A 90613-nucleotide genomic window follows, 5' to 3' on the forward strand; every position below is an offset into this window, starting at 1 on the left:
TCAATGTGACCAATGGTTCCTACATTCACATGAGGTTTAGTTCTTTCAAATTTCTCTTTTGCCATATTCGTTCTCCTAATATAAAAAATTAAAGACTATATTTAAATCTTTTACTTCTAAACAATTATCTCCTGGAGCCCATGAGCGGATTCGAACCGCTGACCTTGTCCTTACCAAGGACACGCTCTTCCTCCTGAGCTACATGGGCATGGTTGCGGGGGCTGGATTTGAACCAGCGACCTTCGGGTTATGAGCCCGACGAGCTACCACTGCTCCACCCCGCAAACCATTTGGAGCGGGAGACGGGACTCGAACCCGCGACACTCAGCTTGGAAGGCTGATGCTCTACCAACTGAGCTACTCCCGCATGGTGGAGAGGGTAGGATTCGAACCTACGAAGGCGCATGGCCAACAGATTTACAGTCTGCCGCGTTTGACCGCTTCGCTACCTCTCCACATATGGAGCCGGCGGAGGGATTCGAACCCACGACCCGCTGATTACAAATCAGCTGCTCTGCCACTGAGCTACACCGGCAAATCCTATCCTTTAAATTATATTAAAGAATATCTTTTTGTCAAGAAGCATTTAATATGATAAACAAATTTATAAACTTTGTCAAGTATTTTATAAATCTAATTCAAAATTACTTTCCTTTAATAAATCTTTTGCTAGTTCTAAATCTTTCTCTTCAACATATAAATCTCTTGGACCTGTACTTCCAAAATATGGGTTATCAAACCACTTTGTTCTTTTAATAACAACTGGTATTCCTTCTTTTTCTAAAAATTCCTTTATTAATTCTGCAGAAAAAAGATCATTTACTGTGGTTAATTTAATTAAATTCATAAATAATCAAGACCCATTAAATTTTTTACTCCATTAATAGTATCTTCAGCTATTTTTTTAACTCTTTTTCCACCTTCTCTTAAAATATCCCATATTGTATCTTTATCCTTCTCTAGTAAACTTTTTCTTTCTCTATATGGTTCTAAATATTTATAAATTCTTTTTGCGATTTCTTTTTTACATTCAACACAACCTCTAAGCCCTTTTTCGCATTCCTCTCTTACTATATCTATTTTCTCTTTATAAAAATTACCATAATAAGAAAACACAGAACAAATGTCTGGATGTCCTGGATCACTTTTTCTTATTTTTTTGGGATCTGTTATCATTTGCATAACCTTTTCTATCATTATATCTTCACTATCGGATAAATTTATTTGATTATTAAGAGATTTGCTCATCTTTTTTCCATCAATTCCTAAAATTAAAGGTGTTTCAGTAAGAAGCGCTTGTGGTTCTGGAAAATATTCTCCATACAAAAAATTAAATCTTCTTGCCAATTCTCTACTAAATTCAAGATGAGGTAATTGATCTTTTCCAACAGGAACCAATTCTCCTTTAACAATTAAAATATCAGCAGCCTGTAAAACTGGATAACCAACTAATCCATATCCAACATTCTCTTTTAAATCAAGATCTCTGATCATATCTTTAACTGTTGGATTTCTTTCAAGCCAAGGCATTGGTACAATCATTGAAAAAATTAAATGAAGTATAGGAATTTCAATGACTGAAGATTGAATATAAACAGTTGCTTTATTTGGATCAAGACCCATGGAAAACCAATCTAAAGCCATTTCATATATATTTTCTTTAATTTCTTTTGATTTTTCATAACCTGTTGTTAATGCATGGTAATCAACAATAAAATAAAAACAATCATATTTATCTTGAAGTTCAATCCAATTTTTAAGAGCTCCAAAATAATTTCCGAGATGAAGTTTTCCTGTTGGTCTCATTCCAGAAGCAACTCTTTTCATTTTTACTCCTCCTTAAATTTTAGTTGAGGGAATAGTATAACCTCTCTTATTGATTCTTTATTTGTAATTATCATTGTTAATCTATCAATTCCAATTCCTAATCCCCCAGTCGGTGGCATACCATATTCTAATGCTTCAATATAGTCTGAATCAAAATAATGAGACTCTTCATCACCTTTTTCTTTCTCTCTAATTTCCTCTAAAAATCTCTCTTTTTGATCAATTGGATCATTTAACTCAGAAAAAGCATTTGCAATCTCCATTCCTCTAACAAAAACTTCAAATCTCTCTACCCAACCATTATCATCTCTTTTCTTTTTTGCAAGTGGTGACATTTCAATTGGAAAGTCATAAATTATTGTTGGATTTATTAAATCTTTTTCGACTTTTTCTTTAAAAATTTCATCAACTATATTTTTAAAATTTGGTTTTTTTGTTAGTTCTATTCCTTCTTTTTTTAAATAATCAATTCCAAAATTTATATCTTTAAATTTTTCAATATTTATTTTTGTCTTCTCTTCAAATATTTCTTTATAGGATATTCTTTTCCATGGCGGTTCGAAATTTATTTCATAACCATTATAATTTAGTTCATATTTACCATTAACATATAAAACAACTTCGCTTATAAGATTTTCAGTTAAAACCATTATATCTTTGTAATCTGAATATGCTTCATACAATTCAAGCATGGTAAATTCAGGGTTATGAATAGTTGAAATACCTTCGTTTCTAAAATTTCTATTAATTTCATAAACTTTTTCAAAACCTCCAACGATTAATCTTTTTAAATAAAGTTCTGGTGCTATTCTTAAATAGAAATTTTCCTGAAGTGCATTATGAAAAGTTATAAAAGGTTTTGCAGTTGCACCACCAGGTATAGGTTGAAGCATTGGTGTTTCAACTTCAATAAAACCTAATTCATTTAAAAAATCTCTTATTTTTTTTATAATGCTACTTCTTTTGACAAAAATTTCAATATTTTGTGGATTAGCAATTAAATCAAGATACCTTTTTCTATATCTAACCTCTATGTCTTTAATTCCGTGATATTTTTCAGGAAGAGGTAGCAACGATTTTGTTAGAAGTTTTAATTCAGTTGCATTAATTGTTATTTCTCCTGTATGAGTTTTAAAAACAGTACCAGAAACTCCTATAAAGTCGCCTGGGTCAATATATTTTTTGAAAAAAGTATAAGATTCTTCACCTAAATTGTTAATGTTTAAATATATTTGAATTGAACCAGTAAAATCTCTTATAGTTATAAAACTTGCTTTTCCATGTAATCTCTCTGTTATTACTCTTCCAGAAACTTTAACATTTTTATTTTGAAGCTCATCAAAATTATTTTTAATATCTTCTGCTGTGTGTGTCCTTTCAAATTTATATTCAAAAGGATTAATTCCCTTTTCTTTTAATTCCTTTAATTTTTGTAATCTTATATCTCTTTCTTCCATTTTACTTTTCTATTGAGATAATTTTTATCAAAACTTCACCTTTTGGAATTTTCACCTTAACAACATCTCCTTTTCTTTTTCCTATAATTGCTTCCCCAATAGGTGAATCAATTGAAATTTTATTTTCATCAGGTTCTCCTTCTACAGAACTAACAAGCATAAATTCCATCGTTTCTTCACTTTTATCTTTTAGATTTTTTACAAGAATTTTTACTTTACTACCTATACCAACAGCAACTTTTGAAATTTTATCTGTATCAATTATAATGGCTTTTGATAAGAGTTCTTCTAACTCAGAAATTCTTCCTTCAATTAGGGCTTGCTCTCTTTTTGTTTCTTCATATTCAGCATTTTCAGTTAATTCGCCAAATGCTTGAACAGCATTTTCAAGTTTTTCTGCGATCTGAGGTCTTTTAACATTTCTTAAATATTCAAGTTCATCCTCAAGTCTTTTTAAACCTTCTTTTGTCACATATACTTTATCTCCTTTTGGAGTTATTATCTCTTCTTTTTTCTCTTTTGAAGTCATCATATCCTCCTTAAAATCATAATTCTATTATATTAGGTTTAATATTTAATTTATCAAATAATTCATAGTATTCAGATTCAGTTATTTCATCTGGTTTTTTTCCAGTATAAGCACATATAAGTGCTTCCATAACATTTGTGCCAAATGTTCTTCCATCAAATTCTGGTGTTGTTGTAATTAAATATTTTACACCCCTTCTTTTTAATAATTCTCTATCTTCAATTGTTGTAGTATTAGTAAAAATTATTTTATCTTTTAAATCGTCTGGCATATGTTTTTTAATGTATAAAAAATCACCTGCTATTAAATCTGCCCATTTATAATATTTTTCATACTTAGGTGAAATTTCTTCTTGAGATTTACCAGTTGGATATAGCCATTCATATGGTAAGTTTCTTGCAATAGGAACAAGAATACTAGCAAGAAAAATAAATAAACTGTGATTGAATATCGGAAATGGTAGATTCAAAGAAAACATGAGATCTCCATACAATATTTTACAACCTACTTCAAGAAAACCCTCAACTTGTCCATATCTACTTACGCCTGAAATAACCATCACCTTTGTATTTTTATTTATTATTCCTGCATCTCTCATAAACAACACAGCTTTTTTCTCAAGTGTATCCTTTAAAAATTGACCATCACAAACAGGTGTTATTTTAACTTCTTTAATCAATTTTTCAATGGATTTTAAAGTTGTTCTTTTTTTTCCAACACTTATATATAAATCTGCTCCTCCTAGACCAAATGCATCTACTTTTCCATCTAACTCTTTAAATAAATTGATCATTTTCTCTTTACTTCCATCTGTTCCGATTCTTTCAAGAATAAATTTTTCACCAAGTATTTCAACTTCTACTCTTTTGTCTCTTTTTGATGAACCTAAACTGATACTTACAACTCTTTTCATGAATCACCTCTTTATAATTTTCTAAAATTATAAAGTAATACTTTTAACTCATTTATTGATTTTACTCCATTTAATAATTTATTCAATCTTGAAATCCCTGGATAACCTTTAAGGTATTTTGGAATATGAATTTTCATTTGCTTTATTGCATAATTTTCTGTATATAAATTTTTTAATATTTCAATATGTTCAATAATTATTTTTATTTTTTCCTCTAAAGAAACTTTTCTAGGTAATTTTCCATAAAATAAATAATTTTTAAAATCTAAAAATATCCATGGATTACCGATAGCTCCTCTTCCGATCATTACTCCATCACAGTTTGTTTTTACAAAGACATTTTCTAAATCTTTTATATTAAGTATATCTCCGCTATGAATAATTGGAATTTTTAAATTCATTTTTAATTCTTTAGTTATATTTATATCAGCATTACCGGTGTATTTCATTTCCACGGTTCTCGGATGAATTGTCAAAAAGAAAACACCTAAACTTTCACATATTTTACCAATTTCTAAATAATTCATATTTTTTTTATTGAATCCACTTCTTATTTTAATTGAAACAGGAACTTTTGAATTATATATTACACTTTTTATTAAATCTTTTAATTTATTTAAATCTTGTAAAAGGAAACCCCCATTTCCACTAATTAAAATAGAATTTGATGGGCAACCAAAATTAAGATCAATAATATCAGGAAATGTTCCTAAAATTTTAACTGCTTTTTCTAATATGAATGGGTCATTACCAAAAATTTGAACTGCAATTGGTCTTTCTTCATCTAAAATTTTAAATGGAATGCCACTTTTATTAACAATTTCATAAGCAGATATCATTCCAGTAAATGTTATATCAGCACCAAATCTTTTTGATAAAACTCTCATCCCAGTATCTGAAAAGTTTGAAAGTGGTGCTAAAATTATTAATTTTCTATTAAACTCTATTTTCATTTATTTAAATCATAGATTAATTTCAGGCCCTTTAATATTAAATCTCTCTCATAAATATATTCAACTTTTATTAAAGGTAATATAAAGTGAGACGCACCTCCTGTTATTATTAATTTCATTTTTTCATTTAAATATGCTTCAACTTCTGAAATTAATCTTTCAACTATACCACTCCAACCATAGAGCATACCTGATTTAATGGCATTTACAGTGTTTTTTCCTATAGGTGAAGGAGGTATACTTAATTCAACTTTAGGAAGTTTTGCTGTTCTTGAAATTAAAGATTCTAAAGATATCAAAATTCCTGGAGCAATAGCACCTCCTATAAATGTGCCATCTTTTCTAATTACATCGAAAGTTGTAGCAGTTCCGAAATCAACAACAATTGTTCCACTTTTTGTTATAAAATATCCCATTGAACTACCAACAACTCTATCCATTCCAATTTCGTTTAAATTTTCTATTTCAAATTTAATTGGGAATTTCATAGTAAGATTTGTGAAAATTGGTTTTCTATTAAAAAGTTTATCACAAGTTTTTTCAATAATTGGATCAAGAGGCGGGACTACCGATGATATAATAATACCCTCAATATCTTTTATAGAGATATTATCAAGTAAAAAAAGGGAGGCTATCTCAACTGCATATTCATCTGAGGTTCTTAAAATTCTTGAAGATAACCTATAAGTTTTTAATAATTGTTCCTCTTTAAATAAACCTAAAACAATGTTTGTGTTACCAATGTCAATTGTTAAAAGCATTTTCTAATCTCCTTAAATAATTTTCTATTAAAATAAATGCATCACCTCTTGATAATTTATTATTAAATGGTAATCCACTTGGATAAAATTTATGTGAAACTGCACTTATTAATACTTCTCTTTTTTCTTTATCATCTAAAGGTAAATTTATATGTTGAATTTCTCCTTTATAAATTGATGCTTTTATTAATAGATAAAGTGCATCATATATATTTATATATGAAAACGGTTCTATTTCATTTTCATTTAAATCAGAAATTTTTAAATACTCAATCAAAAAAGGATGAAACCATTCATTTTGAAAATCATAAAATTTAATTTTATTATCTTTTTTCATGAACATTCTATATAATCCCATTATAAATAATTTTGCATTTTCATAAATATTTTTATTTGAAACCCTTTTTTCAAATTTTATATTACATCTAACAATTAAAGTAATAAATTCACTTTGTGATATTGCCCAATTAACTTTAAAAGTTCCGTCAGGAAAACCTTTTAATATGCCTTTGTCTAAAAGATAATTAATTGTATCAATATATTTTGAATCTATCTTTTCATTAAATTTTATTCCATATAGAAAAATTGAAAATAATATTAATAAAAATATTAATTTCTTCATCTTTTAAATTTTAACACATTTATTATTAAATTATTTTTATTTAAATTATGATAAAATTATAATAATTTCAAGGAGGTTATCATGAACAATAGAATATTAATATCATTCTTAATAGTTAGCTTATTTATAATTTTTATTTTAAATGATTATTTGATAAGTAAAAGTGATATTATAACATTGAAAAGTGAGGAGATTTTAAATTATAAAGGAGAAAAATTATCACCTATAAACACATTCAGAGAAAATTCTATTAAGGGACCTCAATATATTGATATCAAAAGTTATAAATTAACTATTACTGGATTAGTTTTTAATGAAAAAAGTTATAGATATGAAGAAATTTTAAGTAAATTTCAAAAATATGAAAAAGTCACATCTATTTATTGTGTTGAAGGATGGTACGCAAAAGTCTTATGGGAAGGGTTTTTAGTAAGAGATTTATTAAATGAATCAAAAATAAAAGATAACGCAAAAGTTTTAATCTTTTATGCATATGATGGATATACAACTTCTCTTCCTTTAAATTATTTTTATGAAAAAGATATATTAATAGCATATAAAATAAATGGTATCATTCTCCCTCCTGAAAGGGGATTTCCATTTCAGTTAGTAGCAGAAGATAAATGGGGGTATAAATGGATTAAGTGGATAACAAAAATAGAAGTAAGTGATAATGAAGAATATAAAGGATATTGGGAAGAAAGAGGTTTTTCTAATAGTGGTGACTTAGATAAATCTTTTATTGAAAATCCAAAATAGTTAGAATTTTATAAAAATAAGATATGCACCTATTATCATTATTAATACCCCTATAAACCTATATTTTATATTTTCTTTAAATAGATATTTTGAAAGAATAAGAGTTATAATAGAACCTAACATAGTAGAAGGCTCAGCAATGCTTATATCTATTTTTTTAAATGCAATTAAAAGAAATAGATAAGAATATGCATTTGTTATACCAGCAAACATAGATAAAAACAATTTATTCTTTAAAAGAAATTTTACATCATTTATGTTTTTAGAAAAAAGTAATATAAATAGAAGAATTATTGTAATAAAAAGATATAAAAAGAATGAATAAAAAATTGGTGAAACTCCTATTTTTGAAGAGTAACCATCAACTGTTCTGCCTATAGCAATTAACAAAGAAGATAAAATCATATATTTTGCGCCTTTATTTTTATATAGTGCATTAAATGATTGAAAAATATTTTCTTTTCTAATTAAAAATGATGAACCATAAACAAGCAAGGAAAGACCTAAAATTTTTAATATTGTAATTTTTTCATTTAAAAAAATTGATGTCAATATAACAAGAAAGAAAACATTAAAATTATATAGTGGTGCAACAAGCGATACATCCTCAATTGAAATAGATTTTACATAAAGAATAAATGAATTTGTGTATATTATACTTGAAAATAATACATTTTTTAAAAAGAGGTAATTTTGTGGCTTTTCACTTATAAAAAGAAATGGAAAGAGAAAAGGAATTGAAAAAAAGAAGAAGATAAATGTTACAGCTAGATTGTTTTTTTTATCAGTTAGCTCTTTTATTACTACTCTTTCAAATCCAATTAAAATAATTCTTCCTAATAGAGAAAAATAAGATACCATATATTAATTTTATACAAAATTTTATATGTCTATTTTTAATTCGCCATTATCAAAAAGGTAATTATAGTGTCTAATTTCTCTATCACTTAATTTAAAAGTTGTTAATTTATTTTTTAAACTATATTCAATATTTTTACCAATTAAAATTGCATCATATGGCGGTAAAATATTTCTATTATCATTTATAATAAATAAATCATATTTTTCTATTTTAGAATCCGTTTTAAAACCAGTTATAATATCTACTCTATTATCAAGTAATGATTCATAAATTTCATTAACATTAATAGGAATTATATTTTTAAATTGTAAACTGTAATATTTTTTTAATATAGGAATGCCATCTTTTCTTTCAATAAATGGTGGGGGGCATCCTAAAACGAAATTGCAAGAGATTTTTGATAATTCTTCTAAATTATTACATAAATATTCTTTTGAAACAAATACAAAATCATTACTAAAACCTAAAAAATTTATAATTTCTATACCAAATTCATTTAAAGCCTCTGATACTCTTTCTATCATAAATTTTTTATCCCAGGGGATTTTTTCTTCAAAATTAAAAACAGCGTTATAAAGAGTTCCTAAATAATCAACAGCCAAATCAATTTTACCTTCTTTTAAATTTATGAAATTTCCTTGAGGTATTGGATCTGAAATTAGAACTATAACATCATCATCAATATATTTTTTTAATAAACTAGCAATAATTTTTTGTTCATTAAATGGTTTTATTCCAAATTTAATCATTTAAATCTCCTTAACCATGTAATATGCATCTTCTTTATTATCAGGGTAATACTCTTTTTTAATTTTTTCTATTTTAAAACCAAGTTTCTCATATAATTTTTGAGCAATTACATTTGATATTCTGACTTCAAGAACTACCTTTTTAACATTTTCACTTTTTCCCATTTCTATAATAAAATTCATTAACTTTTCAGCAATACCTTTTCTTCTATACTGAGGATCAACTGCTACTGTTGTTATATGTATTAAATCACCTAAAAACCAACTACCTATGTAACCTACTATTTTCTTATCAATCTCAGCAACAAAATATCTTCCAAATCTGTTATAATTTATTTCTCTAAAAAATTCATTAACTCCCCATGGTTGAGAATAAGATTTTCTGTCTATTTCAACAACAAATAAAATATCTCTATTAAGCATAGGCCTTATATTAATAAGATCATCCATTAAATTATTTTAAACTTTTCTCTCTTTTTTCATTAATTGTCTCAATCTTCTTATTGCTTTAGATTCTATCTGCCTTATTCTTTCTCTTGTTACATTAAATTTTGCACCGACTTCCTCTAATGTATGTGGAACTTCTCCCCCCAAACCAAAACGAAGTTTTACAATTTCTCTTTCTCTTTCAGGTAAAAATTTTAAAAGTTCAAGAAGTTCTTCGTTTGAACAATTTTTAATTGTTTCCTCTTCAGGTGAAAGTATCGATTTATCCTCTACAAAATCAGCAAGTGTTGTATCCTCATCATCTCCTACTGGAGTTTCAAGAGATATAGGTACCTGAGCAACTCTTTTGAAATCTTGAACTTTTTTAACTGAAATTCCCATCTCCTTTGCTATCTCTTCGTCAGTTGGTTCTCTTCCTAATTTCTGCATTAGTTGCCTTGTTATTTTTTTTAGTCTATTTATATTTTCAACCATATGAACAGGAACTCTTATTGTTCTTGACTGATCAGCAAGTGCTCTTGTAATTGCTTGTCTTATCCACCATGTAGCGTATGTTGAGAATCTCCAACCCTTTTTATAATCAAATTTTTCTGCTGCTTTAATTAAACCTAAGTTTCCTTCTTGAATTAAATCTAAGAAAAGTAATCCCTGTCCTATATATTTTTTTGCAATGCTAACAACAAGTCTTAAATTGCTTTCAATTAATTTTTTTCTAGCTTCCGCTCTTTCCTCAGGAGTGCCTTCTTTCATTTTTTTTGCAAGTTCATACTCTTCTTCTTTTGTAAGCAAAGGAATTTTACTTATTTCAACAAGATATGAATTAACTGGATCAAGAGGTTCTCCTAACTCTTCTTTAGTTAGATCGATCCCTTCTTTTAATCTTTCTAATTCTTCTCTTCTTTTCTCTTCCTCTAGTTCAATCTCTTTTTCGTCTCCAAAAATAATTCCATTATCAATAAGCGATTCATACATCTCATCTATTTCTTCTGGTGATAGATCTTCAATTGAAGATAATGTCTCAAAAATTTCATTATAAGAAAGATTTCCTCTTTCTTTTGCTTTCTCTATCAATCTTGATATTTCATCATGTTTAAATTTACTACTCAAAATTCACACCTCCTTATATCTTAAACTTTTAATCTCCTTTTCAATCTCAATAAGTTTTAATTTATAATAATCAATAAGTTCATCTTTCTTTTCTTTCTCTGCTCTCTCTAAATTAATTAATAACTCTTTTTTGAGATTCTGTAAATAGATGAACTTCAATCTTTTTATTATATCAAAAAAGTTTTGTTTTGGACCAATTTCAAATTCTGAAAAAAGTAATTCTCTGTATAAACTATCTTCCATTAAAATAAATTCATTTGAATTTTTTAATTTTAAAAAGAGTTCTTTATATTTTTTAGTTGTTAAATAATTTTCATCTATTTCATCTTTTATTAGATCAAAAAATTCTTTGTTTTTTATTATATATAACAAAAATTCCTTTTCTAGAATATTTTCTTGTTCTTTTATAACTTCAGATTTTTTTGTTTTTTTCTCTTTAAGTTCTTCAAGCAACACTATTTCTGGAAAACCAGTCCTTTCTGAAATTTTTTTCAATATTTCAAATCTTCTTGTTGGATCTTTTATTCTTTTTGCAATTTCTAATAAATCTTTTACAAGAGGAACAAGAGTTTCATCACCTCTATGTTTTTTTTCTGTATCATTCCATAAAAAATTAATTACATCTAGTGATTTTTTAATTAAAATTATAAAATCATCTTTTCCATATTTTAAAACATATTCATCTGGATCAATATTTTCTGGAATTTCAATTATTTTTACTTCAAAATTAAACTTTTCACCAATTTCTAGAGCTCTTTTAGTTCCCTCTAAACCTCCTAGATCAGGATCATATGAGATATATAATCTATCTGCAAATCTTTTTAAAATTCTACCTTGCTCCTCTGTAAAAGAAGTTCCCATTGATGACACAGCATTTTTAATTCCTTTAATATGTAAAATAATAACATCAATATAACCTTCTACTAAGATCGCTTCTTTTGTTTTCAAAATCTCTTCTTTATTTTCATATAACCCATACAAATTTTCTCCTTTTTTAAAAATTGGCTCTAAAGAATTAATATATTTAGGTTCTTCGCCTTCAAGAGCTCTGCCTGAAAATCCCACTATTTTTCCTGAAACACTCCTTATTGGAAATATTAATCTTTTTGAAAAATTTTTATATGGATGAATACCTGTTTCTTTTATTTTTTCTTGTGGTATTTCTTCTTTTTTCAAAAATTCATTTAAATCTTGTGGAGCATAACCTAAAGTAAATTTTTCTATAGCATTAATATCTAAACCTCTATTGAATAAATAATTTAAGAGTTTTTCATTATTTAATAAATTACTTTTAAAATAACTTGCTAACTTTTCATGAAATGTATATACCCATTCGTTTTTTTTTGAATAGTCGAAAGAGGGAATTTCAATTTGAGCCCAATTTGCAACAATTTCTACTGCTCTTTCAAAATTAACATTTTCCAATTTCATAACAAAATGATAAATTGTGCCACCTACTCCACAACCAAAACAGTGAAATAACCCTTTCTCTTTTGAAATATTTAAAGATGGGTTTTTATCAGGATGAAAAGGACATAATGCAACATAATTTTTTCCTCTTTTTTTTATTGTTAAATATTGAGATAAAAAATCAACTATATCTACTTTTTCTCTTAAATCTTCAGCAAACTCAAATATATTCTTCATGTTCTCCAAGGTTTAGGAAAGAAATTTTCGTTATAAGTTAAAATTAAATATTCATCACTCATTCCAGATATGTAATCACATACATATCTTGCTCTAATTTCTATATTATCTAAAGCATCTTCCCAAGATTTAAAACATATTGGTTTTTCATATTTTTTGACAAAATTTAAAATTTTATTAGGATTTTCCATATAAAAATCAAAAAGATCACTTATTACTTTTTCTATTCTTATAATCTCATCACCTCTAACTTTTTTATTATAGTAAAGTCTTTCTTTTAGAAAATTTAGGAATAGATCAATAATTTCTATAACCTCATCACTAAATTTAAGTTGATGATTTTTAAGAAAATTAAATATTAAATCTTTTACCATCTTATCAATTCTTTTACCACTATCTTTTCCAAGAAACCTTTTAATCTCTTTTGGAATATCTTTTTCTTTAATTACTCCACCTCTAATTGCATCATCAAGATCGTGATTTAAATATGCTATTCTATCTGCGTAAGCAACAACTTCTCCTTCAAGTGTGCTTATGTTTTGAATTCCACTCTCTTTAATAATTTTTAAACCTTTTGAATGCATAAGAATTCCGTCTCTAGTTTCCCAAGTTAAATTTAGACCGGTTTTCTTTTTATTTCCATAACCTTCTTCAAGAAAATCAACAACTCTTAAAGATTGTTCATTATGTTTAAAACCACCTGTTTTTACAAATTCTTTATATTTTTTATCAAGAATCTCTTCACCAATATGACCAAATGGAGAATGACCCAGATCATGTCCTAAAGAGATTGCTTCTATTAAATCTTCGTTTAATCTTAATGCTCTACCAATAACTCTGGCTATTTGTGAAACTTCAAGAACATGTGTTAATCTGGTTCTATAGTGATCTCCTAACGGAAAGAAGAAAACTTGAGTTTTATCTTTTAATCTTCGAAATGATTTTGAATGAATTATTCTATCTCTATCTCTTTGAAACTCAGTTCTTATTTCACATTTTTCTTCTTTAAAAATTCTACCTTTACTATTTTTTGATAAAGTTGCAAAAGGGCTTAAATTTTTTTCTTCTAATTTTTCAGCGAGTATCCTGATATGTTGTTGTTTTGGCAAGTTTCTCCTCAATAACAGCCTGAGCAGCAGCAAGTCTTGCAATTGGTATTCTGAAAGGAGAGCAAGATACATAATCTAAACCTGCTCTATGGAAAAATTTTACACTTGTTGGTTCTCCTCCATGTTCACCACAAATTCCAACTTCAAGTTTTGGATTGGCTTCTTTTCCCAGTTTAGTTCCAATTTCAACAAGTTGACCGACTCCTTCAATATCTAAAACCATAAATGGATTTTCAGGTAGAATTTTTTTGTCAATATAAAATGGAAGGAAAGATGCCTCAACATCATCTCTTGAAAAAGCAAAAACTGTTTGAGTTAGATCATTGGTTCCAAATGAGAAGAAATCTGCATATTTTGCTATTTTATCTGCACATACTGCTGCTCTTGGAACTTCAATCATTGTCCCTATTAAATAGTGAATCTCAACTCCCTCTCTTTCTATTACTTTTTTAGCGACATTTTCAGTTAATTCTCTTAAAATTTTCAATTCATTTTCATGAGAGACAAGTGGGTGCATTATCTCAACAATTGGATTAAGACCTTTTTTCTTTAAATTTATTCCAGCCATTATAATTGCCTCTATCATTGATTCATAAATTTCAGGATAAACTATTCCAACTCTACAACCTCTCCAACCAATCATTGGATTGTGTTCATAAAGCTCTTTTACTCTCTTCAATATGTTCTCTCTTTTTTTAACTTCTTCAATCTCACCTTTTTCTTTAAATTCTCTAATTTCTTCTTCTAATCTTTCTCTTTGGGGTAAAAATTCATGAAGAGGAGGATCAAGGAGTCTTATAGTGACAGGTAAATTATTCATTACCTCTAACATCTCTTCAAAATCTTTTTGAATCATAGGTATTATTTTTCTTAAATGTTTTTCTCTTTCTTCTTTTGTTCTAGCCATAATCATATCTTGAACAATTGGCAATCTTTCTGGATCAAGAAACATTCTTTCTATTCTTAATAATCCAATTCCCTCAGCACCAAATTTTTTAGCTTTTATTGCATCCTGTGGTGTATTTGCATTTGCTCTAACACCAAGTTTTCTAATTTCATCAGCAAATTTAAGTAATTTCTCTAAATTTCCACCAATTTCTGGTTCAATCAAAGGTGCCTTTCCTAAAATTACTCTTCCTGTTCCACCATCAATGGTAATATAATCTTCTTTTGAAACTTTTGTACCATCTTGAGTAATAAAATAACCTTCTTCCATATTTATTTTTATCTCTTCACATCCAACAACACATGGCTTTCCCATACCCCTTGCTACAACTGCAGCATGAGATGTCATTCCACCTCTTGCTGTAAGTATTCCTTTTGCAGCAACCATTCCATGAATATCTTCTGGAGTAGTTTCTGGTCTTACGAGAATAATTTCTTCTCCATTGTTTCCCCTTAATGCTGCTTCATCTGTATCAAATATGACTTTTCCAAAAGCAGCACCAGGAGATGCTGGTAAACCTTTTGCTATTGGCTTAACAATTTCTTTTGGATCAATCATTGGATGTAAAAGAAGTTCAACTTGATGAGGATCTACTCTCATTACTGCTTCTTCTTTTGTTATAAGACCTTCTTCAAACATATCAACTGCAATTTTTACAGCAGCAATTGGTGTTCTTTGACCTGTTCTTGTTTGAAGCATATATAATTTTCCCTTTTCTATTGTAAATTCGAAATCTTGAATATCTCTATAATGTTTCTCGAGAATATCTTTCACTCTCAACAACTCTTCATAAGCAGAAGGTATATCTTTTTTAAGTTCATCAATTGGTTTTGGTGTTCTTATTCCAGCAACAACATCTTCGCCTTGTGCATTTAAAAGATATTCTCCATATAATTTATTTTCTCCTGTTGATGGATCTCTTGTAAAACCAACACCAGTTCCTGAATCAAAACCTGCATTTCCAAAAACCATCATTTGTATATTTACAGCTGTTCCAAGTGTTTCAGGTATTTTATAAATTCTTCTATATTCTATTGCTCTTTTGTTGTTCCAAGATTTAAAAACAGCTTCTACTGCCATCATAAGTTGTTGATATGGATCTTGAGGAAATTCTTCTTGAGTTTCTTTTTTATATAATTCTTTATATTTTTCAACTATTTCAATTAAACCCTCTGAAGGAATTTCAGAATCATATTTAACATTATATTTTTTCTTAACATCTTCAAGAATCTCCTCAAATTTTTCATGCTTTATACCCATAACAACATTACCAAACATAGAAATGAATCTTCTATAAGAATCATAAGCAAATCTTTTATCTTTTGTTAAATCTTCAAGTCCTTTAACTGTTTCATCATTTAAACCAAGGTTTAAAATTGTATCCATCATACCTGGCATTGAAACTGGCGCACCAGAACGAACCGAAACAAGAAGAGGATTTTCTTTTGAACCAAATTTTTTATTTACTTTTTTCTCTAATTTATTTAAATACTCCAATATTTCTTCTTTTAATCCTTCCGGAAATTTCCCTCCAACACTATAATATTCATTGCATACCTCAGTTGTGATAGTAAAACCACTAGGAACAGGAAGTCCTATTCTTGTCATCTCTGCAAGACCTGCTCCCTTTCCTCCTAAAAGATTTCTCATCTCTTTTGAACCTTCTTCAAACTCATAAATTCTCTTACCCATATTAAACTCCTTTCTATTGTTTTAAAATCTCTTCATAAAAACCAAATCTTCTAAATAAATTTAATAAATTTTTAAGCAAATTTAATCTATTAAATCTAATTTTTTCATCTTCAACCATTACAAGTATATTGTCAAAAAATCTATTTATTGTATCAACTGATTCAATAAATTTATTATAAATTTTTTCAAATTCAAATATATTTTTCTTTTCTATTTCTTTTTTTAAAGACATATACAATTCATATAAATTTTTCTCTTCTTCCTTCTCTAATAGATTTTCCTTAATCTCTCCATAGTTATCATAATTTTTTGTTATATTATATATTCTTTTATAAGCGAGAATAAAATTATTAAATTTATCATCATAATAAACATTTTTTATAAATTTACCATTTATATATGTTCTATATGGTATAAATGGCTCAAGATTAATAACGCAGTTAATTATGTCATAACTTAAACTTTCTTCTTCAAGAATTCCTCTAAATCTATTTTTAATAAATTTCAATATATTATCATAATTAAAATCTTTTTTAAGAGAATCATCATAAGTTTTCAAAGAATAGTCAATTAAATTGTTAATGGAAATTGAATTTTCAAAAGAGATAAGAAGTTTTAGAAGAGTGAGTGAAACTCTTCTTAATCCCATAGGATCCTCACTAGATGTGGGCTCTAACTTAACAAGAAAACTTCCAACGAGAGTATCAATTCTATCAACTATACCAAGAATTTTTGCTAGTTTAGATTCTGGAACTTTATCGTCTTTTTTTCTTGGATAAATAAATTCTTTTATAATTTCACATATTTCTTTTTCTTCACTTGATTCAATACATAAAAAACCACCAATTATGCCATGTAATTCTGGATATTCTTGCACAGTTAGTGTTGTAAGATCAGACATTGAAAGAAGTGCAGCTCTGTCTAAAATAGCCTTTTCATCTTCTGTAAGTTTTATATCTTGATAAAGATGTTTTAAAAATTTAATCAATCTTATCGTTTTATCATAATATGTACCAAGATTTTTCTCAAAAATTATATTTTTAAGACCATCAATTCTGTTTTTGATATGGATTTCTTTATCTTTTGTAAAGAAAAAAAGAGCGTCATCTATTTTTGCTTTAACAACATTCATAAAACCTTCTTTGATTGTGTTTGAGTCTTTGAAAATGCCATTTTGGACTCCAAATGCATATATTATTTCTCCATTTTTATCTCCTGGAAAAACTCTTGCTCCTTTTATTAAAATTTCTAAAAATATCTCATAAGGTAAATCTTTACCTCTAGAAGGAAGTGTAAAGTAAAAAACCTTGGGTGATTCAACTAAATTTGTTACTTCATTTAATAGATCTTCATCTTTATTTATATTAATTCCTAACTCTCTCTCATATTTTGATAATTCTTCTAATATTATTTTTTTTCTTTCATCAAAAGATAAAACAATCCCCTCCTTTTTTATTAAATCGAAATATTGATCAATTGAATCAATTTTTACTTTTTCATTAATTGTTTTTAATAATGCTCTAGTCTCTTTTTTACTTTCAATATTTCCAATTTTTATATTAATTAATTCATCATTCAAAATAGATAAAATCCATCTTATTGGCCTTACAAAAATTAGAGAATCCCATTTCATTGGTTTTTTTATTGGGATTGAAAAAAGTATTTTCTCAAAATTTTCTTTTATTAAATCTTTTGTATTTTTACCCATAATTCTTTTTTCAATAAAAACATATTCTTCATCTCCATATTTTTCTATTTTTATATCTTCAATTTTACTTTCATTTTTTTGTAGAAAACCTTTAAGAGGAGTAAGAGGTTCACCATTTTCATTAAAAGCTATCGATTTTTTTGGACCTCTAATTTTTAAAATTCTATCTTCTTGTTTATCAGAAATTTCATTAATAAAAATCACTAATCTTCTTGGCGTATAAAAAACATCTAAACTTTTATATTTAATACTTTCTAAATCTAAAAATTCTTTAAAATTTCTCTTTAAAGAATCTCCAATTTCATTTAAAAATCTTGCAGGTATTTCTTCAACACCAATTTCAATCAAAAGCTTATTTCCCATCTTTTACCTTTAAATATAAAGCAGCACATTTATTTGCTATGTTTCTTATTCTTGTTATATATTGATTTCTTTCTGTTAAACCAATAGAACCTCTTGCATCTAGAATGTTAAATATATGTGAAAGTTTTAAACAATATTCATAAGATGGAAGAACTAAATTTTTATCAATTAATCTATATGCTTCTATTTCAAAATAGTTGAATGTTTCTACAAGCATTTCTGTATTAGCTTCTTCAAAAGAATATATACACATCTCTCTTTCTTCAATTAATCTTAAATCTTTATATTTTATAGATTCATTCCAATTTATTTCAAAGATTGATTCCTTTTTTTGTAAAAAAAGGGCAATTCTTTCAAGACCGTATGTAATTTCTGCTGAAATAGGATCTAAATCAATTCCACCTGCTTGTTGAAAATAAGTAAATTGAGTAATTTCCATTCCATCACACCAAACTTCCCAACCAACCCCCCATGCTCCAAGAGTTGGTGATTCCCAATTATCTTCTACAAATCTTATATCATGTTCTTCTTCTTTAATTCCTAAACTTTTTAGACTATTTAGATATATTTCTATTATATTTTCAGGAGGGGGTTTTAAAATAACTTGAAATTGATGATGTTTATATAATCTATTTGGATTATCACCATATCTTCCATCTTGTGGTCTTCTTGAAGGTTGTATATATGCTACTCTATATGGTTTTTTTCCTAAAACTCCAAAAAAAGTCAAAGGACTCATAGTTCCTGCACCAACTTCTATATCAAAACCTTCGCCTATAATACAATTTTCCTTACTCCAAAATATTCTTAATTCTGTTATAATATCCTGAAAAGTCATATCCATAAAATTTTACCATAAATTAGTATCAATTAAAATAAAATAAATAAAGTTTTAAAAATATAACCTATGTAAAAATTTTTTATAATTTTTTAATAAATTTATAAAATTATTTAATTTTATTTAATATATGTTAAAATATATTTATGATTTAAAAAATAAATTTAATGAAGTGGATATGAAAAAACCAGAAGGATTTAAAGGATTTATGATAATGTCTATAGGCCAATTTATTTCAATGGTTGGTTCAAGTATGACTCAATTTGGTTTATCAATTTGGATTTGGAAAACAACTGGCAATGCAACTCCATTTAGCATTATAACAACTTTGTTTTTTATACCAAATTTAATATTTTCACCTATTGCTGGTGCGCTTATTGATAGATGGCCTTTAAAAAGATCTTTAATCCTTCCAGATCTTGCAGCAGGAATTGTAACTATATTAACATTTATTTTGTACACTATGAATAAATTAAATCTTCCATTCTTATATTTTGCTTCTTTTGTTTCAGGAATATTTAACTCTTTTCAATGGCCAGCATATTCAGTAACAATAAGTATTATGTTAAAAAAGGAAGAATACGGAAAAGCAAATGGACTTTTTTCAATGGTTGAAAATGGTCCGGTAATAATATCTCCAATACTTGCTGGTATTTTTTTACCTATAATAAATCTATCAGGAATAATGATAATAGATATTATAACCTTTTTATTCGCAATTGGATCAGTTTTGTATGTATTTATACCTAAAATTGAAAGGTTCCATTCAGAAGAAAAATTAAGTATTCTTAAAGATGCTTTATTTGGATTTAAATTTATTCTAACTAAAAAGCATCTACTTGCTCTTTTAACTGTTTTTTTATTTGTAAATTTTTTTGAAGGTTTTATTAATCCTTTATTTTCTCCTTTAATATTATCAAAAATGAACAATAGCAGTTTAGCATTAGGTATTGTTCAAACTTTTTTTGGATTAGGAGGATTAGTTGGTGGGTTAGTAATGACATTGTGGGGAGGAACAAAAAAGAAAGTTTATGGTTTAATAGGAGGAATAATGTTTAGCGGAATAGCACTATTAATATTTGCATTATCAAAATCTCTTTATCTTTTATCTATTTTTGGTTTCATTATCTCTTCTCTTGGAGTTATAACAAATTCTTCAAGTCAAGCAATTTGGCAGTCCAAAATACCACCTCAACTTCAAGGTAGGGTTTTTTCTGCAAGAAGAGTGATAGCTCAACTTAGTGGAATTATTCCTATGATAACTAGTGGTCCAATTATAGATAATGTTATTTCGAAATTTTTTGTGGATAACAATAGATTTTTATCTTTCTTTGGAAAAGGTAAATCAGGAGCAATGTCCTTTATGGCTTTTCTATCTGGTATTCTTGTTGTAATAGTTGCAATAAGTGCATTTTTAAATAAACTTGTCATGAATGTAGAAAAAATTGAATAAAATATTGAAAATAAATTATATATAATTAAAATAATATGGAAAATTTAATAAAAGATATATGTTTATTAATTATTGATATGCAGTATGATTTTATAAACAAACTATCACCATTATATGTAGATGAATGTAAAGATATTATCAAAAATATTAAGGAAATATTAAATATATTCAGAGTTAAAAATTTACCAAGGATTTTTGTTAAAAGAGAGCATAGAAAATCAGGAATTGATATTGATTTAACAAGACAAGATCTATTTAATGAAAAAGGTGGTTTTTTAATTGAAAAAGAGCATGGATCAGAAATTGTTGATGAGTTAAAACCTTTAAATGGAGAAATTATTGTAATAAAAAGAAGATTTTCTGCTTTTTTTGAAACAGAACTTGATCTTATTTTAAGAAGAATGAAAATTAAAACAATAATTTTGACTGGAATTCAAACTCCAAATTGCATAAGAACAACAGCATTTGATGCGATTTCTTTTGATTATGAAGTTATAGTTGTATCTGATGGAACAAAATCAAAAACAGAAGAGATTCAAATTTCTAATTTAAAAGACATGGAAGATGTTGGAATAAAAATTCTTTCAACAAAAAATTTATTAGATATGTTAAAATTATTTTAGATGATAAATATCATTAACAAAATAAATGATGAAGAATTAAACAAAAGAAAAAAGAATTTTGAAATATATATAGAAACTTCAAAAAAATTATTTGAAAATTTTATTGATGATAAAAATCCTTTCACAATATCTCTAATTGATAATAATGGTCTAATTCTGTTAGTTTTTAGTGCTGAAAATAAACCTTTTATTGAGGAAGGGATGGTAATAGATGAATCATTAGGTGTAACTGCAATATTAAAAACAATTAAAAATAACGAAGAATGTGAAGTTTTAGGAGATGAACATACCTTTCATATATTGAAATCTTGGTCATGTGCTGCATCACCCATAAGAGATATAAATGGAAATTTAGTTTGTTTAATTAGTATCTCAAGTGAAAAAGATAAATATCCTTCATATGGTTTAAAATTGGCAAAATTAATTTCTTATGCAATTGAGAATGAGGTTAATTTAAAATATACATTAAAAGAAATTGAATTATCTAAACATTTTGCAGAGGTAGTTGCCGAGGGTAATAAAGATGGAGTTCTTGTTCTTGATAAAAATGCAAATGTTTTATATATTAATCAAGTTGGCGCAAATATATTAAAAATTGATAGAGAGAAAGCAATTGGCAAAAATGTAACAGAAATAGTCGATTTTACCCCAGTTATATTAAATGTATTTAAAACTCATAAAGGTTATATAGATAAAGAATATATAATTGAAAGCCCATCAAGAGGTTTACTTCATTTTATTAAAACTGCTGTAGTTTTAAGAGATTCAAATGGTAATTTTATAGGAGTTGTAGACTTCTTTAGAGAAATTGAAAGAGTCAGAAAATTTGTTACATCATATATAGGAGCAGAAGCAAAATTTACTTTCGAGGATATAAAGGGAGAGAGTGAAAAGATTAAAGAAGTTATAAGAATAGCAAAAATTGCAGCTAAATCAAATTCTACAGTCTTAATAACAGGTGAAACTGGAACAGGAAAAGAGATGTTTGCCCAAGCAATACACTTTGAAAGTGAAAGATGTAAAGGACCATTTGTTGCTATGAATTGTGGAGCAATTCCTAGGGACCTTGCAGAAAGTGAATTTTTTGGTTATGAACCTGGGGCATTTACAGATGCAGATAAAAAAGGAAGACCAGGAAAATTCGAACTCGCAGATGGCGGAACCATTTTTCTAGATGAAATAGATGAACTTCCTCCATCTTTGCAAATTAAATTATTAAGAGCAATTGAAGATAAAGTTATTACAAGAATAGGGGGAACAAAATCATTAAAGGTGAATGTCAGAATAATATCTGCAACAAATAAAAATATACAAGATTTAATAGATAAAGGAATTTTTAGAAAAGATCTATATTATAGATTAAATGTAATACATATTAATATTCCACCATTAAGAGATAGAAAAGAAGATATTCCAATATTAATTAATCATTTTATAAATAAATTTAATTTGACATTAAATAAAAATATAAAAGGTTTTGATGAGTCATTTATTGAACCTTTGATTTATTATGATTTTCCTGGAAATGTAAGAGAGTTACAAAATATAGTTGAAAGAGCAATAAATATTAGTGAAACAGAAATATTAACAAAAGATCATTTACCTAAATATATTTTTGAAAAAAAATTAGATCTAAAAGATTATATAAATCTTGAGGAAATTAAAAAAGATTATATTGTTAAATTACTAAAAGAAAATGATTATAATATATCAAAAACATCAAAAAAATTAGGAATATCAAGACCTACTTTATATAAAATCATAAAAAAATATAAATTAGAAAAATTAATATAATTGTAAAAAAATTTAACAAATATTTACATATTTTTGTTAAATATTTTTACATATAATAAAAGAAATTTAAGAATTTTATATCAAATTTTTTGGCACAAAATTTGCTTATTATATTTTGATAAATATAAGAAAGGAGGTATTGATGGGTAATTATTCAAAAGAATTTCTACTTTCACTTTATAGAACTATGGTAAGAATCAGAACTTTTGAATTAAAAGCAGAGGAACTGTTTCTTCAAGGTAAATTACCTGGATTTATACATTTATATATAGGTGAAGAAGCAATAGCAACTGGTGCGATGGCAAACTTGCGTAAAGATGATTATATTACATCAACTCATAGAGGTCATGGTCATATGATAGCAAAAGGTGCATCAATGGACAAAATGATGGCAGAACTTTATGGTAAAAAAACAGGATACTGCAAAGGAAAAGGTGGCTCAATGCATATAGCAGATGTTTCTATTGGTGTTTTAGGAGCAAATGGTGAAGTAGGTGGTGGTTTACCAATTGCTGTTGGTGCTGCCATGGGTTTAAAAATGCTTAAAAAAGATTCTGTTGTTATCTCATTTTTTGGAGATGGCGCGTCAAATAGAGGATCTTTTCATGAATCTTTAAATTGGGCTTCTATATATAATTTACCAGTAATTTTTCTTTGTGAAAATAATCAATTTGCATCAACCGCTAGAGTTAAAGAAACCACTTCAGTAGAAAACATTTCAGATAGAGCAGTTGGATATAACATGAAAGGTGTAACAATAGATGGTAATGATATCATTCTTGTTTATGAAACAGTAAAAGAAGCTGTTGATAGAGCAAGAAATGGTGGTGGACCAACATTAATAGAAGCAAAAACATACAGATTAAAAGGACATTTTGTTGGTGATCCAATGTTATATAGAGATCAAAAGGAGGTAGAAGAATTTCTTAAGATAGAGCCTATTGGAAAGTATGAAAAATTTCTTTATGAAAATGGTTATTTGACAAATTTTGAAAAAGAAAATATTTGGAATGAAGCAAAAATTGAAGTCGAAAGTTCTGTTAGATTTGCTGAGGAAAGTGAATATCCTTATCCAGAAGAGGCATTGGAAGATTTATTTGAAATTGATGAAGGTTATGACTATTTTTAGGAGGAATTAAATGAGAGAAATAACATTTGCTGAAGCACTCGGAGAGGCAATGCTTGAAGAAATGGAGAGAGACCCTACTATTTTTACATATGGTGAAGATATAGCAAAACAGGGAGGAATATTTGGCCAATATAAATCTTTATTAGGAAAATTTAAAGACAGAGTCATAGATACACCTATATCAGAAGAAGTTATTTATGGCTCAGCATTAGGAGCAGCATTAGTTGGTATGAGACCTGTTGTTGAATTTCATTTTGCAGATTTTATATTCACTGGGATAACTTCAATAGTTAATCAAATTATGAAATTTAAACATATGACAGGTGGACAAGGAAAAATTAGAGTTGTTTTGAGAGGACCAGATGGAATAGCAAAATCTGCAGCAGCACAACATTCTGAATCAATAGAAACAATATTTATGCATATACCTGGAATTTATGTTGTAATTCCTTCAACTCCATATGATATGAAAGGTTTACTTAAAACTGCTTTAAGATGTGATGATCCAGTAATTATTTTTGAACATAAAATGCTTTATAAAATTAAAGGGCCAGTACCAGAGGAAGAATATTTTATACCATTTGGAAAGGCAGATATAAAAAGAGAAGGAAAAGATGTAACTGTTGTTGCAACTTCAAGAATGGTACACGAATCATTGAAGGCAGCTGATGAACTTAAAAAAGATGGAATTGATGTGGAGGTAATAGATCTTAGAACACTCGTTCCTTGGGATAAAGATTGTGTTATAAATTCAGTTAAAAAAACACACCATTTAGTAATAGCACATGAAACATGGAAAAGGGCTGGATGGGGTGCAGAAATAGCAGCAGTAGTACAAGAAGAAGCATTTGATTATCTTGATGCTCCAATAACAAGAGTTGGTGCTAAAAATGTTCACATTGCATTTAGCCCACCATTACAAGATTATATAGTACCAGATTATAAAAATGTAATAGAAGCTGTAAGGAGAGTTTTGAATGTATGAGTTAAGAATGCCAAAATTTGGTTTAACAATGGAAGAGGGTGTTATAACAAAATGGTATAAAAATGAAGGGGACTATATAGAAAAAGGAGAAATAGTTTGTGAGATTGAATCAGAAAAGATAATAAATGATTTAGAATCACCTGTTTCTGGGATTCTTAAAAAAATATTAGTAAGAGAGGGAGAATCAAAAAAAGTAGGGGATGTTATTGCAATTATAACTGAGAAAGATGAAGAAATAAGAGAGGAGGTGATGGAAACAAAAAAAGAAAAAGAGGAAAAAGAAATTCTTGCCTCTCCTTCAGCAAAAAGATTAGCAAAAGAAAAAGGAATAGATTTAACAAAAATAAAAGGAAGTGGACCTGGTGGTAGAATAATTGAAAAAGATATTTTAGATTATATTGAAAAACAAGAAAAATCAGAAGAGGTAATTGAAGAACTATCACCTATTAGAAAAGAGATAATTAAAAATTTAACAAAATCTTATGAAAATACAATTCTCGTAACTAATGTAACAAAAGTAAATTTCACATACTTGATGAACATCAAAAAAAGTTTATTAAAAGAAATTTCTATCACATCAATAATTTTGAAAATTGTTAGTGAAGTATTGAAAAAACATAAAAAATTTAATGCAAATTTTGATGGTGAAAAATTGATAAAATTTATGGATATAAATATTGGTATTGCAACAGATACAGAGAGAGGCCTTGTTGTTCCAGTTATAAAAAAAGTAAACGATCTTACAATATTTGAAATTGATAAAAAATTAAAGGATTTAACTCAAAAAGCAAAAGAAAATAGGTTAACTATTGAGGAAACAAAAGACTCTCATTTTACAATTTCAAATCTTGGTATGATGAGAACTGATTTCTTTACTCCAATTTTAAATGTAAATGAAGTTGGAATTCTTGGAATAGGTAGAATAAACAAAGAGGTTCAGATAGATGAAAATGGGAAAATTTATTTAAATGATGTATGTTACTTATCATTATCATATGATCATAGGGTTATAGATGGTGCTGATGCTGCAAGATTTCTAGAAGATATTTGCAGCATTATTGAAAATGAAGACAAATTAAATTATATTTTAAATCTTTATAAAGGAGGTAAAATTTTATGAAAAAATTATTAACAATTATTTTAATCACAACATTAATTTTGGGAGCTTTTATTTTAAGTGGGTGTAAAAAGGAAGAAAAGGTTGAATTTGTTCCCAAAACTGAATATACAATGCAATTAAATGTAGGACCTGCTTTCGGTTGGGGAATGGGTGCTCAAAAATGGGCAGATTTAATTAAGATAAAAACTGGTGGAAAGATAAATGTTAAACCATATTTTTCAAGTGCTTTACTACAGGGAAAACAAACTAACTGGTTCCAGGCTGTTGCAGAAGGAAGTATTGATTTTGCTGTAGAATCAACTATTAACTCTTCACCTGTTGTTAAATCTCATAATCTCTTTTCTTTACCATTTTTTATTAATACATATGAGAATTTAGATAAAATTGAAAATGGAGAAGCTGGTAAAAAGATTTTTGAAGAAATGGAAAAGTTGGGTGTTGTTCCATTTGCTTGGGGAGAAAATGGTTTTAGACAGATAACTAATAGTAAAAAGCCAATAAGAACACCTGAAGATATGAAAGGTTTAAAATTTAGAGTTGTTGGATCACCAATATTTATTGAAATATTTACTGCATTAGGTGCTGATGCTGTAAGTATGAACTGGGCAGATGCAGTAACTGCATTCCAACAGGGAGCTGTTGATGGACAAGAAAATCCATATGGAGTTTTACTTCCTGTTCAAATTTGGCAATATCATAAATATGTCACAAACTGGAATTATGTCATTGATCCACTTATTTTCTGTGTTAGTAAAAAAACATGGGATACATTTCCTGATGACATAAAACAAGCAATAAAGGAGGCAGCAATTGAAGCTGCAGAATGGGAAAAGGCTTTTGTAAGAAGAGGTCTTGATGGAGGTGCTTCAATAAAATTACTAAAAGAGAAATATAATTATATTCCTGAGATATCAGATCAAATTGCTTATGTAAAACTTAATGGAATGACAGTTATTGATATAACTGAAGAAGATAGACAGAAATTCATTCAAGCAACAAAATCAGTTTTTGATAAATGGGTTGATGTTGTAGGAAAAGATTTAGTTGAATTGGCCAAAAAGGATATGGGAAAATAATAATCAACTTTTTAAGGGGTGCAACTTTGCACCCCTTTTTATTTTATGGAGGCTAAAATGAGAAAATATTCGATTGAAGAGATTTTATCGTCTATAATTCTTGCAATAATGGCTATTATTGCGTTTATAAATGTGTTAAGTAGATATTTATTTAAATTATCTATTGCAGCAACTGAAGAACTCGAAGTAAATTTTTTTGTTTGGTTAACAGTTATAGGTATAGCATTAGCATTTGAAAAAGATTCGCATCTTAATATGACGATTGTGTTTAACAAATTTCCAAAATTGATGAAAAAAATTTCTATTTTAATTTCATCTTTTCTTTCAATGGTTTTATTTGGAATAGTCAACTATTTTGCAATTAGAGAAATTTATATGGACTTAACTCTTTTTCATATGAGAAGCGAAGCACTCAATATCCCTAATTGGATATATGTAATTGGTATTCCAATTTTTTCAATATTTGTATTTAAAAAAATTATTACATCAACAATTAAAAAAATTAAGGAATTAAAATAGGGAGGAGATAAATGTTTGCTGCATTATTATTATTTGGTATTTTTTTCATTCTAATAATTCTTGGTGCTCCTATTGGTACATCAATTGGAATAGCAGGAGTTCTTGGAACAGTTTACTATAAATTAGGTATTACAATGATATCTAGAAATTTTGCTTCTGGTATTGCTAAATTTCCATTAATTGCAATTCCATTTTTTGTTCTTGCTGGAGTTTTAATGTCAAAAGGAGGACTTGCCAAAAAAATATCAGATTTCATAATACTTGTAGTAGGACGTTCTGTTGGAGGTCTTGCTATTGCAGCAGTTGTTACTGCAACTTTTTGGGGTGCAATTTCTGGTTCAGGTCCTGCAACAGCAGCAGCAATTGGTTTAATTTTTATACCTGCAATGATAAAACAAGGATATGGTGATTTATTTTCAGCAGCAGTTGTTGCCGCAGCAAGTGGTCTTGCAATAATTATTCCACCTTCAATTGCATTTATTGTATATGGTAATATAACAGGTGTTTCAGTTGCTGCGATTTTTCTAGGTGGAATTTTACCTGGTTTAGTAGTTTCTGGAACTTTAATTGTTATAACTTATTTAATTTCAAAAAGAAGAAATTATAGAGGAACAGAAAAAAGAGGAACTACAAAAGAAATTTTAATTGCATTAAAAGACGCAATATGGGCAATTTTAGCTCCTGTAATTATTCTTGGATCAATTTATGCTGGTGTTGCAACTCCAACAGAAGCAGCTGTTATTTCTGTCTTTTATTCTTTGTTTGTGGGTATTTTTGTATACAAATCATTAAATTTAAAAACATTAATTGAATCACTAATAGAAACTTCAATAACATCAGCAGTTGTTATGTTTGTTGTTACATTCGCAGGAATTTTTTCAATAGCAGAAGCAAGACTAGGTATACTTGATTTAGCTGCAAAAGGTGTAATTAATATTTCAAAAAATCCTATTATATTTTTATTACTTGTTGATATAGTATTTCTAATAGCTGGTTTCTTTTTAGATGCTATTTCAATTATGTATGTTGTTATGCCAATTTTCTTACCTGTTTTAAAATCTTTTGGTGTTGATCCTTTATTTTTTGGAGTAGCAGTAACTGTTGCATGTGCAATAGGCCAAATAACACCTCCAGTTGCAGTTAATCTTTATGTAACTGCAAATTTAGTAAAAAAACCTTTAGATCAAGTAGCAAAAGAGATATGGCCATTCGTTTTATTTACAATTGTTGGTCTTTTGATTGTCACATATGCTCCAAAACTTTCGCTTTTAATACCTATTGCTTCTAAACTTTATGTGCCTTGATATTTTTTAAAATCTTCAATTGCTTTTTGAGTTAATGGATTTTCAAATATTTCATCAAAGATATTTTTAGGGATAGTTATTGCATCACTTCCATTTTTAACTACATCCTCTACCTCTTTTGAACTTCTAAAACTTGCAGAAAGTATTTTTATGTTTAATCCATTTTCTTTTATTATAATTTTTGAATCTTTAACTATACTAATAGGGTCTCCCCCATATCTTCCAATTCTATTTATATATGGAATTAAATAAAGAGGCTCATATTTTAAAGAGAAAATTATTTGTGAAAGAGAAAAAATTGATGTTATTGAAAATGGAATATTCTCTTTTTTAAATAGGGGCAAACTTTTTAATCCTTCTTTGGAAAATGGAATTTTTAATACTAAACCTTCAGGGTAAATTAAATAATATGTTTTTCCTTCTTCATAAATTTTTAGATAATCTTCTTCTAAAGTTTGTACAAAAACTTTTAAATTTAAATTTTTACATAAATTAATAACTTCTTTTATTGAAATTTTTTCTTTTCCTAATAAAGTTGGATTTGTTGTAACACCAGAAATAAGTTTAGTCGAGTTTATCTCTTCAATTTCTCGCAAATTAGCGCTATCTAAAAATATTTCCATATTTGATAAAATTATAATACATTGTCTTAAGGAGGTAAAGATATGAAGTTAAAAGATATTTACAAACTGTTTATAGAATTAGGAATTAAATATGACCCAAGAGGTAAAGATGAGGTTTTAAAACTTATTGAAGAGAGAAAAAAGGAGTTTGAAAAACTTGAAGAAAAAGAAAAAGAGTTTTTTGATTTAGATTCTTTATTTAATCCATATGGAGATACAAGAATTCTTTATGGCACAGGTGATGAAGAAATACAAAGTTTAATTGCAGGAATTGATATTGATAGTGCTGAAGTTATGCTTGGTAAAAATTTGAATTTTGATCTTGTTCTTGCTCATCATCCAAGAGGAATTGGTTTGCTTAATCTTCCAGATGTTATGAGATTACAAGAAGATGCTTTAATTCACCATGGAATTCCAATTAATATTGGACAAAAATTAATGGCTAAAAGAATTTCTGAGGTTGATAGAGCATTAACCCCACAAAATGCATATAGAGCTATAGATACCGCAAGACTTTTAAACTTACCATTTATGTGTGTACATACTCCTTCAGACAATGCTGTTCATTCATATTTAACAAATATATTTGAAAAAGAAAAACCAAAATATTTAAAAGATGTAATAGAGGTTCTTTTAACAATTCCAGAATATAGAGAGGCAAAAAAACTTGGTTTTGGTCCAAAAATTTTCAGTGGAGACCTTAAGAGTAAGGCAGGTAAAATTGTCGTAGATATGACTGGTGGAACAGAAGGTGCTAAAGAACTTATGAAGAAATTTTCTGATGCTGGAATTGGAACAATAATTGGAATGCATTTCTCTGAGGAACATAGAAAAGAAGCAGAAGAAGCATTAATAAATCTTGTTGTCGCTGGTCATATGTCATCTGATTCTTTAGGTTTAAATCTTCTTCTTGATGAATTAGAGAAAAAGGGTATTAAAATTGAAACTTTTTCTGGATTAATAAGAGTTAAAAGAATATAAAAAAAGGGGTGCGGTATTTACCGCACCCATAAAATTTTCTACTTTATATACAAATTAAAATTCAGTTTTTCCAGTAAAATTAAATTCTTTTACTCTAATATAGGGAACAACACTAACATGAGCTCCGCCTTTTTGAACTTTTCTTTCTTTTGAAATTTCAACTACATTGTTCATTAGTTCAACCATATTTTGTGTGAATCTCATATTTTTAACTGGGGTAGTTATCTTTCCATCTTCAATTAAAAATGTTCCATCTCTTGTCATTCCAGTTATTATTACTCTTTTTGGATCTAGAGGATTAGTATAATGAAATCTAGAAACAAAAACTCCTTTTTTTACATTTTTTATCATGTCTTCAACATTACTTTCTCCTTCTTTCATAAATAGATTTAATGCAAAAGGTCCTATAGAATTTGGTTGAGGGAGAGAGTGTCCTGTATTTTCTTTTCCATATTTGAAAGCATGATATGAATCATACACAACTCCTTTTGCTATACCATTTTCTATTAAATTGACTCTTTTTTTAGAAACGCCCTCAAAATCAAAAACAATAGGTGCACCAGATGGATCTAAACCATCATCCCAAATTGTAATATTTTCTCCAAAAACTTTTTCACCCAATTTTCCACTCATAAAACTTGTATCTTGATGAAATGATTTTGCTCCAAATGAAAGATAAGCAAAAAAGAAAAGTATATCTTCTACTGCATATGGAGTTAGTATTACTTCATACTTATTAGGCTCTAAGTCAATTGGATTTTTTCCCATTAAAACTCTATAAATTACTTCTTCAGCAAGATCAATTTCATTTAATTCTGAAAATCTCAATGCAAATCTATCTCCATAACCAGAAGAGTTTTCACTCATTATAACAGTTGAAAATGTTATTGAAGAATAAGGTGAATAAGCTTCAATTCCTCTTGAATTTAAGATAGCATACTCTTCTAAATCTAAAGACAAAGCACCTGATGCAATTAAATTATATTTTTCTGAAAGTTTTACAAGATTTGAAACTTTATTTGCAAGATCTTCAGGATTAACTTTTAAATTTTCTTCATAAAAAGTTTTAATTTCAATATAATTATCTTTTTCAGGTAATTTTACAAAATCTGGGTCTTCTTTCGAGTATTCTGCTATTTCTTCTGCGTCTTTGACTGCTTTAATTACACCCTCTTCTGTTAGATTGTTTGTTTCAACAAATCCAATTTTTTTATTTTTAATAACTCTTACTCTAATTTGAGAATTTGTTTCTTTCACATTTTGATGAATTGTATTGTTAGCAAATCTTGTTAAAGTTGACTCTTTGCCAAGATAAAGAAGTTCAATCTCATCTACTTTCGATACATCAATTCCCTTTCTTAAAATTTTTATAATTTCATCTTTTCCTCTCATCTTATCACCCCTACTCTTACATTTCTAAATCTTGCAGGTGATGTTCCATGAGATACCTGCATAATTTGAGTGGGTTCACCTTTTCCACAATTTGGTAAACCCCAAACATGCCAAAGGTCTTTGTTTCCAATTCCATCACATGATCTCCAAAATTCATAAGTTATTCCTGTATATGTTGGATTTTTTATCATTTCGCCAAGTTTACCATCTTTAATTTCCCATCCAATTTCACATCCAAATTGAAAGTTAAGTCTCTTATCATCTATCGACCAACTTTTATTAGTCTCAACATAAATTCCTTCTTTGATACCACCAATTAACTCCTCAAAAGAAAGATTACCAGGTTCAAGATTTATTGAGGTCATTCTAATAAGTGGAATTCTATTCCATCCATCTGCTCTCATGGCACCTATTGGCTTTAGACCAACTTTGTGAGCAGTTTCTCTTGAAGTAAGATATCCAACAAAAATACCATCTTTCACAAGATAAACTCTCTGAGCTGGCACTCCTTCATCATCATATTTAAAACCACCAAGTGCGTATGGTGTTGTAGCATCAGCTGTAATATTAACTATTTTAGAACCATATTGAAATTTTCCTAATTTTTCAGGAGTTAAAAATGAAGTCCCTGCATATGAAGCTTCCATTCCAAAGACTCTATCAAGTTCAGCAGGATGTCCTAATGATTCGTGAACTTGAAGAGCCATTTGATCTCCACTAATAACAATATCCATATAACCCTGAGGACATGGTTTTGCATTAAGTAAATCTACACTTTGTTTCGCAATTCTTTCACTATTTTCAATTAGTTTCAATTCTTCAATAAATTCATAGCCTTTTCTTGAAAAATCACCACCTAAAGATGCTGGGTAACTCCTTCTTTGGACTTCTCCTGTATCTCCTATTGCATATGCTTCTATGCCTGCACCAGAAACTATTCTTTCTTGAAAAATATATGAACCCTCTGTTGATGCAAAATATTTATTTTGTTTTAAGAAGTACAAACTCCCCCTTCTTATTTTTACCGCTTTAAATTGAGACATAATTTTGTCACATTCTAGAAGAAGCGCAAGTTTTTTGTCAAGTGATATAGAAAATGGATCTAGTTTATAATTTTCATGATATTCATCTTCAAAAATGTCAACTGGTGATAGAATAACATCTTCTTTTTTTACAATTTGTGAAGCTTTAGCAATACTAATTGCTTCATCTAATACTTTTATCATCTCATATTTATCAATTTTCGATGAAGAAGAAAAACCCCATGAACCATTAAGTAAAACCCTTATACCAAAACCTTTTGAAATCGATTTACCAATTCCTTGTACTGTTCCATTTTCAGTGTCAATTGTTTCAACTTCATCCTCAATCACTCTTACATCTCCATAATTTACCCCTCTTTTTTTAGCCTCTTCCATAATCCATCTTACTTCATCCTTCATAAATCCTCCTTTATTTAAATGTTAAACTCAATAACCTCTTTATTCTCTCTTCAATCGGTGGATGAGTCGCAAAAAGTTTTTCTCCTGAAAATGGACTCCTTATAAATAGATGAGCTGTTGCTTCAGAAGGATTTTTCATAGGTTTTTGATATTCGCTTAATTTTTTTAAAGCACTTGCAAGCCCATATGGATTTCTTATTATATATGCACCATCAGCATCTGCAAGAAACTCTCTCTGTCTTGAAATTGCTGCTCTTATTAATGCAACAAGAATAGGAGATACAATAGCTAAAATTATGGCAATTACCATAAAAATTGCATTGCCTCCCTCTTTTTCTCTTTTACGTGTACCTCCTCCAAAGAAAAAGACACTTCTTAAAAAAATATCTCTCAATAAAACAATCAACCCAACAACAATTCCAATAACAGTCATTAGTAATATATCATAATTTCTTATATGTGAAATTTCATGTGAAATAACTCCTTGAAGTTCTTCTCTATTCATCATTTCAAGAAGACCAGTTGTAACGCAAATAGAAGCATTTTGAGGGTTTCTACCAGTTGCAAAAGCATTAGGTTGTTGTTCATTCATAATATATACTTTTGGTTTAGGAATTCCTGCAGCAATTGCAACCTCCTCAACTACATTATGAAGAACATAAAACTTATCTCTATCTGCAGGAGTTGCTCCAACAGAAAGAAGAGCTATTTTATCAGAATTGTAATAAACCACCAAATTGTAAAAGATTATGAATATTGCTATTAAAATTAATCCAGATATTCCCCATTCAAGTGCATAAACAAATAGATATCCTATGAGAAATAAAATAATTGAAAATATAATCAAAAAGAAAGTTGTTCTTCTTTTATTCTCTGCTATTAATTCATAAAGAGTTTTTTTCATAAATTAAAAACTAACTCTTATTGGTCCCCTTTCTTCTTCTGGCACAGGATAATATTCAGCAGGAGTTAAGCCCATGATTCTTGCCACAAATACTGCTGGAATTCTTTCTTGAGCTGCATTAAAATTCATAACAATATCATTATAGAATTGTCTTGAAAATGCAATTTTGTTTTCTGTATTTGTTAATTCCTCTTGAAGTTTTAAAAAATTTTCATTTGCTTTAAGTTCTGGGTAATTTTCTGCAACTGCAAATAGAGTTTTTAAAGCTCCAGTCAACTGATTGTTTGCCTCACCTATATCTTTAATTGAACCTGCACTCATTGCTCTGGTTCTTAAATCAGTTACTCTTTCAAAAACTTCTCTTTCATGTTTAGCATAACCTTTTACTGTTTCAACTAAATTTGGAATTAAATCATATCTTCTTTTAAGTTGAACATCTATCTGAGCCCATGCATTTTTAACCCTATTTTTTAAGGTTATAAACATGTTGTAAGTGCCTATGAACCAAAAGAGAGCAATCAGCACTACTCCTAAAATGATCCATCCAAACATTATTCACCTCCAATTTTTTTAATTATACTATTTTTAAATATTTTTGTTATAGATAAAAAGTAAATAAAGTGATACTATTATACCAACTATTGAAAAAATTAAGATAAATAGTGGGAAGGAATTTAATTTTTTATCAATTAAATATCCTAATAAACCTAACCCTAAAGTTGTTAATAAAAAAATAAAAATAACTTCAAATACTATTTGTAAAAAACTCTTATTTTTCATCCTTTAGTTAATTATATAAAAATAATGATATAATAGTTTAAAGATGAAAGGAAAAAGTTTTATACATAAAAATGCAATTAGAGATATAGCAATTCTTTCTGCTTTAAGATGTTATGGCATTGTTGGTATGGCACCTATAAATCTTATTCAGAAAATTGAAAAAGCGCTAGGCTCAAGCGAAGCAACAAGAGGAGTTGAAGTAGAGTTTTTAAATGGAAAATTTGTAATAAAATATCATATTGTTGTCTCAAAAGGAATAAATATAAAAGAAGTTATAAATAACTTAATTGAACAAGCAGAGTTTTCTTTTCAAAAAATGATTCATATAAAACCTAAAATTAAAGTCATAGTTGAAGAGGTTAAGGAGGAATAATTTTGGACTATCTTGATAAAGATTTTTTTCTTAACTTCTTTTATTTAGGATACAAAGAAGTTGAGAAAAGAAAAGAAGATATAAATAAATTAAATGTATTTCCAGTTCCTGATGGAGATACAGGAACAAATATGTATATGACTTTACAATCAAGTTGCGAAGAAATAAATAAAAATAATCCAAAAACCGTAGGAGAAGTGTCTCAATGTATAGCAAGAGGAAGCTTAATGGGGGCAAGAGGAAATTCTGGTGTTATTATGTCACAAATTTTTAAGGGAATGAATATTGTTTTAAAAGATAAAGATAAAATTACACCAAAAGATCTTTCGTTATCATTTATCGAAGGAGTTTCAAAGGCATATAAAGCAGTAATTAAACCAGTTGAAGGAACAATTTTAACTGTTGCTAAAAGTTTCGCAAAAACTTTATATGAAAAAATAAAAGAAGGTAAAAATTTAGAAGATGCATTTTTAGATGCAATTATAAAAGGGAGAGAAACTCTTAAAAAAACTCCTGAGATGTTGAGCATTTTGAAAGAAGCAGGTGTTGTTGACGCAGGAGGACTTGGATTTATTTTTTTTGTTGAAGGTGCATATAAAGCAATTAAAGGAAGAGAAGTTGAATTAGAAAAAATTGAATTAAAAGAACCTAGGAAATTTGAAAAATTAATTTATCCTTATGATGTTGTTATTCTTCTCTCAACAAATTTAAAAGAAGAATCTATTATGAAAGATTTTAATATAGAGGGAGATTCTTTAATTGTTGGAAAAGAAGAAGATTTCTTTAAAATTCATTATCATACCAATAATTTGTTTGATTTAATAAACTATTTCAATCAAAGGGGTACAGTAATAAAAATAAATGTTGAAAACATGCAATATGAAGTTGATAAATTAAAAGAAAAGAAAAAAGATGTCGGATTTATAGCAGTATCTCGAGGTAAAGGATTTGAAAAAATTTTGAAAGAAGCCGGAGTTGATTATATAGTGGAGGGAGGACAATCTTTTAATCCTTCAACAAAAGAGATACTTGAGGGAATAGAAAGTGTAAATGCAGATAAAATAATTGTTTTTCCAAATAATTCAAATGTTTATTTTTCAGCTCTTCAAACAAAAGAGTTAACTAATAAAAAGATAGAAGTAATACCAACAAAGTCAATACCAGAATGCATCACTTCTCTTACAATGGTAGACAAAAACAAAAGTTTTGAAGAAATAATTGAAGATTTAAAAGAATATATTAAAAATATTAGAACTATTGAAGTTACGAAATCAATTAGAGATACAGTTTTTAATGGAACAAAAATTAATGAAGGAGACTTTATATCAATTTATGAAGATAGAATAGTTGGAGATAAAGAATCTCCTGAAAACTCATTAATTAAAATGCTTAAAACAATTGAGATTGAAGATGGAACTCTTATATCAATTTATTATGGAGAAGAAATCAACGAAGAGAAGGGCAAGCAACTGAAAGAAAAGCTTGAAGAATTATATCCTAATTGTGATATAGAAATTTACTATGGTGGTCAACCACTATATTATTACATAGTAGCATTGGAGTAAATATGATAAAAATAGTCATTGATTCTGGTTGTGATTTACCAGATGATTATTTAAAAGAAAAAGATATAAAGGTTATACCTTTATATTTAAAATTAAATGATAAATTTTTAAAAGATGGAGTTGATATTAAAGGAAAAGAATTTTTTAATATTTTAAAAGAAAACAAAAATATTAACACTTCGCAACCACCTCTTGAAGATTTTATAAATGTTTATAAAGATTTAATTGAAAAAGGTAATGAAGTAATTTCAATACATATAACTGGTAAAGGTTCTGGTACAGTTAATACTGCAAAAATTGCAAAGGAAGAGGTAGACAAAAATAAAATAGATGTTCTTGATTCTAATCATATTTCAGCATCATACGGTTTTATTGTAAAAAGAGTTCAAGAACTCATTGAAAAGGGTTTTTCAAGAAATGAAATTGTGAAAAAATTTAGTGAATTTATAGAAAAAGTTCAACTCATTTTTACTCTTAATACTCTTGAATATGTACACAAAGGAGGTAGAGTTAAAGATATTAAAACTATAGTATCAAATATTCTTGATATCAAACCAATTCTTATTATGAAAGATGGTTTACCTAAGATACACAAACTTATTAGGGGAAGAAAGAATTCTATAAAAGAATTGATAAAAAATGTTTTGGACCATTTAAAAAATGTTAAAAATTTTGAAATTGCTTTTTTGCATGGTGATGCTGAAGATGAAATAAATTTTGTAAAGGATGAAATTTTAAAAAATATAAAACCTAGTTTCTCTTTTACAAAACTTATAAGCTCTGCTCTTGGTGTTCATGCTGGACCTGGTTCTTTGGGAGTCGCAATAAATTTTATTGAGGAGGAGGTATGATTGAAAATTATAAATTAAAACCTAATCAATTAAAAAAAGAGTGTGATCTTTCATTTTTTAAATTTAAAACAACTGAAGAGATTCAACCTATTGAATATTTGATAGGTCAGGAAAGGGCGCTATCAAGTATCAATTTTGCACTTGATATAAAAGTTGATGGTTATAACCTTTTTGTATCAGGTCCCTCTGGATCAGGAAGAACATCCGCAGTTAGAAGAATTGTAAGTGATAAAGCAAAAGATGAAAAAACACCTGATGATCTTTGTTATGTTTATAATTTTAAAGATCCTGACAGACCAAACCTTATAAAATTTCCTAGTGGAAAAGGTAATAGTTTTGCAAAAGATGTTGATGATTTTATTTCAACTATAAGAAAAACAATTCCTAAAGCATTTGAAACAGAAGATTATGAAAGAAGAAGAAATGAAATAGTTAAAAGATTCCAAATAGAAAAAGAAAATATTCTTCTTGAAATCGAGAATATTGCAAAAGAAAAAGGTTTTTTAATACAGTTAACCCCTACTGGAGTTTTAACAATACCACTTAAAGATGGAGCACCATTAAAACCTGAAGATTTTCAGAAATTAACACCAGAAGAACAAAAGAGAATTCAAGAAGAAGGACAAAAACTTCTTGAAGAGTTAAATGAAGTTGTTTTAAAGATAAAAAAAATAGATAAAAAAATAATTGAAAATTTAAACGAACTTGACATTGAAATTGCTGTTTTTGCAATAGGACATCTCCTTAAAGACTTAAAAGAAAAATATAATGATGTTCAAGAAGTGAGTGATTATTTAGATGAATTAAAAGAAGATATTATAAATAATTTAAATTTTTTTAAATCACCAAAAGAGAATGGTGATGAATTTTTAAGAAGGTATAAAATAAATGTAATTGTTGATAATTCAAAAACAAAAGGGGCACCAGTTATTTATGAAACAAATCCAACTTACTTTAATCTTTTCGGTGGAATTGAGTATGAAACAAAAATGGGTGTTATGTATACAGATTTCAATTTAATAAAATCAGGGTCAATTCATAAAGCAAATGGTGGATATTTAATCATAAACGCATTAGATCTCCTTTTAAATCAATTCTCTTGGGATGCATTAAAAAGAACTCTAAAAAATAAAGAATCTATAATTGAAAATCCTCTGGAACAATTAAAAATTGTTCCAACAGTATCTATTAAACCAGAACCAATTCCTATTGATGTTAAGGTAATTTTAATAGGAACTCCTTACATATACTATCTTCTCTATTATTACGATGAAGATTTTAAAAAACTTTTCAAAGTTAAGGCTGAATTTGATACTGAAATGGATAGAAATGAAGAAAATATGAATAAATATGTCAATTTTATTACTAGTTATGTTAAAAAAGAGAATTTAAAGCATCTTACAAAAGAAGCAGTTAAAGAGGTAATTGAATATGGTTCAAGAATTGTAGAAGATCAAGAAAAAATAACAACAAGATTTCAACTTATAGGAGATCTAATTACTGAAGCAAATTATTGGGCTCAAAAAGAAAACTCAAATTATATAGATGCAATACATATCAAAAGAGCAATAGATGAAAAATATTATAGGTCAAATTTAATTGAGAATAAAATCCATGAATTAATAAAAGATGGAACACTGCTTATAGATGTTGATGGAGAAAAAATAGGACAGATAAATGGACTTGCTATAATTTCAATTGGAGATTTTGATTTTGCAAAACCGACAAAAATAACAGCAGATATCTCTATGGGTGCAAAGGGTATCATTAACATTGAAAGAGAAGTAAAACTTTCAGGAAGAATTCATGATAAAGGTGTGATGATTTTATCAGGTTATATTGGAGAAAGATATGCAAAAGATAAACCTCTATCTCTTTCAGCAACCCTTACTTTTGAACAATCATATGAAGAGGTTGAAGGAGACTCTGCCTCAAGCGCAGAACTGTATGCATTAATTTCAAGTATAGGAAAATTGCCTATAAAACAATATCTTGCAGTAACAGGATCAGTTAATCAAAAAGGAGAGATTCAACCCATTGGTGGTGTTAATAGAAAAATTGAAGGATTTTTTGATACTTGTAAAATAAAAGGTTTAACAGGAAAACAAGGAGTAATTATCCCTAAAACAAATGTTAAACATCTTATGCTTAAAAAGGAGGTTATAGACGCTGTAAAAGATGGTAAATTCCATATTTATGCAATATCAACCATTGAAGAAGGTTTAGAAATTTTAACAGGTATGAAAATCGAAGAAATAGATAAGAGAGTAAATGAAGAATTATATAAATTAGCAATATCTTATAAGAAATTCGGTGAAGAAAAAAGAGTTAGAGATAAAAACAAAAAGTAGTTCTGAAACAATTAATTTTGGAAAAAAATTATCAAATTGTTTAAAAAGGGGTGATTTAATTCTTATTAGAGGCGAACTTGGTGCAGGAAAATCAACATTAATAAAGGGTATTGGAAAAGGAATTGGAGTTAATGAAGATGTTAAATCACCCTCTTTTATTATAGTTAATGAACTAAAAGGAAGGGAATTAATATTATATCATATAGATTTGTATAGAATTGAAGGTAATGAAATTTTTGAACTCGGTTTAAATGAATTTTTGAATAACGGAGTAGTCGCAATTGAATGGGCTGAAAAAGTATATAATTTTTTTGAAGATTTTGATTTAATTGATATAGAAATTAAAATTTTGAGCGAGAATGAGAGAAATATAAAAATTACATTAAAAGGAGAAGAGATTATTAAAAGATGCTTCATGTTTCTTTAAATACAGCAATTGAACCATATAGCATATCTCTTTTAGAAGATGAAAAGTTCTTATCTGGATACTCTTGGATTTTTTCTAATACAGGAAAAAATGAACATTTATTTGGACTTGATTTAATTTTAAAAAATTCTGGAAAACATATCAAAGATTTAAATTTTTTAACAATTTTATCAGGTCCTGGTTCATTTACAGGTTTAAGAATAGGTTTTACATTTGCAAAAACAATTAATTATATTTTTAAAATACCAGTTGTATCAATTGATGTATTTGAAGTTATAAAAGAAAGTATTAATATAAAAAATTATGTTATTGTTATTAATGCAGGAATTAAGGAACTCATCACTTTTGATGGAGAGAATATTAAAATAATAAAAATTGATGAATTATTAAATGTCTCAAAAGATAAAATAATAATTTTTCCAGAGTATTATCTGTTTAGCGAATTCAAAATAGGTATTTATCTAAATATAGATACTTATATGCTTGGAAAAATTGGATTAAATAAATTTAAAATGGGAGAAGTTTTTAACTATAAAAATTTAAATCCATTTTATCTTAAAGATGCTGAATCAATTTTTAAAAAATTTAAATAAATTGGAGGAAATTAATGGATAGAAAAAGTTTAATTAGAGAGATAGAAAAAATAAGAAATTCTAAACTTCTTGTTTACTTTCTTGGACCAAATTCAAATATTGCCCAAGATGCAGTTGAAGTTTTATATAATCATTTAAGAGTTTTAGGAAAGGTAGATAACTTAGATCTATTTTTACATACCTTTGGTGGAATTCTTGAAATCCCTCCAAAGATAGTTTCAATTATGAGAGAATTTTCAAAACATTTTTCTGTTTTAATTCCATATAGAGCACACTCTGCAGGAACTTTAATAGCAATTGGTGCTGATGAAATAATAATGGGAAAAATGTCAGAATTAACACCAGTAGATCCGCAAACAAGATCACCACTTAATCCTAAAGATCCAAAAGGTGAAATTACTTTTGTTGCAGTTCAAGATTTAATATCATTTTTTAAATTTGTAGATAAAGTAGGAATTGAAAAAAAAGAGGAAATTTTTAAAAGTTTACTCGAAAATCTTCACCCACTTGTTATTGGAACAGTAAATAGATCTTGGTCTTTGATAAAACATATCATGAATAGATTATTATCTCATAGTAATTATAATGATAAAGAGAAAGAAGAAATTATAGAACTTTTATCAGGAGGTCTTCCATCGCACAATTATTTAATTACAAGAAAGGAAGCAAAAGAAATATTAAAAGATAAGGTTATATTTGCATCAGAGGAGCTTGAAACATTAATGTGGGATTTATATGTTCAATATATGATTCTCTTTAATCCAAATGTCCCTTATGTGTTTGATCCTCTATTTAACAGAGAAGTTAAAAAAGTAAATATTGCAGCAATTGAAACCTTAAATACTAATTCTTTGTTTATCCAAGTATTTGATAAAAAGGTAGAGGATGGAAAAATTATTGAAATACCGATTATCGGTAGATGGGTTGATGTTAAGTAAATTCTTTTTTTAAATATCTAAATAGATACATTGAAATAGGAACACAAAGAACAATTGCAACAATCGCTTCTGGAATTCCATGAATTATTCCAACACTGATTGCTTGTTGTAAATTTATAACTTTAAAAATTACACCTAATCCAAGGGTTATTATAGTATTTGTTATACTTCCTATAAAAGAAGCTAAAGTTAAGGAAACAATTAAAGGTTTCCCTTTTGATATATAAAGATAAAATAAAACTGCAGGAACAAAAGAAATTGCAGCAGAAATATAATAAATTTTAATATACTGTTGAATAATCCAAAAAATAATTAAAAATAAAATAATGCTTACAATTAAATGTATAATTATAGAATTTAGCTTTTTTTCTTGTTTTAAAATTTTATATAGTGAATAAAAAACAAATGCTGAAAAGACTCCAATTAAAGGTCTTGCAGGAAATAAAACCCAAATTGGAAACATTGATCCAAAAGCATATACAACTGAAATTCCAAAAATAGTTCCAACAAGTGCTCCATATTTTGCACCTAAAACAATACCAGTTATAATAACTGGTATATGCATAATTGTTGCAGCACCTGCTGGAGTTGGAAGTGGTATGTACCCCCATTGTGTAAATCCTAAAATAATTGTTATTGCTCCTAAAACACCAACGAGAGTTATCTCTCTAATCTTTGTGTTCATGATTCCCTCCTATAAAATTCCCCTTATAAGATATTAAAATTAAATTAATTATGTTTAAAACATACATTTTAATTTTAAAACTAAAAAGAAATATATCAATACCTGTTGGTATTTTAAAAACTATAAATTTTAAAAAGGGATATTATGCATATATTGGAAGTGGAAAGAGGAAAATTATTTCAAGAATATCAAGACACATTAAAGAAAAAAAGAAAATATTTTGGCATATTGATTATTTAACAACAAATAATAATTTTAAAATTCAAGAAATTTATTTAATTAAAAATCTTTCAGAATGTGAATTATCAAAAATGTTTTATTCAAAAAACATAAGTTTCATTGAAAAATTTGGATCATCAGATTGTTTTTGTAATTCACATTTATATTATTTTAGAAATTTAAAAGATATTAAATCTTTATTAAAATCTATTACTATTAGGAGGTTTTATGAGCACTCTTTTTAATGAGTTAAACATTGGTAACATGACAATTAAAAACAGGATTATTATGCCACCACTTGCAGTAAAAAACCCTGAAACAACTGGCTTTGTTAATGATGTAGTACTAAATTATTATGTTGATATGTCAAAACTTGGAATGGGTCTAATAATAACTGAAAATGTTTTTCCATCAAAGGAATCAAGAGTTATGCCAAATCAACTTTTATTATCAGATGATATTTTTATTGAAGGACATAAAAAACTCGTTGATGAGGTTCATAAAAATGGAGTAAAAATTGCTATTGAAATAAATCATTCAGGGTCAAATTTATATGAAATACCGGAATTAAAAAATATGCTTAAAAATAAAGAAGAAAGCGATTTTGTCTTTGAAGATGATGAAGATACAAGAAAACCTCTTAAATCAATAAACGAAGAAGATTTATCAAAAGAAAAAATTAGAGAAATAATTTTATCATTTGGAGAAGCAGGAAGAAGAGCAAAAGAAGCTGGATATGATATGATTGAAATTCATGCAGGCCATGGATTTTTAATTAATCAATTTTTATCACCAATGATAAACAAAAGGAAAGATGAATATGGAGGAACTCCATTAAATAGAGCAAGAATTCTTTTTGAAATTATAGATGAAGTTAAATCTAAAATAAAAGATAAATTAATTTCAGTTAGATTGCCATTAAGTGATAATCCTCCACAATTTAAATTTTTTGAAAATGGATTAACACTTGAAGATGGTTTATTAATTGGAAAAGAAGTATCATTAAAAGTTGATATGATTGATGTTACTGGTGGATATTCTGGAAGTAGACCTAAGGAAATATGGGGTTATGAAGGATATTTTAAAGAATATAGTAAAAAATTAAAAGAAATAGTAAAGATTCCAATTAATTTAACAGGTGGTATTAAAACACCAACTTTTGCTAATTATCTTATTGAAAATGGATATTGTGATACTGTTGGAATTGGAAGAGCTCTTCTATCTGATAAAAATTGGATAGAGAAAGCAAAAGTTGTATTAAGATAAGTATTCTATAAACTCTTTTAGATAAAATTCAACAGTACCAATTTCTTTTATATTAAATCTTAATTTATCTAATATTGAAAATTTATCAATTTTAATCTTTATTTTTTCATTAACTTTCCATATAAAGGGATAATTTTTATCTATAACAATCCTTTTTTCATCAATTTTAATATTTTCAATAGTGAAATCTGTTAAAGAATTTACTAAAGTCAAAACAATTTCATTTTCTCTATAAAAACTCTCCTCTTTAACAATAAGTTTTAATAAATATTGAATGTATTTATTTTCTATCTTTTTTTTATTTTTAAATCTTTCTGGAAAATCGGTTATAACTCCTAAAGGATTATATAGTTTTATCAATTCTATTTCATTATCTTCATTAACAACCCATGGGATTATTCTATCATAATAATTTTTATAATCACTTACTAAATAATTTATATTTGGTTTTAAATAATTAACTTCATTTAGATATTCTTTTATACTTTTTGGAACATGAACATATAGATATGCAAACTTAATATCTTTATAAATTTTTTTAAATTCATAAATCTCTTTATGATAAAAAGAGGATACAATTAAATTTTCATAATTAAATTTTTTAATTAAATCAAGTACAAACCTAAAATCTTCTCTATTTTTTATTTCAATATCAACAAATTTATTTTTATCCCTAACAAGTTGTAAAACTTCTTCAAGAGTTGGAATTTTATCTTTTAAATTATTCTTATTCAATGAATTAAAATCATTTTTTCTTATATCAAAATCTATTCCAAAAACTCTTTTTAAATTAATATCATGTGAAATTACTAATTTATCATCTAATGTTTTCTGTATATCTACTTCTATACCATCTGCACCTAATTCAAATGCTTTGAGATAACTTTTTATTGTATTTTCTGTTTCATAAAAACAACCTCTATGTCCAATTATTATCATCTATTAATTAATTTCTTTACTGCATTTTCTATTCCATGATATCCTGTGCATCTACATAAATTACTCTCAAGATATTCTCTTATTGTTTCATCATCAGGCTTTTCATATTTTTTAAGTAATGAATATACATTAACAATGAATCCTGAAGTACAGAAACCACATTGAAAACCTTCTTCTTCAATGAATGCCTCTTTAATTCTATTATCATTAATTCCTTCAATGGTAGTTATTTTGTCTTCGTCATCCAATTCTATAGCTAATATCATGCATGATTTGAACGGAATATCATTTATCAAAACAGTACATGCACCACAATCTCCATTTTCACAACCAATTTTTGTTCCTGTTAATCCAATTTTTTCTCTTATCACCCTTAATAATGTTTCATTTGTTTTTATTAAAATTCTTTTCTTTTCTCCATTAATATTAAAATTTTTCTCTATAAAACCTTCATAAATTTTCATAATTTTAACTCCTCCCAAAATATCTCAAAGCATCATCTAAGATAAGTTTAAAAAGCTCTATTCTATATTCTTTGGATGCTCTAAAATCTGATTTGAATAAAGGTAAAAGATACTCAACAATTTTATCAATTTTATTTTTTGAATTCATGTCACTATTATTTAATATTTCTTCTACCTTTTTATCTCTTAACGGAAAGTTAAATGCACCAGTAATTGCAAATTTTAAATTTTCATTTTCATTCAAAAAAAGAGTAGATATTATTGGGTAATCAACTCTTGAATAGAAAACCTTTCTATCATAATAATAATCAAGATTTAGTTTCTCTTTATTGATTACAAATTGAACTAAAATATCTCCTTTTTCTATTTTTAAATTTTTGTCAAATATTTCATTTATACTTATCTCTTTTAATCCCTCAAGTCCAAAAAATCTTATTTTCGCATCAAAAATGAGCATTGGCAAAACTGCTTCTCTATATGGAAGTTGACCTAAAATATTTCCACCAATTGTTATTTTATTTCTTGTGGTTCTATCAGCTACATATTTTATTGATTTTGAAATTATATTTGAAAAATTAGCCTCTATTAATTTATTTAAAGAAACAGTTGAACCAATTATTAGATTTCCATTATCAAAATAAATCTCAATACATTCTCTAATTTTTTTTAAATCAATTAAAACATCAGGATTTATAAGCCTTCTCCTAGTAAAAGTGATAATTTCAGTACCACCACTATAATAATAAGGATTTAGACCCTTTCCTTTATAATTTATATATATTTCATAAGCTTCTTTTAAATTATCTGGTTTAATATAAATTAAGTCTTTTGAAATCATTTTTCCTCCTTTATTTTATTAAAAACTTTCTCAAATGTTATTGGTAATCTTTTAATTTCTTTACCAATCGCTCTTGATATTGCATTTGAAAGTGCTCCTGGAATTCCTAAAATTGCCTCTTCTCCTATTCCTCTTGCTCCATAAGGCCCATCATGTTGTGTGGTTTCAACAAAATCAACTAAATATTCTGGATGTTCTCCAAATCTTGGAATTTTAAAATCTCTTAATGAATAATTTAAGACTCTTGCTCTTGAATCAAAAATAAAACCTTCGGTTGTTGTAAAACCTATTGCCATTTGAATTCCACCTATAAATTGATGTTTTGCAAGTTTTTTATTTATTACTTTACCAGCATCAATAACACATACAGCTTTTAAAATTTTATAATTTCCATCTTTTAAATTAACCTCAACTTCAACTGCTTCAGCACCCATTGTATATTCAAGTGAAGGATCACCTCTTCCTGTTTCTTTATCTATATCCGTTAAAAATCTTGATATATATTTACCTCTTCCAATTATTGGACCTCCTATAGCATTTCCATTTGGATAAACATAACCTAAAGCTATATCTTTAATTTCCAAAAACTTATGCTCTGCTCCCAATACATAAACTTTCCCATCTTTTATATCTAAATCCTCTTTTGGACATCTTAAAACCTGAGATGCAACTTCTTTAATTTGATTTATCGCATCATCACAAGCATCAATTACTGCTCTTCCAGCCATAACAAGAGATCTACTCGCTGCTGTAGTCCAATCATGAGGAGATCGATCTGTTATAACTTCAGATACAACATTTATCTTTGAAATATCTAATTTAAATTTTGATGCTACAATTTGTGCTAAACCAGTTTGAGTTCCAGAACCAATTTCTACAACTCCAACATTAACATTTATAGATCCATTTTCATTAAAAGATATAATTGCTCCAGCATCTGTATTTGGAGGTATCATTGGGGGTTTCCAAAAACATGCAAAACCTTTTGCTTTAACCTTATTATCATCAATTTTTAAATAACTTCCCTCATTCCACTTAATTAATTCTTTCGCTTTCTCAATACATTTCCTTAAATCTCCAGTTGAATCATCCATTAACTGATTTGTTGGAGTTGTGTCTCCCTTCTTTATTACATTTATATACCTTAACTCAATTGGGTCTATATTTAGTTTTTTACTTAAAATGTCCATCGCTCTTTCAATTGCAAAAGAAAGTTCAATATGTCCAAATCCTCTATATGCAGTAGCAAATGGATGATTCGTGTAAACACATAATGAATCACATCTCACATTTGGAACATTGTATGGTCCAGTACAAGAAACCGCAGCACCTCTTGAAATATTTACTGCATAATCTGCATATGCGCCTGAGTCAAATATATATAATATGTCCATTGCTACTAATTTTCCATCTTTTTTTGCACCAATTTTAATCTTTCCATACATTCCTATTCTTCCAGGAGATGAAATCAAATCTTCTTCTCTTTTATTAACAAGTTTTACTTTTCTTCCATTAACACTCTTTGAAAGAATTAATGCTAAACCCTCAAGTTGAATTCCTGCTTTTCCACCAAAACCACCACCAACTTTTGGAGCAATAACTCTTATTTTTTCATGTGGAATTCCAAAAAATTTACTCAATAAATTTCTAACAACAAAAGGTGCTTGAGTTGAAGAGTAAATAATAACCATACCATCAGGCAAAATTTCTGCTATAACAGCTCTTGGCTCCATTGCAACATGATCGCCTGGTGGAAGACAAAACTCTTCTTCAATTACTACATCTGACTCCTTGAAACCTTTTTCTATATCACCCTTTCTAATTTTTGTTCTATTTGCAATATTTGTACCTGGTTCTGGATGAATACTTGATATATGAGAGTATTTTTCCATTTCTTCATGTATAATTGGTGCATTATCTTTTAATGCATCAAGAGGATTTCCCACAAAAGGAAGTGGTTCATATTCTACTTTTATTAATTTAATTGCTCTTTCTGCAATCTCCTCACTATCTGCAACAACTGCTGCAACCGGTTCTCCAAAATATCTTACTTTATCTATTGCAAGAGGTGGTTTATCTCCTAAATATATTCCAAAGAGTATTGGGTAATCTTTACCTAATAATATAGACCTTACACCTTCTATCTTTTTTGCTTCTTCTATATCTATTGATTTTATTTTTGCGTGAGAAAGTGGGCTTATTAATATCCTTGCGTAAAGAAGATCTGGAAAATAAAGATCATTAGTATAAGTTGCCTTTCCAGAAACTTTTAAAATCCCATCTAACCTATTAATTTCTTTACCTATATAATTGTATTCACTCATAAAACCTCCCTCATATTTTTATTTTAAATTCAATTTTGTATTTATTCAATTGTATATTATGGAAAAACCTTCATCTTCTTTAAGTGAAGAGGAGATAAAGATGAATTTTTTTTGAAAATGAAGAAGGTTTTGGTTTATCAGATAAACCTAAGACTAAAGAGTCTTTTTCTTCAATTAATATTTCATAAATTTCTCTTGTTATCATTATTTCTTCTTCAAGAAGTAAATTTATTAAAGTTTAATCATTTAAAAAATCCATTCTTTTAATAGTTGATTCAAATTCTTTAAATCTAAATTCTATAAATGATGTTTGATCATTATTTTTACTTTGAAAAAACAATTTTTAAAACATCCAAAAAAGCGATTTTTTATTATTCTTAACTAAAATTTCTTCTAAAAATTTTAATTTATTATTTTGAAAAACTGAATCAAATTCATAAATAAATTTCACAAATTGAGAATATCTTAATTAAATTTTTTTAAAAAATACAACCCCTTTTTTTATTTCAATTTCAACTTCCCCAATATCTTTCATTTCATTAAGTAAAGATAAAATTGAACTTTTTATTAAATTTGCAACAATGTAAGAATTTACATTTAGATTCAATAGATAAATAATGTTTTCAATTGTTTCATAATCTTTAATAATATCAAGAATTTTCTCTTTAATTGATCTTAGTATTTCAATATTTTCATCAATAATTTTTATACTATCATCTTTATTATATAAATCTCCATGAGAAGGAATTACAAAATCAAAATCTATCTCTTTGATCTCCTCCATTCTTTTTATAAATTTATAATATGAATGAAAATATGGAACAATGTATTTTTCTAAAACTTGTTTAGAAAAAAATGAATCAGATGAAAATAAAATTTTATCTATTAAAATTCCTATCATACCTATTGAATGGCCTGAAAGATCAATTATTTTAAAATTTTCATTTTTTAGAGAAAAAATATCTTCATCTATTATAACTCCCTCAGACAATACCCATTTATTTAGAAACTCTTTAGGTGGATTACCACCTAAATTTAGGTAAATTGGTTCTAAAATAGGGTTTTCTATAAAAATTTTTTCAGAAGATGTAGAAAAAGTTTTTAATTTTAATGCTTCTTTTAAATATTTACCACCCCCTGTATGATCAGCATGATGGTGTGTCAGAATCAAATTTTTGATGTTGAAATTATTTTCTTCAATTATTCTTTTAACCTTCTTTGCTTTATCTTTATCTATTGGTGCATCAATAAGATAAAAAGAAGAACCTGCCTCAAACAGAGGCAGGTTAGTTGTATCTTTTATAAAAAATATTCCTTCTTTAATCCTTACTAATTCCAAATAATTACCTCAATTAACTTTAATTTCTTTCTCTAACCTCTCCTCTCTCTCCTTTTTTCTTTTTAAAATTTCGTCATATCTTTTTCTTTTCTCAAGTGCTTCTTTATTTAATCTTTCCTTTTTTGCTTCTATAGCTTTTCTAGCTGCTTCTCTAAGCTTTTCAAAAACTGGTTCATTCATCCAAACTTCATTCATCATTTTTGCAACTTCTTTTGAGTATCTATCTAAATCATTCATTAGTTTTTCATCTGTTGCAATTAAATCAGCATCAAGATCAGTTGCTTGTGGTTTTGTTTTATTATAAATGTATCTGAATACCTTTGGCTCATCTATAATTTCACATGGCATAAGTAAATTTTTATTAAAAGGTTGAAACTTTCTAATATATGTAAATAGAGGAGATTTTAAAATTTCAATTAAACTCTTTTCTTTTATATTTCCCCCTGAGAAGTGTAAGAAAATACAGGGTTCAACTTCACCTTTATGGTTTATATGGATATACCTTCTTCCACCAGCAATACAACCTGTTACAAATGGAGCATCATTCCAGAAATCCATTGGCCAAATTGGTTTATTTTCTCTTGCCCATCTTATAAATTCTCCTAACTTTTTTCTTTGTTCGGGTGTTGCCATTAATTCTACTGAAGGTTCTCTTCCAACTGGCATATAAAGGAAATACCAACCCCAAAAGGCTCCTTTTTCTATTAACATATCAAGAAAATCTTCACTTGTTACAGTATCTGCATTTAATTTTGTATATGTTGTTGAGTAACCAAAAAGAATGCCATTTTCTCTTAATAGATCCATTGCATCCATAAGCTTTTTGAAAACACCTTTTCCTCTTCTTTCATCTGTATCTTTTTCAAATCCTTCAATACTTAAAACAGGCATTACATTTCCAACTTCCTTTATTTTTTTAACCATTTCTTCATCAAGAAGTGTCCCATTTGTAAAAACTTGAAAAGCGCAATCAGAGTGTTTTTTATAAATCTCAAACATATCTTCTCTGATGAAAGGTTCTCCTCCAAGAATAGTATACATATAGGTCCCAAGTTGTTTACCTTCTGTTATTATCTTATCAACTATTTCAATAGGAAGGTCATCTTTTTTAGTATATTCACCAGCATAACACCCAATACATTTTAAATTACATCTCATAGTAGGACTTATTAAAATTGTAAAAAGACCTGGCACTCCATATTTCTTTTCAGCTTCGTTATTTTTTTGAACTCCAATAAGAAGTGTGTTTACAAAGAAGTTGTAACCTAATTTGGTCAACATCTTTTCATCAACTCTTTTAATTACTCCTGTAATTAGTTTCCAGTAATTATCCTTGTGAATATTTTTCTTTGCTGCTTCAATTTGTTCTCTGTAAGTTTTTATTGGGGTTATTGCTTTCATAAAATCTAAAATTTTATCTAAATTTTTTTCTGGATCTTTTTTAGTATATAAAAGAGTTTTTTTAACAAGATACCCAGCAACAATTTGCTTAATACTCATTTTTATCACCTCCGCTCAAATAACCAATGAGTAAATTTACAATTTCTTCTCTCTCTTCATCCTTTAAATTTATAAAATTAAGTTTTATGTCTTCCCAATCTGCTTCAAATCCTTTAAAATCATCAAAAAATTTTGTAAGTAAGAAAAATAAATATGATGCAAAACTTAAAAAAAGAATTTTTGAAGTTGAGGAGAGTAAAAGAAATTCCTTCAAAGTTTCAAACTCTTTTGTATTAGAAAAAAGTGTTGAAATAATCAAAAAGCCTAACACAATATAAATTAAAGGTTTAATAGTTTTTGATGCTAAAATTTTTAATTTTTCCTTTATAAAATCATTAAGTTTTCCATCAATTTTAGCTTTTTCAAACTCTTCTAAAAATTTTTTATACTCATCTAATTTTTTTGATCCATAAAGAAATATTTTACCTTGAGTTGTTAATGTATAATAATATTTCGGTCTTCCTTTCCCCTTTTTAATAAACTCAATTCTTAAAATTCCTTTCTCTTTTAAATTTCTCAAATGTTCATATGCTGTTATAAGATTTATATCAAGTTTTTTTGAAATTATATAAGGATTAATCCATTTGTTTTTTTTAAAGTATTCAGTTAAAAAGTAAATTAAATCTTTTTGTCTTTCAGTTAATTTAATATCTAAATTATTCATATCAATTCTATTTTATTAGTTTTTTTTACTTTTGTCAACTATATTTAAAATAAGACTAAATTAGTATAAAGGAATAATATAACCTAATATAACAATAATGTATTGTTTTAAAAAACTTTGAATTTCTATTTTTTTAAAAAATCGCTTTTTTAAAATAATTTTTAATACCTCTTGACAAATTTTAAAAATTTATTATACTTTGTATTACAAAGTAAAATGAATGACAAAGTTTTTGAATTTGATGATGTAATACATGAGAAAACAAGATTGATGATATTAGGACTCCTTTTAAAGGAAGGTGAAATGAGCTTTACAGATTTAAAAGAATCGCTTAATTTAACAGATGGTAATTTAACATCACATTTAAGAATATTAGAAAGTAATGGAGTTATTGAAGTAAGAAAAACATTCGTTGGAAGAAGACCTAAAACATTTTATAAATTTACAAAAGAAGGCAAAGAGAGATTTATTAAATATTTAGATAACATTGAAAATTTTTTGAAAAATTTACTTACTTAAAAGGAGGTTAATTGTGATTAATAAAGAAGAAATCAAAAAAGTTCTTGAAACAATTGATGCTTTTAAATTAATTTCTTTAAAAGCAGAAAAAGAAAAAAGTGAGTTTACAAGATATATGGCTATTTGGGGATTAATTTTGACTATAACCTTTGCCTATTATGGATTTGGTTTTAAATTTTTAGGAGATCTATTTTGGTTATACATTTTTTTATTTGGTGCTTTTTTATCGACTTTAAAGGTATCAAATTATTTAATTTCTGGAGTTTCTTGGGCATTAACAGGTTTGATTACATCAATTGTTTATAATACTTTTAAAAATTATATTCTTATGCAAATGACATTTGTAGTTTTAATTTTTATAAGTTATTCAATTAACTATTATTATCAAGAGAGATTTAAAAAAGAAGATTATATTCCTATAAAACTTTCTGTTTCTTCAAAAATTGGTATAACATGGGGAATTATTTTTTCTGGTATGGGTTTCACTTTGATATCATTAATAAAATATTTATTGAAACTAAATACAAATTATGACTATAGATTTATTTTTACTCTTCTGTTTGGATTTACTACAGGAGTTGGGATTTTTATTAGTGGTTTAATTGATACTTTATTTTTCATCTTTGGTTTATTTGGAATTTTTGGAGTACCAATTTGTTCAATAATAAATAAAAATTTAGGAATATTAGTTGCATCTTTAGTTCCTCTATTAACATCAATTTATAGTGGATTTATATATTTTAAAAGGAGTAAAAAATGAAAATAATTGAGGTGAATGATTTAAAAAAGTATTATGGAGTGATTAAAGCAGTCGATGGATTGAGTTTTTATGTTTTTAAAGGTGAAGTTTTTGGAATGGTTGGACCAAATGGTGTAGGAAAAACAACGACAATTGAATGTGTAGAAGGACTAAGAAAACCAACTTCTGGAGAAATTAAAGTTCTTGGAATGAATCCATATAAAAATAGAGAGAATCTTTACAAAAAAATTAGTGTTCAACTTCAAGAAACAAGATATCAAGATAAAATAAAAGTTTGGGAAATATTAAAACTTTTCTCTTCTTTTTATGAAAAAGGAGTAAATTATGAAGAGCTTTTAGAAAAATTTGACCTTAAAAATTTTAAAAATAGTTTTGTTTCAGATCTTTCTGGTGGACAAAGACAAAAATTATCAATAATACTAGCACTTATTCCTGATCCTGAAATTGTCTTTCTTGATGAACTCACAACAGGTCTAGATCCGAAAGCAAGAAGAGATATGTGGAAATTTATTTTAGATTTAAAAAAAGTAGGAAAAACAATTTTTCTAACTACACACTATATGGAGGAAGCAGAAGTCTTATGCGATAGAGTTGCAATAATTGATAAAGGAAAAATTATAGCCCTTGATACACCATCAAACTTAATTAAAATGAGTAATCTTGATGAAGTTATTAAATTTGAGGGAGATGTTTTTGATTTAGAAAAATTTTATCAAATTAAAGGAATAACAAAGGTTCTTTTACAAAATGGTGAGATAACTCTTATGGGTAAAGGTGAGGATTTTTTAAAAAATGTTGTTGATTTTTTGTATACAAATAAAGTTAATTTTAAAAATTTAAAAACAAAAAAACCAAATTTAGAAGACACTTACCTTTCTTTAACAGGAAAGATTTATGAGGAGGTAAAACAATGAAAACTCTTTATGAATTAATTAAAGTTGATTTTAAACTTCTTTTAAGAGAATTTATAGTTGTTTTCTTTGCGATTATATTTCCAGTTGCTATAGTTTTAATGATGGGTGGAATTTATGGAAACAAACCAACACCCTATTTTGGTGGTTTTGGTTCAGTAGATGTTTTAGTTCCTTCATATCTTGGAGTTATACTTGCAGTAAATGGTATTATGAGTTTGCCTTTGACTCTTGTTGAATATAGAGATAAAAAAATTTTAAAAAGATATATGGCAACTCCTTTAAAGCCAATTTATATAATAATTTCTCAAATAGTTGTTAATTTTATTTTAACCTTAATAGGTTTTATTCTTTTATATTTAGTTGCAAAAATTGTTTTTGATTTAAAGTTTTATGGAAATGTATTTATTTTTTCTTTATCATTTGTTTTATCTACCTTATCTTTATTTTCAATTGGTTTTATAATTGCAAGTTTAATATCAAATCCGAGAACAGCAAGCACATTCGCATATATAATTTATTTTCCAATGCTTTTTCTATCTGGATCAACAATACCAATTGAAAATTTTCCAAAATTTATGCTCACTTTATCAAAATTTTTCCCTTTAACCTATATAGTAGATCTTTTTAAAAGAACTTGGCTCAAAAGTGATATTTCCTGGGTAAAACTCAATTTAAATTTAAAAATAGATTTAATAGTAATAATTTTAATGATGGTTATTTGCTTTATAATTTCTATTCTGACATTTAAATGGTATTATGATTAATTACATAAGTGACATTATCACCTGTAATAATTAAAAGATATGCTTATAGATTATGCGAAGATAAAATTTTTATGAAGAGTTGATTAATTTTAAAAGTTGAAGAAAAATAAAAAATATTATAGTGCTTATTTAAATAATTGCAATAGATTGATTAAAAGATTTTGAGACATTGAAAAAGTTGTCGAGAAAGGTGAAAATATAATTAGTTTAAATTAGATTAAAAATATTAGATTTAAGGTATATTATATTGTGAGTCAAGTAAATTTGATTATAAATTGAAATTGTAATAAATCAAAAGGAGAAAGGAGGATAAGAATTGTTTGGTTTAATTTTGGTTGCATTGGGTGTTCTTTTTTTGCTTAAAAATTTAGGAATAATTTCAGGCGATGTTTGGGAAATTTTTTGGCCAATTTTACTAATAATTCTTGGATTATGGATAATTATTGGCTCTTTCACAAAAAGAAAATTTTTCAGAAATTTTTTTAGTTGTAGAAGAGATTTTCATGAAGATTTCCCTTTTGAGAAGAAAGATAAAGAAGAAGAGTGATTCTTATTTAATCTCTATCGCGTGTTCTGGGCATCTTAGATAACATTCAAAACAAGAAATACATCTTTTAATGTCAATTGAGTGATTTGATAAATCAATACATGATGTCGGACAAATTTCAGTACAAATTTCACAATCTGTGCATAAATCTTTATTTATTTGAAAAGAAGTTTTACTGAAAATAGAAGATTTTCTTTTTGTTGGTAGTTTTGCTTTTTGAATTAAAATATCAAATTTGTCTCCTTTTATTTCAATATTAGTTAATTTGTTTTCACCTAAATTTCTTAATGATATTGAATTAAATATTGGATTATCTTTTGGTCTTAAACCAACTAAAACAGAACCAACAGAATCTATTGATAATATGTCATTTGAAGATAAAAGGACATTTAACTCTTTTTTGTTTCCTCTAATTTCATCACCTTCAAAAATTGAAAGTCCATCAAGGAAAACAAGCTTTATTTTTTCATTTATGATTGAAATGATCTCTGAAAGTGCCTCACCAAGTATAGTTAAATTTGCGCCATAAAAAAGAGTCTCAACTTTTGTATATGATGGGGTTAAAGATAAAATACCAATTGTTGCGCCTTCAAAAATATAAAATGGGTGAAGTTTGATTTTAGATATTGAAATTAGTGAATTTGCCCAAAAATATGATTGTGGTAAATATAATTTGCTTAAAACTCTTCTATGGGTATGTTCTGTTCCTCTTCTTACTGGTCCTATTGTGATCTTTTTGTGTTGAACTTTAACAAAACCTTCTCTCATAAATGAAATAATTTCAACAGGATAAGATTTTAATATTGAGTATAATTTTTCATCAAGATATTCAACAACAGGAACACCAATTCTTAATTGAACTCCAAAATTTATAAGTTTTTCAATTAATTCTTTTATTAAATTCTCGTCTGGATAAGTTGAAAAAGTAGTTTTTTTATCATAAAAGCCATCAAAATAAACTAAAACTCTTTCACCTTCAAGGAATGGTTTATCTTTAAAAATATTAAATGTTTCTTCCAAAAAATTTGAAATTGTTGATGTGATAACTTTTTTTAAAAAAACCTTTGTCTTTTCCATGTTTTAATTATATAATGTAACAAATGATTTTAAAATGAATCTATTAATTATAAAAAGGAGGAGATTATGGAAAAGATAGGTTTAATAGTTGATACTGCAGGGGATATACCAAGAGAAATAGTTCAAGAATATAACATAGTAGAAGTTCCATTTTATCTTTATTTTGAAGGAGAAGAAAATTTAGTTTATAAAGAAAATGTTACTTTAAAACCAGAGGATTTCTTTAAGATAATGAGAGAAAAAAAGAAACACCCAAGAACATCACAGCCAAATATGGAAGATTATCTTAAACCAATGGAAGATCTTGTTAATCAAGGTTATAATAATATACTTGTTATGACCTTATCAGCAAAATTTAGTGGGAGTAATCAATCTGCTCAACTTGCAAAAGATGAGTTGAATAAAAAATATCCCAATGTAAGGGTTGAAATTTTTGACACAAAATCTGCAACTCTAGGAGAAGGAATTCAACAAATAGTTGCTGCAAAAATGATAAAAAAAGGCTCTCTTTCTTTTAATGATATATTAAAAAAATTGTGGATAATAAGAGATAAAACTTTTGTATTCTTTACAGTTGAAGACCTATATTTCTTTTATCTTGGTGGAAGACTAGGTAAAGGAACTGCATTTTTAGGAAATATAATGAATTTAAAACCAATAATGCAAGTAAAAGACGGAGAAGTTGAACCACTTGAAAGGGTCAGGGGAAGAAAAAAATCTTTAATGAGAATTGCAGAATTAGCAAAAGAAAACATTAAAAGTTTGGAACATCTATATGTTGGCTCTCCTCATGCTGATTGTCTTGAAGATCAACTTTTCTTAATTGAATATTTCAGAGAGATAACAGGTTTCAAAGGGGAAATAATAACTAGAATTATGGGAACAACAATTGGTGCTCACCCAGGTCCAGGAACAACTGGGCTTTGTTTCTTTGAAGAAAATTTAGAAGGAGTTATTTAAAAAATTTTCTTTTATAATTAATATGTGAAAAAAATAATCTCACTAATTTATCAAGGTTATATTTATTCCTTTTCAAGAAAAGGAAAAGATGATATTTTATTAGAAAAATTAAAAAGGGTAAATAGAAATTACTTTACACCAAAAATTTACGAAATTTTTGGTAATCTTTTAATTAAGAATGGTGATTTTTCTTTAGGAGAAGAAATTTTAAAAGAGGGAATAGAAAAATTTAAAAAGGGGAGAGGAATTTATAGAACTTTATCTCAACTCTATTTAAGAAAAGGTGAGATTGATAAAGCAATAGAGGTAATAAAAAAGGCAAAGGAAAACAATAGAGAAACTTACTGGTATAATCTTGTTCTTGGAGATTTATATTATTATGAGAAGAAAGATTTAGATAGTGCTTTGAAAGAATATGAGGAACTTCTAAAAAAAGAAAATGTACCACTTAACGAAGATATTAAATCTCCCGCAAGATATCTTTTTAAAAGGTTATCTAGAATTTATTTTGAGAAAAAGGAATATGAGAAAGCAAAAGAATTTTATGAGAAATTTTATAATTTAAAGCCATCAAATTTTTATGAAAAAGATTTTTTATATTATGGTGAAACACTCTATAATTTGGGAAAAATTGATGATGCAATAAAAATATGGAAAGAAGGTATTCAAAGAAGAAGAGGAAACATAATTAAAAATGGAGTTAAAATATATGGAATCGATTTAGGAGAGGTAGAAAAAATTGAGATTAAAGATAGTGCTCTAAGAATACCTATTAAAACATCACTTATTACTGAAAGAAGTGATATTTTTGAAGAAATTAGAGAAAAAACAAAAGGAATTTTAAAAGATGGTGACATTATAACAATTGCATCAGCAGTTGCTGCAATTGCTGATGGAAGGGTTTTTTCTGTTGAGACAATTAATCCTTCAATATTTGCGAAAGTTTTATCTTCCTTTGTTTCAAGAAACAAAAATAATCCTTTTGCAACAACAGCTCCTCTTTCAAATCCTTATGCAATGCAAATTGCAATTGAAGAAGTAGGCCTTTTAAGAATTTTAATTGCTTCTTTTTTTGGTTTTTTAGGTAAAATTTTTAAAAAAAGAGGTATATTTTACATTATTGCCGGAAAAATTGTAACTCAAATTGATGATATGCCTGCTTCAATGCCTCCATATGATTATTATGTGATTTCTGGAGTTCATGACTCTAAAAAATTTTTAAATAAAGTTAAAGAAATTACAGGATGCGAAGCTTGTATTGTTGATGCAAATGATCTTGGAATTGCATGGGTTGTTGATTCAACAGATGGAGTTGATAAAAATTATGTTGAGAAAGTTTTATCTGATAATCCTCAAGGAAATGAAGATTTTCAAACACCAATTGTTATAATCAGAAAGAATATTGAGTAATTCTATCTTTTACAATTTCAAATATTTCATTTGATAGACTAATTTTATCTTTTTCTCCATCAAATATAACATATCTATTTTTATAAATCTTTGATAAAATTAGATATCCATTTCTAACTCTATCTAAATAATCAATTCCCTTTTTTTCTATTCTATCAGGATCTCTAACTCTTTTTATTGAAGTTGTAGGTGAAACATCAAGTAGTATTGTTAAATCAGGTTCAAGAATTGTTATTTCTCTATGTATTCTTTCAATAAAATTTATTGAAAGCCCCCCACCATATCCTTGATATGCAATTGAAGAATCCTTAAATCTCTCAGAAATTACTACTTTTCCTTTGCTTAACTCTTTTATTATTTCTTTTACATGAGCACTTCTATCTGAAGCAAAAAGAAGAAATTCTGTTAATGTATCTATTTCTCCATTAAATTTTAAAAGAATTTCTCTTACCATTTTACCAATCTCTGTTCCACCTGGTTCTTTTGTCCAATAAACTTCAATTCCTAAAGAGTTTAGATTTTCCACAAGAAGGCGGGCTTGTGTTGATTTACCACAACCATCAATTCCTTCAAATGTTATAAAAAAACCACCTATTTTGGAAAGATAATTACGCATCTAAAAGGCTCCTCTCCTTGACTTTCAGATTTCAAACCAAACTCTCTAATTATTTTATGTTGAATTTTTCTAATGTGGCTTGGTGCTGGATATAATGGATATGGTTTTCCAGTAGATAAAACTTCTTTTACACCTTCTTCAATTTCTTTAAGATAATCTCTTTTTTTATCAATAAAAGCATTTCTTAATTCAAGACAAACTTTCCTTATGTTCGATTTAGTATTTGATTTTACTTTAAAAACTTCAACTCCTCTTTTTTTTGCTTCATTTAAAATTCTTCCACTTTTTTTCTCTTGAGTTTTGGCAATTATTAAAACTTCAGCATCTTCAATTGAATCAACAAATTCCCAATCAAGACCAACTGACCTTAAACCTTGTTCTAAGAAATCTCTTGATACTCCATATGTAAATATTCTTAATGGAGTATAAGTTGGTAATTTTTCTGCTTCACTTTCCTTTTTAATTTCAAATTTTCCATTAACTGTTCTTCTTCTGATTTCAGGGTTTAAAGGATATCCTCTTAAATATTTATCAACAACTTCAGCAACATCATAATAGACTGAAAGTGTATCTCTATCTCTTATTTCAATCAAAATGTCGAATGATGGAGGAGAAGATCTTTCTAAAACAGTTTTTTGAGTTCCTCTTCTTTGTGCTTCTTCGTCTCCTAAAATAACAGTGGTTATTCCACCAAGTAAATCAGAGAGAACAGGATTTATTAATAAATTATCAAGTGTGTTTCCATGTGCTGTTGCAATTAATTGCACTCCTCTTTCTGCAATTGTTCTACATGCTTCTGCTTCATCTTTTCTTCCTATTTCGTCAATTATAATTACCTCGGGATTGTGATTTTCAACTGCTTCAATCATAACATCAGCTTGGCTTCTTCCATATGGAACTTGCATTCTTCTAGCAGAACCAATTGCTGGATGAGGGATATCACCATCTCCTCCTATTTCATTAGAAGTATCAACTACAACCACTCTTTTTCCTAACTCCTCTGATAAAACTCTCGCTGCTTCTCTTAAAAGAGTTGTTTTGCCAACACCAGGTCTACCAAGGAGAAGAATGCTTTTTCCTGTTTCAAAAAGATCTCTAACAATATCTATAGTTCCATAAACTGCTCTTCCAACTCTTAAAGTTAATCCAACAATATTTCCCATTCTATTCTTAATACATGAAATTCTATGAAGGGTTCTCTCAATACCAGCTCTGTTATCTCTATCAAAATCACCAATTCTATTTTTTACATATTCAATATCTTCTCTTGTAATTATTTCATTTGAAAGATAAACTTTACCATCTATAAATCTTGCCTCAGGTTTTCTTCCAAGATCAAGAACAACTTCAATTAAATCATCCCATCTATCAAGTTTTTTAAGTTCATTTTTAACAAAAGGAGGCAAAACTGAAAAAAATGCCTCCATTTCATATTCTTTTAATTTATAAAGTTCTGTCTCTTTTAACATAACGCTTTGCCTCCCAAAAATAGTTTTCTATCTCAGAAATATATTTATCTAAATTAAGAAACATATTATAAATATCTATATTTGTTGTATCAAATCTATAAACAGGTGATAAGTTATAATTTTTTATCCAATCTTCATATGCTTTTTCAAGTTTCTTAAGATATCCTCTTTTAATATTTTTTTCATAATCTCTTCCTCTCATCTCTATTCTTTTAAGCAATATATCAACTGGTGCATACATATATATAAGTAAATTTGGATTTGGAAAATTCCTTTTAACAAGATTATAAATTTCTTTATACAAATTATATTCCTCCTTTGAAAGAAGAAGTTTTGCAAAAATCTCTGCATCTTCATAAATTGTTCTATCTATTATAATAGAATCTTCTCTTTTTTCAATCTCTTCAAAAATTTTTAACCTTTGAACAAGAAAAAACAGTTGAGAGTGAAGCGCCCATCTTTTTGGGTCAGAATAAAAATCTTTTAGAAAAGGGTTTTTGTCTTGTGGTTCAGAGAGTATTACAAATCCCCACTTTTTTGCTAAAATCTTTGCAAGTGTTGATTTTCCCACCCCTATATTTCCACATATTGCAACTATAAATTTTCCCATGTATTAATTTTATCATTTTATTAAAATGGTTTTTTAATTAATATTTTTCAAAAGAAATTATATCTTCAAGTTTTTTTCTTCTCTTTTCAGGAATTTTATCTTGAAGAGGATATCCAAGTGTCATTAGTGCTGCAACTCTTATATTATCAGGTATTTCGAGCACTTCTTTTACTAATTTCTCATCAAAATCACCAATCCAACAGGTTCCAAGACCAAGATGTGTTGCTTGAAGAGCAATGTGTTCCATTGCAATTCCAATATCTAAAATTGAACTGTCATACCACCCTCCCATTTTAAAACTTGGTTCAGTGACACAACCAACAATTAAAACTGGTGCATCTTTTATAAATTTAGCCCATGTTGTCGGCTCTCCAATTTTTCTTCTTTTTTCAGGATCTCTTACAACAATAAATTTCCATGGCTGTTTGTTATTAGCTGATGGAGCTAAACGAGCTGCTTCAAGACATTCAAGTATTAATTCTTGTGGAACATCTTTACTTTGATATTTTCTCACACTATACCTTTCTAAAATCTCTTTTAAAATCATAAATTCACTCCTTTAATAAAAATTCTATTGAATTTTTTAAATCATTTTCAAGTGTTGTAGATAGACCTGTTATTGTTAGTGCTATTTTGCCTTCTTTATCAATTAAAAAAAATTTTGGAATTCCACTGACACCATATTTTTGTGCAATATTAAAGCCTTTTATTGTTATTGGGTATTCAATTTTACTTTTCTTGATATAATCAATAACTTTATCAAAATCACTTTCATCATCAAGATTCATACCAATTACAACAAAACCTCTATCTTTATATTTATTGTATAAAGAAACAATAATAGGAGTTGATTTTTTACATGGACCACACCACTCAGCCCAAAAATCAAGCAAAACTACTTTACCTTTAAATTCATTTAAAGTTAAATAACCGCCATCAATAGTTGATAAACCAAAGTTATGTGCTACTTCTCTTTTTTCTTTCACTATAAAATCATTAGGAAGATTTGAAGTTGAAACATTTGAATTATCAACTTTTTTTGAGCATGAAGATAAAGAAATAAAAAAAATTAATATTATTAATATAAAAATTGAAAAAAATTTCATTTCTTTTTCTTCACCTCTTTTCTTTTTGAAAGTATACTTTTAGCCCATTTTTTTGACTTAAAGAAAACATACCAAAATGGAATTATTATTGCAGATATATACAAAGCACCAGTTATTATATTTAAAACTCTTAAGGGTGTTTGGGAAATATTTATTTTATTTAATATAGGTAAAAGAAATCTTAAATCAACTGTGTGTTCAAGAATTATTCCTATCAAAATTAAAATAAGTCCATATAAAGAATATGGAATTGTCTCATTTATTTTTGATACAAAATATTGTGTAGGTCTTATATCTTTATAAACTTTTAACTCATTTGTGATTAAAGAAAAGAAATGATTACCAATTGAAAAAAGGTAAACTATTACAACAATTAAAAGAGGACCTCTAAATGAAAATAGTTTAACTTCATTATAAATTGGTCTTACTATAAAGAATAAAAGAATAAGATTTGGAAGAAGATTAAATATTATAAATGTGATAATTTTTAATGTTAAAGGTTTTAACTTTGGAAATTTATCTTTTAAAATTCTGTAAATAAAAGTTGTAAAAGAGAGTAGGATTGTTAATCCAAGAGCAAGAGATAAGAAAAATCCAAAAGAGACAAGAAGTGTATGTGGTATAGAGGATAAGAAGAGAGCAAAACCTTTATACTCACCTTTTGGAATATTTAAAACTGATATTGTTCCAGTTCTTAAAAATATAAATGATAAATAATTTATATATTCAATTAAAAGAAAGACAAGAAAAATTAAAGGAAATCCTATCCATGATAGAAATATATTTCCAAAATAAAATATAACTCCAATTAAAAGTGAGAAAATTAAATATAAAATAGGTGAGGTTATTTGAGAGAGGAAATTTTGATATAGATTTTTTAAGTTTAAATTTAAAAAGAGATCAAGATTTGGATTAAGTGTAGGAGCAATAAATGAAATTACTAGTAAAAAAATAATAAAATTAACTACAAATAAAAAGTTGTGAGAATCGCGATTTACTTTAAGAATGAACTCCTCTAATCTTTTCTTCATTATTCACTCCTCCTTGAGTTTCAAGCATTATAATTAAAATTATACCACTTTTATTGTATAATGGAAAAAATGAGAGCTTTTCTTGCTTTACCAATTGATAATGAAACAAAAAAAGAGATAAATATATTAATTGAAAAATTTAAAAAAGAGATTAAAGGGAAAGTCAAGTGGGTTGAAGAAGAAAATCTACACTTCACAATTTTTTTCTTTGGCGAAATAGATAATAATAAAGCACAAAAAATAATAAACACAGTTGATATTTATAAAACGAAATTTAGTAAATTTAAAGTAGAAATTAAAAAAATTTCTTTTTTTCCAAATGAAAAAAGCCCTAGAGTAATTTTTTTAGATATAACACAAGGAACAGATGAAATGAAAAAAATATATGAAATACTTTTTCCAGATTTAAACAAAATATTACATTTAAAGAAAGAAAATTTTGTTCCTCATCTAACAATTGGAAGGGTAAAAGATATCCTTTTTGAAGAAGATATTAAAAAACTTTTAAATGAAAAAATTGAAATAAACCCTTTTTATTTAAATAAAATAACTCTTTTTGAATCAAAATTAACACCAGAGGGGCCAATTTATAAATCAATCAAAGATTTTCTATTCTAATCTGGAGGTACATATGAAAGTTTTAAAAGAAGAAAGTTTTAACGAAAAAACAATTCAAGTTGTTATGGGTGATATAACAGAAGAGGAAACAGATGCAATTGTAAATGCTGCAAATAGACATCTATCTCATGGAGGAGGGGTTGCAGGTGCAATTGTAAAAAAAGGTGGATTAGTTATTCAAGAAGAAAGTAATAAAATAATTGAAGCAAGAGGGCCACTTAAAACAGGTGAAGCAGTAATAACAACTGCAGGAAACTTGCCATGTAAATATGTAATTCACACTGTTGGACCAGTTTGGGGAGAAGGAGACGAAGAGGAGAAATTAAAGAAAGCAATTGAATCTGCACTCCAAGTTGCAACAGAAAATTTAATTAGTTCAATATCAATTCCAGCAATAAGTTGTGGAATATTTGGATTTCCAAAAAAGAGAGGCACAGAAATAATTTATAAAACTGTTAAAGATTATTTAAAAAAAAGACAAACAACTATAAAACTTGTGCGTCTTATTGGAATTGGTGATGAAATTCCTAACCTATTTAAAGAGGCAATGGAAGAAGGTTAAATATTAATGTTTCTTTTTTATTAAATCTTTTTCACAACACCCATTATATTCAATTTGTATAGTTGAATGATTAATGTTAAATTTATCTTTTAAAATAAATTCTATCTTTTCTCTAATTTCATCTCCTTTGCTAATAGGATAATCTTTTTTAAGTTTTATATGACCTTCAAAAAGATAGTTTTTATCATCTAATTGCCATATATGAACATGGTGAAGGTTTGAAACCCCCTCAATTTTTTCTAATTCAATTTTTAATTTATCAAAATCGAAACCATAAGGAGAAGCCTCAAGAAGAATTTTTATTGATTTTTTAAAAATTTCAAAACCCTCTTTTATAATATAAAAAACAATTAAAAATGTTAATATTGGATCAATCCAATAAATTTTAAACAACATCATTAAAACTCCACCAACAATAACAGCAACAGAAGATAATGTATCCATTAAAAGATGAAGATATGAAGATTTTATATTTAAATTTTCTTTTGAAAAACTCTTTAAAAGTATTACTGAAACTCCATTTAAAATAAAACCAATAATTGCAATCATTAACATTAAATTTAAATTTATTATTTGAGGCTTAAAAATTCTTGAAAAGGCTTCTTTTATTAAAAAAAATGAAATAAAAAAAAGAAAAATCGAGTTTATGAGAGAAGCTAGAATTTCTGCTCTTTTACCTCCAAATGTAAATTCATAAGAGTTTTCTTTTTTCGAAAACCTTATTGCAATAAGAGAAATAATTATTGATAAAGTATCTGATAAATTATGAAATGAATCTGAGAGAAGTGATAAACTTTTTGAAAAAATTCCTCCTAAAAATTCAGAAATAAAAATAAATAAATTTAAACTTATAACGATTAATAAATTTCTCTCTTTTAAATCTCTATGTTGTTCAGACATAACTATTTATGATATCTTTGCTCCTGTATCAATGTCTTTATCAACAGTTAATAGGGATAGCTTTCCATTTTTTGATGCAGCAAGAAGCATTCCTTCACTTAAAATTCCTTTGAGTTTTTTAGGTTCAAGATTTTTTAAAACAATAATTTTTTTACCAATTAACTCATTATCTGAATAATGTTCTCCAATTCCAGCAACAATAGTTCTTACTTCATTTTCAATCTTAATTTTTATTTCAATAAGCTTCTTTGAATCTTTCACTCTTTTTGCCTCTATTACTTCTGCAACTCTTAAATCAAGTTTTTGAAAATCCTCTATTGTTATATAATTCTCTTTAATTTCAACTTTTTCTTTATCACCCTCAATTCTTGGAAATATTGGAGATACTTCTCTTAAATTAAATTCACGCTTCCATGGGAAAATTTTTTCTTTTATTAACGTGCCTTCCTCCTCTTTGCCTAATGCATATAAAAATCTCCTAGATGATGTAATTAATATTGGAGAAAGTAAATTAATAATTGTATAAATTCCATGAAAAACGGTTGATAAAACTTTTTCACATTCCTCTTTATTATCTTTATAAAGATTCCATGGTGCTTTTGTATCAATATATTTATTCAAAATATTTGCTAAATTATTTATTTTAATAGGAACATCAGAAAGTTTTAAATTTTCATAAAGATTAACAGTCTCATCAAACTCTTTATCAAATATTTGATAAATTTCATCATCAAAATTTCCGTTGAGTTTTCCATTGAAATATTTAAAACCCATATTTAGAGTCCTATATAGGAGATTTCCAAGGTCATTTGCAAGTTCACTATTGTATCTTGTAATATATGAATCATAAGAAAAGTTTCCATCTTCTCCAAAAGTCATGTCTCTTAAGATGTAATATCTAAATACGTCTACTGCAATATCTTTATCAACATTTGCTTTTTCCATAAACCAATTAATAACTTCATCTGGTTTAATGAAATTTCCTTTTGATTTACTCATTTTTTCACCGTGTGAAAGCCAAAAACCATGTGCATAAATTTTTTGTGGTAATGGAATACCAACTCCCATTAACATTGCAGGCCAAATAATTGTATGAAATCTAGTAATATCTTTACCTATTAAATGAAGGTCTGCTGGCCAATATTTTTTGAAATTTTCTTCATCTTCTAAAAAACCACTAACTGTTACATAATTTATTAATGCATCAAACCAAACATATATTGTTGAGTTTTCTTCTCCTGGAACAGGAATTCCCCAACCTATTCCTTTTCTTGTTATTGAAATATCTTTTAATCCACTTTTTATCAATGATAGCATCTCATTATATCTTGATTCAGGTTCAACAAATTTTGGATTATTTAAATAGTGTTTTAGAAGTTCATCTTGAAATTTTGATAAAGCAAAGAAATAATCTTCTTCTTTTATAAATTCAACAGGTCTATTACAAACAGGACAAATATTTCCTTCTTTTAATTCATCTTGAGAGAAAAATGTCTCATCGAAAATGCAATACCAACCTTCATAAATTCCTTTATAAATATATCCATTTTCTTTTAATTTATTGAAAAAATATTGAACAACCTTCTCGTGTCTTTTTTCAGTTGTTCTTATAAAAATATCATATGATATATTAAATTCATTAAATACTTTTTTAAAACTTTCTGAAAGAATATCAACAAATTGTTTTGTATCTATTCCTTTTTCTTGAGCAACCTTTTTCACTTTACTAGCATTTTCATCTGTACCAGTTGAAAAAAGCACATCAAATCCTAATTTTCTTTTTTCTCTTGCTATTATATCTGCAATTGTTGTTGTATAAACATGGCCTATATGAGGTTCATCATTTACATAGTAAATTGGAGTAGTGATGTAAAATTTCTTCATTCTAAATCCTCCTTTTCAAATCTTTATGAGTAAATTTTATAAATTTACAACCCCAATTTCAAGTATTAATTTATTTTTTAGTTTAAATTAATGTTTCATAACTTCTATTTATAATTCACATAATCTTAAATTAATTCTTTTTTTCTATATCTTTTAAATTTTTAAAAAATTCTTGTTTTTTATAAAAATTTATTTTAAAATTAAAAACTGTTTTTTAAGGGGTAAAAATATTATTATTAATCTTCATATAATTTTCTTTTTAAAATATTTTTTATTCCTTTATATTTTTTAGTCATAAATTTCAAAATATCCTCTTTTGAAAAACTTAGATTTTTTAAAATTTCAAAATCTTTTTCCCATTCTTTTCTTTCAATACCCTCAATTAATATAACATATTCTCCCTTAATTTCACTTTTTTCTATTTCATAAAAAACTTCTTTTAATTTGCCTCTATAAACCTTCTCGTTTATTTTAGTTAATTCTTTTATAATTGATATATTTCTTTCAGGAAATTTCTCTTTTAAAATTTTAAGAGTTTTTAAAATTCTATGTGGAGATTCATAGAAAATAATTGTTCCATTTATAAAAAAATATTTATTTATTAAATCTTCAATTTCACCTTTTTTTCTTGGAAAAAATCCTAAAAATATAAAAGGTGTGGTTTTTAAACCAGATATAATAAGAGAGCTAATAATTGAAGATGGACCTGGAATAACTTCAATTAAAATTCCATGTTTAATTGCTTCTTTAACAATTACTTCTCCTGGATCTGAAACACATGGAGTTCCAGCATCAGAAACAAGTGCAACATTTTTACCTTTTTTCAATAAATCTATAATTTCATCTTTTCTTTTTGCTTCATTTCCTTCAAAATATGAGATAAGTTTTTTATTTTTAATTCTGTATCTATTCAAAAGTTTAATTGTTACTCTTGTATCTTCACATAAAATTATTTCCACTTCTCTTAAAATTTTTAAAGCCCTTATAGTAATGTCAGAAAGATTTCCTATTGGTGTAGATACAATATAAAGTTTGCCAAACAATTTAAAATTCTTTTAATTTATTTATGACCTTATTAAGAGAATATTTTATTGTTCCAAGATTTCCTGCTTTGGTTGTTATTATAATTAAAATACTTTCATCAAATTTATTAATGATTAATCTTCCTCTTTTCATCTCAACAATTACTTCCTCAAGTTCTCCCATATACATTGAATTTGAAATATCAGTAAGTAAACCTACTAAGGAAATACCTAACCCTCCTAAAATCTCTCCTTCAAAATCAGAAGATAGCTCTGAAATTGTTTCTCTTTTTTGAGCATTTACATAAACATAACCCAAAACCCCGCTTGTTTTTAAAATTTCAGATAAAATATCTTTTATCATTTTCTCTCCTTTGATAAATTAAGTGCCTTTGTAAACATCTCAATTGCTTCTTTATACATACCTTTCTTTAAATATTCATCTCCTAATTTTTTGTAATATTCTTTATCTTTAATCTCTTCTACCTCTTGCTTAGTTTGTAATTTTACCTCTTCTTTTTCAACAATTTCTTCTTTAATTAACTCTTCTTCAGAAATCTTTGTCTCTTCTTTAATCTCTTCTAACTCTTCTTCTTTTATTTCTTCAACTTCTATTTGAGGAATTTCAATTTTTTTCTCTTCAATTTTTTCAATAATATATTCCTTTTCTTTTACAAAAGTTTTATATATTTTTTCATATAGTTTATCTTTTAAAGATACCAACTCTTCAAAATCTCTTTTATCAAAATGATAATTTTCATATCCTTGAGAAAATGCTTTAATAAAATCTTTTAAAGGATCTACTTCATAACACTTTTCCCAATATTCATCTTTTTTTCTTCTATTACCAGCCATTTCTTGAAATTTTCCTAAAATAAAAAGAGCCTTAGGATAATATGGATGATAAATTAAAATTCTTTCCAACTCTTCAATCGCTTCCATTAATCTATCTTCATTTCTTAAAGTATATGCATAAAGAACCTCATATGGCTTTTTATTTCCATTTTCTTCTTTAATTTTTTTCATCTCATTACTTGAGATAAAACCATTATAAACCTTTGTTTCAGTGTCTTTAAATTTTGATATATCAGGAAGTTCTTCATTTGTTATTAAAGAATATAATTTTCTTATAAAAACATTTTTTGGATTATAATCAAACCCTTCTTTAAGATATTTTATTGCAATATCATTTACTCCTAGAATGTAATATATTAATCCGAGTAAAAAATAAACACAATCATTTTCAGGATCTATTTTTAGAGCTTGTTTTAATTCAATTTCACTCGATTTAAAATCATTTTTCATAAGATATGATATTGATAAATCTATTTGAGATCTTATAAAAGATGGTAAAACAAGTAAACTTTTTAAACTTATTAATGTTGCTTCATCATAATTTCCATTTAATATAAGATATTCAGATAAAACTGCATGTGAAGATAACAGTTGTGGATTTCTCTCAACTTTCTTTCTATAAAATTCAATTAAAGGTATTAATTCTTCCATGATCCCCTTTGGTGCGCCCGAGAGGATTTGAACCCCTATCCGTAGCTCCGGATGCTACTGCTCTATCCACTTAAGCTACGGGCGCTTTAAATTATTGTATAATAAATAAAAGAATTGTTCAAGGAGGAAGTGATGGAGATAAGAAGAGAACAATTAAAGAAGGTTTCAAATACAAAGTATATGATTGAGGTTGGAACAATTCCTGGAATGAATGTACCAGGAATTATTTATGCATCTGATAAAATGATTCCAAAAATTTTAATGGATAAATCACCAATACAAGTTGCAAATGTTGCAACACTTCCAGGAATTCTTAAAGCATCCATGGCAATGCCAGATATTCATTGGGGCTATGGATTTCCAATTGGAGGAGTTGCTGGTTTTGATGTCGAAAAAGGAGTTATTTCACCTGGCGGTGTAGGATATGATATAAATTGTGGAGTTAGACTTTTAAGAACAAATTTTAAAAAAGAAGAAATACAAGGAAAATTAGAAGAACTTTTGAATAAATTATTTGTAAATATTCCTTCTGGAGTAGGTTCAAGTGGAAAACTTCGCTTAGGTCCAAGAGACCTTGATGATGTAATGTTAAAAGGAGTTAAATGGGCAATTGAAAAAGGTTATGGAAGGCCAGAAGATCTTGAAACAATTGAAGAGCATGGAAGTATGCAAGGTGCAGATCCTGGTGCAGTTTCAAGTAGAGCCAAAGAAAGAGGTGGACCTCAACTTGGAACACTTGGTGCAGGAAACCACTTTCTTGAGATTCAAGTTGTTGAAGAAGTTTATAATGAAGAAATTGCAAAAGTTTTAGGTTTATTTAAAGGACAAATAACAGTTTTAATTCATACAGGAAGCAGAGGACTTGGACATCAAGTAGCATCAGATTATATAGAAGTTATGTTAAATGCAGCAAGAAAATATGGAATTAAACTTGTTGATAAACAACTTGCAGCAGCACCATTTACATCTCCTGAAGCAAAAAGATATTTCGCAGCAATGGTTGCAGCAGCAAATTATGCATGGGTAAATAGACAACTAATAACTCACTGGACAAGAGAAACATTTAAAGAAGTTTTTAAAAAACCTGATAGAGAGATGGGTCTAGAGATAATTTATGATGTTGCACACAATATCGCAAAGGTCGAAGAGCACACCATAAATGGAAAGAAAATTAAAGTTGTTGTTCATAGAAAAGGTGCAACTAGAGCATTTCCACCAAATCACCCTGAAGTTCCTCCTCAATATAAATCAATAGGACAACCTGTTTTGGTACCAGGGGATATGGGAAGATACTCTTTTGTCCTTGTTGGAACTAATAAAGCAATGCAAGAAACATTTGGTTCAACCTGTCATGGAGCAGGAAGAGTTATGAGTAGAACTGAAGCATTAAGAGAAGAAGATGCAAATGAGATTATAGATACACTTGGGAAAAGAGGTATAAAAGTTAAAGCAAAAAGTAAAGAAACATTAGTTGAAGAATCACCAGAAGCATATAAAGATGTTCAAGATGTTGTTGATGTTTTACACGAGGAGGGAATATCAATAAAAGTTGCAAAATTAAAACCAATTGCAGTTATGAAAGGATAAAAAAAGGAATTTTGGGAGGAGTTATCTTACTTTTGCTCCTCCCCTTCTTTTTTTCTTGTAATAATAATCCAAAGATAAACTTTAGTTTTGTTTTCCCCCAAGATGGAGATTATGTAACAAAAGGAGAACTTATAATTGTTGAATTTTCAGATCTAAAAGATATAAAAGACTTAAAAATAACTCTTTTTGGTGAAAATTTAACAAAAAATTTAGAATATGAAATAAAAGAAAATAGATTATACTCTTCTTTTCCACAAGAGATTTCTGATGGAGAATATAAATTAATAACAACTTTTTATATAAAAGAGATCTTATTTAAAAAGGAAATAAATGTAATATTAAACTCTGAAATTCCAATTTGGGAAAATATAATATACCCAATTTATATAAGATCTGGGAGAGAAATAACAATAGAATCTATATCTTCAACTCCATTAAAAGAGATAAAAGCTATTTTTGATGATGGAACAGTTTTAAATTTAAATTATTCAAAAGAAAAAGATATCTGGCAAGAAAAATACACAATTTCAAACTTCGTAAGCGAAGGAAGCCACATTATTAAGTTTGAAGGAATTGATCTAAAAGGAGATAAATTGGAAGATACAAAAATTTTTTATGTTATAAATTCAGATCCTGTTATATATTCTCCTCTTGATGGCCTTGAAACAACTTCAAATGAAATTTCTCTTTTTGGATTTTATGAAGAAGATAAAAACATAGTTATATATTTAAACAATAAACCATATAGAGAAATTAAGGTTGATCCTGATGGAAATTTTTTTACAAATTTAATTCTTTTACCTGGAATTTATACAATTTTTGCAAAAGATCCAGAATCAAAATTTCTGGGGTCATCTTCACTTCAAGAAATAAAAATAAAGATATTTAATGAAGGATTAACTGTATTATGCTATCACAATGTAAGTAATAAAGGTGGAAATATATATACAATTACTCCTGAGGAGTTTGAAAATCAGATAAAATATATAAAAGAAAAAGGTTATAAATCTATTTCAATTGAAGAACTTTATGATTATTATATTAATGAAAAAGAGATTCCTAAAAAAAGCATATTAATAACATTCGATGATGGCTTAAAAGGTGTTTATGAGTTTGCATATCCAATTTTAAAAAAATATGGTTTTAAAGCCACATTTTTTGTAATTGTAGGAAGAGTAGGGAGAGTAAATAATTATGTAACATGGGAAAATTTAAAAGAAATGTATGAAAGTGGTGTTTTTTCAATCGGTTCTCACACATTTGATTCCCACAAAACACATTCAAGTGAAGGAAAATTTATATCAATTATTTCAAAAAATGGCGACAATGAGGGCTTTGAAAGTTTTAAAAATAGAGTTCTAGAAGACTTTAAAAAATCAAAAGAAGAAATAGAAAAAAATGTTAAAAATAAAGTAATTTCATTTGCATATCCCTATGGAGAATATTCTAATGATACAATTCAATTTTTAAAAGAAAGTGGCTTTATATTTGGATTTACAGTTTATAAAGGAATAAATTTAAAAAGAACATCAAAATTTGAATTAAAAAGATATTCTATTTATAGAAGCACAGATATTAAACAAATAATAAACTAGAAAAATTTAAAAATATTGGTAATATTATTAAAATGTTAAAAAAAATTAATTTTTTTAAAAAATTAAAAAATTGTAAATTAATTTTAATTAGTTCAATCTTTTTACTTATAATTATTATTATACTTCCTTTTTTTACATATGAAGGTTATGATTTTATACTTAATACTGTAAGCCGTTTAGGTGCACAAAATACACCTTATTCAATTGTTATTAATACAGCATTTTTTATTTTAGGTATTAGTATAATTTTAGAAGTTTTTTTAAATGTAAGAATAAAAGTTTATTTGTTTTTTTTAAGTTTGATTGGTATTGGTTTTATTTTAATATCATTTTTTAATGATGCTCCTATATTGTCTGGATTAGAATATAATGTTTTAGAAAATCAACTGCACTTAATTTTTGCTTATTCAATTTATTTTGTTTCTGTTTTATTTTTATTAACTATTACCATATTTGACAAATCAAATATTAAAAAATTATTAAGTTTTATTACAGGAATTAATCTCTCAATTTTTGGAATTGTAATTTATAATTTTCAAAATTATGCAGGTTTAATTGAAAGATTTATATTATTTTTTTCACTTGTATGGTTAATAATTTTTATTGAAATTCAAAGAAAGGAAAATAGAAAAGCGTTAAAATAATTTTTTCTTTTTTTAAGTTAATATGATAAAATTTAATTCGGTAATTTTTATTATAGGAGGGATTTATGAAAGAGTTTAAAAATGAACCATTAGTTGACTTCAAAAATGAAGAGAACAGAAAATTAATGGAGGAGGCTATTAAAAAAACTGAGAGCGAGTTTGGAAAAGAGTATGAAATGATTATTGGGGGAAAAAGGATAAAATCAAATGATAAATTCAAATCAATAAACCCATCAAAGAAAGATGAAGTTATTGGGTTGTTCCAAAAAGGAAATGAAGAACACGCAGAAGAAGCATTAAAAGTTGCATGGTGTACATTTAAAACTTGGAAATATGTAAATGCTGAAAAAAGAGCAGAATATTTATTTAAAATTGCAGATACTCTAAGAAAAAGAAGGTTTGAATTTAATTCATATTTAATTTTAGAAGTTGGAAAAAATTGGTTTGAAGCAGATGCTGATACTGCTGAAGCAATAGATTTTTGTGAATATTATGCAAGAGAGGCTCTTAAATATGACAAAGGACAACCTGTGACTCAATATGATAATGAAAAAGATGAAATGATTTATATTCCTCTTGGTGCAGGTGCAGTTATTCCTCCTTGGAACTTTCCACTTGCTATTCTTGTAGGAATGACAACATCAGCGATTGTTACTGGAAATACTGTTGTTTTAAAACCCTCTAGTGATGCACCATTAATTGCAACAAAATTTATGGAAGTTTTAGAAGAGGTAGGAGTTCCAGATGGAGTTGTTAATCTTGTAACAGGTCCAGGCTCAACTGTAGGAGAATATTTAGTTAAACATCCAAAAACAAGATTTATATCATTTACTGGATCAAAAGAGGTTGGTCTTCGCATTGTTGAAGAAGCAGGAAAACATAGAGAAGGACAAATTTGGATTAAAAGAGTTGTTGCAGAAATGGGTGGAAAAAATGGAATAATAGTTGAAGATGATGCAAATATAGACAGTGCAGTTCAAGGATGTCTTCACTCTGCTTTTGGATTTCAAGGCCAAAAGTGTTCTGCATTATCAAGATTATTCTTACATGAAAAAATTTATGATGAATTTTTAGAGAAATTTGTAAATAAAGTTAAAGAGATAAAAATTGGACCAACAAAATATTTTGAAAATTATCTTGGACCAGTAATAAATGAATCATCATTTAATAAAATTATGTCATATATAGAAATAGGAAAAAAGGAAGGGAAATTACTTCTTGGTGGAGAACCATTTGAAAATAGAGAAGGATTTTTCATTAAACCAACTCTTTTTGTAGATGTTGATATTAAAGGAAGGTTAATGAAAGAAGAAATTTTTGGACCAGTTGTAGGAATTGTTAAATATAAAAATCTTGATGAAGCAATAGATATGTTTAATGATACTGAATATGGACTAACTGGTGCAATATATACAAAGGATAAAGAAAAAATAGAAAGAGCAAAAAGAGAAATGCATTGTGGTAATCTTTATATTAATAGAAAATGTACTGGTGCTCTTGTTGGAGTTCATCCTTTTGGAGGTTTTAATATGTCTGGAACAGATTCCAAAGCAGGAGGACCAGATTACCTCCTTTTATTTTTACAGGCAAAAGCAATAGGACATTATTTAGGTGAATAAAAAAACTTTATTTTTAAGGAGATTTTATGGAAAAAGTTAATTTGGAGGAAGTTCAAAAGTTAGAAGTTGTTAAAGATTTAGTAGATCAATTAATTGATTTAATGTTAAATTATAGACAAAGTGGGCATCCTGGTGGATCAAGATCAAAGGTTCACATGTTTGTTTCAACTCTTCTTTCAAAACATTTAAGATATGACATAAGAGATCCAGCTAAACCTTTTAATGATAGAATAATTCTTGCTGCTGGACATACAATTCCTCTTGTTTATGCAACACTTGCAGTTTTTAATGAGGCAATGAGATTAAGATATGAAGAAACAAAAGATTCAAGATATCTTCCAAAAGATATTGAATCAACTCTTTATCCAAAAGATCTTTTAACATTTAGAAGAAGAGGAGGACTTCCAGGACATGCTGAAATGGGAGGGAAAACTCTTATACTTAAATTTAATACTGGTCCATCTGGACATGGTATAACAGCGTCAGTTGGTGAAGCAATTGCACTTAAAAAAATGGGAGCAGATGGAGTTAAAGTTGTAGTTTTTGAAGGAGATGCAGGACTTACTCCAGGTGGCGCACATGAAACAATGAATTCTGCATGGGCTCTTGGACTTGATAACCTCTTTTTCTTAATCGATTGGAATAATTTCGGAATTGATGATCACCCACTCTCTGAAACTGTTCCAAATACTCCAAAAGAGTGGTTTGGTTGTCATGGATGGAGAGTTGTTGGAACATTAAATGGAAATGATTTTCCATCTGTTCTTGAAACAATCGATGATCTTTTTGGAAATATACAAAAAAATATACCAAATGTTGCATATTTTAAAACAAAAAAGGGAAGAGATTATTTAAAGTATGACAACAAATCTCATGGTGTTCCACATCCAATGAATTCTGAGATATTTTGGCAAACAAAGGCACCTTTTCAAGAAAAATATGGAGTAAAATTTGAAGGTTTTATGGAACCTCCACCTCCTACTTATGAAGAAAGAATGAAGCAATTTGAAAAAAATATTGATATAGTTATATCAGTTTTAAGAGAAAATAAAGAAGTTTATAGATTTATAGCCGATAGATTACTTGAATTGGGAGAAAAAGTTCCAAATCACATTGAAACATTAAGAATTGATAGAGAAAGAAATCCAATTTATGATGATGCAATTTATGATTTCAGAAACTATCCTCAAGAAATTTGGGCAAAACCCGGTGAAAAACAACCAAATAGAGCTGCTTTAAGAAAATGGGGTGCTTGGATTAATTCATATACTTATAAAAAATATGGAAGGCCGCTTTTTATTGCAATGTCTGCAGATTTAACTGAATCAACAAATATTGATGGCTTTGGACTTCCTTTTGGAGATTTTCCAGGACTTGGTTGGTATGACAAAGAAAAAAATATTGATGGAGTTCTTCTTCCTCAAGAAATCACTGAATTTGTAAATTCTGGAATTTGCGTAGGTATTGAAACAGTAAATATTGCGAAAGATCCTTATAAAGAATTTTTAGGTTATTATTCTGCTTGTTCAACTTATGGCTCATTTGCCTATTTAAAATATGGAATGATGAGACTATTTTCTCAACTTGCTCAAGATTGTCCTATAAAAGTAGGAAAAGTTATTTGGGTTGCAGGACATTCTGGACCAGAAACTGCAGATGATTCAAGAACTCACTTCGGAATTTTTGCAACAGGGGTTACAAAACTCTTTCCAAAGGGTCAAGTTATTAGTTTATATCCATGGGAATATAATGAAGTTCCAGTTTTATTGGGTAGGGCACTTAAAGAAAATGTACCAATAATTGTTTTACATCTTACAAGACCACCAATTGAAATTCCAGATAGAGAAAAATTAGGAATTCCAAGTCACTTTGAAGCAGCTCATGGTGCTTATATTTTAAGAGATTATGAGATTGGTAAAGAAAAAATGGGAACAGTAATTGTTCAGGGAACTAGTCCAGTAAATGAAATTATAAAAATTTTACCAAAATTCAAAGAAGAAGGAATAAATGTTAAAATTATCGTTGCAAGTTCTTATGAACTTTTTATGTTAGAGAGTGAAGATTATAGAAATAAAGTACTTCCAAAAGAAGATTGGGCAAACTCAATGGTTATAACAAATGAATGCTTAAAAAATATGAGTGATTGGTTATTCTCAAAAGTTAATGAAGAGTATTCAATGTCTTCTGATTGGGATAATAGATGGAGAACTGGTGGAACAGTTGAAGATGTCCTTGAAGAGGCTCATCTTACAAAAGAATACATCTTCGAAGGTATTAAAAAATTCGCAATGGATAAGGAAAAAAGATTAAAGAAAATTAAAGAGTATTTCAATATTTAATTTTGAGATTTTTTAGATTAGAAAAATTTTTAAGAGGGAGATAGGCTCTCCCTCTTTTTAATTTATATTGTTAAAATTTTATTAGAGATAATTTATTAATATTATCAATAACTTTTGATAAATTTTCATGTGTTAATAAAACTTCTTTAATATCCCAAAAAGTTAATAATTTTTTAAAATCTTCTTTTAAATTTTCTGTTTCTTTTTTAATCTCTTCAATCATTTTTGTATTTGAAACAGCTATGATTTTTTGAACAGTTGGATTATTTACAGACTTTAATAAATTTAAAATTAAGCTATCTATTGACCCCTTTTTATGAACTTCGAAAATATAAGTCACCATTCCTAAATTACCTATCTTTGCTCTCCATACAACATCTACTTTTGCTCCTTTTGCAATTAATTCCTCTATAGATGTTTCAAAACCTAACCAATCCCCTATTTCCTTTATCTTGTCTCTAATTTCGTCATGATCAAACTCAAAATCTTCTTCTACATAATTTTCTTCGGAATAAACAGAAATTTCATATAAAAAATGGTCAACTCCAAGCATATCTAAATAAGGATAATTTATTTCTTTTAATATTTCAAGGAGCTCTCTGTATAACTTTATAAGATCTAAATATTCTTTACCATTAATGTAATATTTTTTGATTATTTGGTTCTCAATTTTTAATTTTGATAAACCTTTTCTTGCTTTATCATTCCATATAATATAATTTTGAGGGTCAAAAAAACATAATATTTCAGTAATTGAAGCTGGACCTATATATTTAACTTCTTTTCTAAATCTATCAAATCTAATATCAATATTTTCTTTACCATATAATAATTGAATTAATTCATTTTTAATCTTTGTGATTCCATTTGCATCAATAATATTTTTAATTTGATAATCTTTGTTTGTCCAAAATTCAGTTGCCCAAAGGTTTGAAATTATCTCTTTAAATTTAAATTCATCTAATGAATCTAGCTCTTCTTGTTTAAGATAAAATAAGATTTTTTCTCTGTTTTTTAATTTCAATTCATAATCTAATTTAAAATTTTTTAAATTTTTTATTTTCTTATAATAGTCCTTGATTAAACTTTTTGTTTCTTCTTTTATCATTTATATAAACCTCCTATAATAATTTACCCCTTTAAAGCTCTCCATACTTTTTCTGGAGTAAATGGGAGAAAATTTAGTTTTATTCCTGTAGCATCTAAGAAAGCATTTCTAATTGCTGGGGCAGGTCCATTTATGTTAATTTCTGCTACAGATTTTACTCCAAAAGGACCTGTTGGTTCATATGTTTCTACAAATTTTACAATAATTTCTGGAATATCAAGTGCAGTTAAAACTTTATAATCAAGGAAATTTGCATTTAATGGCACACCTCTATTTGAATAAATCAACTCTTCAGTTAAGGCATAACCTAATCCTTGAACAATTGAGCCAATTGCTTGACCTTTTGCAAGATTTGGATGAACAATAGTTCCTATATCATTTATTGCAACATATTTTATTGGAATAATTTTGCCAGTTTCTAAATCAACATCTATTAAAACAAAATGTGCTGCAAATGGTGGAGGTGATTTTGGAGAAACAAAGGATGCTGTTGCTTCAATCTGCTCTTGTTCAAAATCATAAAAACTTTTTTCTCCAATTTCTTTTAAAGAAATTTTATTTCCTGTTAATTTTGATATAACAAAATCGTCCTCTATTTTTAAATCTTCTTGATACTCATTTAAAATTTTTGAAGCATATTCTAAAATTTTATTCTTAATTAATTTACCTGCCTTTTGTACTGCACCACCTGAAATATAAGTTGTACTTGAAGCATATGCTCCAGTATCAAAAGGAGTAAAATCTGTATCAGAAGAATAAACTTTTATCTTTTCATAAGGAACACTTAACTCTTCAGCAAGAATTTGTGCAAGAACCGTGTCTGAACCTGTTCCAATATCTGTTGCACCAACAAAAAGGTGAAATGTTCCATCATCATTGAGTTTTACTCTTGCGCTTGCCATATCAATTAAAGGAATCCCTGAACCTTGCATCATAATTGCCATTCCTACTCCTCTAACATAACTACCATTTCTTATTCTTTTACCTCTCCACTTTTCCCATTCAATTTCTTTTTTCCCTATTTCAATACATTTTTCTAAACCTGAACTTTCAATATATTGAACGACACCTTCTCTTCCTTCTCCTAATTTTTCAAAAACAGGTGAAGTTTCTCCTTCTTTTATGTGATTAATTTTTCTCAATTCAATTGGATCAATTCCAATTAATTCTGCAAGATCATCCATTGCACTTTCAAGAGCAAAATAACCATTTGTTGCACCATATCCTCTAAATGCACCTGATGTAGGTAAATTAGTATAAACAGCATCACCTATAAAAGAAATGCTCTCTGCTTTATTATAGAGTGGAAGTGTTTTACTTCCTGAGTTGAAAAGCACTGTTGGTCCATGTGTTCCATATCCACCATTATTTAATAAAACTTTAAGTTGAATTGCATTTAATTTTCCTGATTTATCTGCTCCTAAGCTTACCCAAACTTTTGAAGGATGCCTTAATCTTGAAGCAATAAATTCCTCTTTTCTTGTGTATTCAATTCTTACTGGTCTTTTTGTTCTTAAAGTCATTAAGGCACATACATCTTCTAAAATCATTTCTTGTTTCACTCCAAAACCACCACCAATCCTTGGTTTAATTACTCTTATTTTTTTCATTGGAAATTCAAGAATTTTAGATAAAATTCTTCTAATATGAAATGGAACTTGTGTACTTGTTCTAACTACAAGGTTTCCATATTCGTCAAAATATGTTATTGTTATATGAGTTTCTATTGGTGTATGTTGAACTGGTTGGGTTATAAAAAATTCTTTTTCAATTTTATAATGTGATTCATTAAATTCCTTTTCAAAATCTCCAATATTTAATTCAACATGAGATATTATGTTTCTTCTTTTATCATAAATTCCTTTAGTATCTTCTTCATCATGAATTATTACTTCACCTTTCATCGCTTCATCAGGATCAAGAACAAAAGGAAGTTCCTTATAATTTACTTTTATTTTTGAAATTGCTTCTTCTGCTGCCTCAAGTGTTTCAGCACAAACAGCACAAACTCTATCACCAACATGCCTTACTTTTTTATCAAACATAAAGTGATCATAAGGAGAAGGTTCTGGATAACCTTGACCTGCAGTTGTATGAGGAATTCTTGGTGTGTTTTTATAAGATAAAATAAGTTTTACTCCAGGGATTTTAAGTGCTTCACTCTCATCAATGTCAACAATTTCTGCATGAGGATAAGGACTTAATAAAAATTTTCCATGAAGCATATTTGGTAAAAAAATGTCATCTGTAAAAAGAGGATTCCCCACTGCAAGAGGTAAACCATCATATTTCTCTACATTTTTTCCAATTATTTTCTTTTCAATAAAAATTTCTTCCTTTATTATTTTGCTCATTTATCTTTCTCCTTTTAATATTTGAATAACCTTTTTAGTTGCATCTATTTGTTGAACATAACCAGTACATCTACAAATGTGACTTGAAAGAGCAATTCTTATATCTTCTTCAGTTGGTTTAGGATTTAAATTTAATAAACTATATACTGAAACAATTATCCCTGGAATACAATAACCACATTGTATTGCTCCTTCTTCAACAAAAACCTTTTGAATTAAGTGAGGATTATCAAAATCTCCTATACCCTTAACAGTAATTACATTTTTACCGTTAACTTTTCCAGCAAGATAAGAGCATGATGGTATTGGATCTCCATCAACAAGAACGGTACAGGCACCACACTCTCCACTTTTGCAATTATTTCCCTTAATTTCAGTATGATTATATCTTCTTAAAAGTTCAAAAAGTGATTCTCCAGGATTAGCATCATAACAAACTTCTTCTCCATTTAAAAAAAATTTTACTATCATAAATCCTCCTTAATTTTTTCTAAATTTCTTTTAGTTAAAACTTTTGAAAGTTCTAATCTATACTCTTTTGATGCTCTTAAATCATCATACAATGGAATATCAATCAACTCTTTTGCAAAATTTATATTTTCCTCTGTAAGTTGTTTTTCATATAAAAATTCTTCAACATTCTTTAGGTGTATGGGAAAATTTGGTCTTCCTCCAATTAAGATATTTGATTTTTTAATAATACCATTCTCAATTTTTAATAATATCCCCTCATTAATTAAAGGAATATCTGCACTTGTTCTTGTGAATCTTATATAAGAAAAGTGATATGTTAAATCAAAGAAAGGTAATTCAATTTCAGTTATTATGAATTTTTCATTTTTCTTTTTATAATCAATAAAATCTTCTAATTTAATAGAAAGGTACTCACCATTATAAATATTGATTTTTGACTCAAGTGTCATAAAAATTGTTAAAATATCTGACCAACCATAACCTCTTGCAATAGTACCCCCTAAAGTCATAATGTTTCTTAAAATTGGAGTTGCTATTTTAGAAATTGAATTTATAAATGAACCTCTTAAAAAATTTTTAAGATCTTCAGATCTTTCAATTTTTCCAATTGATGTTGTTGAACCTATTTTTACTGAATCACTCTCAACCTTAATATAACTCAAGGGGAGTTTTTCAAGAAATATAAGATATTCAATGTCATCTCTTTCTCTCCAAACAATATCAAGTCCACCACCAACAATTTCAGCTTTTGATCCATAATTTTTAAGCAATTCATATGTTTCCTCTATTGTTTCGGGATAAAACCATTCTTTCACATTTTTAAGCATTATTTCCTCCTCTCTTTTAAATATTTATTTAATAAATTTTTATCAGGAATATATATTCCAAATTTAGTTGTTGAAATTGCAGCAACTAAGTTAGAAAAATAAAGAGATTTTTCATAGTTAAAATTATTTAAATATGAATATATAAATGCTGCATTAAAAATATCACCAGCACCAGTTGTATCTATACTTTTTACCTTTACACCTGGTACAAAAATTTCTTCATTTTTAAAAATAATTTTAGATCCTTTCTCTCCCATTTTTAAAATAAAAATTTTCCCTTCACTTAAAAATCTTTTTAAAACCTCTCTTTTTATTATACTCAATTCACTTTCATTTGTGAAAATAAAATGAGATATTTCCAAAATTTTATATGCAAATTCTTTGAAAAATCTAACATTTTTTCCAATTCTATAATTTAAATCAAAAAAGATTTTGCTTTTATCTTTTATAGAATACAAAAATTCTAAAGTTCTTTTGTTTAAATCCTTTTCTGTAAGCAAACCACCAGATATATAAACTATAGAAAATTTTTCAATAAAAGATAAAGAAATCTTTTCAAATTCTGTATCTAAATAACTTGCATTTTTTAAATTTGCAAAAGAAATTCTCTCTCCTTTGTTATTTAAAATAATAATAATCATTGCTGTATGTTTTTCTGAAAATGTTATAAAATTACAATTCACACCATTCTCTTTTAAGAAGTTAAAAATAATCTTACCATAAGAATCATTACTTAAAGATGAAAGATAGTATGCTTTTAATCCAAGTTTACTTAAAGCAACTGAGAAATTAACACCTGTACCTGCTGGAATAACTTTCAACTCCTTAACATGAGAATTTTCATCATCCTTAAATTTAAAATTCTCCTTTTTTATTTTTATTCTTATATCTATACAGTTATCACCTAATACAAGAACTGATTTTTCCATTAAATCCTCTATAAAAATTATATGATATAATTTAAGCATGAAAAAAATGATATTGATAATAATATCAATACTAATAACTCTTCCTTTGATTTCATGTGTAACAGGAAAAGAAGAACTTGTTTCTGTTCCATCACTTATTGGTTTAAAATTAAGAGATGCTGAAAAAGTTGCTGAAGAAAAGGGGCTTCTTGTAAAAGTAATAAAATCTGATTTTGCAAAAGATTACCCAATAGATTATATTATTTCACAAGACCCTGGTCCTTTTGTTCTTGTTAAAAAAGGAAGAATAATAAATGTTGTTATTAGTAGTGGACCTCCAAAAGTTTTGGTTCCAGATTTTATTGGTATGAATTTTAAAGATGCACAAGAATTAATTTATCAAAACAAATTGCAACTTGGAAATATTGAGGAAGTATCTGTTCCAAATGTTGAAGTTGGAATTATTATAGAACAAACCCCATCTCCGAAAACTTATGTTGAAGAAGGAACAAAAATTGATTTAAAAATATCAAAAGGCACTCTTTATCAAATTCCATCTCTTATTGGTTTATCACTTGATGAAGCGAAAAGTGTTATTATAACAAGTGGATTTAGTGTTGGAAAAGTTATTAAAAAATCAAATCCAGCATATCCTTCTGGTGTCATTTGGGATCAAGATCCAGAACCTTTAACATATGGAAGTAAGGATACAATAATTGATCTATATGTTAATCCATGAAAATTGCACCATCTATTCTTGCAGCAAATTTTAAAAATCTTGAAATAGAAATTAAACTTGCCGAAGAGTTCGGAAATATAATACATCTAGATATTATGGATGGTCATTTTGTTCCTAATATCTCTTTTGGATTCCCAATTGTTAAAGCTGTAAGAGAATTAACAAATCTTCCACTTGATGCACACCTTATGATTGAAAAACCAGAATTATACATAGATAGATTTATAGATTGTGGAGTAAATATGATTTCAGTTCATCTTGAAAATAACTATCATATAAATAGACTAATAAATAATATAAAAATAAAAGGTGCTCTTGCTGGAGTAGCAATTAACCCTGGTACTTCAATTTATAATCTTGATTCAGTTATAAAAGATATAGATTATGTATTAATAATGAGCGTTAATCCTGGTTTTTCTGGACAAAATTTTATTGAAAGTTCTATTGAAAAAATTCAAAAAATTGTTAACATAAAAAATGAGATGGGACTCAAATTTCAAATTGAAGTAGATGGTGGTTTAAATTATGAAATTGCTTTAAAACTTAAGGAGATAGGTGTTGATATTGTTGTTTTTGGAGATTATTTTTTTAAAAATAAAAAAGAAAATCTTTATATTTTAAGGAATTTATTATGAAAAACGAAAAATTAATTATTGACCTGCCAAAAGAATTGGCAGAAGCAATTGAGAAAAAAGCAAAAAGAGAAAAAAAGAAAAAAGAAGATCTTATAAAAGAACTTATTGCATTTTATCTTGCACTTGAAGATAAAAAAACAAGAATTAAAAAAGAAATGATAAAAGGATATAAAGAATCTTCAGAAACTAGTTTATTTTTTTCAAGAGAGTTTTTTGAAATAGAACAAGAACTTTTTAGAGATATCTTCAAATATATAAAATAATGAAAAAGGAGCAAATTAAAAGAGGAGAGATTTATCTAGTTGACCTCTCCTCTTCTACTGGTTCAGAACAGAGTGGTTTAAGGCCTGTTTTAATAATTCAAAATGATATTGGTAATAAATATTCACCTACTGTAATAGTTGCAGCTATTACATCAAAAGAAATTGAAGAAGCTTATCCAATTGTTATAAAAGTAAATGAAAAAGAAGGAGGCCTTGATAAAACAAGTTATATTCTATTAAATCAAATTAGAACAATTGATAAAAAAAGGTTAAGAAAAAAATTAGGAAAACTTAAAAAAGAGACAATGGAAAAAGTAGATATAGCTCTAAAAATTTCTTTGGGGTTGATAAAAATATAAAATTATGTTATTTTAAAAAATATATAATTAAATTTTATTCTCATGATATATGTTTTAGGGAGTATTAATTTTGATCTAACTATTTTTGTTGAAAAATTTCCTGAAATAGGGGAGACAATAAAGGGTAATTCTATTTTATCTTCATTAGGTGGTAAAGGTGCAAATCAAGCAATTTCAGTCAAGAAATTGAATGGCGAAGTTTTATTCATTGGAAGATTAGGAGATGACTATTTTGGAAAATTTTTATTGAATTCTCTTGATGATTTTAAATTGAATTATGAAATAAAAATTGAAAATAATACTAATACAGGAATAGCAATAATTAATGTTGATAAAAATGGAAAAAATAAAATTGTGATAATTGAGGGAGCAAATGGAAAAGTCGGAGAAGATGAAATAGAGTTTTTAAATAAAAAAATTAAGTATGGAGATATTTTGCTTCTTCAAGGCGAAATTCCAACTCAATCAATAATAAATAGTGCAAAAATAGCAAAAGAAAAAGGTGCAAAAGTTATTTTTGACCCAGCTCCTGCAAAAAAAGAATTTATTGAAATATTTCATTATGTTGATTACTTAACCCCAAATGAAACTGAGCTTGAAATTTTAACTGAAAATATAAAAAATTTTGAAGAGAAGATAAATTTTTTACTTGATAATGGAGCCTTTTCTGTAATTGCAAAGCTTGGAGAAAATGGCTCTTACTATAAAGATATAAATGGAACTAAATATAGAGTTCCTGCATATAAAGTTAATGCAATTGATACAACAGCAGCAGGAGATATTTTCAATGGCGCATTTGCAGTTTGTTTACAAAAAAATTTTGATGTTCTTTACTCTTTAAAATTTTCAAATGCTGCAGCTGCAATTTCTGTAACAAGGAAAGGGGCAAGCATATCTTGTCCTAATTATGATGAAGTTATTAAATTTATGGAGGAATATAAATGAGAAAAATAATTATTGATACAGATGCAGGAATTGATGATGCAATTGCTATAATGATAGCTCTTGCGCATCAAAATGAAATTGAAATAAAAGGTATAACAACATTAACTGGAAATACATATGTAGATCAAGTAACAAAAAATGTTTTAAGAATTCTTGACTATTTTAAAAGAGAGGATATTAAAGTTTATAAAGGAGCAAGTAAACCTCTTGTTCATATTTTCGAAAGAGGAGCAAAAATTCATGGCAAGGATGGTTTAGGAGAAGTTGATTTAAAATATTCATTAAGAAAAGAAGAAGATATTCCTGCACCAATAGCAATTTATGAAATTGCAAAAGAAGAAGGTGGAATTGATTTAATAACTCTTGGACCATTAACAAATATTTCTATTGCACTTAATCTTTTTCCTGATTTAAAAAATTATATTAATCAAATCTATTCAATGGGTGGAGCAATTGAAAGAGGAAATGTCACTCGCTTTGCTGAATTTAATTATTTTGTAGATCCTGAAGCAGCACAAAGTTTAATTGAATCTAAAATAAAAATGACAATTATTCCATGGGATCCTATAATAAAAAATGTTTTTTTAGAGGAAGAATTAAAAAATGTTGTTGATATAAAAACTCATGCTGGAAAACTATTTTTTTCCTTAATAAATTATCCAGTTTCATATTTTGAAAGAAATATAGGAATAAGAGGAATGTCACTTCCAGACCCAGTAGCCATGGCAACTTACATTGATGATAAAGTTATTAAAATGAAAAGGAAATCAAACATTCAAATGGAACTAAATTACACATCATTAAGAGGAGCATCTGTGGTTTTGGAAGGAGATGAAATTGAAATTGTAACTGAATTTAATAAAGAGAACTTTCTTAAAATATTAGAAAAAATAAACTCTTTAAAGGGAGGTGAGAGGTTATAAAAATTTTCTAATATTTAAAAAATTTTATATATTAAGGAGGCTAAATTATGAAAAAATTATTATCAATCATTTTAATTAGTGTATTAATCTTTAGTGTAATCTCATTATCAGGTTGTAAGAAAAAAGAGGAAAAACCACCTGAAAAGAAATTAAAAGTTGTTCTTTATATTAATGGAACTCTTGGTGATAAATCATTCTTTGATTCTGCAAATAGAGGTCTTGAGATGGCAATAAAAGAACTTGGCATTGAAGGAAAAACAATAGAAGGTGGATATGATCCAGCAAGATGGGAACCAGATATTGAACAACTCTGTCAAGGAGATTGGGATATAATAATTGCTGGAACTTGGCAACTACAGGAAATTCTTGAAAAATTAGCTCCTAAATATCCAAATAAAAGATTTTTCACCTATGATACCTCAGTTGATTATAAAAAAGGAAATCTTCAAAATGTATATTCAATTTTATATAAACAAAATGAGTCATCATTTTTAGTTGGTGCTCTTGCTGCATTAATAACAAAATCAAAAATGCCACTTGCAAATCCTCAAAAAATTATTGGTTTCTTAGGTGGAATGGATATACCAGTTATTAATGATTTTAAAGTTGGATATATTCAAGGAGCAAAATATATTGATCCTGAAGTTCAGGTTCTTGTATCTTATGCTGGTTCATTTTCTGATCCAGCAAAAGGAAAAGAGTTGGTTTTAGCTCAATATACACAAGGTGCAGATATTGCATTTAATGTTGCAGGTGAAACAGGATTGGGGCTTCTTGATGCTGCAAAAGAAATGAAAAAATATGCAATTGGAGTTGATTCAGACCAATATCTTATGATTAAGGATAGTGATCCAGAAAAAGCATCTTACATTGTAACATCAATGATGAAGAATGTTGATATCTCAATTTATAGAGGCATCAAACTTCACATTGAAGGAAAGTGCCCTTATGGACAAGCAGAAGCTCTTGGACTTAAAGAGAATGGAGTTGGTGTTGCTGATAATGAAAATTATAGAAAACTTGTGCCTGAAGAATTTAGAAATAAAATTAAAGAACTTGAACAAAAGATTATTAATGGAGAAATTAAGGTAGAAACAGCATTTGGTCAGTAATAAAGTTAAATAAAGGGAGGCATTATGCCTCCCTTTTTAATATGGAGGAGAGATGGGTGTAATTCTTTCTGTAAGAAATATAGTAAAAGTATATCCAAATGGAGTTGTTGCAAATAAAGGAGTTTCATTAGATATTGAAGAAGGAACAATTCATGCAATTGTAGGGGAAAATGGTGCAGGTAAAACAACTTTAATGAAAATAATATTTGGAATTGAAGAACCACAAGAAGGAAAAATTTTTTTTAAAGGAAAAGAGATAAAAATAAAAAATCCTTTTGATGCAATAAAAATTGGTATTGGAATGGTTCATCAGCATTTCATGCTTGCACCAGATCTTACAGTTTATGAAAATTTACTTTTAGGAATAGAACCAAAGAGAGGTGTTTTTCTTGATACAAAAAAGGCGATTGAGACAACAAAAAAATTTTCAGAAGAGTTTGGTCTTCCAGTTCCATTTGATAAAAAAATAAAAGATCTTCCAATTGGTTTAAGACAAAGAGTTGAAATTTTAAAGGCATTAATAAGAAATGCAGAACTTTTAATTCTTGATGAACCTACCTCAGTTTTAACACCACAAGAAACTGAGGTACTTTTTAATACATTAAGGGCTTTAAAAAAATCTGGTAAAACAATTATTTTTATTTCTCACAAATTAAAAGAGGTTTTAGAGATTGCAGATAAAATAACTGTAATGAGAGATGGAAAAATTGTTGCAACAAAAGATGCAAAAGAACTAACTGAACATGAAATAGCATATCTTATGGTTGGAAGAGATATTAGTTTTGAAAGAATACCACCTAGTGAAAAAGAAGGTGAAGTTATTCTTGAAGCAAAAGATATAGTTTATATAAATGAAGAAAATATAAAAGTTTTAAAAGGTATTTCATTCCAATTAAAATCATATGAAATTTTGGGGCTCGCAGGGATCGAGGGAAACGGACAAACAGAACTTGTTGAAATATTAACTGGTTTAAGAAAACCAACATCTGGAAAAATATTTTTGAAAGGTGAAGATATTACAAATTTGATTCCAAGAAAAATAAGAGAAAAAAAAGTATCACATATACCTGAAGATAGAATGAAAGATGGAGTTGCTGATAAAGCAACAATAGAGGAAAATATAATAGTTGACAGATATTATAAAGTTGATTTTTCAG

The 90613-nt window shown here is 27.2% G+C and carries 92 protein-coding genes and 6 tRNA genes; 42 read left to right on the forward strand and 56 right to left on the reverse strand.

The genetic code is table 11. The features are described from left to right. From N3D74_02820 to N3D74_02885, 14 genes are all read right to left on the reverse strand, one after another. A partial coding sequence (locus N3D74_02820) for an elongation factor Tu (GenBank protein MCX8095110.1) occupies nt 1–65 on the reverse strand: 65 nt, incomplete at its 3' end. 67 nt (nt 66–132) lie between these two features. Further along, nucleotides 133–208 (reverse strand) — tRNA-Thr (locus N3D74_02825). A gap of 1 nt (nt 209) precedes the next feature. Then, nucleotides 210–284: transfer RNA gene (locus N3D74_02830), tRNA-Met, on the reverse strand. Between the two features lie 7 nt (nt 285–291). After that, a tRNA-Gly gene (locus N3D74_02835) sits at nt 292–367 on the reverse strand. A gap of 1 nt (nt 368) precedes the next feature. Then, a tRNA-Tyr gene (locus N3D74_02840) sits at nt 369–455 on the reverse strand. Nucleotides 456–460: 5 nt separating this feature from the next. Further along, nucleotides 461–535 (reverse strand) — tRNA-Thr (locus N3D74_02845). A 90-nt stretch (nt 536–625) separates the two neighbouring features. Beyond that, the gene (locus N3D74_02850) at nt 626–847 is read right to left on the reverse strand and encodes a DUF2007 domain-containing protein (GenBank protein ID MCX8095111.1); all 222 of its coding nucleotides are present in this window, start codon (nt 845–847) and stop codon (nt 626–628) included. Further along, nucleotides 844–1827: a tryptophan--tRNA ligase gene (trpS, locus tag N3D74_02855; protein ID MCX8095112.1), complete on the reverse strand. Its 984-nt coding sequence runs from the start codon at nt 1825–1827 to the stop codon at nt 844–846. Before trpS ends, N3D74_02850 begins: the two co-directional genes overlap by 4 nt. Before the next feature lie 2 nt (nt 1828–1829). Then, nucleotides 1830–3284: a lysine--tRNA ligase gene (gene lysS, locus N3D74_02860; GenBank protein MCX8095113.1), complete on the reverse strand. Its 1455-nt coding sequence runs from the start codon at nt 3282–3284 to the stop codon at nt 1830–1832. Between the two features lies 1 nt (nt 3285). Continuing rightward, the gene (gene greA / locus N3D74_02865; GenBank protein MCX8095114.1) at nt 3286–3813 is read right to left on the reverse strand and encodes a transcription elongation factor GreA; all 528 of its coding nucleotides are present in this window, start codon (nt 3811–3813) and stop codon (nt 3286–3288) included. A gap of 16 nt (nt 3814–3829) precedes the next feature. After that, nucleotides 3830–4726 carry a quinate 5-dehydrogenase gene (locus N3D74_02870; GenBank protein ID MCX8095115.1) on the reverse strand — a complete coding sequence of 299 codons (897 nt, stop codon included), beginning with the start codon at nt 4724–4726 and terminating at the stop codon, nt 3830–3832. Between the two features lie 11 nt (nt 4727–4737). Beyond that, on the reverse strand, nt 4738–5679 hold the full coding sequence (locus N3D74_02875; protein MCX8095116.1) for a tRNA-dihydrouridine synthase family protein: 942 nt from the start codon (nt 5677–5679) through the stop codon (nt 4738–4740). After that, nucleotides 5676–6440: a type III pantothenate kinase gene (locus N3D74_02880; protein MCX8095117.1), complete on the reverse strand. Its 765-nt coding sequence runs from the start codon at nt 6438–6440 to the stop codon at nt 5676–5678. Before N3D74_02880 ends, N3D74_02875 begins: the two co-directional genes overlap by 4 nt. Beyond that, a complete protein-coding gene (locus N3D74_02885) occupies nt 6424–7062 on the reverse strand; it encodes an S-layer homology domain-containing protein (GenBank protein ID MCX8095118.1) in 639 nt (212 codons plus the stop codon). The genes N3D74_02880 and N3D74_02885 overlap by 17 nt, the downstream gene beginning before the upstream one ends. 81 nt (nt 7063–7143) lie before the next feature. Between N3D74_02885 and N3D74_02890 the strand changes: the two genes are divergently transcribed. Continuing rightward, nucleotides 7144–7821: a molybdopterin-dependent oxidoreductase gene (locus N3D74_02890; GenBank protein ID MCX8095119.1), complete on the forward strand. Its 678-nt coding sequence runs from the start codon at nt 7144–7146 to the stop codon at nt 7819–7821. Here the strand turns inward: N3D74_02890 and N3D74_02895 are convergent, their stop codons facing one another. The 9 genes from N3D74_02895 to N3D74_02935 are packed head-to-tail and all read right to left on the reverse strand — an operon-like array spanning nt 7822 to nt 19289. Further along, the gene (locus N3D74_02895; GenBank protein MCX8095120.1) at nt 7822–8682 is read right to left on the reverse strand and encodes a DMT family transporter; all 861 of its coding nucleotides are present in this window, start codon (nt 8680–8682) and stop codon (nt 7822–7824) included. Between the two features lie 21 nt (nt 8683–8703). After that, nucleotides 8704–9432, reverse strand: a complete 729-nt coding sequence (locus N3D74_02900; GenBank protein MCX8095121.1) for a hypothetical protein — start codon at nt 9430–9432, stop codon at nt 8704–8706. Further along, nucleotides 9433–9855 carry a ribosomal protein S18-alanine N-acetyltransferase gene (gene rimI / locus N3D74_02905; protein MCX8095122.1) on the reverse strand — a complete coding sequence of 141 codons (423 nt, stop codon included), beginning with the start codon at nt 9853–9855 and terminating at the stop codon, nt 9433–9435. A 36-nt stretch (nt 9856–9891) separates the two neighbouring features. Next, a complete protein-coding gene (gene rpoD / locus N3D74_02910) occupies nt 9892–10986 on the reverse strand; it encodes an RNA polymerase sigma factor RpoD (protein ID MCX8095123.1) in 1095 nt (364 codons plus the stop codon). 3 nt (nt 10987–10989) lie between these two features. Beyond that, nucleotides 10990–12633, reverse strand: coding sequence for a DNA primase (dnaG, locus tag N3D74_02915; GenBank protein MCX8095124.1), 1644 nt, complete (start codon nt 12631–12633; stop codon nt 10990–10992). After that, on the reverse strand, nt 12630–13742 hold the full coding sequence (locus tag N3D74_02920; protein ID MCX8095125.1) for a deoxyguanosinetriphosphate triphosphohydrolase: 1113 nt from the start codon (nt 13740–13742) through the stop codon (nt 12630–12632). The genes dnaG and N3D74_02920 overlap by 4 nt, the downstream gene beginning before the upstream one ends. Then, nucleotides 13708–16380: a pyruvate, phosphate dikinase gene (gene ppdK, locus N3D74_02925; protein ID MCX8095126.1), complete on the reverse strand. Its 2673-nt coding sequence runs from the start codon at nt 16378–16380 to the stop codon at nt 13708–13710. The genes N3D74_02920 and ppdK overlap by 35 nt, the downstream gene beginning before the upstream one ends. 13 nt (nt 16381–16393) lie before the next feature. Beyond that, entirely contained in the window at nt 16394–18451 is a 2058-nt protein-coding gene (gene glyS / locus N3D74_02930) for a glycine--tRNA ligase subunit beta (protein ID MCX8095127.1), read from the reverse strand. Then, nucleotides 18441–19289, reverse strand: a complete 849-nt coding sequence (locus tag N3D74_02935; GenBank protein MCX8095128.1) for a glycine--tRNA ligase subunit alpha — start codon at nt 19287–19289, stop codon at nt 18441–18443. Before N3D74_02935 ends, glyS begins: the two co-directional genes overlap by 11 nt. 178 nt (nt 19290–19467) lie before the next feature. Between N3D74_02935 and N3D74_02940 the strand changes: the two genes are divergently transcribed. From N3D74_02940 to N3D74_02980, 9 genes are all read left to right on the forward strand, one after another. Continuing rightward, nucleotides 19468–20742 carry an MFS transporter gene (locus N3D74_02940; protein ID MCX8095129.1) on the forward strand — a complete coding sequence of 425 codons (1275 nt, stop codon included), beginning with the start codon at nt 19468–19470 and terminating at the stop codon, nt 20740–20742. A gap of 35 nt (nt 20743–20777) precedes the next feature. Beyond that, entirely contained in the window at nt 20778–21365 is a 588-nt protein-coding gene (locus N3D74_02945) for a cysteine hydrolase (GenBank protein MCX8095130.1), read from the forward strand. Continuing rightward, a complete protein-coding gene (locus N3D74_02950) occupies nt 21366–23159 on the forward strand; it encodes a sigma 54-interacting transcriptional regulator (protein MCX8095131.1) in 1794 nt (597 codons plus the stop codon). A 142-nt stretch (nt 23160–23301) separates the two neighbouring features. Next, nucleotides 23302–24288, forward strand: a complete 987-nt coding sequence (locus N3D74_02955) for a thiamine pyrophosphate-dependent dehydrogenase E1 component subunit alpha (GenBank protein ID MCX8095132.1) — start codon at nt 23302–23304, stop codon at nt 24286–24288. A gap of 10 nt (nt 24289–24298) precedes the next feature. Beyond that, nucleotides 24299–25273 (forward strand): alpha-ketoacid dehydrogenase subunit beta, encoded by a 975-nt coding sequence (locus tag N3D74_02960; protein MCX8095133.1) that lies wholly within the window; start codon nt 24299–24301, stop codon nt 25271–25273. Then, the gene (locus N3D74_02965; GenBank protein ID MCX8095134.1) at nt 25266–26393 is read left to right on the forward strand and encodes a 2-oxo acid dehydrogenase subunit E2; all 1128 of its coding nucleotides are present in this window, start codon (nt 25266–25268) and stop codon (nt 26391–26393) included. The genes N3D74_02960 and N3D74_02965 overlap by 8 nt, the downstream gene beginning before the upstream one ends. Beyond that, a complete protein-coding gene (locus N3D74_02970; GenBank protein ID MCX8095135.1) occupies nt 26390–27469 on the forward strand; it encodes a DctP family TRAP transporter solute-binding subunit in 1080 nt (359 codons plus the stop codon). Before N3D74_02965 ends, N3D74_02970 begins: the two co-directional genes overlap by 4 nt. Nucleotides 27470–27526: 57 nt before the next feature. Further along, on the forward strand, nt 27527–27988 hold the full coding sequence (locus N3D74_02975) for a TRAP transporter small permease subunit (GenBank protein ID MCX8095136.1): 462 nt from the start codon (nt 27527–27529) through the stop codon (nt 27986–27988). A gap of 11 nt (nt 27989–27999) precedes the next feature. After that, a complete protein-coding gene (locus N3D74_02980; GenBank protein MCX8095137.1) occupies nt 28000–29292 on the forward strand; it encodes a TRAP transporter large permease in 1293 nt (430 codons plus the stop codon). Here the strand turns inward: N3D74_02980 and N3D74_02985 are convergent. Then, a complete protein-coding gene (locus N3D74_02985; GenBank protein ID MCX8095138.1) occupies nt 29280–29915 on the reverse strand; it encodes a hypothetical protein in 636 nt (211 codons plus the stop codon). The genes N3D74_02980 and N3D74_02985 overlap by 13 nt on opposite strands. 42 nt (nt 29916–29957) lie before the next feature. On the opposite strand from N3D74_02985, the gene N3D74_02990 reads away from it, so the two are divergent. Then, nucleotides 29958–30896 (forward strand): NGG1p interacting factor NIF3, encoded by a 939-nt coding sequence (locus N3D74_02990; GenBank protein MCX8095139.1) that lies wholly within the window; start codon nt 29958–29960, stop codon nt 30894–30896. A gap of 54 nt (nt 30897–30950) precedes the next feature. On the opposite strand, the gene N3D74_02995 is transcribed toward N3D74_02990, so the two are convergent. The 5 genes from N3D74_02995 to N3D74_03015 are packed head-to-tail and all read right to left on the reverse strand — an operon-like array spanning nt 30951 to nt 35414. After that, complete coding sequence (locus N3D74_02995) at nt 30951–32288, reverse strand: TldD/PmbA family protein (GenBank protein MCX8095140.1); 1338 nt, start codon at nt 32286–32288, stop codon at nt 30951–30953. Further along, nucleotides 32285–33730, reverse strand: coding sequence for a TldD/PmbA family protein (locus tag N3D74_03000; protein MCX8095141.1), 1446 nt, complete (start codon nt 33728–33730; stop codon nt 32285–32287). The genes N3D74_02995 and N3D74_03000 overlap by 4 nt, the downstream gene beginning before the upstream one ends. A 10-nt stretch (nt 33731–33740) precedes the next feature. Then, entirely contained in the window at nt 33741–34634 is an 894-nt protein-coding gene (gene htpX / locus N3D74_03005) for a zinc metalloprotease HtpX (protein MCX8095142.1), read from the reverse strand. A 3-nt stretch (nt 34635–34637) separates the two neighbouring features. Beyond that, a complete protein-coding gene (locus N3D74_03010) occupies nt 34638–35186 on the reverse strand; it encodes a LemA family protein (protein MCX8095143.1) in 549 nt (182 codons plus the stop codon). A 33-nt stretch (nt 35187–35219) separates the two neighbouring features. Continuing rightward, a complete protein-coding gene (locus N3D74_03015; protein ID MCX8095144.1) occupies nt 35220–35414 on the reverse strand; it encodes an AtpZ/AtpI family protein in 195 nt (64 codons plus the stop codon). A gap of 43 nt (nt 35415–35457) precedes the next feature. Here N3D74_03015 and N3D74_03020 point away from each other — a divergent pair, with 43 nt between their 5' ends. Genes N3D74_03020 through N3D74_03050 form a run of 7 tightly spaced genes read left to right on the forward strand, consistent with a single transcriptional unit; the run spans nt 35458 to nt 42512 of the window. After that, nucleotides 35458–35787 carry an Asp23/Gls24 family envelope stress response protein gene (locus N3D74_03020; GenBank protein ID MCX8095145.1) on the forward strand — a complete coding sequence of 110 codons (330 nt, stop codon included), beginning with the start codon at nt 35458–35460 and terminating at the stop codon, nt 35785–35787. 2 nt (nt 35788–35789) lie between these two features. Next, on the forward strand, nt 35790–37352 hold the full coding sequence (locus N3D74_03025; GenBank protein MCX8095146.1) for a DAK2 domain-containing protein: 1563 nt from the start codon (nt 35790–35792) through the stop codon (nt 37350–37352). A 2-nt stretch (nt 37353–37354) separates the two neighbouring features. Further along, nucleotides 37355–38203: a DegV family protein gene (locus N3D74_03030; protein MCX8095147.1), complete on the forward strand. Its 849-nt coding sequence runs from the start codon at nt 37355–37357 to the stop codon at nt 38201–38203. Further along, nucleotides 38200–40554: an AAA family ATPase gene (locus tag N3D74_03035; GenBank protein ID MCX8095148.1), complete on the forward strand. Its 2355-nt coding sequence runs from the start codon at nt 38200–38202 to the stop codon at nt 40552–40554. The genes N3D74_03030 and N3D74_03035 overlap by 4 nt, the downstream gene beginning before the upstream one ends. Further along, nucleotides 40517–40981 carry a tRNA (adenosine(37)-N6)-threonylcarbamoyltransferase complex ATPase subunit type 1 TsaE gene (gene tsaE / locus N3D74_03040; GenBank protein MCX8095149.1) on the forward strand — a complete coding sequence of 155 codons (465 nt, stop codon included), beginning with the start codon at nt 40517–40519 and terminating at the stop codon, nt 40979–40981. The genes N3D74_03035 and tsaE overlap by 38 nt, the downstream gene beginning before the upstream one ends. Continuing rightward, complete coding sequence (locus tag N3D74_03045; protein ID MCX8095150.1) at nt 40963–41574, forward strand: tRNA (adenosine(37)-N6)-threonylcarbamoyltransferase complex dimerization subunit type 1 TsaB; 612 nt, start codon at nt 40963–40965, stop codon at nt 41572–41574. Before tsaE ends, N3D74_03045 begins: the two co-directional genes overlap by 19 nt. A gap of 14 nt (nt 41575–41588) precedes the next feature. After that, a complete protein-coding gene (locus tag N3D74_03050; protein ID MCX8095151.1) occupies nt 41589–42512 on the forward strand; it encodes a hypothetical protein in 924 nt (307 codons plus the stop codon). Here N3D74_03050 and N3D74_03055 read toward each other — a convergent pair. Continuing rightward, nucleotides 42505–43197 (reverse strand): ECF transporter S component, encoded by a 693-nt coding sequence (locus N3D74_03055; GenBank protein ID MCX8095152.1) that lies wholly within the window; start codon nt 43195–43197, stop codon nt 42505–42507. The genes N3D74_03050 and N3D74_03055 overlap by 8 nt on opposite strands. Nucleotides 43198–43247: 50 nt before the next feature. Here N3D74_03055 and N3D74_03060 point away from each other — a divergent pair, with 50 nt between their 5' ends. Further along, nucleotides 43248–43661, forward strand: a complete 414-nt coding sequence (locus N3D74_03060) for a GIY-YIG nuclease family protein (protein MCX8095153.1) — start codon at nt 43248–43250, stop codon at nt 43659–43661. Continuing rightward, entirely contained in the window at nt 43645–44682 is a 1038-nt protein-coding gene (locus N3D74_03065; GenBank protein MCX8095154.1) for an NADH:flavin oxidoreductase, read from the forward strand. The genes N3D74_03060 and N3D74_03065 overlap by 17 nt, the downstream gene beginning before the upstream one ends. Here the strand turns inward: N3D74_03065 and N3D74_03070 are convergent. The 8 genes from N3D74_03070 to N3D74_03105 all read right to left on the reverse strand — a co-directional run bounded on the left by N3D74_03070 (nt 44674) and on the right by N3D74_03105 (nt 52750). Further along, nucleotides 44674–45621: a glycerophosphodiester phosphodiesterase family protein gene (locus tag N3D74_03070; protein MCX8095155.1), complete on the reverse strand. Its 948-nt coding sequence runs from the start codon at nt 45619–45621 to the stop codon at nt 44674–44676. The genes N3D74_03065 and N3D74_03070 overlap by 9 nt on opposite strands. Continuing rightward, nucleotides 45618–46085, reverse strand: a complete 468-nt coding sequence (locus N3D74_03075) for a (2Fe-2S)-binding protein (protein ID MCX8095156.1) — start codon at nt 46083–46085, stop codon at nt 45618–45620. Before N3D74_03075 ends, N3D74_03070 begins: the two co-directional genes overlap by 4 nt. 4 nt (nt 46086–46089) lie before the next feature. Continuing rightward, the gene (locus tag N3D74_03080; GenBank protein ID MCX8095157.1) at nt 46090–46923 is read right to left on the reverse strand and encodes an FAD binding domain-containing protein; all 834 of its coding nucleotides are present in this window, start codon (nt 46921–46923) and stop codon (nt 46090–46092) included. Further along, entirely contained in the window at nt 46920–49247 is a 2328-nt protein-coding gene (locus N3D74_03085; protein ID MCX8095158.1) for a xanthine dehydrogenase family protein molybdopterin-binding subunit, read from the reverse strand. Before N3D74_03085 ends, N3D74_03080 begins: the two co-directional genes overlap by 4 nt. A gap of 79 nt (nt 49248–49326) precedes the next feature. Beyond that, on the reverse strand, nt 49327–49452 hold the full coding sequence (locus N3D74_03090; GenBank protein MCX8095159.1) for a hypothetical protein: 126 nt from the start codon (nt 49450–49452) through the stop codon (nt 49327–49329). A gap of 264 nt (nt 49453–49716) precedes the next feature. Further along, a complete protein-coding gene (locus N3D74_03095) occupies nt 49717–50586 on the reverse strand; it encodes an MBL fold metallo-hydrolase (GenBank protein MCX8095160.1) in 870 nt (289 codons plus the stop codon). Between the two features lie 9 nt (nt 50587–50595). Further along, entirely contained in the window at nt 50596–52086 is a 1491-nt protein-coding gene (locus N3D74_03100; GenBank protein ID MCX8095161.1) for a radical SAM protein, read from the reverse strand. Beyond that, the gene (locus tag N3D74_03105) at nt 52076–52750 is read right to left on the reverse strand and encodes a helix-turn-helix transcriptional regulator (protein ID MCX8095162.1); all 675 of its coding nucleotides are present in this window, start codon (nt 52748–52750) and stop codon (nt 52076–52078) included. Before N3D74_03105 ends, N3D74_03100 begins: the two co-directional genes overlap by 11 nt. A 216-nt stretch (nt 52751–52966) precedes the next feature. Between N3D74_03105 and N3D74_03110 the strand changes: the two genes are divergently transcribed. The 5 genes from N3D74_03110 to N3D74_03130 all read left to right on the forward strand — a co-directional run bounded on the left by N3D74_03110 (nt 52967) and on the right by N3D74_03130 (nt 56254). Beyond that, nucleotides 52967–53269, forward strand: coding sequence for a transcriptional regulator (locus tag N3D74_03110; GenBank protein MCX8095163.1), 303 nt, complete (start codon nt 52967–52969; stop codon nt 53267–53269). A 13-nt stretch (nt 53270–53282) separates the two neighbouring features. Next, the gene (locus N3D74_03115; GenBank protein ID MCX8095164.1) at nt 53283–54029 is read left to right on the forward strand and encodes a hypothetical protein; all 747 of its coding nucleotides are present in this window, start codon (nt 53283–53285) and stop codon (nt 54027–54029) included. After that, entirely contained in the window at nt 54026–54943 is a 918-nt protein-coding gene (locus N3D74_03120; GenBank protein MCX8095165.1) for an ABC transporter ATP-binding protein, read from the forward strand. The genes N3D74_03115 and N3D74_03120 overlap by 4 nt, the downstream gene beginning before the upstream one ends. Next, a complete protein-coding gene (locus N3D74_03125) occupies nt 54940–55707 on the forward strand; it encodes an ABC transporter permease (protein MCX8095166.1) in 768 nt (255 codons plus the stop codon). The genes N3D74_03120 and N3D74_03125 overlap by 4 nt, the downstream gene beginning before the upstream one ends. A 316-nt stretch (nt 55708–56023) precedes the next feature. Beyond that, nucleotides 56024–56254 carry a DUF5668 domain-containing protein gene (locus tag N3D74_03130; GenBank protein MCX8095167.1) on the forward strand — a complete coding sequence of 77 codons (231 nt, stop codon included), beginning with the start codon at nt 56024–56026 and terminating at the stop codon, nt 56252–56254. Between the two features lie 3 nt (nt 56255–56257). Here the strand turns inward: N3D74_03130 and N3D74_03135 are convergent, their stop codons facing one another. Continuing rightward, complete coding sequence (locus N3D74_03135) at nt 56258–57331, reverse strand: DUF362 domain-containing protein (GenBank protein MCX8095168.1); 1074 nt, start codon at nt 57329–57331, stop codon at nt 56258–56260. Nucleotides 57332–57397: 66 nt separating this feature from the next. On the opposite strand from N3D74_03135, the gene N3D74_03140 reads away from it, so the two are divergent. Both N3D74_03140 and N3D74_03145 read left to right on the forward strand, forming a co-directional pair. Continuing rightward, nucleotides 57398–58291 (forward strand): DegV family protein, encoded by an 894-nt coding sequence (locus tag N3D74_03140; protein MCX8095169.1) that lies wholly within the window; start codon nt 57398–57400, stop codon nt 58289–58291. Between the two features lie 24 nt (nt 58292–58315). Continuing rightward, nucleotides 58316–59701 carry a coenzyme F420-0:L-glutamate ligase gene (locus N3D74_03145; GenBank protein ID MCX8095170.1) on the forward strand — a complete coding sequence of 462 codons (1386 nt, stop codon included), beginning with the start codon at nt 58316–58318 and terminating at the stop codon, nt 59699–59701. On the opposite strand, the gene tmk is transcribed toward N3D74_03145, so the two are convergent. Genes tmk through N3D74_03175 form a run of 6 tightly spaced genes read right to left on the reverse strand, consistent with a single transcriptional unit; the run spans nt 59682 to nt 64533 of the window. After that, nucleotides 59682–60317: a dTMP kinase gene (gene tmk, locus N3D74_03150; protein ID MCX8095171.1), complete on the reverse strand. Its 636-nt coding sequence runs from the start codon at nt 60315–60317 to the stop codon at nt 59682–59684. The two genes, N3D74_03145 and tmk, sit on opposite strands and share 20 nt — an antisense overlap. Continuing rightward, entirely contained in the window at nt 60293–61786 is a 1494-nt protein-coding gene (locus N3D74_03155) for an AAA family ATPase (GenBank protein ID MCX8095172.1), read from the reverse strand. Before N3D74_03155 ends, tmk begins: the two co-directional genes overlap by 25 nt. Continuing rightward, a complete protein-coding gene (locus N3D74_03160) occupies nt 61761–62396 on the reverse strand; it encodes a deoxynucleoside kinase (GenBank protein ID MCX8095173.1) in 636 nt (211 codons plus the stop codon). Before N3D74_03160 ends, N3D74_03155 begins: the two co-directional genes overlap by 26 nt. Nucleotides 62397–62433: 37 nt before the next feature. Then, entirely contained in the window at nt 62434–62943 is a 510-nt protein-coding gene (locus tag N3D74_03165) for a nitroreductase family protein (protein ID MCX8095174.1), read from the reverse strand. Between the two features lie 4 nt (nt 62944–62947). Continuing rightward, entirely contained in the window at nt 62948–63502 is a 555-nt protein-coding gene (locus N3D74_03170; GenBank protein ID MCX8095175.1) for a TlpA family protein disulfide reductase, read from the reverse strand. After that, nucleotides 63499–64533 (reverse strand): hypothetical protein, encoded by a 1035-nt coding sequence (locus N3D74_03175; protein MCX8095176.1) that lies wholly within the window; start codon nt 64531–64533, stop codon nt 63499–63501. Before N3D74_03175 ends, N3D74_03170 begins: the two co-directional genes overlap by 4 nt. 60 nt (nt 64534–64593) lie before the next feature. On the opposite strand from N3D74_03175, the gene thpR reads away from it, so the two are divergent. Next, nucleotides 64594–65151 carry an RNA 2',3'-cyclic phosphodiesterase gene (gene thpR, locus N3D74_03180; GenBank protein ID MCX8095177.1) on the forward strand — a complete coding sequence of 186 codons (558 nt, stop codon included), beginning with the start codon at nt 64594–64596 and terminating at the stop codon, nt 65149–65151. Nucleotides 65152–65164: 13 nt separating this feature from the next. Further along, nucleotides 65165–65713 (forward strand): macro domain-containing protein, encoded by a 549-nt coding sequence (locus N3D74_03185; protein ID MCX8095178.1) that lies wholly within the window; start codon nt 65165–65167, stop codon nt 65711–65713. A gap of 3 nt (nt 65714–65716) precedes the next feature. Here the strand turns inward: N3D74_03185 and N3D74_03190 are convergent, their stop codons facing one another. The 6 genes from N3D74_03190 to N3D74_03215 form a co-directional block, all read right to left on the reverse strand. After that, nucleotides 65717–66613, reverse strand: coding sequence for a cation diffusion facilitator family transporter (locus N3D74_03190; protein ID MCX8095179.1), 897 nt, complete (start codon nt 66611–66613; stop codon nt 65717–65719). A gap of 6 nt (nt 66614–66619) precedes the next feature. Next, nucleotides 66620–68497, reverse strand: a complete 1878-nt coding sequence (gene metG / locus N3D74_03195) for a methionine--tRNA ligase (protein MCX8095180.1) — start codon at nt 68495–68497, stop codon at nt 66620–66622. A 236-nt stretch (nt 68498–68733) separates the two neighbouring features. Further along, the gene (gene rsmI, locus N3D74_03200) at nt 68734–69540 is read right to left on the reverse strand and encodes a 16S rRNA (cytidine(1402)-2'-O)-methyltransferase (protein ID MCX8095181.1); all 807 of its coding nucleotides are present in this window, start codon (nt 69538–69540) and stop codon (nt 68734–68736) included. Between the two features lies 1 nt (nt 69541). Further along, nucleotides 69542–69883, reverse strand: coding sequence for a hypothetical protein (locus N3D74_03205; protein MCX8095182.1), 342 nt, complete (start codon nt 69881–69883; stop codon nt 69542–69544). After that, entirely contained in the window at nt 69880–71025 is a 1146-nt protein-coding gene (locus N3D74_03210; GenBank protein ID MCX8095183.1) for a hypothetical protein, read from the reverse strand. Before N3D74_03210 ends, N3D74_03205 begins: the two co-directional genes overlap by 4 nt. Before the next feature lie 9 nt (nt 71026–71034). Further along, nucleotides 71035–71110 (reverse strand) — tRNA-Arg (locus N3D74_03215). A 95-nt stretch (nt 71111–71205) separates the two neighbouring features. Between N3D74_03215 and N3D74_03220 the strand changes: the two genes are divergently transcribed. The 5 genes from N3D74_03220 to N3D74_03240 all read left to right on the forward strand — a co-directional run bounded on the left by N3D74_03220 (nt 71206) and on the right by N3D74_03240 (nt 78809). Further along, the gene (locus N3D74_03220; protein MCX8095184.1) at nt 71206–72612 is read left to right on the forward strand and encodes an RtcB family protein; all 1407 of its coding nucleotides are present in this window, start codon (nt 71206–71208) and stop codon (nt 72610–72612) included. A 32-nt stretch (nt 72613–72644) separates the two neighbouring features. Beyond that, the gene (locus N3D74_03225) at nt 72645–74207 is read left to right on the forward strand and encodes a polysaccharide deacetylase family protein (GenBank protein ID MCX8095185.1); all 1563 of its coding nucleotides are present in this window, start codon (nt 72645–72647) and stop codon (nt 74205–74207) included. A 32-nt stretch (nt 74208–74239) separates the two neighbouring features. After that, entirely contained in the window at nt 74240–74851 is a 612-nt protein-coding gene (locus tag N3D74_03230) for a DUF998 domain-containing protein (protein ID MCX8095186.1), read from the forward strand. A gap of 65 nt (nt 74852–74916) precedes the next feature. Further along, a complete protein-coding gene (gene pruA / locus N3D74_03235; GenBank protein MCX8095187.1) occupies nt 74917–76470 on the forward strand; it encodes an L-glutamate gamma-semialdehyde dehydrogenase in 1554 nt (517 codons plus the stop codon). Between the two features lie 26 nt (nt 76471–76496). After that, a complete protein-coding gene (locus N3D74_03240; protein MCX8095188.1) occupies nt 76497–78809 on the forward strand; it encodes a transketolase in 2313 nt (770 codons plus the stop codon). Nucleotides 78810–78879: 70 nt separating this feature from the next. Here N3D74_03240 and N3D74_03245 read toward each other — a convergent pair whose 3' ends face one another. Genes N3D74_03245 through N3D74_03265 form a run of 5 tightly spaced genes read right to left on the reverse strand, consistent with a single transcriptional unit; the run spans nt 78880 to nt 84501 of the window. Continuing rightward, on the reverse strand, nt 78880–79917 hold the full coding sequence (locus tag N3D74_03245; GenBank protein ID MCX8095189.1) for a hypothetical protein: 1038 nt from the start codon (nt 79915–79917) through the stop codon (nt 78880–78882). 23 nt (nt 79918–79940) lie between these two features. Beyond that, complete coding sequence (locus N3D74_03250) at nt 79941–82271, reverse strand: molybdopterin-dependent oxidoreductase (GenBank protein MCX8095190.1); 2331 nt, start codon at nt 82269–82271, stop codon at nt 79941–79943. After that, nucleotides 82272–82742 (reverse strand): (2Fe-2S)-binding protein, encoded by a 471-nt coding sequence (locus N3D74_03255; protein MCX8095191.1) that lies wholly within the window; start codon nt 82740–82742, stop codon nt 82272–82274. Continuing rightward, nucleotides 82739–83572, reverse strand: coding sequence for an FAD binding domain-containing protein (locus N3D74_03260; GenBank protein MCX8095192.1), 834 nt, complete (start codon nt 83570–83572; stop codon nt 82739–82741). Before N3D74_03260 ends, N3D74_03255 begins: the two co-directional genes overlap by 4 nt. Then, nucleotides 83572–84501: a carbohydrate kinase family protein gene (locus N3D74_03265; GenBank protein ID MCX8095193.1), complete on the reverse strand. Its 930-nt coding sequence runs from the start codon at nt 84499–84501 to the stop codon at nt 83572–83574. The genes N3D74_03260 and N3D74_03265 overlap by 1 nt, the downstream gene beginning before the upstream one ends. Nucleotides 84502–84547: 46 nt before the next feature. Between N3D74_03265 and N3D74_03270 the strand changes: the two genes are divergently transcribed. From N3D74_03270 to N3D74_03305, 8 genes are all read left to right on the forward strand, one after another. Continuing rightward, entirely contained in the window at nt 84548–85219 is a 672-nt protein-coding gene (locus N3D74_03270; protein ID MCX8095194.1) for a PASTA domain-containing protein, read from the forward strand. Next, entirely contained in the window at nt 85216–85854 is a 639-nt protein-coding gene (gene rpe, locus N3D74_03275; GenBank protein ID MCX8095195.1) for a ribulose-phosphate 3-epimerase, read from the forward strand. Before N3D74_03270 ends, rpe begins: the two co-directional genes overlap by 4 nt. Further along, nucleotides 85851–86117 (forward strand): ribbon-helix-helix protein, CopG family, encoded by a 267-nt coding sequence (locus N3D74_03280; protein ID MCX8095196.1) that lies wholly within the window; start codon nt 85851–85853, stop codon nt 86115–86117. The genes rpe and N3D74_03280 overlap by 4 nt, the downstream gene beginning before the upstream one ends. Further along, a complete protein-coding gene (locus N3D74_03285; GenBank protein ID MCX8095197.1) occupies nt 86117–86476 on the forward strand; it encodes a type II toxin-antitoxin system PemK/MazF family toxin in 360 nt (119 codons plus the stop codon). Before N3D74_03280 ends, N3D74_03285 begins: the two co-directional genes overlap by 1 nt. A 42-nt stretch (nt 86477–86518) precedes the next feature. Further along, nucleotides 86519–87421, forward strand: coding sequence for a ribokinase (gene rbsK / locus N3D74_03290; protein ID MCX8095198.1), 903 nt, complete (start codon nt 86519–86521; stop codon nt 87419–87421). Then, nucleotides 87418–88344 (forward strand): nucleoside hydrolase, encoded by a 927-nt coding sequence (locus N3D74_03295; protein MCX8095199.1) that lies wholly within the window; start codon nt 87418–87420, stop codon nt 88342–88344. Before rbsK ends, N3D74_03295 begins: the two co-directional genes overlap by 4 nt. 47 nt (nt 88345–88391) lie before the next feature. After that, complete coding sequence (locus N3D74_03300) at nt 88392–89456, forward strand: BMP family ABC transporter substrate-binding protein (protein ID MCX8095200.1); 1065 nt, start codon at nt 88392–88394, stop codon at nt 89454–89456. 52 nt (nt 89457–89508) lie between these two features. Beyond that, nucleotides 89509–90613 (forward strand): ATP-binding cassette domain-containing protein (locus N3D74_03305; GenBank protein ID MCX8095201.1); only part of this gene is annotated, 1105 nt, incomplete at its 3' end.

It is taken from the genome of Caldisericia bacterium (assembly GCA_026414995.1).
In the GTDB taxonomy this organism is placed as follows: domain Bacteria; phylum Caldisericota; class Caldisericia; order B22-G15; family B22-G15; genus JAAYUH01.

Bases quoted from the DNA above. Each gene is read 5' to 3' on its own strand.
- N3D74_03085 (MCX8095158.1), bottom strand. From the start codon at position 49,247: ATGAGTGAATACAATTATATAGGTAAAGAAATTAATAGGTTAGATGGG.
- N3D74_02985 (MCX8095138.1), bottom strand. From the start codon at position 29,915: ATGGAAATATTTTTAGATAGCGCTAATTTGCGAGAAATTGAAGAGATA.
- N3D74_03175 (MCX8095176.1), bottom strand. From the start codon at position 64,533: ATGAAGAAAAGATTAGAGGAGTTCATTCTTAAAGTAAATCGCGATTCT.
- N3D74_03155 (MCX8095172.1), bottom strand. From the start codon at position 61,786: ATGTTAAAAGAGACAGAACTTTATAAATTAAAAGAATATGAAATGGAG.
- N3D74_02935 (MCX8095128.1), bottom strand. From the start codon at position 19,289: ATGACTTTTCAGGATATTATAACAGAATTAAGAATATTTTGGAGTAAG.
- N3D74_03090 (MCX8095159.1), bottom strand. From the start codon at position 49,452: ATGATAACAAGAGAAATTTATGAAATATTAATTGAAGAAAAAGACTCT.
- N3D74_02965 (MCX8095134.1), top strand. From the start codon at position 25,266: ATGTATGAGTTAAGAATGCCAAAATTTGGTTTAACAATGGAAGAGGGT.
- N3D74_03075 (MCX8095156.1), bottom strand. From the start codon at position 46,085: ATGAAAATTTATGAAGGTTTTATAGAGAAAAATTTTAATATTAATGGA.
- N3D74_03270 (MCX8095194.1), top strand. From the start codon at position 84,548: ATGATATTGATAATAATATCAATACTAATAACTCTTCCTTTGATTTCA.
- N3D74_02955 (MCX8095132.1), top strand. From the start codon at position 23,302: ATGGGTAATTATTCAAAAGAATTTCTACTTTCACTTTATAGAACTATG.
- N3D74_03300 (MCX8095200.1), top strand. From the start codon at position 88,392: ATGAAAAAATTATTATCAATCATTTTAATTAGTGTATTAATCTTTAGT.
- N3D74_02960 (MCX8095133.1), top strand. From the start codon at position 24,299: ATGAGAGAAATAACATTTGCTGAAGCACTCGGAGAGGCAATGCTTGAA.
- N3D74_03125 (MCX8095166.1), top strand. From the start codon at position 54,940: ATGAAAACTCTTTATGAATTAATTAAAGTTGATTTTAAACTTCTTTTA.
- N3D74_03015 (MCX8095144.1), bottom strand. From the start codon at position 35,414: ATGAAAAATAAGAGTTTTTTACAAATAGTATTTGAAGTTATTTTTATT.
- N3D74_03220 (MCX8095184.1), top strand. From the start codon at position 71,206: ATGATTGAGGTTGGAACAATTCCTGGAATGAATGTACCAGGAATTATT.
- N3D74_02895 (MCX8095120.1), bottom strand. From the start codon at position 8,682: ATGGTATCTTATTTTTCTCTATTAGGAAGAATTATTTTAATTGGATTT.
- N3D74_03245 (MCX8095189.1), bottom strand. From the start codon at position 79,917: ATGATAAAAGAAGAAACAAAAAGTTTAATCAAGGACTATTATAAGAAA.
- N3D74_02850 (MCX8095111.1), bottom strand. From the start codon at position 847: ATGAATTTAATTAAATTAACCACAGTAAATGATCTTTTTTCTGCAGAA.
- N3D74_02870 (MCX8095115.1), bottom strand. From the start codon at position 4,726: ATGAAAAGAGTTGTAAGTATCAGTTTAGGTTCATCAAAAAGAGACAAA.
- htpX (MCX8095142.1), bottom strand. From the start codon at position 34,634: ATGAAAAAAACTCTTTATGAATTAATAGCAGAGAATAAAAGAAGAACA.
- N3D74_03250 (MCX8095190.1), bottom strand. From the start codon at position 82,271: ATGAGCAAAATAATAAAGGAAGAAATTTTTATTGAAAAGAAAATAATT.
- N3D74_03230 (MCX8095186.1), top strand. From the start codon at position 74,240: ATGTTAAAAAAAATTAATTTTTTTAAAAAATTAAAAAATTGTAAATTA.
- N3D74_03210 (MCX8095183.1), bottom strand. From the start codon at position 71,025: ATGGAAGAATTAATACCTTTAATTGAATTTTATAGAAAGAAAGTTGAG.
- N3D74_03055 (MCX8095152.1), bottom strand. From the start codon at position 43,197: ATGAACACAAAGATTAGAGAGATAACTCTCGTTGGTGTTTTAGGAGCA.
- N3D74_03285 (MCX8095197.1), top strand. From the start codon at position 86,117: ATGAAAAAGGAGCAAATTAAAAGAGGAGAGATTTATCTAGTTGACCTC.
- trpS (MCX8095112.1), bottom strand. From the start codon at position 1,827: ATGAAAAGAGTTGCTTCTGGAATGAGACCAACAGGAAAACTTCATCTC.
- metG (MCX8095180.1), bottom strand. From the start codon at position 68,497: ATGAAGAAATTTTACATCACTACTCCAATTTACTATGTAAATGATGAA.
- N3D74_03060 (MCX8095153.1), top strand. From the start codon at position 43,248: ATGTTTAAAACATACATTTTAATTTTAAAACTAAAAAGAAATATATCA.
- N3D74_02945 (MCX8095130.1), top strand. From the start codon at position 20,778: ATGGAAAATTTAATAAAAGATATATGTTTATTAATTATTGATATGCAG.
- N3D74_03020 (MCX8095145.1), top strand. From the start codon at position 35,458: ATGAAAGGAAAAAGTTTTATACATAAAAATGCAATTAGAGATATAGCA.
- N3D74_03135 (MCX8095168.1), bottom strand. From the start codon at position 57,331: ATGGAAAAGACAAAGGTTTTTTTAAAAAAAGTTATCACATCAACAATT.
- N3D74_03065 (MCX8095154.1), top strand. From the start codon at position 43,645: ATGAGCACTCTTTTTAATGAGTTAAACATTGGTAACATGACAATTAAA.
- N3D74_03265 (MCX8095193.1), bottom strand. From the start codon at position 84,501: ATGGAAAAATCAGTTCTTGTATTAGGTGATAACTGTATAGATATAAGA.
- thpR (MCX8095177.1), top strand. From the start codon at position 64,594: ATGGAAAAAATGAGAGCTTTTCTTGCTTTACCAATTGATAATGAAACA.
- N3D74_03010 (MCX8095143.1), bottom strand. From the start codon at position 35,186: ATGTTTGGATGGATCATTTTAGGAGTAGTGCTGATTGCTCTCTTTTGG.
- N3D74_03105 (MCX8095162.1), bottom strand. From the start codon at position 52,750: ATGAATAATTTAGATATTAAATTAACTGAAAGACAAAAAGATTTAATT.
- N3D74_03000 (MCX8095141.1), bottom strand. From the start codon at position 33,730: ATGAAGGATGAAGTAAGATGGATTATGGAAGAGGCTAAAAAAAGAGGG.
- ppdK (MCX8095126.1), bottom strand. From the start codon at position 16,380: ATGGGTAAGAGAATTTATGAGTTTGAAGAAGGTTCAAAAGAGATGAGA.
- N3D74_02995 (MCX8095140.1), bottom strand. From the start codon at position 32,288: ATGAGAGGAAAAGATGAAATTATAAAAATTTTAAGAAAGGGAATTGAT.
- N3D74_02875 (MCX8095116.1), bottom strand. From the start codon at position 5,679: ATGAAAATAGAGTTTAATAGAAAATTAATAATTTTAGCACCACTTTCA.
- N3D74_03255 (MCX8095191.1), bottom strand. From the start codon at position 82,742: ATGATAGTAAAATTTTTTTTAAATGGAGAAGAAGTTTGTTATGATGCT.
- tmk (MCX8095171.1), bottom strand. From the start codon at position 60,317: ATGCGTAATTATCTTTCCAAAATAGGTGGTTTTTTTATAACATTTGAA.
- N3D74_02980 (MCX8095137.1), top strand. From the start codon at position 28,000: ATGTTTGCTGCATTATTATTATTTGGTATTTTTTTCATTCTAATAATT.
- glyS (MCX8095127.1), bottom strand. From the start codon at position 18,451: ATGGGAAATAAGCTTTTGATTGAAATTGGTGTTGAAGAAATACCTGCA.
- N3D74_03100 (MCX8095161.1), bottom strand. From the start codon at position 52,086: ATGAGTATTAAGCAAATTGTTGCTGGGTATCTTGTTAAAAAAACTCTT.
- N3D74_03260 (MCX8095192.1), bottom strand. From the start codon at position 83,572: ATGCTTAAAAATGTGAAAGAATGGTTTTATCCCGAAACAATAGAGGAA.
- rimI (MCX8095122.1), bottom strand. From the start codon at position 9,855: ATGCTTAATAGAGATATTTTATTTGTTGTTGAAATAGACAGAAAATCT.
- N3D74_03185 (MCX8095178.1), top strand. From the start codon at position 65,165: ATGAAAGTTTTAAAAGAAGAAAGTTTTAACGAAAAAACAATTCAAGTT.
- N3D74_02990 (MCX8095139.1), top strand. From the start codon at position 29,958: ATGAAGTTAAAAGATATTTACAAACTGTTTATAGAATTAGGAATTAAA.
- N3D74_03205 (MCX8095182.1), bottom strand. From the start codon at position 69,883: ATGATAAAAGATATTTTATCTGAAATTTTAAAAACAAGCGGGGTTTTG.
- rpe (MCX8095195.1), top strand. From the start codon at position 85,216: ATGAAAATTGCACCATCTATTCTTGCAGCAAATTTTAAAAATCTTGAA.
- greA (MCX8095114.1), bottom strand. From the start codon at position 3,813: ATGACTTCAAAAGAGAAAAAAGAAGAGATAATAACTCCAAAAGGAGAT.
- N3D74_03160 (MCX8095173.1), bottom strand. From the start codon at position 62,396: ATGGGAAAATTTATAGTTGCAATATGTGGAAATATAGGGGTGGGAAAA.
- N3D74_03045 (MCX8095150.1), top strand. From the start codon at position 40,963: ATGCTTCATGTTTCTTTAAATACAGCAATTGAACCATATAGCATATCT.
- N3D74_03295 (MCX8095199.1), top strand. From the start codon at position 87,418: ATGAGAAAAATAATTATTGATACAGATGCAGGAATTGATGATGCAATT.
- N3D74_03070 (MCX8095155.1), bottom strand. From the start codon at position 45,621: ATGATAATAATTGGACATAGAGGTTGTTTTTATGAAACAGAAAATACA.
- N3D74_02890 (MCX8095119.1), top strand. From the start codon at position 7,144: ATGAACAATAGAATATTAATATCATTCTTAATAGTTAGCTTATTTATA.
- N3D74_03050 (MCX8095151.1), top strand. From the start codon at position 41,589: ATGGATAGAAAAAGTTTAATTAGAGAGATAGAAAAAATAAGAAATTCT.
- N3D74_03240 (MCX8095188.1), top strand. From the start codon at position 76,497: ATGGAAAAAGTTAATTTGGAGGAAGTTCAAAAGTTAGAAGTTGTTAAA.
- N3D74_02940 (MCX8095129.1), top strand. From the start codon at position 19,468: ATGAAAAAACCAGAAGGATTTAAAGGATTTATGATAATGTCTATAGGC.
- dnaG (MCX8095124.1), bottom strand. From the start codon at position 12,633: ATGAAGAATATATTTGAGTTTGCTGAAGATTTAAGAGAAAAAGTAGAT.
- N3D74_02950 (MCX8095131.1), top strand. From the start codon at position 21,366: ATGATAAATATCATTAACAAAATAAATGATGAAGAATTAAACAAAAGA.
- N3D74_03120 (MCX8095165.1), top strand. From the start codon at position 54,026: ATGAAAATAATTGAGGTGAATGATTTAAAAAAGTATTATGGAGTGATT.
- N3D74_03030 (MCX8095147.1), top strand. From the start codon at position 37,355: ATGATAAAAATAGTCATTGATTCTGGTTGTGATTTACCAGATGATTAT.
- N3D74_03035 (MCX8095148.1), top strand. From the start codon at position 38,200: ATGATTGAAAATTATAAATTAAAACCTAATCAATTAAAAAAAGAGTGT.
- pruA (MCX8095187.1), top strand. From the start codon at position 74,917: ATGAAAGAGTTTAAAAATGAACCATTAGTTGACTTCAAAAATGAAGAG.
- N3D74_02975 (MCX8095136.1), top strand. From the start codon at position 27,527: ATGAGAAAATATTCGATTGAAGAGATTTTATCGTCTATAATTCTTGCA.
- N3D74_02900 (MCX8095121.1), bottom strand. From the start codon at position 9,432: ATGATTAAATTTGGAATAAAACCATTTAATGAACAAAAAATTATTGCT.
- rbsK (MCX8095198.1), top strand. From the start codon at position 86,519: ATGATATATGTTTTAGGGAGTATTAATTTTGATCTAACTATTTTTGTT.
- N3D74_03140 (MCX8095169.1), top strand. From the start codon at position 57,398: ATGGAAAAGATAGGTTTAATAGTTGATACTGCAGGGGATATACCAAGA.
- N3D74_03110 (MCX8095163.1), top strand. From the start codon at position 52,967: ATGAATGACAAAGTTTTTGAATTTGATGATGTAATACATGAGAAAACA.
- N3D74_02885 (MCX8095118.1), bottom strand. From the start codon at position 7,062: ATGAAGAAATTAATATTTTTATTAATATTATTTTCAATTTTTCTATAT.
- N3D74_03165 (MCX8095174.1), bottom strand. From the start codon at position 62,943: ATGATTTTAAAAGAGATTTTAGAAAGGTATAGTGTGAGAAAATATCAA.
- N3D74_02880 (MCX8095117.1), bottom strand. From the start codon at position 6,440: ATGCTTTTAACAATTGACATTGGTAACACAAACATTGTTTTAGGTTTA.
- N3D74_03170 (MCX8095175.1), bottom strand. From the start codon at position 63,502: ATGAAATTTTTTTCAATTTTTATATTAATAATATTAATTTTTTTTATT.
- lysS (MCX8095113.1), bottom strand. From the start codon at position 3,284: ATGGAAGAAAGAGATATAAGATTACAAAAATTAAAGGAATTAAAAGAA.
- N3D74_03190 (MCX8095179.1), bottom strand. From the start codon at position 66,613: ATGTCTGAACAACATAGAGATTTAAAAGAGAGAAATTTATTAATCGTT.
- N3D74_03080 (MCX8095157.1), bottom strand. From the start codon at position 46,923: ATGATTTCAAAAGACTTAATTTATATTAAACCAGATAATTTAAAAGAA.
- N3D74_03280 (MCX8095196.1), top strand. From the start codon at position 85,851: ATGAAAAACGAAAAATTAATTATTGACCTGCCAAAAGAATTGGCAGAA.
- N3D74_02970 (MCX8095135.1), top strand. From the start codon at position 26,390: ATGAAAAAATTATTAACAATTATTTTAATCACAACATTAATTTTGGGA.